The organism is Pseudomonas gingeri, assembly GCF_013385425.1.
GTDB classification, from domain to species: Bacteria; Pseudomonadota; Gammaproteobacteria; order Pseudomonadales; family Pseudomonadaceae; genus Aquipseudomonas; species Aquipseudomonas gingeri_D.
This window is the reverse complement of the sequence record NZ_JACAQA010000019.1, coordinates 1-111,937: the sequence shown is the minus strand read 5'-3', so window position 1 is coordinate 111,937 and position 111,937 is coordinate 1. Positions and strand designations below refer to the sequence as shown.

General features: G+C 61.6%; 106 protein-coding genes and 3 pseudogenes. 66 read left to right on the top strand and 43 right to left on the bottom strand.

The window, feature by feature from the left end; translation table 11 throughout:
* Window positions 1-82 precede the first annotated feature (82 nt).
* From HX830_RS22480 to HX830_RS22460, 5 genes are all read right to left on the bottom strand, one after another.
* Window positions 83-490 (bottom strand): YbaN family protein, encoded by a 408-nt coding sequence (locus HX830_RS22480; RefSeq protein WP_177102827.1) that lies wholly within the window; start codon window positions 488-490, stop codon window positions 83-85.
* Window positions 491-689: 199 nt separating this feature from the next.
* The gene (locus HX830_RS22475) at window positions 690-1,298 is read right to left on the bottom strand and encodes a biliverdin-producing heme oxygenase (RefSeq protein WP_177102725.1); all 609 of its coding nucleotides are present in this window, start codon (window positions 1,296-1,298) and stop codon (window positions 690-692) included.
* A 114-nt stretch (window positions 1,299-1,412) separates the two neighbouring features.
* The gene (locus HX830_RS22470) at window positions 1,413-3,998 is read right to left on the bottom strand and encodes a TonB-dependent receptor (RefSeq protein ID WP_177102723.1); all 2,586 of its coding nucleotides are present in this window, start codon (window positions 3,996-3,998) and stop codon (window positions 1,413-1,415) included.
* A gap of 118 nt (window positions 3,999-4,116) precedes the next feature.
* Window positions 4,117-5,076: a FecR family protein gene (locus HX830_RS22465; RefSeq protein ID WP_371317538.1), complete on the bottom strand. Its 960-nt coding sequence runs from the start codon at window positions 5,074-5,076 to the stop codon at window positions 4,117-4,119.
* A 110-nt stretch (window positions 5,077-5,186) separates the two neighbouring features.
* Complete coding sequence (locus HX830_RS22460) at window positions 5,187-5,705, bottom strand: RNA polymerase sigma factor (protein ID WP_177102721.1); 519 nt, start codon at window positions 5,703-5,705, stop codon at window positions 5,187-5,189.
* Window positions 5,706-6,076: 371 nt separating this feature from the next.
* On the opposite strand from HX830_RS22460, the gene HX830_RS22455 reads away from it, so the two are divergent.
* The 6 genes from HX830_RS22455 (at window position 6,077) to HX830_RS22430 (ending at window position 14,970) form a co-directional block, all read left to right on the top strand.
* Window positions 6,077-8,092 (top strand): type VI secretion system Vgr family protein, encoded by a 2,016-nt coding sequence (locus HX830_RS22455; RefSeq protein WP_177102719.1) that lies wholly within the window; start codon window positions 6,077-6,079, stop codon window positions 8,090-8,092.
* Window positions 8,089-8,967 carry a DUF4123 domain-containing protein gene (locus HX830_RS22450; protein ID WP_177102717.1) on the top strand — a complete coding sequence of 293 codons (879 nt, stop codon included), beginning with the start codon at window positions 8,089-8,091 and terminating at the stop codon, window positions 8,965-8,967. Before HX830_RS22455 ends, HX830_RS22450 begins: the two co-directional genes overlap by 4 nt.
* A 61-nt stretch (window positions 8,968-9,028) precedes the next feature.
* On the top strand, window positions 9,029-12,346 hold the full coding sequence (locus HX830_RS22445; RefSeq protein WP_177102715.1) for a T6SS effector BTH_I2691 family protein: 3,318 nt from the start codon (window positions 9,029-9,031) through the stop codon (window positions 12,344-12,346).
* An 8-nt stretch (window positions 12,347-12,354) separates the two neighbouring features.
* On the top strand, window positions 12,355-13,146 hold the full coding sequence (locus tag HX830_RS22440; protein WP_177102713.1) for a hypothetical protein: 792 nt from the start codon (window positions 12,355-12,357) through the stop codon (window positions 13,144-13,146).
* Window positions 13,143-13,994 carry a type IVB secretion system protein IcmH/DotU gene (gene icmH, locus HX830_RS22435; protein WP_177102711.1) on the top strand — a complete coding sequence of 284 codons (852 nt, stop codon included), beginning with the start codon at window positions 13,143-13,145 and terminating at the stop codon, window positions 13,992-13,994. The genes HX830_RS22440 and icmH overlap by 4 nt, the downstream gene beginning before the upstream one ends.
* 547 nt (window positions 13,995-14,541) lie before the next feature.
* Window positions 14,542-14,970 carry a hypothetical protein gene (locus HX830_RS22430; RefSeq protein ID WP_177102709.1) on the top strand — a complete coding sequence of 143 codons (429 nt, stop codon included), beginning with the start codon at window positions 14,542-14,544 and terminating at the stop codon, window positions 14,968-14,970.
* A gap of 111 nt (window positions 14,971-15,081) precedes the next feature.
* Here the strand turns inward: HX830_RS22430 and HX830_RS22425 are convergent, their stop codons facing one another.
* From HX830_RS22425 to gap, 4 genes are all read right to left on the bottom strand, one after another.
* A complete protein-coding gene (locus tag HX830_RS22425; RefSeq protein ID WP_177102707.1) occupies window positions 15,082-15,450 on the bottom strand; it encodes a HepT-like ribonuclease domain-containing protein in 369 nt (122 codons plus the stop codon).
* Window positions 15,447-15,737, bottom strand: a complete 291-nt coding sequence (locus HX830_RS22420; RefSeq protein ID WP_177102705.1) for a nucleotidyltransferase family protein — start codon at window positions 15,735-15,737, stop codon at window positions 15,447-15,449. Before HX830_RS22420 ends, HX830_RS22425 begins: the two co-directional genes overlap by 4 nt.
* Before the next feature lie 318 nt (window positions 15,738-16,055).
* Entirely contained in the window at window positions 16,056-16,520 is a 465-nt protein-coding gene (locus HX830_RS22415; RefSeq protein WP_100944170.1) for a methylglyoxal synthase, read from the bottom strand.
* A gap of 35 nt (window positions 16,521-16,555) precedes the next feature.
* On the bottom strand, window positions 16,556-17,557 hold the full coding sequence (gap, locus tag HX830_RS22410; RefSeq protein ID WP_103494206.1) for a type I glyceraldehyde-3-phosphate dehydrogenase: 1,002 nt from the start codon (window positions 17,555-17,557) through the stop codon (window positions 16,556-16,558).
* Window positions 17,558-17,769: 212 nt separating this feature from the next.
* Here gap and edd point away from each other — a divergent pair, with 212 nt between their 5' ends.
* From edd to HX830_RS22390, 4 genes are all read left to right on the top strand, one after another.
* The gene (gene edd, locus HX830_RS22405; RefSeq protein ID WP_103494205.1) at window positions 17,770-19,596 is read left to right on the top strand and encodes a phosphogluconate dehydratase; all 1,827 of its coding nucleotides are present in this window, start codon (window positions 17,770-17,772) and stop codon (window positions 19,594-19,596) included.
* Window positions 19,593-20,552, top strand: a complete 960-nt coding sequence (locus tag HX830_RS22400) for a glucokinase (RefSeq protein WP_103494204.1) — start codon at window positions 19,593-19,595, stop codon at window positions 20,550-20,552. Before edd ends, HX830_RS22400 begins: the two co-directional genes overlap by 4 nt.
* Before the next feature lie 216 nt (window positions 20,553-20,768).
* Entirely contained in the window at window positions 20,769-21,500 is a 732-nt protein-coding gene (locus HX830_RS22395) for a response regulator (protein WP_100944075.1), read from the top strand.
* Window positions 21,490-22,950, top strand: coding sequence for a HAMP domain-containing sensor histidine kinase (locus tag HX830_RS22390; protein ID WP_103498587.1), 1,461 nt, complete (start codon window positions 21,490-21,492; stop codon window positions 22,948-22,950). Before HX830_RS22395 ends, HX830_RS22390 begins: the two co-directional genes overlap by 11 nt.
* Here HX830_RS22390 and HX830_RS22385 read toward each other — a convergent pair.
* Window positions 22,919-23,563, bottom strand: coding sequence for an AP2/ERF family transcription factor (locus HX830_RS22385; protein WP_103498588.1), 645 nt, complete (start codon window positions 23,561-23,563; stop codon window positions 22,919-22,921). The two genes, HX830_RS22390 and HX830_RS22385, sit on opposite strands and share 32 nt — an antisense overlap.
* 304 nt (window positions 23,564-23,867) lie before the next feature.
* On the opposite strand from HX830_RS22385, the gene HX830_RS22380 reads away from it, so the two are divergent.
* From HX830_RS22380 to HX830_RS22350, 7 genes are all read left to right on the top strand, one after another.
* Window positions 23,868-25,151 (top strand): D-mannose isomerase, encoded by a 1,284-nt coding sequence (locus HX830_RS22380; protein WP_177102703.1) that lies wholly within the window; start codon window positions 23,868-23,870, stop codon window positions 25,149-25,151.
* A gap of 105 nt (window positions 25,152-25,256) precedes the next feature.
* A complete protein-coding gene (locus tag HX830_RS22375) occupies window positions 25,257-26,543 on the top strand; it encodes an ABC transporter substrate-binding protein (protein ID WP_177102701.1) in 1,287 nt (428 codons plus the stop codon).
* Between the two features lie 154 nt (window positions 26,544-26,697).
* Window positions 26,698-27,606 carry a carbohydrate ABC transporter permease gene (locus HX830_RS22370; RefSeq protein ID WP_103498591.1) on the top strand — a complete coding sequence of 303 codons (909 nt, stop codon included), beginning with the start codon at window positions 26,698-26,700 and terminating at the stop codon, window positions 27,604-27,606.
* Window positions 27,599-28,444, top strand: a complete 846-nt coding sequence (locus HX830_RS22365; protein ID WP_103498592.1) for a carbohydrate ABC transporter permease — start codon at window positions 27,599-27,601, stop codon at window positions 28,442-28,444. Before HX830_RS22370 ends, HX830_RS22365 begins: the two co-directional genes overlap by 8 nt.
* Window positions 28,445-28,446: 2 nt before the next feature.
* Complete coding sequence (locus tag HX830_RS22360; RefSeq protein WP_103498593.1) at window positions 28,447-29,607, top strand: ABC transporter ATP-binding protein; 1,161 nt, start codon at window positions 28,447-28,449, stop codon at window positions 29,605-29,607.
* A gap of 161 nt (window positions 29,608-29,768) precedes the next feature.
* Window positions 29,769-31,115, top strand: coding sequence for a carbohydrate porin (locus HX830_RS22355; protein WP_177102699.1), 1,347 nt, complete (start codon window positions 29,769-29,771; stop codon window positions 31,113-31,115).
* A gap of 226 nt (window positions 31,116-31,341) precedes the next feature.
* Window positions 31,342-32,196 carry a D-hexose-6-phosphate mutarotase gene (locus HX830_RS22350; protein ID WP_103497606.1) on the top strand — a complete coding sequence of 285 codons (855 nt, stop codon included), beginning with the start codon at window positions 31,342-31,344 and terminating at the stop codon, window positions 32,194-32,196.
* Window positions 32,197-32,316: 120 nt separating this feature from the next.
* Here the strand turns inward: HX830_RS22350 and HX830_RS22345 are convergent, their stop codons facing one another.
* Window positions 32,317-33,177 carry a MurR/RpiR family transcriptional regulator gene (locus tag HX830_RS22345; RefSeq protein WP_177096979.1) on the bottom strand — a complete coding sequence of 287 codons (861 nt, stop codon included), beginning with the start codon at window positions 33,175-33,177 and terminating at the stop codon, window positions 32,317-32,319.
* Between the two features lie 226 nt (window positions 33,178-33,403).
* On the opposite strand from HX830_RS22345, the gene zwf reads away from it, so the two are divergent.
* The 3 genes from zwf to HX830_RS22330 are packed head-to-tail and all read left to right on the top strand — an operon-like array spanning window position 33,404 to window position 36,256.
* Window positions 33,404-34,873 (top strand): glucose-6-phosphate dehydrogenase, encoded by a 1,470-nt coding sequence (zwf, locus tag HX830_RS22340; protein WP_103497605.1) that lies wholly within the window; start codon window positions 33,404-33,406, stop codon window positions 34,871-34,873.
* Complete coding sequence (gene pgl, locus HX830_RS22335) at window positions 34,860-35,573, top strand: 6-phosphogluconolactonase (RefSeq protein ID WP_152741297.1); 714 nt, start codon at window positions 34,860-34,862, stop codon at window positions 35,571-35,573. The genes zwf and pgl overlap by 14 nt, the downstream gene beginning before the upstream one ends.
* A 17-nt stretch (window positions 35,574-35,590) precedes the next feature.
* Window positions 35,591-36,256 carry a bifunctional 4-hydroxy-2-oxoglutarate aldolase/2-dehydro-3-deoxy-phosphogluconate aldolase gene (locus HX830_RS22330; protein ID WP_100944088.1) on the top strand — a complete coding sequence of 222 codons (666 nt, stop codon included), beginning with the start codon at window positions 35,591-35,593 and terminating at the stop codon, window positions 36,254-36,256.
* Between the two features lie 134 nt (window positions 36,257-36,390).
* On the opposite strand, the gene HX830_RS22325 is transcribed toward HX830_RS22330, so the two are convergent.
* Window positions 36,391-37,575, bottom strand: a complete 1,185-nt coding sequence (locus tag HX830_RS22325) for an aminotransferase class V-fold PLP-dependent enzyme (protein ID WP_152741296.1) — start codon at window positions 37,573-37,575, stop codon at window positions 36,391-36,393.
* Between the two features lie 26 nt (window positions 37,576-37,601).
* The gene (locus HX830_RS22320; RefSeq protein WP_027619874.1) at window positions 37,602-37,838 is read right to left on the bottom strand and encodes a DUF3820 family protein; all 237 of its coding nucleotides are present in this window, start codon (window positions 37,836-37,838) and stop codon (window positions 37,602-37,604) included.
* Window positions 37,839-38,046: 208 nt separating this feature from the next.
* Between HX830_RS22320 and HX830_RS22315 the strand changes: the two genes are divergently transcribed.
* Window positions 38,047-38,511 (top strand): PA2169 family four-helix-bundle protein, encoded by a 465-nt coding sequence (locus tag HX830_RS22315; RefSeq protein WP_152741295.1) that lies wholly within the window; start codon window positions 38,047-38,049, stop codon window positions 38,509-38,511.
* Between the two features lie 51 nt (window positions 38,512-38,562).
* Here HX830_RS22315 and HX830_RS22310 read toward each other — a convergent pair whose 3' ends face one another.
* On the bottom strand, window positions 38,563-39,033 hold the full coding sequence (locus tag HX830_RS22310) for a MaoC family dehydratase (RefSeq protein ID WP_017126221.1): 471 nt from the start codon (window positions 39,031-39,033) through the stop codon (window positions 38,563-38,565).
* A gap of 72 nt (window positions 39,034-39,105) precedes the next feature.
* Window positions 39,106-40,050, bottom strand: a complete 945-nt coding sequence (locus HX830_RS22305) for an alpha/beta hydrolase (protein ID WP_177102697.1) — start codon at window positions 40,048-40,050, stop codon at window positions 39,106-39,108.
* Between the two features lie 242 nt (window positions 40,051-40,292).
* On the opposite strand from HX830_RS22305, the gene fadD2 reads away from it, so the two are divergent.
* Window positions 40,293-41,981 carry a long-chain-fatty-acid--CoA ligase FadD2 gene (fadD2, locus tag HX830_RS22300; protein ID WP_177102695.1) on the top strand — a complete coding sequence of 563 codons (1,689 nt, stop codon included), beginning with the start codon at window positions 40,293-40,295 and terminating at the stop codon, window positions 41,979-41,981.
* A 405-nt stretch (window positions 41,982-42,386) separates the two neighbouring features.
* Complete coding sequence (gene fadD1, locus HX830_RS22295; RefSeq protein ID WP_152741292.1) at window positions 42,387-44,084, top strand: long-chain-fatty-acid--CoA ligase FadD1; 1,698 nt, start codon at window positions 42,387-42,389, stop codon at window positions 44,082-44,084.
* Between the two features lie 58 nt (window positions 44,085-44,142).
* Here the strand turns inward: fadD1 and HX830_RS22290 are convergent, their stop codons facing one another.
* Window positions 44,143-44,523 carry a hypothetical protein gene (locus HX830_RS22290; RefSeq protein ID WP_103497597.1) on the bottom strand — a complete coding sequence of 127 codons (381 nt, stop codon included), beginning with the start codon at window positions 44,521-44,523 and terminating at the stop codon, window positions 44,143-44,145.
* A 210-nt stretch (window positions 44,524-44,733) separates the two neighbouring features.
* Here HX830_RS22290 and HX830_RS22285 point away from each other — a divergent pair, with 210 nt between their 5' ends.
* From HX830_RS22285 to def, 3 genes are all read left to right on the top strand, one after another.
* Complete coding sequence (locus HX830_RS22285; protein ID WP_103497596.1) at window positions 44,734-44,925, top strand: CsbD family protein; 192 nt, start codon at window positions 44,734-44,736, stop codon at window positions 44,923-44,925.
* 186 nt (window positions 44,926-45,111) lie between these two features.
* Entirely contained in the window at window positions 45,112-46,056 is a 945-nt protein-coding gene (locus HX830_RS22280; RefSeq protein ID WP_177102693.1) for a YihY/virulence factor BrkB family protein, read from the top strand.
* 2 nt (window positions 46,057-46,058) lie between these two features.
* Complete coding sequence (gene def, locus HX830_RS22275; RefSeq protein WP_103497594.1) at window positions 46,059-46,598, top strand: peptide deformylase; 540 nt, start codon at window positions 46,059-46,061, stop codon at window positions 46,596-46,598.
* A gap of 22 nt (window positions 46,599-46,620) precedes the next feature.
* On the opposite strand, the gene HX830_RS22270 is transcribed toward def, so the two are convergent.
* Both HX830_RS22270 and HX830_RS22265 read right to left on the bottom strand, forming a co-directional pair.
* Window positions 46,621-47,457, bottom strand: a complete 837-nt coding sequence (locus HX830_RS22270; protein WP_177102691.1) for a class I SAM-dependent methyltransferase — start codon at window positions 47,455-47,457, stop codon at window positions 46,621-46,623.
* Window positions 47,458-47,516: 59 nt separating this feature from the next.
* Entirely contained in the window at window positions 47,517-47,954 is a 438-nt protein-coding gene (locus HX830_RS22265; RefSeq protein ID WP_177102689.1) for a GNAT family N-acetyltransferase, read from the bottom strand.
* A gap of 322 nt (window positions 47,955-48,276) precedes the next feature.
* Here HX830_RS22265 and HX830_RS22260 point away from each other — a divergent pair, with 322 nt between their 5' ends.
* The 9 genes from HX830_RS22260 (at window position 48,277) to HX830_RS22220 (ending at window position 59,029) form a co-directional block, all read left to right on the top strand.
* Window positions 48,277-49,218 (top strand): fatty acid desaturase, encoded by a 942-nt coding sequence (locus HX830_RS22260; RefSeq protein ID WP_177102687.1) that lies wholly within the window; start codon window positions 48,277-48,279, stop codon window positions 49,216-49,218.
* Between the two features lie 9 nt (window positions 49,219-49,227).
* A complete protein-coding gene (locus tag HX830_RS22255) occupies window positions 49,228-50,019 on the top strand; it encodes a phosphate/phosphite/phosphonate ABC transporter substrate-binding protein (protein WP_177102684.1) in 792 nt (263 codons plus the stop codon).
* A 119-nt stretch (window positions 50,020-50,138) separates the two neighbouring features.
* Complete coding sequence (locus HX830_RS22250; RefSeq protein WP_103497589.1) at window positions 50,139-50,648, top strand: sigma-70 family RNA polymerase sigma factor; 510 nt, start codon at window positions 50,139-50,141, stop codon at window positions 50,646-50,648.
* Between the two features lies 1 nt (window position 50,649).
* On the top strand, window positions 50,650-51,606 hold the full coding sequence (locus HX830_RS22245; protein ID WP_103497588.1) for a FecR family protein: 957 nt from the start codon (window positions 50,650-50,652) through the stop codon (window positions 51,604-51,606).
* Window positions 51,607-51,709: 103 nt separating this feature from the next.
* Window positions 51,710-54,385, top strand: a complete 2,676-nt coding sequence (locus HX830_RS22240) for a TonB-dependent receptor plug domain-containing protein (protein WP_177102682.1) — start codon at window positions 51,710-51,712, stop codon at window positions 54,383-54,385.
* Window positions 54,386-54,575: 190 nt separating this feature from the next.
* Window positions 54,576-55,589 carry an ABC transporter substrate-binding protein gene (locus tag HX830_RS22235; RefSeq protein WP_177102680.1) on the top strand — a complete coding sequence of 338 codons (1,014 nt, stop codon included), beginning with the start codon at window positions 54,576-54,578 and terminating at the stop codon, window positions 55,587-55,589.
* Window positions 55,589-56,521, top strand: a complete 933-nt coding sequence (locus HX830_RS22230) for an aliphatic sulfonate ABC transporter substrate-binding protein (RefSeq protein WP_103498862.1) — start codon at window positions 55,589-55,591, stop codon at window positions 56,519-56,521. The genes HX830_RS22235 and HX830_RS22230 overlap by 1 nt, the downstream gene beginning before the upstream one ends.
* A gap of 22 nt (window positions 56,522-56,543) precedes the next feature.
* Complete coding sequence (locus tag HX830_RS22225; protein ID WP_177102678.1) at window positions 56,544-57,548, top strand: ornithine cyclodeaminase family protein; 1,005 nt, start codon at window positions 56,544-56,546, stop codon at window positions 57,546-57,548.
* The gene (locus HX830_RS22220; RefSeq protein ID WP_177102676.1) at window positions 57,545-59,029 is read left to right on the top strand and encodes an HAL/PAL/TAL family ammonia-lyase; all 1,485 of its coding nucleotides are present in this window, start codon (window positions 57,545-57,547) and stop codon (window positions 59,027-59,029) included. Before HX830_RS22225 ends, HX830_RS22220 begins: the two co-directional genes overlap by 4 nt.
* A 4-nt stretch (window positions 59,030-59,033) precedes the next feature.
* On the opposite strand, the gene gstA is transcribed toward HX830_RS22220, so the two are convergent.
* Entirely contained in the window at window positions 59,034-59,639 is a 606-nt protein-coding gene (gstA, locus tag HX830_RS22215; RefSeq protein ID WP_177102823.1) for a glutathione transferase GstA, read from the bottom strand.
* A gap of 128 nt (window positions 59,640-59,767) precedes the next feature.
* On the opposite strand from gstA, the gene HX830_RS22210 reads away from it, so the two are divergent.
* Window positions 59,768-60,634 (top strand): LysR family transcriptional regulator, encoded by an 867-nt coding sequence (locus HX830_RS22210; RefSeq protein WP_177102674.1) that lies wholly within the window; start codon window positions 59,768-59,770, stop codon window positions 60,632-60,634.
* A 180-nt stretch (window positions 60,635-60,814) separates the two neighbouring features.
* Here HX830_RS22210 and HX830_RS22205 read toward each other — a convergent pair whose 3' ends face one another.
* The gene (locus HX830_RS22205) at window positions 60,815-61,372 is read right to left on the bottom strand and encodes a hypothetical protein (protein WP_103498858.1); all 558 of its coding nucleotides are present in this window, start codon (window positions 61,370-61,372) and stop codon (window positions 60,815-60,817) included.
* Between the two features lie 169 nt (window positions 61,373-61,541).
* Window positions 61,542-62,276: an NAD-dependent epimerase/dehydratase family protein gene (locus HX830_RS22200; protein WP_103498857.1), complete on the bottom strand. Its 735-nt coding sequence runs from the start codon at window positions 62,274-62,276 to the stop codon at window positions 61,542-61,544.
* 169 nt (window positions 62,277-62,445) lie between these two features.
* On the opposite strand from HX830_RS22200, the gene HX830_RS22195 reads away from it, so the two are divergent.
* The gene (locus HX830_RS22195) at window positions 62,446-63,090 is read left to right on the top strand and encodes a DUF998 domain-containing protein (protein WP_177102672.1); all 645 of its coding nucleotides are present in this window, start codon (window positions 62,446-62,448) and stop codon (window positions 63,088-63,090) included.
* A 51-nt stretch (window positions 63,091-63,141) separates the two neighbouring features.
* Here HX830_RS22195 and HX830_RS22190 read toward each other — a convergent pair whose 3' ends face one another.
* Window positions 63,142-64,173: a LacI family DNA-binding transcriptional regulator gene (locus HX830_RS22190; RefSeq protein WP_103498855.1), complete on the bottom strand. Its 1,032-nt coding sequence runs from the start codon at window positions 64,171-64,173 to the stop codon at window positions 63,142-63,144.
* A 226-nt stretch (window positions 64,174-64,399) separates the two neighbouring features.
* On the opposite strand from HX830_RS22190, the gene HX830_RS22185 reads away from it, so the two are divergent.
* Both HX830_RS22185 and HX830_RS22180 read left to right on the top strand, forming a co-directional pair.
* Window positions 64,400-64,933 carry a gluconokinase gene (locus HX830_RS22185; protein ID WP_103498854.1) on the top strand — a complete coding sequence of 178 codons (534 nt, stop codon included), beginning with the start codon at window positions 64,400-64,402 and terminating at the stop codon, window positions 64,931-64,933.
* An 84-nt stretch (window positions 64,934-65,017) separates the two neighbouring features.
* Entirely contained in the window at window positions 65,018-66,370 is a 1,353-nt protein-coding gene (locus tag HX830_RS22180) for a GntP family permease (protein ID WP_152741274.1), read from the top strand.
* A 69-nt stretch (window positions 66,371-66,439) separates the two neighbouring features.
* Here HX830_RS22180 and alaC read toward each other — a convergent pair whose 3' ends face one another.
* The gene (gene alaC, locus HX830_RS22175; RefSeq protein WP_103498852.1) at window positions 66,440-67,660 is read right to left on the bottom strand and encodes an alanine transaminase; all 1,221 of its coding nucleotides are present in this window, start codon (window positions 67,658-67,660) and stop codon (window positions 66,440-66,442) included.
* A 216-nt stretch (window positions 67,661-67,876) separates the two neighbouring features.
* Here alaC and HX830_RS22170 point away from each other — a divergent pair, with 216 nt between their 5' ends.
* From HX830_RS22170 to HX830_RS22135, 8 genes are all read left to right on the top strand, one after another.
* The gene (locus tag HX830_RS22170; RefSeq protein WP_103498851.1) at window positions 67,877-68,374 is read left to right on the top strand and encodes a GyrI-like domain-containing protein; all 498 of its coding nucleotides are present in this window, start codon (window positions 67,877-67,879) and stop codon (window positions 68,372-68,374) included.
* Between the two features lie 180 nt (window positions 68,375-68,554).
* Complete coding sequence (locus tag HX830_RS22165) at window positions 68,555-68,650, top strand: potassium-transporting ATPase subunit F (protein WP_152741273.1); 96 nt, start codon at window positions 68,555-68,557, stop codon at window positions 68,648-68,650.
* 167 nt (window positions 68,651-68,817) lie between these two features.
* Window positions 68,818-70,524 (top strand): potassium-transporting ATPase subunit KdpA, encoded by a 1,707-nt coding sequence (gene kdpA, locus HX830_RS22160; protein ID WP_103498849.1) that lies wholly within the window; start codon window positions 68,818-68,820, stop codon window positions 70,522-70,524.
* Window positions 70,525-70,534: 10 nt separating this feature from the next.
* Window positions 70,535-71,224 (top strand): potassium-transporting ATPase subunit KdpC, encoded by a 690-nt coding sequence (kdpC, locus tag HX830_RS22155; protein ID WP_177102670.1) that lies wholly within the window; start codon window positions 70,535-70,537, stop codon window positions 71,222-71,224.
* 20 nt (window positions 71,225-71,244) lie between these two features.
* A complete protein-coding gene (gene kdpB, locus HX830_RS22150) occupies window positions 71,245-73,311 on the top strand; it encodes a potassium-transporting ATPase subunit KdpB (protein WP_177102821.1) in 2,067 nt (688 codons plus the stop codon).
* Between the two features lie 34 nt (window positions 73,312-73,345).
* Complete coding sequence (locus HX830_RS22145; protein WP_177102668.1) at window positions 73,346-76,039, top strand: sensor histidine kinase; 2,694 nt, start codon at window positions 73,346-73,348, stop codon at window positions 76,037-76,039.
* Window positions 76,036-76,728 (top strand): response regulator, encoded by a 693-nt coding sequence (locus HX830_RS22140; RefSeq protein ID WP_103498845.1) that lies wholly within the window; start codon window positions 76,036-76,038, stop codon window positions 76,726-76,728. Before HX830_RS22145 ends, HX830_RS22140 begins: the two co-directional genes overlap by 4 nt.
* 459 nt (window positions 76,729-77,187) lie before the next feature.
* The gene (locus tag HX830_RS22135; protein WP_177102666.1) at window positions 77,188-77,916 is read left to right on the top strand and encodes an SAM-dependent methyltransferase; all 729 of its coding nucleotides are present in this window, start codon (window positions 77,188-77,190) and stop codon (window positions 77,914-77,916) included.
* Between the two features lie 27 nt (window positions 77,917-77,943).
* Here HX830_RS22135 and HX830_RS22130 read toward each other — a convergent pair whose 3' ends face one another.
* The 3 genes from HX830_RS22130 to HX830_RS22120 all read right to left on the bottom strand — a co-directional run bounded on the left by HX830_RS22130 (window position 77,944) and on the right by HX830_RS22120 (window position 80,322).
* Window positions 77,944-78,999: a hemolysin gene (locus tag HX830_RS22130; protein ID WP_256350594.1), complete on the bottom strand. Its 1,056-nt coding sequence runs from the start codon at window positions 78,997-78,999 to the stop codon at window positions 77,944-77,946.
* A gap of 349 nt (window positions 79,000-79,348) precedes the next feature.
* Window positions 79,349-79,822, bottom strand: a complete 474-nt coding sequence (locus tag HX830_RS22125; RefSeq protein ID WP_177102662.1) for a GNAT family N-acetyltransferase — start codon at window positions 79,820-79,822, stop codon at window positions 79,349-79,351.
* A 14-nt stretch (window positions 79,823-79,836) separates the two neighbouring features.
* Window positions 79,837-80,322, bottom strand: a complete 486-nt coding sequence (locus tag HX830_RS22120) for a GNAT family N-acetyltransferase (protein ID WP_103498841.1) — start codon at window positions 80,320-80,322, stop codon at window positions 79,837-79,839.
* 202 nt (window positions 80,323-80,524) lie between these two features.
* Here HX830_RS22120 and HX830_RS22115 point away from each other — a divergent pair, with 202 nt between their 5' ends.
* The 3 genes from HX830_RS22115 to HX830_RS22105 are packed head-to-tail and all read left to right on the top strand — an operon-like array spanning window position 80,525 to window position 82,666.
* Window positions 80,525-80,869, top strand: a complete 345-nt coding sequence (locus tag HX830_RS22115) for a YciI family protein (RefSeq protein WP_177102660.1) — start codon at window positions 80,525-80,527, stop codon at window positions 80,867-80,869.
* 40 nt (window positions 80,870-80,909) lie between these two features.
* On the top strand, window positions 80,910-81,401 hold the full coding sequence (locus HX830_RS22110) for an SRPBCC family protein (protein WP_177102658.1): 492 nt from the start codon (window positions 80,910-80,912) through the stop codon (window positions 81,399-81,401).
* Window positions 81,398-82,666 (top strand): RNA polymerase sigma factor, encoded by a 1,269-nt coding sequence (locus HX830_RS22105; RefSeq protein ID WP_177102656.1) that lies wholly within the window; start codon window positions 81,398-81,400, stop codon window positions 82,664-82,666. Before HX830_RS22110 ends, HX830_RS22105 begins: the two co-directional genes overlap by 4 nt.
* A gap of 68 nt (window positions 82,667-82,734) precedes the next feature.
* Here HX830_RS22105 and HX830_RS22100 read toward each other — a convergent pair whose 3' ends face one another.
* On the bottom strand, window positions 82,735-83,589 hold the full coding sequence (locus tag HX830_RS22100) for a LysR family transcriptional regulator (protein WP_152741265.1): 855 nt from the start codon (window positions 83,587-83,589) through the stop codon (window positions 82,735-82,737).
* A gap of 91 nt (window positions 83,590-83,680) precedes the next feature.
* Between HX830_RS22100 and HX830_RS22095 the strand changes: the two genes are divergently transcribed.
* Complete coding sequence (locus HX830_RS22095) at window positions 83,681-84,112, top strand: multidrug/biocide efflux PACE transporter (protein ID WP_177102654.1); 432 nt, start codon at window positions 83,681-83,683, stop codon at window positions 84,110-84,112.
* Between the two features lie 84 nt (window positions 84,113-84,196).
* Here the strand turns inward: HX830_RS22095 and HX830_RS22090 are convergent, their stop codons facing one another.
* Entirely contained in the window at window positions 84,197-85,105 is a 909-nt protein-coding gene (locus HX830_RS22090; protein ID WP_103498835.1) for a LysR family transcriptional regulator, read from the bottom strand.
* 111 nt (window positions 85,106-85,216) lie between these two features.
* On the opposite strand from HX830_RS22090, the gene HX830_RS22085 reads away from it, so the two are divergent.
* Complete coding sequence (locus HX830_RS22085; protein ID WP_177102652.1) at window positions 85,217-86,083, top strand: NmrA family NAD(P)-binding protein; 867 nt, start codon at window positions 85,217-85,219, stop codon at window positions 86,081-86,083.
* A 64-nt stretch (window positions 86,084-86,147) separates the two neighbouring features.
* On the opposite strand, the gene HX830_RS22080 is transcribed toward HX830_RS22085, so the two are convergent.
* Together HX830_RS22080 and HX830_RS22075 are read right to left on the bottom strand one after the other, a co-directional pair.
* On the bottom strand, window positions 86,148-87,761 hold the full coding sequence (locus HX830_RS22080) for an inorganic phosphate transporter (protein WP_103498833.1): 1,614 nt from the start codon (window positions 87,759-87,761) through the stop codon (window positions 86,148-86,150).
* 71 nt (window positions 87,762-87,832) lie between these two features.
* Entirely contained in the window at window positions 87,833-88,855 is a 1,023-nt protein-coding gene (locus HX830_RS22075) for a transporter (RefSeq protein ID WP_103498832.1), read from the bottom strand.
* 313 nt (window positions 88,856-89,168) lie between these two features.
* Between HX830_RS22075 and HX830_RS22070 the strand changes: the two genes are divergently transcribed.
* Window positions 89,169-90,791, top strand: a complete 1,623-nt coding sequence (locus HX830_RS22070) for a methyl-accepting chemotaxis protein (RefSeq protein ID WP_177102650.1) — start codon at window positions 89,169-89,171, stop codon at window positions 90,789-90,791.
* 122 nt (window positions 90,792-90,913) lie between these two features.
* Window positions 90,914-91,369, top strand: a complete 456-nt coding sequence (locus HX830_RS22065) for a hypothetical protein (protein ID WP_177102648.1) — start codon at window positions 90,914-90,916, stop codon at window positions 91,367-91,369.
* Between the two features lies 1 nt (window position 91,370).
* Here the strand turns inward: HX830_RS22065 and HX830_RS22060 are convergent, their stop codons facing one another.
* Window positions 91,371-92,174 (bottom strand): putative hydro-lyase, encoded by an 804-nt coding sequence (locus HX830_RS22060; protein WP_152741258.1) that lies wholly within the window; start codon window positions 92,172-92,174, stop codon window positions 91,371-91,373.
* Between the two features lie 333 nt (window positions 92,175-92,507).
* Here HX830_RS22060 and HX830_RS22055 point away from each other — a divergent pair, with 333 nt between their 5' ends.
* From HX830_RS22055 to HX830_RS22045, 3 genes are all read left to right on the top strand, one after another.
* The gene (locus HX830_RS22055; RefSeq protein WP_177102646.1) at window positions 92,508-93,791 is read left to right on the top strand and encodes an MFS transporter; all 1,284 of its coding nucleotides are present in this window, start codon (window positions 92,508-92,510) and stop codon (window positions 93,789-93,791) included.
* 121 nt (window positions 93,792-93,912) lie between these two features.
* A complete protein-coding gene (locus HX830_RS22050; protein WP_177102644.1) occupies window positions 93,913-95,157 on the top strand; it encodes an OprD family porin in 1,245 nt (414 codons plus the stop codon).
* Between the two features lie 308 nt (window positions 95,158-95,465).
* The gene (locus HX830_RS22045; RefSeq protein ID WP_177102642.1) at window positions 95,466-95,795 is read left to right on the top strand and encodes a DUF2025 family protein; all 330 of its coding nucleotides are present in this window, start codon (window positions 95,466-95,468) and stop codon (window positions 95,793-95,795) included.
* Window positions 95,796-95,800: 5 nt separating this feature from the next.
* Here the strand turns inward: HX830_RS22045 and HX830_RS22040 are convergent, their stop codons facing one another.
* Both HX830_RS22040 and HX830_RS22035 read right to left on the bottom strand, forming a co-directional pair.
* Window positions 95,801-96,124 carry an antibiotic biosynthesis monooxygenase family protein gene (locus tag HX830_RS22040; protein WP_152741256.1) on the bottom strand — a complete coding sequence of 108 codons (324 nt, stop codon included), beginning with the start codon at window positions 96,122-96,124 and terminating at the stop codon, window positions 95,801-95,803.
* Window positions 96,121-96,840, bottom strand: coding sequence for a CTP synthase C-terminal region-related (seleno)protein (locus HX830_RS22035; RefSeq protein WP_177102640.1), 720 nt, complete (start codon window positions 96,838-96,840; stop codon window positions 96,121-96,123). Before HX830_RS22035 ends, HX830_RS22040 begins: the two co-directional genes overlap by 4 nt.
* Before the next feature lie 80 nt (window positions 96,841-96,920).
* Here HX830_RS22035 and HX830_RS22030 point away from each other — a divergent pair, with 80 nt between their 5' ends.
* Window positions 96,921-97,826: a LysR family transcriptional regulator gene (locus tag HX830_RS22030; protein WP_256350593.1), complete on the top strand. Its 906-nt coding sequence runs from the start codon at window positions 96,921-96,923 to the stop codon at window positions 97,824-97,826.
* Window positions 97,827-97,952: 126 nt separating this feature from the next.
* On the opposite strand, the gene HX830_RS22025 is transcribed toward HX830_RS22030, so the two are convergent.
* The 5 genes and pseudogenes from HX830_RS22025 to HX830_RS22010 form a co-directional block, all read right to left on the bottom strand.
* On the bottom strand, window positions 97,953-98,492 hold the full coding sequence (locus HX830_RS22025) for a DUF1003 domain-containing protein (protein ID WP_152741254.1): 540 nt from the start codon (window positions 98,490-98,492) through the stop codon (window positions 97,953-97,955).
* 96 nt (window positions 98,493-98,588) lie between these two features.
* Window positions 98,589-99,017, bottom strand: a pseudogene (locus HX830_RS32600) (methyl-accepting chemotaxis protein); the annotation flags it as partial.
* 117 nt (window positions 99,018-99,134) lie between these two features.
* Window positions 99,135-99,809: pseudogene (locus HX830_RS32595) on the bottom strand (PAS domain-containing protein); the annotation flags it as partial.
* 393 nt (window positions 99,810-100,202) lie between these two features.
* The gene (locus HX830_RS22015) at window positions 100,203-101,285 is read right to left on the bottom strand and encodes a diguanylate cyclase (protein ID WP_177102638.1); all 1,083 of its coding nucleotides are present in this window, start codon (window positions 101,283-101,285) and stop codon (window positions 100,203-100,205) included.
* Window positions 101,286-101,454: 169 nt separating this feature from the next.
* Window positions 101,455-102,069, bottom strand: coding sequence for a TetR/AcrR family transcriptional regulator (locus HX830_RS22010; protein WP_103498819.1), 615 nt, complete (start codon window positions 102,067-102,069; stop codon window positions 101,455-101,457).
* A gap of 198 nt (window positions 102,070-102,267) precedes the next feature.
* Here HX830_RS22010 and HX830_RS22005 point away from each other — a divergent pair, with 198 nt between their 5' ends.
* The gene (locus tag HX830_RS22005; RefSeq protein WP_152741251.1) at window positions 102,268-103,317 is read left to right on the top strand and encodes an MBL fold metallo-hydrolase; all 1,050 of its coding nucleotides are present in this window, start codon (window positions 102,268-102,270) and stop codon (window positions 103,315-103,317) included.
* Between the two features lie 137 nt (window positions 103,318-103,454).
* Entirely contained in the window at window positions 103,455-105,044 is a 1,590-nt protein-coding gene (locus tag HX830_RS22000) for an amidase family protein (RefSeq protein ID WP_248769027.1), read from the top strand.
* A gap of 49 nt (window positions 105,045-105,093) precedes the next feature.
* On the opposite strand, the gene HX830_RS21995 is transcribed toward HX830_RS22000, so the two are convergent.
* Window positions 105,094-105,897 carry an SDR family NAD(P)-dependent oxidoreductase gene (locus tag HX830_RS21995; RefSeq protein WP_177102628.1) on the bottom strand — a complete coding sequence of 268 codons (804 nt, stop codon included), beginning with the start codon at window positions 105,895-105,897 and terminating at the stop codon, window positions 105,094-105,096.
* A 118-nt stretch (window positions 105,898-106,015) separates the two neighbouring features.
* Between HX830_RS21995 and HX830_RS21990 the strand changes: the two genes are divergently transcribed.
* Together HX830_RS21990 and HX830_RS21985 are read left to right on the top strand one after the other, a co-directional pair.
* Window positions 106,016-106,954 carry a GlxA family transcriptional regulator gene (locus HX830_RS21990; RefSeq protein WP_177102625.1) on the top strand — a complete coding sequence of 313 codons (939 nt, stop codon included), beginning with the start codon at window positions 106,016-106,018 and terminating at the stop codon, window positions 106,952-106,954.
* 108 nt (window positions 106,955-107,062) lie between these two features.
* The gene (locus HX830_RS21985) at window positions 107,063-107,623 is read left to right on the top strand and encodes an AAA family ATPase (RefSeq protein ID WP_152741248.1); all 561 of its coding nucleotides are present in this window, start codon (window positions 107,063-107,065) and stop codon (window positions 107,621-107,623) included.
* Window positions 107,624-107,627: 4 nt separating this feature from the next.
* Here the strand turns inward: HX830_RS21985 and HX830_RS21980 are convergent, their stop codons facing one another.
* Window positions 107,628-107,957, bottom strand: a complete 330-nt coding sequence (locus HX830_RS21980; protein ID WP_103498814.1) for a helix-turn-helix domain-containing protein — start codon at window positions 107,955-107,957, stop codon at window positions 107,628-107,630.
* Between the two features lie 279 nt (window positions 107,958-108,236).
* On the opposite strand from HX830_RS21980, the gene HX830_RS21975 reads away from it, so the two are divergent.
* The 3 genes from HX830_RS21975 to HX830_RS21965 all read left to right on the top strand — a co-directional run bounded on the left by HX830_RS21975 (window position 108,237) and on the right by HX830_RS21965 (window position 109,248).
* Window positions 108,237-108,479 carry a type II toxin-antitoxin system HicA family toxin gene (locus HX830_RS21975; RefSeq protein ID WP_177102623.1) on the top strand — a complete coding sequence of 81 codons (243 nt, stop codon included), beginning with the start codon at window positions 108,237-108,239 and terminating at the stop codon, window positions 108,477-108,479.
* Window positions 108,476-108,877 (top strand): type II toxin-antitoxin system HicB family antitoxin, encoded by a 402-nt coding sequence (locus HX830_RS21970; RefSeq protein WP_100944165.1) that lies wholly within the window; start codon window positions 108,476-108,478, stop codon window positions 108,875-108,877. The genes HX830_RS21975 and HX830_RS21970 overlap by 4 nt, the downstream gene beginning before the upstream one ends.
* Window positions 108,878-108,939: 62 nt before the next feature.
* Window positions 108,940-109,248: a chorismate mutase gene (locus tag HX830_RS21965; RefSeq protein WP_152741246.1), complete on the top strand. Its 309-nt coding sequence runs from the start codon at window positions 108,940-108,942 to the stop codon at window positions 109,246-109,248.
* Window positions 109,249-109,250: 2 nt separating this feature from the next.
* Here HX830_RS21965 and vapB read toward each other — a convergent pair whose 3' ends face one another.
* Together vapB and HX830_RS21955 are read right to left on the bottom strand one after the other, a co-directional pair.
* Window positions 109,251-109,487, bottom strand: coding sequence for a type II toxin-antitoxin system VapB family antitoxin (vapB, locus tag HX830_RS21960; protein WP_177102621.1), 237 nt, complete (start codon window positions 109,485-109,487; stop codon window positions 109,251-109,253).
* A 124-nt stretch (window positions 109,488-109,611) separates the two neighbouring features.
* Complete coding sequence (locus HX830_RS21955; RefSeq protein WP_256350591.1) at window positions 109,612-110,808, bottom strand: Fic family protein; 1,197 nt, start codon at window positions 110,806-110,808, stop codon at window positions 109,612-109,614.
* Between the two features lie 531 nt (window positions 110,809-111,339).
* Between HX830_RS21955 and HX830_RS21950 the strand changes: the two genes are divergently transcribed.
* The gene (locus tag HX830_RS21950; protein WP_152741244.1) at window positions 111,340-111,636 is read left to right on the top strand and encodes a fructose-bisphosphate aldolase; all 297 of its coding nucleotides are present in this window, start codon (window positions 111,340-111,342) and stop codon (window positions 111,634-111,636) included.
* Between the two features lie 89 nt (window positions 111,637-111,725).
* Here the strand turns inward: HX830_RS21950 and HX830_RS21945 are convergent.
* Window positions 111,726-111,937 (bottom strand): annotated as a pseudogene (locus HX830_RS21945) (ribonucleotide-diphosphate reductase subunit beta); the annotation flags it as partial.

Below are 111,937 nucleotides of genomic sequence, written 5' to 3'. Positions count from 1 at the left end.
CCGCGTCGCTGCCATCGCCAGCAAGCCGGCTTACAAGTCGGTGTTTGCCGAAAAATGCCCTCCCGCAGGAACTGACGGGGGCTCAGGACGCGTCAGGCAGCGCAAGCCGCTCCGGACGCGACCAGATCCACAGGTTGCCCAGGCTCATCCCGGCGATGGCCAGGTAGATCGGCCAGCCGTGTTCGAGCATTACCAGCATCAGCGTGGCGCAGAGCAGCATGCTCACGGTGGCACTGACCTTGGCCTTGCGGGTGATGATCTTGCCGTTGCGCCAGTTGCTCAGGATCGGGCCGAACAGCCGGTGGTTTTCCAGCCAGGCACTCAGGCGCGGCGAACTTTTGGTGGCGGCCCAGGCGGCCAGCAGGATGAACTCGGTGGTCGGCAGGCCGGGAATGACGATGGCGACCAGGCCGATACCCAGGCTGACATAGGCGAGCAGGCCGAAGAGCACGCGGACGAGTTTGGAGGAGGAGGGTTTTGGCTGGGTCATGGCGTCAATTGTGCGGCGATGGAGTGAATGGCTCAAGCCCCGGATCCTGTGGTTGCCTGTGCAAAGGGGTGTACGCAAGATTAGGGCGCTACGCGTAACGTGTAGGAGCGAGCTTGCTCGCGATGGTCTGAAGAGCGCTGCGGTGCTCCAGTTATCCTGCGTCATCGTTGACGTCCATCGCGAGCAAGCTCGCTCCTACTCAGGCCAGTTCCGGCGCCGTGGCGTAAGCCTGTTCCAGCAACAGGGTAAAGCGCACGAACGCATCAATCGCGCCTTTCTCCGCAGCGGCTTCTTCTTCGGCGCTCAGCTCCAGCCCGTCGAGGGTCCGGGTAAAGCTTTTCCAGCCCTCGGCGCGACCGCCGACCGGTTCGCCCAGGTGGCGGGCACCGAAGGTTTCGCTGAGGCCCAGGCCAACGGCGCGCTTGATCAGGAACGCGGCGCCGAGCTTGGAACCCTCGGAAACGAAGAGCCAGCCCAGGGCTTCGGCCTTGCTCGGGTTCTTCACGGCACCGGCCATCGGCGCAGGTACTTCGGTGTCCAGGTCCGCCAGATCGGCCTTGGCCGCTTCCGCGCGGCAACGTTCGGCCAGGTCCGGAACGATGGCGATCAGTTCGGGATCGTTGTACAGCGACACCAACTCCGACTGGAACAGGTACTGGGCCACCACGAAACGGGCGAAATTCGCCTGGGTTTCGAACGGCGCATGGGTTTTGACCAACTGGTCGAGCCTGGCATGGGGTTCATGGGTGATCTGGTTCAGGCGTTGCGAGCGCAGGCTCGGGCGTTGGGTGTTGTCCGGGGTGGTCATGAGCATGTCCTTGAGAATGAGAGGCACTGTCTGACGAGACGAATCAGAAGACGCGCGACAGTAAAAAAACTCACCCGGGCCCTGCAATATTCGGCCGGGTGAGGTGCGGTCCGGTCAGATATCCCAGACCAGGTTGACCGAGAAGTTGCGTCCCGGGGCGGTCAGGCGCTCGAGGTTGGCCGGGTTCAGCACACCGGCTTCGCCGACGCTGTCGTAGCCGCGTACGTCATCCCAGTTCCAGTACTTCTTGTCGGCCAGGTTGTAGAGACCGGCATTGACGGTGATGTCATGGCTGACCTTGTAGTAGCCGGTCAGGTCCAGCAGGCCGTAGCCCGGGGTCTTGAACTGCTCGCCCTTGCCGTCCGGGGAGAAGAAGTTGCTGCTGTCGACCAGGTTCTTGCGTTGCACCAGCGTCCAGCTCAACAGGCCGCCGTAGTTGTCCTGGTCGTAGCCCAGGCCCATGACGGCGGTGAGGGGGTTGACGCTGTTGAGCGGTTGCCCGGTGTCGTTGTTGCGGCCATAGGCATAGGCCACGGAACCCTTGCTATAGAGACCCTGCGGCGCACCGAAGGCATCCAGGTTGAGGCGCCCCTTGAACTCGGCACCCTTGATGGTGGCGTGCCGGATGTTGTTGGTCTGGAAGGTCAGCTCGCTGTAGCCGGGGGCGATGGCGTCTTCGTTGATGAAGTCGCGGTACTGGTTGTAGAACACCGCCACGTCAAACGAGCCGGCGTCGAACTTGCCGCGCAGGCCGGTCTCGTAGCTCTTGCTCTTTTCCGGTTGCAGGTTCGGGTTCGGTGCGACCTGATAGCCGGTGCTCAGGTTCTGGAAGCGACCGTACAAGGCCTTGGCCGACGGGGTGCGGAAACCTTCGGCGTACTGGCCGTACCAGGTGTACTGGTCGCTCAGGGCGTAGGTCAGGCCGAACTTGGGCGAGACGCGATGCCAGGTCTTGTTGGAGCCGTCGACGGCGCCGCCGCCCGCTGCGGCGATAGTGTTGAGGAACTCCTGGGTGATATGCGGCTTGAGCTGGGTGTAGTCATAGCGCAGGCCCGGCAGGAAGGTCCATTGGTTCCAACTGATCTGGTCCTGGGCGAACAGGCTGTAGCTGTCGATGGTCGGGTCGGGGAAGTCGTTGGACTTGACCAGGCGGTCGGACGGACTGTCGGCGCCCACGGCGGTACAGCCCCGGCCCACGGCCAGGCAGACCCCGGAACCGCTACGGGAACCGGTGACCTCCTGTTGCTTGAGGGTGGTGCCGTAGGTCAGCAGGTGATCGGTCGCACCGATAGTGAAGGCCTTGTCGGCCTGGGCATCGAAGACCCATTGCTTCTCTTCGTAGACCGTATCGCGGCTGCGCAGGACATTACGGGTGAACGGGAAGTAGTTTTCCAGGGTGCTCTGGTCGGTCTTCGCGATCTGGTAGTTCAGGCTCAACTTGACATGATCGGCCACGGCGCTGTCCAGGCCGAAGCTGTTCTCGATGCCGAAGCGTTCACGGCTGATGGTGTCGTTGCCGGTGCGCGAGCGGTACATGCCCAGCGGCTGGCCGACGTTGAACGGGCCGCCGACGGCGCTGCGTTCGTTGGTATCGACTGAGTCCTTGTAGCGCTCATAGGTCAGGCCCAGGCGCGAGGTGTCGTTGTAGTTCCAGCCGAGCTTGGCCAACACGTTGGTGGCCCGGGCCTTCTCCGGGTTCGCGGCGGTGCGGTTCAGGCCGTCGCCGCCGGTATCGCCATAGGACTCGGTCTCACGTCCGTTGCGCTGGCTCAGGTGCAGCAAGCCGTTGAAGTCGCCGCTGCGTCCGGCGACGGTGCCGGAGGTCAGCCAGCTGTTATCGGCCGAGCTGTAGCCGCTTTTCAGGCGGGCGCCGACGTCCTGGCCGGGCTTGATGATGTCCTCCGGGTCGAGGGTGTAGTAGCTCACGGCGCCGCCGATGGCGTTGCTGCCGTAGAGCACCGAGGCCGGGCCGCGGAGGATCTCCACGCGCTTGATGATTTCCGGGTCGACGTAATTGCGCTGGGTATTGGCGTAGGGGCCGTTGAAGAAACTGTCGGGGATCTCGACGCCGTCGACCTGGGTCAGGATCCGGTCGCCGTCGATGCCACGAATGTTGTAGTTGCTGATGCCACCGCCACGCTGGCCGGTACCGCCGACCGAGACACCGGGTTCGTCACGCACCAGTTGCTTGAGGGTGTTGACGTTCTGGCGGTCGAGTTGCTGGCGGTCCTTCACCGTCACGGTGTTGGGCACCGAGTTGACGTCCTGCTCCTGGCGGGTGGCGCTGATGGTCACCTGTTCCAGGTTCAGGGTGCTGCCGCTGGCGCGTTTTTCCAGGACGATGCTGTTGTCGCCGACTTTACGGTAGCTCAGGTTGGTGCTGACCAGCAGGCGCTCGAGGGCTTTTTCCGGCGGCAGCGCACCGCGTACGCCCGGCGAGGCCACGCCCTGGCCGAGTTCGGCGGGCAAGCCGACCTGCCAGCCGGTGATCGAGGTGAAGGCGTTGAGCGCCGAGACCAGGGGTTGTTGCGCGATCGAGAAACTGTAGTTGCCCAGGCTCCTGGCCGGTTGTTCGGCGCTACTGGCGGCCAGCACTGGCGTTGCTTGTACGCCGGCCAGCAGGACGGCGGCGGTCAGCAAGGACAAAGTGCATTGTTGCAGGCCGCCGGCGCGGGCCTTGGAGGTGAAACGAGTGGGCATCGATAGCGCTCCCGGGTGGACGAATCGTTATAGGTGTTGCGTGATTCAAAGTGAGAATCAATCGCATTAGCTATAACGAGACGAATCACCTGGGGCTATCGAGTAAAAATAATGGTTCTCAGTTGAGAATCACCAGCGCCGGGTACTCCGAAACCTTGGCGGAGGTGATCTGGGCCAGGGAGCGGACCACGTCCAGGGGCTTGTCCAGGCGGTAGTTGCCGGTGACGGCGACCTGGGCCAGGTGTTCGTTGTTGTTGACGATCCAGCCGGGGTAATAGCGCCGCAGTTCGGCCAGGACCTGGCCCATGGGGCAGTTTTCGAACACCAGGCGGCCCTGGACCCAGGCCAGGTCCTTCTGCGCATCGAGTTTTTCCGGGCGGCCGAAGCCATGGGGCCCGACCTTTACGCTGTTACCGGCGGAGAGACGCAGGCGCGCGCTGTCATCGAGAGTGCGCAGGTCGACATCGCCGCGCTGGACCTGCACCTGCGCCTCGCCATCGAGGTAGCGCACGGCGAAGCTGGTATCGCTGACACTGGCGTGCACTGGTCCGGCATCGATTTCCAGAGGGTGTTCGCGCTCGGCGGCGACCTCGAAGAACGCTTCGCCCTTGTACAGCCGAGCCCTGTGTTGGCGGCCGCTGAAGTTGCTGGAGAACGCTGAATTGGTGTTGAGCAAGACTTTCGAGCCGTTCTCGAGTTGCAGATGCTGGCGTTCGCCGGCCACGGTCAGGTGATCGGCCTGCAGGCGCAGGGGCAGATTGCTGTAGCTGCCGATGGCGATCAGCAGCACGGCGGCGGTGGCCAGGGGTTTCCAGTGTGGGCGCAGGCGCCGCAGTGGTGACGGGCGTCGCTGTTGTTGCAGGACCTGGGCGGCGGCAAACACCGGTGGCGCGTTCCAGGCGCCGCTGGCGCGGGCATAGGCCTGGGCATGGTGCGGGTCGGCGGCCAGCCAGGTGTCGAAGGCGGCCTGCTGCTCGGCGCTCGGGCACTCCATCAGGATCAGCCAGTCCAGTGCCTGATCCATGGCTGCGTCATGGGGCACCGTCCCGGAGGGGCGCGGGTCTTGACTGTCTGTCACGGGTGTTCCTCGGCAACGTTTGCCACGGTTTGGTTCAACGATCTTATGGTTTTGCGTGATAGAGCTGTAGGACGTTTGAGCGGATTATCCACGCTATCGGGCAGCAGAGCTTAAGGGCGATCCAGGCGTTCGGCCACACCGACACAGATCGCCATGATCAGCTTGAGCTCTTTTTGCACGGTGCTCAGGGACACATCGAGCTCGTCGGCGATCTCCTGGTAGCTGCAGCCGTGGAGGCGGCTGAGGATGAAAATCTGCTGCTGGCGGGCACTCAACTGGCCAAGGCTGACGCTCAGGCGCTTGAGCATCTGCTCGGCGTGGATGGCGTCTTCCGCCGTGCTCAGGGGGGCGGCGATATTCTGCATGACGTCCAGCGACACATCGTCCATCAGGGTGCGCGACTGGATACGCAGCGCGCGCAGATGGTCCAGGGCCAGGTTGCGGGCGGTCTGGAAGACGAAGGGCTCGAGGTGATCCACCGGGCGTTCGCTCAGGGCACGGGTAACCCGCAGGTAGGTTTCCTGCAGCAGGTCTTCGGCGGTGCTGGGGTTATTGACCATGCGCTGCAAGGTCCGCAGCAGCGTGACACGCTGGGCGAGGAAGACAGTATTGAAGTGGGACTGACTCACGGAAGCACCGGACCGATTGCAAGCGAATGATAATGCTTATCATCTACCCTGTAGGTCAAGTCTTAATGTGTTCCCTTTTCCTACTGTGCTTGGAGTATCCAGCGGGCATGAACCTACTTGTTGTAGATACAGTTTTCACCGCCATCATGTAAGAACCTTCCCGGAGTTATAGGATTTGCCCGAAAAACTCGGATGGTTTGTAGATCTCCCTTACGAGTGAAACCGGTGCCATCTACATCGCAGAAAACGTAAATACATCATGGATTTAGCTTCGTCAGGCGTAGGACTATTCTGTTTTGTGTAGCCACTATTCATCTCAATCAAAGCCGCAAGCAGAATCATCCGCCCCCTTTTGGTAAAAGGAACAGCGGATGTTCAGCGCGACGAATCAACAGCGCTTCAAACTGACCCTCGATGCGTGCGAGCACGACCTGCACGTACTCGGTTTCAAGGGCCGCGAAGGCCTCAACCAGCCCTACCGCATCGATATCGAACTGTTCAGCGCAAGCGCCGACCTCGACCTGGAAAGTCTGCTCCACAAACCCGCTTTTCTAGCCCTCGGGGCCGAGAACATTGGCCTGCATGGCCATATCCACAGCGCTGGCCAGGGTGAATCCGGTCCGCGCCTGACCCGCTATCAACTGACACTGGTCCCGCGCCTGGCGTACCTGGAGCACAGCACCCAGCAGCGGATCTTCCAGAACCAGAGCGTGCCGGACATCATCGCCCAGGTTCTCAAGGAACACGGCATCCTCGCCGACGCTTTTCACTTTCAACAGGGTCCGAAGCCTCATCCCGAACGCGAATACTGCACCCAGTACGACGAAACCGACCTGAATTTCATCCAGCGTTTGTGCGAGGAAGAAGGCCTGAGCTTTCACTTCCGCCATAGCCCCGACCAGCACCTGCTGGTGTTCGGCATTCATTCATCGATCTTTCCCCGATTGGAATCGACGCCTTACAAACGCTCTTCCGGTCTGGTCGCACAAGCCCCGGTCATCAAGACGTTCGGCGTGCGCGTGCAAACCCGGCCCACGCGCACGACCCTCAGGCACTACGACTTCGAACAACCCCATGTGCAATTGCAGGCCGATTGTCGTCCCGGTTCGAGCCCTGGAGCGGAGCTGGAGCATTACGCCTATCCGGGCGATTTTCGTGACGAGCGGCAGGGGAAAAAGCTGGCCGAGCGTGATCTGCAACGTCACCGTAGCGACTATCGCCTGGCCCAGGGCGAGAGTGATCAACCCGCCCTGCGCAGTGGGCATTGCCTGTTGCTCAGTGAACATCCGCGCCAGGACTGGAACAGCCACTGGTTGCTCACTGAAATCACTCACGAAGGCTACCAGCCCCAGGTGCTGGAGGAATATGCCGGTCATGAGGTCCCTTGGCAGGGTTACCGGAATACCTTCAGCGCCATTCCCGATGAGGTGGAGTATCAACCGCCACATCGGCACAAGAAGCCCTTTATTCGCGGCAGCCAATCGGCCTGGGTCACCGGTCCCGCCGGACAGGAGATTCATTGCGACGCCTACGGCCGGGTCAAGGTGCAATTCCCCTGGGACCGCGCGGACCGCAACGACGAACACAGCAGTTGCTGGCTGCGCGTTGCCTCCAGTTGGGCCGGTGCCCGTTATGGCAGCGTGGTCATTCCCCGGGTCGGGATGGAAGTGGTGGTGTCGTTTTTCGAGGGCGATCCCGACCGGCCCTATGTGTCGGCGTGCCTGCACCACAAGAACAATGAAGTGCCCTATCCGCTGCCCGAGAACCAGACCCAGAGCGTGTTCAAGACCCGCAGCACCCCGGGCGGACAAGGTTACAACGAGCTGCGCATCGAAGACCGCAGCGGCGCCGAGCAGATCGCCCTGCGCGCCCAGCGCGACTTCACCCTGCATACCCTGAACGACCAGCGGCTCCAGGTGGACCGCCAGCGTAGCGTGCGGGTCGGTGGCGATTCCCGCCATGAACTGCAAGGTGAAGAACAGCACATCACCCACGGCAACCGCTTGACCGAACTCCGGCAGGACGACCACCTGACCGTCAACGGCGAGCAACATATACAAACCGCCAGTCACCTGTTGCGCGCCACGGAAGATATCCACCTGAGTGCCGGGGAGAACGTGGTGATCGACGCCGGCAGCAGCCTGACCCTCAGGGCCGGCGGTCAGTGGCTGACCCTCAATCCTGCGGGCATTTTCAGCAGCACGGAGATCACGCTCGAAGGCCACCCACTGTCCGTGGCACAGGCGGCACCTTCCTTGCCCGGCACGGTTCCACACGATCAACCCGCTCCCGCCGATCCATTGGTGCTCCAGGCCTTGCGCACACTGCTCAAGTCCGATCCGGAGCGCTGCGAGATCTGCGAACAGGCCCCGAAGGATTCGCCATGAACGCCACCCTTGCAGCCAACTTCTTGCTGATCGACGGTGCCTTGCGGCCCCAAGCCTTGGCGGCGCTTTACCGCCAGGTCGGGGCGCAGGAAATACTGCCCTTGTACCGGGGAACTCGCTGGCAAGCCTTGCAAGAACTCGGACCTATCCTGGTCAAGCCGCAGAGCCGCGAAATGCTCGCGCAGTGGCCGGGCTCGCCTCAAGCCCGAACGGACTCTTCCCTGCTCTACAGCAACGCCTCGCTCGAGGACGTGGCCGCGCACTTGCGACACTTTATCGCGCCACCTACCCGACAAGGCAGTCAAGGGCTGCTGCGCTTTGCCAACCCGCGGATCACCGTGCATTGGCTGGACAGTTTCGCCCCGCAACAGTTGGCCAGAGTCCTGGGGCCCATCGAGCACTGGTGGGTGTCTTCACCGAACCACGGCTGGGAAGAACCTCCTGACCCGGCGTGGCGAACTTTTAGTCGCAACGGTCCCACCCCGGCCTGGACGGACTCATGCGCCCGGCTTGAGGAACCACAAGAGGTGGCCCTGGAAAAAGCCCGACTGTGGAAATTCGAAGAGCGCCTCTACCAGTGGCTGCGGACACGCAACGAACATACCTTCGCCAACAGCGACGCCCGGCAGATCGGCCACTGGCTCAAGCAAACCCTCGACAGTGGGCAGGCCTGGGGCCTGCACACTGAGCAAGCGCTGGTCACCTGGGCTGAAGCTTGCGCCGATTGGGGCGATGACTTCGCCCTCCAGGCAGAGGGGCCTTATCGACGCTGGCTCACGCTCAACCCCGAACACGCGCGTCTGGCCCCGGAGCTGCGTCTGGAAGCCTTCGACCAGCATCAACAGACCGCGCCGCGGAGTCCCTCCCATGACTGACAAAAACGGCACCCTGCGCCAGCGCCGCAACACCCTGTTCCCCAAGGTTCCGGCCACCGGCATGCATATGTGCCCGTTCAAGGGCCCGAACCTCGCCATCGTGCCCATGCGCTACGCCCTTGATCGCTCGCGCCACGATCCTCAGCCCGATCAGCTCACACCGCTGCACCCCGAGGGCCAGTGGCACGAACACCCACCGCTCAAGACCCGCGCCTACACCCTGCGCCAGTTGCGTGACGGCTACCTCTATGTCTTCGACGAAAGCGCGAAGACCCTGCACGAATATCGCTACAGCGCCCAGGACGCGACCTTGACCCACCTCCCTTCGAGCGGCGATGGGCCCAGCCCGACAGCTCAAACCTCCAGCCACCTGCTTTATCCGCGTAACCACCTGCTGCACCTGGCCTACACCCCGCAGCCCTGGTCCGGGCGCCTGCGCGAACAGTTGAGCGCCGATCCTGACAGTCGCGCCCGCTGGATGCGCCGCCTGGACCTCAAGACCTACTCCAACAGCATGACGGGGCTGGGTGTCATGCCCATCGCCGACCTGGCCGACGCCGTGGCCGATATCGACAGCTGGCCGATCCGGTGCGACCAGCGCTTCGCCGACTCCGCCTATCCACCCGAGTCCGGCGACGGCTCAAATGCCCATTGCGTGCCGCTGGCCTGCGACGTGGTCTGGCGCGGGTGCATCGACGACGTCGCCAGCGCCGTGTTCGTGGCCCTCGACGATCCTCTGGCCGTGCTCGAAGACCTGGGCATGCAACTGAGCGCCGAGCAGGCCGCGCTGCAGCATTGGCAAAACGAACACGAACATGCCCTGAATATCGCCGCCGTGGTCGAACAGCTGTGCGGCGTGGGCGTGGACCCCGCGCAATTGCCGGCGGCGGTGAAGGACGATGAAGCCAGGACCCGCGCGTATGTCCGCGACCTCGAAGCCTGGTACGAACAGCTGGACCTGGAAGAGGACGCCAACCGCGCGGCCCAGGACGGCCTGAGCCTCGATATTCTCGACTTGCCCTCCCGGGCCCTGGCGCGGCGGATCAAGCAGCGTTACGGGGATCTACCCGATCCGACCTTGCGCGCCAGTTGGCAGGCTCGCGACAAATGGCGTCGACAAGCTGACTCCGACGCCGCCCGGGCCTATGCCGATGCCCGTCGGCCCGAGTCGGAGGCCTTGCTGCGCCAGGTGCGCGATAGCCTCCACGACCTGCAGCGCTGGGCTGAACGGATTGGCACCGACCCGCGCAAACTCGGGATTGATACCGGCCACGATGACAGTCTGCTGTACCTGCAAGGGGTGATCAGCGGCTTGTTGGAAACACTCGCCCAGGACCTGAGCCAATCGCGTTGGCTGGCCCAGGAGGAGACCTCGGCCAAAACCCTGTTCGGCCTGGCGCGCTTTGGTTTCAATGCAGCCCTCAAGGCGGCCCTCGATGCCCAGGCCAACGCCCTGGTGCAAGGGGCCGGGGATGTCACCTCCCTGGTTGGCCGTAGCGCTGAACTCAACAGTTTTCTTGGCCATGAGCGTATTGCCGAAAAGCCCTGGGTCAAGACCCTGAGCGAACCGGCCCGGCAAACCCTCGACTGCCTTGTCCGGCTGGCACGGGGCACGGGCAAGGCTGTTTTCGAAAATACCTTGCTGGCCCTGCTGCCCGTGGACAGTCGCCTGGCCCACGGACAAAAGCCCGACTTGGCGGCGCTGCTGCGCAACCTGCTGATCGGCCACGTGCTGCTTGATCATCCTGATCGTTTGAAGGTCGATCAGGAACTGGGCACTCGCCTTCAGGATTGGAAGCAAAAGCTGCTCACCGCCCGAGCCGACTACCGCCAAACCCAGAATGCCTGGTTCTACCACCGTGAGAAATATGACCGCAAAGCCCTGAGTCGACTGCTGCTCGAAATGGAGCAGGAACTCAAGCAACTGGCTCTCGCCATGCCGGCCCTGATCGATTATCAGAACAACCGTTATGTGGAGATCGTGCGTAACGGTATTCGGGGGACGGTGGAAAGGGGCGGACTGACAGTGGCGGGTTGGCACGCCACTGTTCGCGCCTGGAGCGAGAAACAGGGGGTTAACGCGGGGGCCATTACCTGGGGCGTGGTGATGGCGAATCTGGTCAATACGCTGGTGACCTACCGCACCCTGAGCCAGGACGGCGAGTTGACCGCCAAGGACTGGGCGAAGATCGGCTCGGCCACGGCCTATACCGGCAACGCGATGATGGCGTTGTGGGTGGAGACGAAGTGGGCGGGGATGAAGGACCTGAACACCCTGGTCAAAGGCAAGCCGACGGCAATCACCCAAAAGGCCGCTGCATTTTGGGAGTCCTATACAGCGCACACCCGAGGCTGGGGGAAATTGATCAGAGGCTTTGGGTGGCGGCTGGTGGGGTTGGGTGGGTTTGCGTTGATTGCGACCAGTGCTGAGTTTTGGGATATCACAGACGATATTGATAAATCACAATTCCCATCAGAAAAAACGTTAGCACGTATCAAGAAGTTTTCCGTACTAGCCATGTTCGGTGTTGGAACGTTACAGTTTTCTGCAGGAATTTTCGCATTGATAGGCAGCCCATTCTTGCTGTCATTTATAATGAGCTCGTGGTTTGCCGGAGCGGCATTAATAGCGGGAGCTGTTTATCTAATATCCAGCACCATCATGAACTATCTAAAAACGGACGCCATTGGTCAATGGCTTCGTAAAGGTACGTGGTCACGCCATCCAGAAGATCGTTTGCCTGCTACCGCTGAGGGCCGTGCGGAAGAAGTTCGTACCTTCCTTGAAATTCAGCTTAGCCCCACGCTGTTCGTCAAACCAAGTTATACGCTTGGATGCCATAGATTACCCCATGGGGACTATATGAATGTTCCCGTTCAAGACGGTGCCTGGGTGCAACTGCAAGTACCTGCACCATTGCGTGATGCTGTACTTCGGGTCAATCTCACCGCCAGCCATCGCCCTTTCCTTTTGATGCCAACAGCCAAACTGGATGGTGAGCTGCAAACACCTTTTGTCGATCATGGGCGGGTCAAAAATATCTCCGCTATAGGAGATACACCGAAAAGTCGATGGGATAGAAACGAACATGCCGTCTTCGGTTTTCCCGTCATGCCTCCCGAAGGCGAAGATATTGTCTGGCACACCTGGGTTCCGCTTGACGAAAAAGCACAATGCCTGGAGCTGCAAGTTTGGTATCCGGAAGAAATACTTGCGTCAGGTGAAGGAGATCGGGGTTATCGCTATCAACTGGAGTTGAGTGAAGAAGGTATCAAAGATCAAAAAGACACCCGAGTAAGCAGCCTGGATACCAGTGCATTACTGGTACAAACACTAGGCGGGCGCGAAGACGCCACTGTATTACCTATCCCAAGCTGAGAAACCCTATGACAAGCACCATCAATAAAAGCGAACAAAATAAAATCCCAGAGAAGTCTGAGGCTTCACCGTATCCTCCACTTGAAGGCAGTGAGGTCATGACCTGGACAGTCAAGGCGATGCCACAAATAACACCTAGAATAAATCTTGCACTTGGCTCCATCACGCTAATACCACTAAGCATCATAATATACGGTTGCTGCTGGGCGGATTTGGCTGGCAAACAGAATTCCTATTTAGACGCTGGAGTAGTTTGGCTTTGCATGTGGCTGTTTTTCTGGAGAGTTGTATTTCACCAAAAAACCGTCTACCACTACCGAGCGACTGAACAAGGTATAGAAGAAAAGTACTATCTACACTATCCCAAGCACTTCAGAACTTTTTTTAAAGGGTTTGCCATCGTCTTTTTGGTCATTGTGCTATGCCTCATCGCCGTGGACCCCGTATTTATCTGGATGCTCGCCGGCCCAGGGGGCATGGCCATCATGGCCTCCAAATCACTGATAACCTGGGAGAACAAAATCACTTACGGCTACTTCACCTGGGATCGCCCCAACTGGATTTTCATCGACAGAAAGAGAAATATGATTGTTATAAAGCGACGCCATAACCCCTCGATCCCCACTGATGAAAACTACCTGTGCTTTGAGCTTTATCTGCAAAAAGGTCAACTGGATAAAGTCCTGTCCATTGTCAAAACCTACGCCCCAGCCAACATTGAATATGAGGAAGGCCACTGGAGCGACAAGGTAGAAATTGCCGATATGCGTTCGCACCTTCAAGAGCAAGGTTCGCCATGAACGCATCCACCTCAGAGCGCGATAACAACCCCGGCGCTCCGATCAGTGGCGACGACAACAGCCCGGGCCTTGGCAGGTTGAGCGACTACAAGCCTCCAGCCCTCTCCAAAAAGCTGGCCGCCTGCCGTCCCGACGCTCCCGGCTTGAAACCGCGGCCGCGGCAGGAAATATTCGAGACGGGTATCAACCCCGTGGTCGGAGCGGCCTCTGGCTTGCTGAGTTTTGCCATGGAGATCAAATACGACGATAAACAGCATGACCTCGATCTGCTGTTTCAAGACCTGGCCGATCAGTTCCAGACCTTTACCCGCAAAGCCCAATGCAAGGGCATCAAGGACGCTGATATCAGAACGGCGCATTACCTGCTTTGCTGCTTGATCGACGAATCGATCATGTCCTTGCCTTGGGCAAAGGCCTGGTCTGACAGATCCCTGTTAGGCCAGTTCCACGATCAGACCTGTGGAGGAGAAGAGTTCTTTCGGATCGTGGAGCAATCCAAAAAACTACCGATGCTCAACGTCGAACTTATCGAACTGATGTACCTCTGCCTCAGCCTGGACTTCAAAGGGCAATACGCCTTGCAAGCTCGAGGGGAGGAAAAGCGGAAAGCCATTCACAAGGAACTCCATGGTTTGATCCGACACGCACGCGGCCCCGTCCCACTGGAGCTTTCGCCACATTGGCCAGCTACCCGGCCTGACCCCAGTCCGCCTGTCCATCTCGTGTCCAGGTGGAAAGTACTGGTGTTCACCCTGATTGCCCTGGCGTTGATGTATACCGGCTTTGCCTGGGACCTGGCGGTGCAACGTGCAGAGGTGCTGGAGATTTTCAAAATTCCGAAACCATAGGGCCGTTGCCCTTTTTGGATGTGCCGCTGACAATGTTGCGCGAGGGCTCCTTACAGAGCAGGGGTATTGAGCATCACGGCGACATCGGCTCAATACTGTGGATGTGCAAGGCTCGCCGGCCTTGTGGTAGCGGCAACCGGCAAGAGTGGTTGGCTCCCGACCCCTTTCTTGTGGTGACACCGGAAGGTGCTAAGCGAAGCGCTGCGACTACCAGTCCTCAAACCTTTCTCGAAACAGAAGAAATAGCCCGCAAAAAGATCTCGTGTTTCCTACGTGTTTCAGGCGTGGGAGAATATTGTGTGCGCAAAAGGTGAACGCTAGAGTCTGGCTGTCGCTGCCAATTCAGCGATACGGGTTTTGCAGCCCGGAATAGCAAAGGCGCACAGCGCCGCGAAAGCGGTTTTTATGCTCGCTTCATGGCGAGCTGTGCGCAGGAGGCTTCGGCCTGCCGGTTCCTTTGCTCCGGTCTGCAAACCTGTGTACGGCTCGCCACCTTTCGTTTTGCAGCGTGGATGACGAGCTCCTTACCTAGCAAAGGAGTTTCACCATGACCAAGAAAATCACTCCCGATCCACCGAGCATTCGCAACGCTTCCAGCATGGCGGACAGAGATATGTACCTGCGTAAAGTCTCTGATGAACCTTCAAATGAGTCTGAGCCGGCACCGGCAAATACGCCCCGGTTGCTCGATACCCTCGAGTTCACCTGCTCCAAACCCGTCATCCCCGAAGCCCCGTACAAGCCGACGCTGTTTGCCATCCAACCGGGCGTCAATGCCCAGGATGCGCTGATCTATGTTTCGAATCTGCTCGAAACGGCGGAGCTCAATGGCGACGAAATCAGCCTGCATATCAACCCTGTCGAGCGGGCGTTGTTCTGGGGCATGCTGCATTCGGTGGAAGTGGCGCGTGCGGTGGTGGACGCGTTGCTGGAAGGTTCGCGAGCACCTGATTCTGTGTCACCGTCATTCGACTGAAACCGACAAGTGAAAACGAAAAAAGCCCGCCAAAGGCGGGCTTTCAATACTTTCGTCTGTTCCCTGCGAAATCAATGCTTACAGCATTTGAGCCTTGTCCGGGGGGGGGCATTATTCTATCTCATCGCTTTCGGCATCCTGGCGCACGGCGGCCAGTTGTCTCAGTAACTCCGGCAATGCAGATTGCACGGTGTCCCACACTACATCGAGGTTGATGTCGAAGTAGCCGTGGGCAATGCGGTTGCGCATACCGCGCATGCTGCGCCACGGTACTTGCATGTGAGCCTGGGTAAACTCTGAGTAGCCGTCCATCACTTTCGTTGCCGCTTCACCGATGATGATTAGGCTCATGATGACAGCCTGCTGGGTACGCTTGTCCTCCAGGAAGTCATCCTTGGCCAGCCCTTCCACGAAGCTGCACGCATCGACCGCAGCCTGCTGCATGTGGTCGAGGTAATCGGGCAGGCGATTCTCGCTCATACGGGCTGCGCTTCCGCGAGAACCTTGGCACGGAACTTTGGCGGTAGATCGGGAGGTGTCAACAGATCGACGTGGATACCCAGTAACGACTCCAGTTCATCCTGCAGGCCGCCCAGATCGAACATCGTCGTGCCGGGCAGCGCGTCGACCAGTAGATCGAGATCGCTACCGTCCCCGTCAGTACCGTGCAGCACTGAGCCAAAGACGCGCGGGTTCGCCGCGTGAAAGCGACTTGTCGCTTCGCGTACTGCGCCTCGATTCATGTCGAGTACAACAGACGGTCGCATGATCATTCTTCCTTATCGAAACTCGTGAAGAGGGTATGCAATCAAGAATGGAGTTTCAAGAACTGTATTCGGGGGCAAAAACGAAAAAAGCCCACCAGAGGCGGGCTTTCAACACTTTCGTATGTCCCCCCGGCGAAATCAATGCTTACAGCATTTGAGCCCTGTCCGGGTGGCTAAATGGAGCAAATCCGATGGATAAGCGAAGGCCCCGTCAACTGTAAAAAGCGCTGACATAGCAATGGCGATATCACATTCACCACCGCTATCGCTGGCAAGCCAGCTCCCACAGGAGATTGTGTTCAGCATGGCCGACCGACGTTAACGCCGTGCCGCCAGATACGCCTCATAGTCCGGCACCCGATACTCATGGGCCTGTTCCATCATCGGGCTGCTGAGCAGGTAATCGGCGGTGCACTCATTACAGGCCACGGGAATGTTCCACACCGCCGCGACCCGCAACAAAGCCTTGATATCCGGGTCATGGGGCTGCGGCTCGAACGGATCCCAGAAGAACACCAGCATATCCACCCGCTGCTCGGCGATGCGGGCACCCAGTTGCTGGTCGCCGCCCAACGGGCCGCTGATCATGCTTTCCACCGCCAACCCCAGGCGCTTGTTCAGCAACAACCCCGTGGTGCCAGTAGCCACCAACTCATGCTGGGCCAGACGATCTTTCTGGCGCTCGGCCCAGTCCAGCAAAAACACCTTGCAATGGTCGTGGGCCACCAGGGCGATGCGCTTGCGCGCCGCCATGGTGGCCTGGGTAAAGCTGATCCCTATCATCGGTTCCTGCTCCACACCTGTTCCTCGTTCCGCATTTATTCGGCGTTGCACAGCGCCAGGCAGTTATCCAGCATGCGGTTGGAGAAACCCCACTCGTTGTCGTACCAGGCCAGGACCTTGAGCAGCTTGCCGCTGGCCTTGGTGTGGTTGGCGTCGAAGATCGACGACAGCGGGTTGTGGTTGAAGTCGCTGGAAACCAGCGGCAGGGTGTTGTAACCCAGGATCTTCGAGTGCTGGCTGGCTTCCTTGAGCAGGGCGTTGACTTCTTCCGCCGTGGCCTCGCGCTTGAGCTGCACGGTCAGGTCCACCAGGGACACATTGATCACCGGCACGCGCACGGCCATGCCGGTCAGCTTGCCCGCCAGTTCCGGCAGCACCAGGCCTACCGCTTCGGCGGCGCCGGTCTTGCTCGGGATCATGTTCTGGGTCGCCGAACGCGCGCGGTACGGGTCGGTGTGGTAGACGTCGGTCAGGTTCTGGTCGTTGGTGTAGGCATGGATGGTGGTCATCAGGCCACTTTCGATACCCAGCTCGCGGTGCAGCACCTGGGCCACCGGGGCCAGGCAGTTGGTGGTGCACGATGCGTTGGAAATGATCTGGTGCGATTGGCGCAGGATGTCATGGTTGACCCCGTACACCACGGTGGCATCGGCGCCTTTGGCCGGTGCGGAAATAATCACTTTGCGGGCGCCGGCGGTCAGGTGCGCGGCGGCCTTGGCACGGTCGGTGAACAGACCGGTGCATTCAAACACCACGTCGATCTTCTCGGCGGCCCAGGGCAGTTCGGCCGGATTGCGGATCGCGCTGACCGAGATACGGTCACCGTTGACGGTCAGGCTTTCGTTGTCATGTTCTACGCTGGCATCGAAGGTGCCGTGAACCGTGTCGTACTTGAGCAGGTGAGCATTGATGGCGCTGTCACCCAGGTCGTTGATGGCGACGACCTGCAGGTCCTGGCGGTAACCTTGGGTATAGAGTGCACGCAGGACGTTGCGGCCGATGCGGCCAAAACCGTTGATTGCGATTCGTAGAGTCATTTAGGGAAGCGCCTGTCATAGTTTTGTTGTTGGAATTACAAGATTATTCGCATAAAAATAGAAAACAAGCCTTTTTAGTGGCAATATTTTGTTTTATCTACAACGAGTGACCTGAATCAACAGGTCCAGATGATTGAAAAGCCCCGTCGTACGAGGCTTTCGATCAGCTTGGAACCACAGGTCGCCACATCCGTTAGCCTGGAGTTCTACACATGCATCCCCGCGTTCTTGAGGTCACCGAACGGCTTGTCGCCCGTAGCCAAGCCACTCGCCAGGCGTATCTGGCACTGATTCGCGGTGCCGCCAGTGACGGCCCGATGCGCGGCAAGCTGCAATGCGCGAACTTTGCCCACGGCGTGGCCGGGTGTGGCACCGACGACAAGCAGAACCTGCGCCTGATGAACGCCGCCAACGTGGCGATCGTTTCTTCCTATAACGACATGCTCTCCGCCCACCAGCCCTACGAAACCTATCCGCAACAGATCAAGCAGGCCCTGCGCGAGATCGGTTCGGTCGGCCAGTTCGCCGGTGGCGTGCCAGCCATGTGCGATGGCGTGACCCAGGGCGAGCCGGGCATGGAGCTGGGCATTGCCAGCCGCGAAGTGATCGCGTTGTCCACCGCCGTGGCCCTGTCCCACAACATGTTCGACGCGGCGATGATGCTCGGCATCTGCGACAAGATCGTGCCCGGCCTGTTGATGGGCGCCCTGCGCTTCGGTCATCTGCCGACCATCTTCGTGCCCGGCGGGCCGATGGTCTCGGGGATTTCCAACAAGGAAAAAGCCGATGTGCGCCAGCGTTATGCCGAAGGCAAGGCCAGCCGCGAGGAGCTGCTGGAGTCGGAGATGAAGTCCTACCACAGCCCCGGCACCTGCACCTTCTACGGCACCGCCAACACCAACCAGTTGCTGATGGAAGTCATGGGCCTGCACCTGCCGGGCTCGTCCTTCGTCAACCCGAATACCCCGCTGCGTGATGCCCTGACCCGCGAAGCGGCGCACCAGATCACCCGCCTGACCAAACAGAGCGGCAGCTTCATGCCCCTGGGTGAGATTGTAGACGAGCGTTCGCTGGTCAACTCCATCGTCGCCCTGCACGCCACCGGCGGTTCCACCAACCACACCCTGCACATGCCGGCGATTGCCCAGGCGGCCGGTATCCAGCTGACCTGGCAGGACATGGCCGACCTCTCCGAAGTGGTGCCGACCCTGTCCCACGTCTATCCGAACGGCAAGGCCGATATCAACCACTTCCAGGCGGCGGGCGGCATGGCCTTCCTGATTCGCGAACTGCTGGAAGCCGGCCTGTTGCACGAAGACGTGAATACCGTCGCCGGCCACGGCCTGAGCCGCTACACCCAGGAGCCGTTCCTGCAGGACGGTGAACTGGTATGGCGCGACGGCCCGATCGAAAGCCTCGATGAAACCATCCTGCGCCCCGTGGCTCGTGCCTTCTCTCCTGAAGGTGGCCTGCGGGTGATGGAAGGCAACCTCGGACGTGGTGTGATGAAAGTCTCCGCCGTGGCCCTGGAACACCAGATCGTCGAAGCACCGGCGGTGGTGTTCGAGGACCAGCAGGACCTGGCCGACGCGTTCAAGGCCGGCTTGCTGGAGAAGGACTTTGTCGCGGTGATGCGCTTCCAGGGGCCGCGTTCCAATGGCATGCCGGAACTGCACAAGATGACGCCGTTCCTCGGCGTGTTGCAGGACCGTGGCTTCAAGGTCGCGCTGGTCACTGACGGGCGGATGTCCGGGGCCTCGGGCAAGATTCCGGCGGCCATCCATGTCTGCCCCGAAGCCCATGTGGGTGGGGCGCTGGCGCGGGTCCGCGATGGCGACGTGATCCGCGTGGACGGGGTCAAGGGCACCTTGCGGGTGCTGGTGGATGACACCGAATTCGCCGCGCGCGCGCCTGCGATCGGCTCGTTGGGTAATAATATCGGCTGTGGCCGCGAACTCTTCGGCTTCATGCGCATGGCCTTCAGCTCGGCGGAGCAGGGCGCCAGCGCGTTCACTTCGGCCCTGGAGCACCTTGAATGAAGTTGGCGTTGGTAGGCGACATTGGCGGGACCAATGCGCGGTTCGCGTTGTGGAAGGACAATGCCCTGGATGAAGTGAAGGTCCTGGCGACCGTCGATCACAGCAGCCCCGAGGAGGCCATCAAGGTCTACCTCGACGGCCTGGGCCTGGCGCTGGGATCGGTCGGCGCCGTGTGCCTGTCGGTGGCCGGCCCGGTGGGTGGCGACGAGTTTCGTTTCACCAATAACCACTGGCGGCTGAGCCGCCGGGCGTTCTGCGAAACCTTGCAGGTCGACGAGCTGTTGCTGGTCAACGACTTTTCGGCCATGGCCCTGGGCATGACCCGCCTGGAGCCGGGTGACTACCGCGTGGTCTGCGAAGGCACGCCGGAACCATTGCGTCCGGCGGTGGTGATCGGTCCTGGCACCGGGCTCGGTGTCGGCACCCTGCTGCACTTGGGCGAGCAGCACTTCATGGCCTTGCCGGGGGAGGGCGGGCATGTCGACCTGCCCCTGAGCAGCGTGCGTGAAACCCAGCTCTGGCAGCATATCCACAGTGAAATCGGCCATGTCAGCGCCGAGACTGCCTTGAGTGGTGGCGGTTTGCCGCGGGTGTACCGGGCGATCTGCGCGGTGGACGGGCATGTGCCGGTGCTGGAAACTCCGGAGTCGATTACCGCTGCCGGCCTGGCCGGCGATCCGATTGCCCGGGAAGTGCTGGAGCAGTTCAGCTGCTGGCTGGGTCGGGTGGCCGGCAACAACGTGCTGACCACGGGCGCGCGCGGTGGGGTGTATATCGTCGGTGGGGTGATCCCACGGTTTGCCGACTTTTTCATCAACAGCGGTTTTGCTCGGAGCTTTGCTGACAAAGGCTGCATGAGCGATTACTTCAAGGGGATCCCGGTGTGGCTGGTGACGGCCCCGTATTCCGGGCTGATTGGCGCGGGGGTAGCGTTGCAGCAGGCTTTCGCGCACTGATCCCGTTACGTGGCGCGTTCTTCGCGGGCAAGCCCTGCTCCTACCGTACGTCGTCGTGCCTAGATTTTGTACACGACATCAAACTGTAGGAGCAGGGCTTGTCGGATCGCCGCACCGCCGCGAAAGCGTCCGGCCAGGCAACACATGCTTCACGGCTTAATCGATTAAGGCATAATCCGCATTTCAGTCCTCCCCACAACAACAAGGACGATTTCCGTGAGCGTATTCAGTAAGTCCATTCTCCTGGTCGACGACGATCAGGAAATCCGTGAATTGCTGGACACCTACCTCAGCCGTGCCGGTTTCCAGGTGCGCACCGTCGGCGATGGCGCCGGCTTTCGCCAGGCCCTCAACGATGCCCACAGCGATCTGGTGATCCTTGACGTCATGCTGCCCGACGAAGATGGTTTCAGTCTCTGCCGCTGGGTCCGCCAACACCCGCGCCAGGCCCAGGTGCCGATCATCATGCTCACCGCCAGCTCCGACGAGACCGACCGGGTCATCGGCCTGGAACTGGGTGCCGACGACTATCTGGGCAAACCCTTCAGCCCACGGGAACTGCAGGCGCGGATCAAGGCCCTGTTGCGCCGCGCGCAGTTCGGCCAGGAGCGCAATGGCAGCGAGGTGCTGGCCTTCGATGACTGGCGCCTGGACACGGTCAGCCACCGGCTGTTCCACACCGACGGCGAAGAAGTGATTCTCTCCGGTGCCGACTTCGCCCTGCTCAAACTGTTTCTCGATCACCCCCAGGAAATCCTCGACCGCGACACCATCGGCAATGCCACCCGTGGGCGTGACCTGATGCCTCTGGACCGGATCGTCGACATGGCGGTCAGCCGCCTGCGCCAACGCCTGCGCGACACCGACAAGCCGCCGCGACTGATCCGCACCGTGCGCGGCAGCGGCTATCAGTTGGCGGCCAACGTCACCGCGGCCAATGCCCTCTGAGCTGCGCCGGCGCCTGCCGGTTCCGCGCTCGCTGCTGGGGCGCATGTTGCTGCTGACCCTGTTGGCGGTGCTGATCGCCCAGACGCTGTCCAGCGTGATCTGGCTTTCGCAGTTGCGCGCGACGCAGCTCGAAGGCCTGGTCACCAGCGCCCGCAGCCTGGCCCATTCGATGACCGCCAGTGTCAGTTACCTGCGCTCGCTGCCGCTGGCCTATCGCCCGCTGGTGCTTGATCAATTGCGCAGCATGGGTGGTACGCGGTTTGTCGTGACCCTCAATGACAAGCCCCTGGATATGCGCCTGCTGCCGGCCACGCCGCGCAAGACCGCGGTGCTCGACGCCGTGCACGAGGTGCTGCGCCAGGCGCTGGGCAACGAGGTGGATATCTCGGTGCAATTCGTCAGCCCCGACGACCTGCGGATTTTCAACGGTGGCCTGAAGCTCGACGAGCTGCCGCGTTCCTGGGCCCACTACGCGCTGACCCTGGAACCGGTCAATCCGCCGGTGCTGGTGACGCAGATCCAGATGTCCCCCGGCGAATGGCTGTATATCGCCTCCCTGCTGCCCGAGCCCTACACCAGCCTGGAAGAGGAAGGCCTGCCGTCCCAGCAGGTGTGGTTTATCGTCCTGACCAGTGGCTTTCTGCTGTTATTTATCGGCCTGCTGGTGCACTGGCAGAGCCGTCCCCTCAAACGCCTGGCGCGGGCCGCGCGGGACATGTCCCTCGGCGATGCGCAGGTACGGCCGGTGGCGGAAGGCGGTGGCAGCGAAGTGGTGGAGGTGGGCCGGGCGTTCAACGCCATGCGTGAGCGTATCAGCCGTTACCTGACCGAACGCAGCCAGTTGTTCAGCGCCATCTCCCATGATCTACGCACTCCTATCACCCGCCTGCGCCTGCGGGTCGAGCTGCTGGAGGACGAGAAGTTGCAGTACAAGTTCGGTCGCGACCTCGACGAGCTGGAAATGCTGGTCAAGGGCGCGTTGCAATGCGTGAAGGACACCGATATCCACGAGAACATCGAGCCGGTGGACCTCAACCACGCCCTCGATTGCCTGATCGAACCCTACCTGCCACCCAACGGCAACGGTCGGGTCTCGCTGGACGGTCGCGCCCACGGGGCCTTTCCCGGCAAACCGCTGGCGCTACGACGCTGCATGGGCAACCTGATCGACAACGCCCTCAAGTATGGTGACAAGGCCCACCTGCATATCGAAGACGACGACGAAGCCTTTGTGCTGCACGTCGATGACGAAGGGCCAGGGGTGCCCGAGCAGCGCCTGGAGCAGGTGTTCGAACCGCACTTTCGCTTGTCCGGCCAGCAACAGGGCTACGGCCTCGGGCTGGGCATTGCGCGCAATATCGCCCACAGCCATGGCGGCGAAGTGAGCTTGCAGAACCTGCGCGACGGCGGGTTGCGGGTTACTTTGTACTTGCCGCGAAATGCCGACTGATCGACAGGAACGCCTGTTCCGCACTGATATTCAGTGCCGGCTCGAGCGGGTCCGGCGGAAGGATATCGGCTGAGGCCCGCACCTCCCGCGGTCGCGCCATGGCCGCGCGGATGCGGTGCTCGCGCACGCGGCTGTTGCTCTGGCTGAAGTAGCGCTGCAAGGCTTCCATCGCCTGTTCATAGGGTTCGTTGCACAACGCCAGTTGCCGTTCACGCTCACGCAGCGCCAGGCGCTTGGCCTGCTCCTCGCCGTGGCGACGCACACTGAAACTGCGGCTCAGGCAGTAGCCATGAATCCGCGTGCTGGCCCGCCAGTAGCCGGTGTTGTTGGTCTCGACCCGGATCACCCCGGGATGTCCGCTGGTGTTATGAGGCATCAGGCGCTGACGCTCTGCATAGCTTTGCGAAGGCTGCATTTTCAGCACCAGGGCGTTGCGGTAGGACTCGGCCATGCACCGGGCCGGTTCCTCGCCACCACACTCGGCGAAGCTGAAAACACCGCCCAATTGGGCGCCGCCACGCATGACCTCGACCCTCCAGGCACACAGACCTTGTCCGTTGTAGACCGGGAAAATGCAGCATTGGCGGGGGTTGCGCAGGTGGGGGGCAACCATGGATCACACCTCCTTGGGGGCGCTTGACCGGCGCACCTGAAATGAAGAAGTGCAGCAGATTCGCCGAAGTAAAGGAGTGCTTCAATGTGGGAAAAGACGTTAGGGATCGCTCCTACATTGGAAAGGGAAACGACTTATTCAGCAATTTTCCTACCTCGCAGAGTCTGGGGCCGAAGGGACCTTCTCTGTTTTTTTGTCACTGTCTGGTGACATTTGCGCGGGGCTTCGTGACCTGGCAGCGAAGAATGGCTGGCTAGAATCGCCGGATAATCGTTTGGCTCCTAACAACAAGAAAGGTACTCCGATGGACACCCTTGAACTGCCGTTCAGCAGTTGGCTCAATGCCCCGGCTCATCGTGCCTGGTTGTTGGCCGAAGGCCGGCGGCTGCTGGCGTTTGCCAAGGCTTCGCGCCTGGCCGAAGGCTTCGGCAATCTCGACGAGCACGGGCAACTGGCGGACGATGCCATGGCCGAAACCATGAACACCGCGCGCATGACCCACAGTTTCGCCATGGCCCATCTCCAGGGGATTCCCGGTTGCCTGGGCTTGGTCGATCACGGTGTCGCCGCCCTCTGGGGGCCGTTGCGCGATGCCAGCCACGGTGGTTGGTATGCGGTCCCCGATCACCGCGACGGCAACAGCGGCAAGGCTGCCTACCTGCACGCCTTTGTGGCCCTGGCCGCGAGTTCCGCGGTGGTTGCTGGCAGTGCCGATGCCCCGCGCCTGCTGGCCGAAGCGATCCGGGTGCTCGAGACGCATTTCTGGAACGAGGAGGAGGGCACCCTGCGCGAATCCTTCACCCGCGATTGGCAACAGGAAGAAGCCTATCGCGGTGCCAACAGCAATATGCACGGCACCGAGGCCTTTCTCGCCCTGGCGGATGTCACCGGTGACAGTCGCTGGCTGGATCGCGCGCTACGCATCGTCGAGCGGGTGATCCACCAGCACGCCGTGGCCAACGATTTCATGGTGATCGAACACTTCGACCGCCAGTGGCAACCCCTGCGCGAGTACAACCACGACAACCCGGCGGACGGCTTTCGCCCCTACGGCACCACGCCCGGTCATGGCTTCGAATGGGCGCGGCTGGTCCTGCACCTGGAGGCCGCGCGCCGCCAGGCCGGCTTGTTCACCCCCGATTGGTTGTTGAACGACGCCCGCGGTTTGTTTGACAGCGCCTGCCGCCATGGCTGGCACGCTGATGGCGCGGCGGGCATCGTCTACACGCTGGACTGGGCCAACCGCCCGGTGGTCCGTCAGCGCCTGCACTGGACCCATGCCGAAGCCAGTGCCACGGCCGCCGCCTTGCTCCGGCGCACCGGCGAGGCGCAGTACGAAACCTGGTATCGACGCTTCTGGGATTTTATCGATGTGCACTTCATCGACCTGGAACTGGGCAGCTGGCATCACGAACTGGATGAGCACAATCGGCCCGATGCCAAGATCTGGGGCGGCAAACCCGACCTCTATCATGCCTTTCAAGCGGTGCTGCTTCCGGGGCTGCCACTCGCCCCGAGCCTCGCGAGCGCTCTGGCCCGGCAATCTTCGGCTGATAACGGCAACGAAAATCATGTAACCATGCAGTGACATTTGCACGTCCCTTCGTTACCTGCGAGAGGCCTTGCCTTGACTAGAATCCCATGCAGCGCAAGCACCAGACTTGCATGCATAACAACAAGAAAGGTACTACAGATGAATTCGATTTCCCGCCTCGCCGCCGTCGTTTCTCTCGCCTCGTTGTTTCCCCTAAGCGCTCTTGCCGCCGACTCGAAAGGGTCCGTGGAAGTTGTCCATTGGTGGACTTCCGGTGGTGAAAAAGCCGCGGTCGATGTCCTCAAGGCTCAAGTTGAAAAAGACGGTTTCACCTGGAAAGACGGCGCTGTAGCCGGCGGCGGCGGTGCCACCGCCATGACCGTGCTGAAAAGCCGCGCCGTGGCCGGCAACCCTCCGGGGGCCGCGCAGATCAAGGGGCCGGATATCCAGGAATGGGCCTCTACCGGGCTGCTCGACACTGACGTCCTGAAGTCCGTTGCCAAAGATGAGAAATGGGACAGCCTGCTCGACAAGAAAGTCTCCGATACCGTGAAGTACGAAGGTAACTACGTGGCCGTGCCGGTGAACATTCACCGCGTCAACTGGCTGTGGATCAACCCTGCCGTCTTCAAGAAAGCCGGTATCGAAAAAGCACCGACCACCCTCGAAGAATTCTACGCTGCTGGTGACAAGCTCAAGGCGGCGGGTTTCATCCCACTCGCCCACGGTGGCCAGCCTTGGCAGGACAGCACCGTGTTTGAAGCGGTGGTGTTGTCGGTCATGGGCGTCGATGGCTACAAGAAAGCCCTGGTCGACCTGGACAATGCTGAGCTGACCGGTCCTGGAATGGTCAAGGCGCTGACCGAACTGAAGAAAGTCGCGACCTACATGGACCAGGACGGCAAAGGCCAGGACTGGAACCTGGAAGCGGCCAAGGTCATCAACGGCAAGGCCGGCATGCAGATCATGGGTGACTGGGCCAAGAGCGAGTGGACAGCAGCCAAGAAAGTCGCTGGCAAGGACTACGAATGCGTAGCCTTCCCGGGCACCGAAAAAGCCTTCACCTACAACATCGACTCCCTGGCGATGTTCAAGCAGAAAGACAAGGGTACTGCGGCGGGTCAGCAGGACATCGCCAAGGTCGCTCTGGGTGAAAACTTCCAGAAAGTCTTCAGCATCAACAAAGGCTCGATCCCGGTTCGCAACGACATGCTCCACGAAATGGACAAGCTCGGTTTCGACGAGTGCGCCCAGAAGTCGGCCAAGGACTTCCTGGATGATGCCAAGACCGGCGGCCTGCAACCGAGCATGGCGCACAACATGGCGACCACGCTGGCCGTACAGGGTGCGTTCTTTGATGTCGTGACCAACTACATCAACGACCCGAAAGCCGATCCAGCCGATGCCGCCAAGAAACTCGGCGCGGCGGTCAAGTCCGCCAAGTAGTTTCAGCACCGCAGGCTCCCTTGCAGGAGCCGGCTTGCTGGCGATTTCGATCTGACAGTCAACATCGTCGTTGGATGAGCAATCGCCATCGCCAGCAAGCCGGCTCCTGCAGAGGACCTGCATGTAGTCCCTTTTCCCTGTAGTGGATTTTCCCATGAGTTCTGTTGCTGTGTTCAGCAAAGCCTCGCCGTTCGATGCATTGCAGCGCTGGCTACCCAAACTGGTGCTGGCGCCCAGCATGTTCATCGTCCTGGTGGGCTTCTATGGCTACATCCTGTGGACGTTCGTACTGTCGTTCACCAACTCGACTTTCCTGCCGTCCTACAAATGGGTCGGCCTGGCGCAATATGCGCGGTTGTTCGACAACGACCGCTGGTGGGTGGCGAGCAAGAACCTGGCGCTGTTCGGCGGTTTGTTCATCGGTGTCACTCTGGTGATCGGCGTGCTGCTGGCGGTGTTCCTCGACCAGCGCATCCGGCGCGAAGGTTTTATCCGCACCATTTACCTGTACCCGATGGCGCTCTCGATGATCGTCACCGGTACCGCCTGGAAATGGCTGCTCAACCCGGGCATGGGCCTGGACAAACTGTTGCGTGACTGGGGCTGGGAAGGATTCCGCCTGGACTGGCTGATCGACCCCGATCGCGTGGTTTATTGCCTGGTGATCGCAGCGGTCTGGCAAGCCTCGGGGTTCATCATGGCGATGTTCCTGGCCGGCCTGCGCGGTGTCGATCAATCGATCATCCGTGCCGCCCAGATCGATGGCGCGAGCCTGCCGAGGATCTACTGGAAAGTGGTGCTGCCCAGCCTGCGTCCGGTGTTCTTCAGTGCGGTGATGATCCTGGCGCACATCGCGATCAAGAGCTTCGACCTGGTGGCGGCGATGACCGCCGGTGGCCCGGGCTACTCGTCCGACCTGCCTGCCATGTTCATGTATTCCTTCACCTTCAGTCGCGGCCAGATGGGCATGGGCTCGGCCAGTGCGATTCTGATGCTCGGTGCGATTCTCGCGATCATCGTGCCTTACCTGTACTCCGAGCTGAGGACCAAGCGTAATGACTAGTCTCGCCCACAAACCGGCGATCAGCCTGAGCCGCATCGCCATCTACGCGGTGCTGATCCTCGCCGTGCTGCTCTATCTGGTACCGCTGGTGGTCATGCTGTTGACCAGCTTCAAATCACCGGAAGACATCAGCACCGGCAACCTGTTGAGCTGGCCGACGGTGATTACCGATATCGGCTGGGTCAAGGCCTGGGCCACGGTCAACGGCTACTTCTGGAACTCGATCAAGATCACCGTTCCGGCGGTGCTGATCTCCACCGCCATCGGTGCGTTGAACGGCTATGTGCTGTCGATGTGGCGCTTCCGCGGTTCGCAGTTGTTCTTCGGCCTGTTGCTGTTCGGCTGCTTCCTGCCGTTCCAGACCGTGCTGCTGCCGGCCTCGTTCACCCTCGGCAAGATGGGCCTGGCCAGTACCACCACGGGCCTGGTGTTCGTGCACATCGTTTACGGCCTGGCGTTCACCACGCTGTTCTTCCGTAACTACTACGTGAGCATTCCCGATGCGCTGGTGAAGGCGGCACGCCTGGATGGTGCGGGTTTCTTCACCATCTTCCGGATGATCATCCTGCCGATGTCGACCCCGATCATCATGGTCTGCCTGATCTGGCAGTTCACCCAGATCTGGAACGACTTCCTCTTCGGCGTGGTGTTCTCCAGCGGTGATTCGCAGCCCATCACGGTGGCGCTGAACAACCTGGTCAACACCAGTACCGGGGTCAAGGAATACAACGTTGATATGGCAGCGGCGATGATCGCCGGGCTGCCGACCCTGCTGGTCTATGTGGTCGCAGGCAAGTATTTCGTGCGCGGGCTGACGGCCGGCGCAGTCAAGGGGTAATCATGGCAACGCTCGAACTTCGCAATGTAAACAAGACCTACGGCGCCGGTTTGCCGGACACCCTGAAGAACATCGAACTGTCGATCTCGGACGGTGAGTTCCTGATCCTGGTCGGGCCTTCGGGCTGTGGCAAGTCGACGCTGATGAACTGCATCGCGGGCCTGGAGAACATCACCGGCGGCGCGATCATGATCGATGACCAGGACGTCAGCGGCATGAGCCCGAAGGACCGTGACATCGCCATGGTGTTCCAGTCCTATGCGCTGTACCCGACCATGAGCGTGCGCGAGAACATCGAGTTCGGTCTGAAAATCCGCAAGATGGCCCAGTCGGCCATCGACGAGGAGGTCGCCCGGGTCGCCAAGCTGCTGCAGATCGAACACTTGCTCAACCGCAAGCCCGGCCAGTTGTCCGGTGGTCAGCAACAGCGTGTAGCCATGGGCCGCGCCCTGGCGCGGCGGCCGAAGATCTACCTGTTCGACGAACCGCTGTCCAACCTCGACGCCAAGCTGCGGGTCGAGATGCGCACCGAAATGAAACTGATGCACCAGCGCCTGAAAACCACCACGGTCTACGTGACCCACGACCAGATCGAAGCCATGACCCTGGGCGACAAGGTGGCGGTGATGAAGGACGGCATCATCCAGCAGTTCGGCACGCCGAAGCAGATCTACAACGACCCGGCGAACCTGTTTGTCGCCAGCTTCATCGGTTCGCCGCCGATGAACTTCATTCCCCTGCGCCTGCAACGCAAGGACGGTCGCCTGCTGGCCTTGCTCGACAGCGGCCAGGCCCGTTGCGAGTTGCCGCTGGGGGTGACCGATGCCGGTCTTGAAGACCGCGAAATCATCCTTGGCATGCGTCCGGAGCAGATCAGCCTGATGCAGGGCGAGCCCAATGGCTTGCCGAGCATTCGTGCCGAAGTGCAGGTCACCGAACCGACCGGCCCGGACACCCTGGTGTTCGTCAACCTCAACGGGACCAAGGTCTGCTGCCGACTGGCACCGGACGTGGCGCCGCAGGTGGGTGAAACCCTGACCCTGCAATTCGATCCGGCCAAGGTGTTGTTGTTCGACGCCCAGACCGGTGAACGCCTGGGCGTGGTGGCCAAGCCGCAAGTCCAGGTGCATAGCGACAATGTGGCGCAATTCAAGGGCCGCTGACTGTGAAGAAGGGGCTTGCTCCCGAGGGTCGCGAAGCGGCCCTCAAACCTGAGGCCGGGATGTATCAGGAAAAGCGTCTGCCAAAGAGATTTGACGCATTACAGACGATGTAAACCACGTTCGATAAAAACCGTTAATAACAATAAGACGAGGATGTAGGGATGAAAAAGAAAAACACCAATGCCCGCCTGTTCTGCCAATTGTCGGCGGCGGCAACACTGGTCCTGGCTGCTAACGCCATGGCGGACGATGCGTTCAGCAGCAATTCCAAATGGATGACCGGTGACTGGGGCGGAGAGCGCACCAAGTTGATCGAAGAAGGTATCGACATCAAGATGGATTATGTCGGTGAGGTCGGTAGCAACCTGCATGGCGGCTACAACAACGACCATACCTCGCGTTACGCCGACCAGTTTGGTCTGGGCGTAGCGTTGGATCTGCAAAAGCTGTGGGGCTGGGATAACACCCAGGCCAAGATCCAGCTCACCAACCGTAACGGTGAGAACATCTCCAATGATCGCATCGGCGACCCACGCGCCGGCACCTTGAGCTCCTCCCAGGAAGTCGACGGTCGCGGCCATATGGTTCGTCTGACCCAGTTCTGGATCCAGCACCAGATGTTCGACAACAAGCTGGATGTGAAACTCGGTTACTTCGGTGAAGGCGAAGACTTCAACACCTTCCCGTGCGACTTCCAGAACCTGTCGTTCTGTGGCTCCCAGGTGGGTAACTATGTCAACACCTGGTACAACTGGCCCGTCGCCCAGGCTGCTATTCGCGTGAAGTACAACATCACGCCTGAGCTGTATGCGCAAATCGGTGCGTACAACCAGAACCCGTCGCAGTTGGAACACGGTAACGGCTTCAAGCTCAGCGGCAGCGGCACCAAGGGCACCGTCCTGCCGGTCGAACTGGTCTGGTCGCCGAAGGTCAACGACCTGCCGGGCGAATACCGTGTCGGTTACTACAAAAGCGCGGCTCCGGCTAATGACGTGCTCCGGGACAACAATGGTGGGGACGCCGCAACGAGCGGCCTGCCTTATCGTATCCACAACAGCAAGCACGGTTACTGGTTCGTGGCGCAGCAGCAACTCACCAGCCACAACGGCGACGCTTCACGCGGTCTGAATATCGCGGCGAACGCGACCTTCCACGACAAGGCCACCAACCTCGTCGACAACTACCAGTCGGTGATGTTCGTGTACAAAGGGCCGTTCGATGCGCGTCCGAAGGATGACGTCGGGATCGGTTTTGCCCGTATCCATGTCAACCAGGACGTGAGGGAAAACGCCGAGTTGGAAAACGCCGCCAATAACGTCAGCGACTATAACAACCCGCTGTACTCGCCACTGCGCGACACCGAGTTCAACACCGAAATCAACTACGGCTTCCACGTCACCAACTGGTTGACCGTACGTCCCAACCTGCAATACGTCACCCACCCGGGTGGTGTGAATCAAGTCGACAACGCTGTGGTTGCCGGCCTGAAAATTCAGTCGGTCTTCTAAGGCTTCGACTGATAAGCTCTCTCTCTATGTGCGCATCTTGCGGATGGTCCACCAGACCGTCCGCTTTTTTTTGCCGCACACTGTAGGAGCGAGCTTGCTCGCGATGAATGCAAGGGTACCGCGTGTCTCCAGTTGCCCCGCGTTATCGTTGACGTTCATCGCGAGCAAGCTCGCTCCTACAGGTGGATAGATGCAAATGGTTTGGTGATTTCAGGATTCGCGGCACATGCATGAGCAACCGCTACAACGCTTTTTCAAATCCCGGCGCGAGCAACCGGTGTTCCAGTGGGAGCGCTTTCAACAGCGTGAAGTGCTGGTGATCGACCATCCCTTGTGCCAGGCGGTGTTCAGTCGCCAGGGCGCGCAACTGTTGCACTTCCAGCCCCAGGGGCAGAAGCCCTGGTTGTGGTGCGCGGCCAAATGGCCACAGGTCGGGGCGATTCGCGGCGGGGTGCCGGTGTGCTGGCCCTGGTATGGGCGGCATCCGAGCGAAAACGCCTGGCCGTCCCACGGTTGGGCAAGGCTGATCGACTGGAAACTGCTGGAAAGCAGCAGCGACGAGGAGGGCGTCAGCCTGCACTGGCGTTTGCAGCTCTGCGACTGGCAGGTCGACCTGCATGCGCGCCTGGGAGAAAGCATGGACCTGCGCTTGAGCACCGAGCATCAGGACAGTGAACCGTGCCAGTTGAGCCATGCGCTGCACGCCTATTGGCGTATTGGTGATGTTGGTGAGATAGCGCTGTCCGGGCTCGACGGCGCCGAGGGGTATGACCAGTTGAATCGTCAGGCCTGCCGGCAGGAAGGCGAGTTGCGGGTCGATGGCGGTTGCCAGCGGGTGTTCCAGCATGACGGTGAACTGCACCTCAAGGATCATGCCTGGCAGCGGGAGTTGTGCATCGACACCGGCGACAGCGCCGACACCGTGGTCTGGCATCCGGGGCACCGGCCGTTGCTGGGGGTGAGTTGGAATGAAGTGATGGGGTTTGTCTGTGTCGAGGCCGCCAGTGGCGGCACCGACAGCCTGTGCCTGGCGCCCGGGGAGCGGGCGCATCTGAGCCTGCAGGCGCGTGCTTCGGTTTAGGCGGCGTGGCGGATGACGTCTTCGCGGGCAAGCTCCGCTCCCACAGTTTGACCGCGAATCACCTGTGGGAGCGGAGCTTGCCCGCGAAGGCGATATCAGCGTTTCACCTTGCTCAGGGCCTCAGTTGAACTCGTCACCCACCGGATAACGGCTGGCGTTGAGGCTTTCCTTGATCTTGCGCAGGTGCGGCTGGAAATCCACGCCACGGCGCAGGGTCATGCCGGTGGCCAGCACATCCAGCACCGTCAACTGGATGATCCGCGAGGTCATCGGCATGTAGATGTCGGTGTCTTCCGGCAGCGGAATATTCAGGCTCAGGGTACTGGCCTTGGCCAGCGGCGAACCCGCCGCCGTCAAGCCCAGCACCGACGCGCCGTTCTCCCGGGCAATACGCGCCACTTCCACCAGTTCCCGGGTACGCCCGGTATAGGAAATGATCACGAACAGCTCACCGGTGTGGGCCACTGAAGCGATCATCCGCTGCATCAGCACATCGGCATGGGCGGTGACCGCCAGGTTGAAGCGGAAGAACTTGTGCTGGGCATCCAGGGCCACCGGTGCCGAAGCGCCCAGGCCGAAGAAGTGGATCTGCCGGGCCTGGATCAACAGGTCGACGGCGCGGCTGATCAGGTTCGGGTCCAGGGCCTGGCAGGCGCTGTCCAGGGACGCGATGGCGCTGCCGAAGATCTTTTGCGTGTAGGCCTCGGGATTATCGTCGGCCTCCACCGCACGGCTCACATAGGCCGCGCCGCTGGCCAGGCTCTGGGCCAGTTGCAGCTTGAGTTCGGGGTAACCGCTGACACCGAACGAACGGCAGAAACGGTTGACCGTCGGCTCGCTGACCGAAGCCGCCTGGGCGAGGGCGGCGATGCTGAAACGGGTCGCCTGCTGCGGGTTGAGCAGGATGACTTCGGCGACTTTGCGCTCGGCCTTGTTCAGGTCTTCGAGGCGGCTCTGGATCTGCTCCAGTAAATTTCGCACGCGGTCCATTTGGTGATTCCTTGATTCGAGGCAACTTGGGTTCTGCAAGGCCCGGAACAATGCCCTTGGGCAGCTCCCGGCGGTGGCCTATCCTACTGATGGCGTGTGATGACCACCACTCGGAATCATCATATTGATAAAATGTTGTGGTTATTACTACATTTTTCCTTGAGTGATGCCTCGAAAAAAGGTATTTATCGTTTAACTTGATAAAAGAACAAACATCATGCCTTCGATAACGGTTGAACCGTGCACCTTTGCCTTGTTTGGCGCCCTGGGCGACCTGGCGCTTCGCAAGCTGTTTCCTGCCTTGTATCACCTCGATGGCGCAGGCTTGCTCCATGAAGACACGCGCATCCTGGCCTTGGCCCGCGAGCCCGGCAGCAATGCCGAGCACCTGGCGACCATCCAGGAAGAACTGCGGGTCTTTGTCGAGGACCGGGAAATCGACGAAGTGGTGCTTGAGCGCTTCCTCGCCCGCCTCAGCTACCTGCACGTGGACTTCCTCAAGCCCGACGACTATGTCGCCCTGGCCGAGCAAGCCGGCACCAGCCAGTGCCTGATCGCCTATTTCGCCACGCCGGCCTCGGTCTATGGTGCGATCTGCGAGAACCTGGCCAAGGTCGGCCTGGCTGAAAACACCCGGGTGGTGCTGGAAAAACCCATAGGTTCGGACCTCGAGTCGTCGCGCAAGGTCAACGACGCCGTGGCGCGCTTCTTCCCGGAAAACCGCACTTATCGCATCGACCACTACCTGGGCAAGGAGACGGTGCAGAACCTGATCGCCCTGCGTTTCGCCAACAGTCTGTTCGAAACCCAGTGGAACCAGAACTACATCTCCCACGTGGAAATCACCGTGGCCGAGAAGGTCGGTATCGAAGGCCGCTGGGGTTACTTCGACAAGGCCGGCCAGCTGCGGGACATGATCCAGAACCACCTGCTGCAACTGCTCTGCCTGATTGCCATGGACCCGCCGGCCGACCTCTCGGCCGACAGCATCCGTGACGAGAAGGTCAAGGTGCTCAAGGCCCTGGCGCCGATCAGCCCGGAAGGCCTGACCACCCAGGTGGTGCGCGGCCAGTACATTGCCGGGCACAGCGAAGGGCATTCGGTGCCGGGTTACCTGGAGGAAGAAAACTCCAACACCCAGAGCGACACCGAGACCTTCGTCGCCCTGCGCGCCGATATCCGCAACTGGCGCTGGGCCGGCGTGCCGTTCTACCTGCGCACCGGCAAGCGCATGCCGCAGAAGCTGTCGCAGATCGTCATCCACTTCAAGGAGCCGTCGCACTACATCTTCGCCCCCGAGCAGCGCTTGCAGATCAGCAACAAACTGATCATCCGCCTGCAACCGGACGAAGGTATTTCCCTGCGGGTGATGACCAAGGAGCAGGGCCTGGACAAGGGCATGCAACTGCGCAGCGGGCCGTTGCAACTGAATTTCTCCGACACCTATCGCAGTGCGCGGATTCCGGACGCCTACGAGCGTCTGTTGCTGGAAGTGATGCACGGCAACCAGAACCTGTTTGTCCGTAAAGATGAAATCGAAGCCGCGTGGAAGTGGTGTGACCAGTTGATCGCCGGTTGGAAGAAGTCCGGCGATGCACCCAAGCCGTACGCGGCGGGGTCCTGGGGGCCGATGAGCTCCATTGCACTGATCACGCGGGATGGGAGGTCGTGGTATGGCGATATCTGAATTGAAACTGCCCCAAGGCGTGCAGGCGCACGAATTCAGCAGCCCGGCGCTGTTGGCCGAGGGCCAGGCGCAAGCCGTGGCCGAGCAACTGCGGGCGGCGATTGCCGCACGCGGCGCGGCGACCCTGGTGGTGTCCGGCGGGCGCAGCCCGGTGGCGTTTTTCCAGAGCCTGGTGAAACAGGACCTGGACTGGTCCCGTGTGGTGCTCAGCCTCGCCGACGAACGCTGGGTACCGGTGGAGCACGCCGACAGCAACGCCGGCCTGCTCAAGCGCTATCTGCTCCAGGGCCCTGCGGCCAAGGCGCGGTTTATCGGCTTGTACAGCGCCGCGGCAAATCTGGAGGCGGCGGCCGAACAGGCCGATCAATTGCTTGCAGAGCTGCCGGCTATCGACGTGCTGGTCCTGGGCATGGGCGATGACGGTCACACCGCCTCGCTGTTCCCTGGCAGCCCGAACCTGGCGGCGGCCCTGCAAGTGGATGGCAGCCGACGGGTCTGGCCGATGCTGGCGCCGACCGTGCCGCACCAGCGCCTGACCATGAGCCGGGCCTTGCTGGCTTCGGCGACCTTCACCGTGCTGGCGATTTCCGGCCAGTCGAAACTGGCCACCCTGAATGCCGCATTGGCCGGCGATGACCTCGCGGCCATGCCGATTCGCGCTTTCTTGCAACCTACCCTGAATATTTACTGGTGCCCATGAGTCAAGGATCCGCTGCTATGACAAAAAATGTCCCGACCGTCTCCATGGCAGACAAGGTCGCCCTGATCGATGAGCTCTGCACCCGTGCACGGATTCTTCCGGTGATCACCATTGCCCGTGAGCAGGATGTCCTGCCGTTGGCCGATGCCCTGGCCGCCGGTGGCCTGACCGCGCTGGAAGTGACCCTGCGCTCGCAGTTCGGTCTCAAGGCCATCCAGATCCTGCGTGAAGAGCGTCCGGAACTGGTGACCGGTGCCGGCACCGTGCTCGATCGGCAGATGCTGGCGGCGGCGGAGGCGGCGGGTTCGCAATTTATCGTCACCCCGGGCATTACCCGTGACCTGCTGGAAGCCAGCGTCGACAGCCCGATTCCGTTGTTGCCCGGCATCAGCAATGCCTCGGGGATCATGGAGGGCTACGGCCTGGGTTATCGTCGCTTCAAGCTGTTCCCGGCGGAAGTCAGCGGCGGCGTGGCGGCGATCAAGGCCCTGGGCGGTCCGTTCGGCGAAGTGAAGTTCTGCCCGACCGGCGGCGTCGGCCCGGCCAATATCAAGAGCTACATGGCGTTGAAAAACGTGATGTGCGTGGGCGGTAGCTGGATGCTCGATCCCGAGTGGATCAAGAACGGCGACTGGGCGCGGATCCAGGAGTGCACCGCCGAGGCGCTGGCCCTGCTGGACTGATTCATCGTTACTGAGTTTCGTTGTGTGTTCTACGGCTTTACGGTGCGCTTGGTCGGCGCACCGTTTTTTTTTGCCCGATGAAAAGTTTTCCGGTCCGAAGGTTGGGTGTTTGTGCCGGCCCCTTCGCGGGCCATTCAACCGCTTAGTTCGCCCAAGGCCCGCGCCAACAGCTTCAGGTCCTCGGCCGAGTTGGCCAGGCCCGGCGTGACCCGGATGCAATTGCCATGTGCCGTGCCTTCACGGACCACGGTAAACAGGTTGTACTCCGCCAGGAGTCGCTCGACCATCCGCTGCTGGTCCGGCTCATGCCGAAAGCGCAGCGAGGTGATACCGCAATACAGCCGCGGATCATCCGGTGTCAGCACCTCGATACCGGGCATCCCGCGTGCCGCGCCCACCCAGATATCCCGCAGGTAATTGAGTCGTGCGCCCTTGGCCGCCGAGCCACCCAGTGCCCGATGTTCCTCGAAGACCAGGGGCAAGGTCATCCAGGCTGGGATATTCGGCGTGCCATAGGGGGCGCGGGAGCGGATATCGGTGGGCGCATAGCGCTCCTCGCCCATGTCCGGGTCGATATCCGCCAGGCGCTTGGGATCGATATAAAGAAAGCCCAGGCTCAGCGGCGCCCCCATCCATTTCTGCAAGTTGAAACCGGCAAACAGGATACCCAGCGCTTCGAGGTTGAAATCGATCTGGCCCAGGGCATGGGCGCCGTCGAGGATCACATCCACTCCATGTTTGCGGGCGGCGGCAGCGATGGCCTGGACCGGCATCACCAGTCCACTGCGATGGGTGACGTAGGTCAGGGCCATCAGCTTCAGTCGGGGATAACGCTCGAACGTTTCCTGATAGGTGTTCACCAGACTGGCGAAGCTCACCGGGAAGGGATGGCTGATCTCGATCAGCTCGACGCCGCGGTTGCGCGCCAGCCAGCGCATGGCACCCAGTACGCTGGGGTATTCCTGGTCGCTGACCAGTAACTGATCACCGGGCCGCAGGGCGTTGTAGTTGCGGATCAGCGCGTGCAGGCCATCGCTGGCGCAGCGGGTCAGGGCCACGGCCTCGTGATGGCTGCCCAGCAGGTCGGCCAACTGCGCGCGAATCTCCAGGCTTTCGATGGTTTCGAAGCGCTGGCGCACATACACCGAGTTGCTGCGGTTGATGAACTCGATATGGCCTTTGTAGGCCTCCACGACACTACGGGTCATGCGGCCGAAGTAGCCGTTTTCCAGGTTGATCGGACCGGGCTCTACATCGTAGCGCTCGGCCACGTTTTGCCAGAAGTGTTCATCGCGGGCGTGTTCTTCATTCCTTGGCATGGCGCGGCTTCTCTCGACAACGGGGCTCAATGGCGGGGTTTGGGTTTGCCGTGCTTGGCGCGTAGCGGGTCGAGCAGGTCGGACAAGCCGTTGTGGTCGATCTCCTGCATCAAGGCGAGCAGGCCGCCGAGTTCACCGTGGGGGAAACCCTCGCGGGCGAACCAGTTCAGGTAGGGGCCGGGCAGGTCGGCGATGATCCGTCCCTTGTATTTGCCGAACGGCATTTCGCGGGTAACCAGCAGTTCGAGTTTCTCGGGATTCATGGGGCAACCTTGTCTTGCGCTGTTCAAGCGCCTTGAAAAATACAGGCATTCTGCATGCAGGCCAATTGACAGTTCATGCAAATAACCGCCATACAGATCTTTGGCTTATTTTCAAGTATATGAAATATAAGTAAAAAATAATCGATCAAGGCTTGGCATGGTGACTGCAACCGTTCCTGTAACTTTCACCACCAGAAGGAATTGAGCCATGACCAACATCAATAAAGAAGCCGTATCGATTCTTAACCATCTGATTGAAGTCAGCAAAGATGGTCAGAAAGGTTTTCAGACGTGTGCGGAGGATATCAAGCATCCCGAGCTGAAGGCGTTGTTCGTGCAACGGTCCAACGAGTGTGCGAACTCGGCGATGCAGCTGCAAGCCGAGGTGCGCAAACTGGGCGGCGATCCGGAGACTTCCACCAGTGTTGCCGGTGACCTGCACCGTCGTTGGGTGGACGTGAAGGCGCTGTTCACCGGCAAGGGTGAAGAAGCGGTGCTCAACGAAGCCGAGCGCGGTGAAGACCACGCCAAGAAAGCCTACAGCGAAGCGCTGGTGAAACTGGCCAAGCACAATCTGGTGGGCCTTACCGACCTGGTGAACCGTCAGTATCAGGGTGTGCTGCGCAATCACGATCAGGTGAAGGCGCTGCGTAATATCGCTCGCGCCAGCTAAGTTTCACGCTGCCATAAAAAAACGCCGGTTGATCCGGCGTTTTTTTATGCATCAGCCAATGGTGATCGGCGGCGGGCTGGTCAGGGTCACGGTCTGTTGCTTGCGTGGCGCGAGGATCTCGGCTTCACCGTCGACCACCAGCTCATCGCGCTGGTTGAACACCCGGGTGGCGATGCGCACGCGGAATTTCGGCAGCTTCTCGAGGATCTCCAGGCGCACGGTCAGGGTGTCGCCGATCTTCACCGGCTTCTGGAAGCTCATCTGCTGGCCCAGGTAGATGGTGCCCGGCCCGGGCAGCTCGCAGGCCACGGCGGCGCTGATCAGCGCACCGCTGAACATGCCGTGGGCAATACGCTCCTTGAACATGCTCGCCGCGGCGAACTCGGCGTCCAGGTGCACCGGGTTGTGATCGCCGGACATGGCGGCGAACAACTGGATATCGCGCTCTTCAACGGTCTTGCTGTAGCTGGCGGTCTGGCCGACTTCAAGGGCTTCGTAAGGCGTGTTGGTAACCTGGGTCATCGCAAGGTGGTCCTGTAAGGGTGTTATCTGAAATCAACGGATTGATTTCAAAGTTGATGATTGAGCCGGCGATCATTCCGAGCGCGACGGTCGACGATGGGCCAGGGCCTGCTCCAGCCACTGGATCAGGTCGCGGGTGACTTCCTCGCGGTTGGTCTCGTTGAACACTTCATGCCGTGCCTGTGGGTAGACGTTCAATTGCAGGTTCTGGCTACCGGCGGCGCGCAAAGCGTCGGCCAGATCCTTGAGACGCTTGCCCTCGCTGACCGGATCACATTCGCCGCCGATCACCAGCAGCGGCAGGCCCGGGTCGATCTGCGCGAGGTTTTTCGCCTTGCTGATCTGCTGCAGGCCGCCGAGCAGATCAATCCATAATTGGTTGGTGCAACGGAAGCCGCATAGCGGGTCGTTGACGTATTTGTCCACTTCATCCGGGTCACGGCTCAGCCAGTCGAAAGCCGTGCGATTGGGCTTGAAGGCCTTGTTGAACGAGCCGAACGACAGCCAGTCGATCAGCGCGCTGCGCCCGGTGGGGCCCTGGCGCCAGCGTTCGAAGCGGGCAATCGCGCTGGCTGCGCGGTACAGCGCCACCGGCTGGAAGTTCGAGCCGCTGAGGATCGCGCCCTGCAGGCTGGCGCTGTGGTGCAGCAGGTAGGCCTGGGCGATGTAGCTGCCCATGCTGTGACCGAGCAGGATGATCGGCACCCCCGGGTGCTGTTCGCCGATGCGCTGGTTGAGGCTGGCCAGGTCACTGACCACCGCGCACCAACCGTCCTGGTCGGCGTAGTGGCCGAGGATACCGTGTTCGGCGGTCTTGCCGTGGCCGCGTTGATCGAAGGCGTACACGCCATGGCCGACGTCGCACAGGGCATCGGCCAGGCGTTCATAGCGGCCGCTGTGCTCGGCCATGCCGTGGGACAGCAGGATTACGGCCTTCGGTGGGCCGTCCGGCAACCAGCGATTGACGTACAGGCGGCTGTGGTCACTGACGGTCAACCAGAAGGTGTCATGGATCATGGCGGTTCCTTTGCGCGGGGACGAGGCGGACATCGGCCGGGGCGTGTTGTCGCTCCATTGTATAGCGCATCCTCGCACAGGAAGCAGACCCTCCTGCGCATTGGCAGCAAGATTCATGATGTTAATGACTGTGTCCGGCATATTTGCCTGATGCCTGTTAACTGCTAACGTCCGCTAAGCACCGCTTTTTTCGCCTTGGGCGCAGGCGGCCCCGCAGAGGCTCAGGTAAGAGGACAAAAACAATGCAACCTGATTTCTGGAATGACAAACGCCCCACCGGCGTACCCCTGGACATCGACCTGGGCGCCTACAAGTCGGTGATCGAGGTGTTCGAGCGCTCCTGCAAGAAGTTCGCCGACCGTCCGGCCTTCAGCAACATGGGCGTGACCCTGACCTACGCCGAGCTCGAGCGCTACAGCGCGGCCTTCGCCGGTTACCTGCAAAGCCACACCGAGCTGAAACCGGGCGATCGCATCGCGGTGCAGTTGCCCAACGTCCTGCATTACCCGATTGCCGTGTTCGGCGCGTTGCGCGCCGGGCTGGTGGTGGTCAACACCAATCCGCTGTACACCGTTCGCGAGATGCGCCATCAGTTCAAGGACTCCGGCGCCCGCGCGCTGGTGTACCTGAACCTGTTCGGCCAGCGGGTCCAGGAAGTGCTGCCCGATACCCAGATCGAGTACCTGATCGAAGCGAAGATGGGCGACCTGATGCCCGCCGCCAAGGGTTGGCTGACCAACCTGGTGGTGGACAAGGTGAAGAAGCTGGTCCCGGCCTATGACCTGCCCCAGGCGGCCTCGTTCAAGAGCGCCTTGCGCCTGGGCCGGGGCCACGCCATCCGACCCTTGAGCGTCGGCCTGGAAGATATCGCGGTGCTGCAATACACCGGCGGCACCACGGGCCTGGCCAAGGGCGCGATGCTGACCCACGGCAACCTGGTGGCGAACATGCAGCAGGCCCGGGGTTGCCTGTCCCAGCCTGGCCCCGATGGCCAGCCGCTGCTCAAGGAAGGCCAGGAGGTGATGATCGCGCCGCTGCCGCTGTACCACATCTATGCCTTCACGGCGAACTGCATGTGCATGATGGTTACCGGCAACCACAACGTGCTGATCAGCAATCCACGGGACATCGGCGCCTTTATCAAGGAGTTGAAGAACTGGCGCTTTTCCGCGTTGCTGGGGCTCAACACCCTGTTCGTGGCGTTGATGGAGCATCCGGAGTTCAAGACCCTGGATTTCTCCAGCCTGAAACTCACCAACTCCGGCGGCACCGCGCTGGTCAAGGCAACCGCCGAGCGCTGGCACAAACTCACCGGTTGCCGCATCACCGAAGGCTACGGGCTGACCGAGACGTCGCCGATCGCCTGCACCAACCCCTATGGCGACAAGGGCAAGCTGGGCACGGTGGGTTTGCCGGTGCCCGGTACGGCCTTGAAGGTCATTGACGACAACGGGGTCGAGCAGCCGTTGGGCGAGCGTGGCGAGTTGTGTATCAAGGGACCGCAGGTCATGAAGGGCTACTGGCAGCAGGTCGAGGCCACGGAACAGGTGCTGGATGCCGAGGGCTGGTTCAAGACCGGCGATATCGCGGTGATCGACCCGGACGGCTTCGTGCGTATCGTCGACCGCAAGAAGGACATGATCATCGTCTCGGGTTTCAACGTGTACCCCAATGAAATCGAAGACGTGGTGATGGCCCACCCGAAAGTCGCCAATTGCGCGGTGATCGGGGTGCCGGACGAGCGTTCCGGCGAGGCGGTGAAGTTGTTCGTGGTGGCGCGGGATTCGGGGGTCAGCCTCGAAGAACTGAAGGCCTACTGCAAGGAAAACTTTACCGGCTACAAGGTACCCAAGCACATCGTGCTGCGTGATTCGCTGCCGATGACGGCGGTGGGCAAGATCCTGCGGCGGGAGTTGCGGGATATCGCCTAGGCCGCGATAGATGTGGCGTTATTGAGGGCCTCTTCGCGGGCAAGCCCTGCTCCTACAGTTCGTCGTCGTTCACCGATTTTGTGTACGACACAATACTGTAGGAGCAGGGCTTGGTCCGGGCGGCGTTCCGACGAAGCTTTTTGGCCCTGAAATCCCCGATCCAGAGCGAGATTCCAACAAATAGAATTTTTACTCTAAAAATGACCATTGGTATTTCTTGAGTCATTTTTATGACCGTAAGGGCCTCGTTTGGCTCTAGGCGACCCTCGGCAAAGCTGCTACTCTCGGCGCGCTTTGTGACTTCTCGGCGTAGGTTAAAGCCGGATTCACCCAATAAAAAACACAGACAAATAATAATCGCATCAAATGCGGTGCTGAATTCGCGTTGCTGAGGAGTAGGCTTCCATGATCGAAGACTTTTGGAAGGATAAGTACCCGGCTGGGATTGCTGCCGATATCAATCCCGACGAGTACCCGAATGTTCAGACGGTATTGAAACAGTCTTGCCAACGATTCGCCAGCAAGCCGGCCTTCAGCAACCTCGGCAAGACACTCACCTATGGTGAGTTGTACGAACTGTCGGGTGCTTTTGCCGCTTACTTGCAACAACACACCGACCTGCAACCGGGCGATCGTATCGCCGTGCAGTTGCCCAACGTGCTGCAATATCCGGTCGCGGTCTTCGGTGCCATTCGCGCCGGGCTGATCGTGGTCAACACCAACCCGCTGTACACCGCGCGGGAAATGGAACACCAGTTCAACGACTCCGGCGCCAAGGCCCTGGTGTGCCTGGCGAACATGGCGCACCTGGCCGAAACCGTGGTGCCCAAGACCGGCGTCAAGCACGTTATCGTCACCGAAGTCGCCGACCTGTTGCCGCCGCTCAAGCGCCTGCTGATCAACAGTGTCATCAAGTACGTGAAGAAGATGGTTCCGGCTTATCACCTGCCCAAGGCCGTCAAGTTCAACGATGTGCTGAGCAAGGGCCGTGGCCAGCCGGTCAATGAAGCCAACCCGGCCAGCAGCGATGTCGCCGTGTTGCAATACACCGGTGGCACCACCGGCGTGGCCAAGGGCGCGATGCTGACCCACCGCAACCTGGTGGCGAACATGCTGCAGTGCAAGGCGCTGATGGGCTCGGACCTTAACGAAGGCTGTGAGATCGTCATCACCCCGCTGCCGCTGTACCACATCTATGCCTTTACCTTTCATTGCATGGCGATGATGCTGATCGGCAATCACAACATCCTGATCAGCAACCCGCGCGACCTGTCGGCGATGGTCAAGGAACTGTCGAAGTGGAAGTTCAGCGGCTTTGTCGGCCTGAACACCCTGTTCGTCGCACTGTGCAACAACGAGGGATTCCGCAAGCTGGATTTCTCCGCGCTCAAGGTCACCCTGTCCGGCGGCATGGCCCTGCAACTGGCCGCGGCCGAGCGCTGGAAAGCCGTGACCGGCTGCGCCATCTGCGAGGGTTACGGCATGACCGAAACCAGTCCGGTGGCAACGGTGAACCCGAGCCAGAGCATCCAGATCGGCACCATCGGCATTCCGGTGCCTTCGACCCTGTGCAAGGTGGTCAACGATGCCGGGGAAGAACAGGCCCTGGGCGAAATCGGCGAGCTGTGCATCAAGGGCCCGCAAGTGATGAAGGGCTACTGGCAGCGCCAGGACGCCACCGATGAGATCCTCGACAGCGAAGGCTGGTTGAAGACCGGCGATATCGCGATCATCCAGCCGGACGGCTACATGCGGATTGTCGATCGCAAGAAGGACATGATCCTGGTGTCGGGCTTCAACGTCTATCCGAACGAATTGGAAGACGTGCTGGCGACCTTGCCGGGTGTGTTGCAATGCGCGGCCATCGGCGTGCCGGATGAGAAATCCGGGGAAGTCATCAAGATCTTCATCGTCGCCAAGCCGGGGGTGACCCTGACCAAGGACCAGGTGATGGAGCATATGCGTGCCAATGTCACCGGCTACAAGGTGCCCAAGTTCGTCGAGTTCCGCGATGCGCTGCCGACCACCAACGTCGGCAAGATCCTGCGTCGCGAGCTGCGCGATAGCGAACTCAAGAAGCTGGGTCTGAAGAAAATCGCCTGACCCGCTGAAACGACAAAGCCCCGCCATGCGGGGCTTTGTCATTTATGGCATTCGCTATTCAAGACTGCTGGAATGGCGAGAAATCCACACCGGTACCAGCCGGGCGCACGTCCTTGAGGAACGAGTCCTTGTCGGCGCTCAGCTCCAGGCTCAAGGTTGGGCGGCGCTTGCCGGCGTTGCGCACCACCAGGCCTTCCATCTTCTCGCGCAGGAACGCGGTCGTCACCTTCAGGTGCAGCAACTGGTCGTTGCTCGGGGTGTGCAACAACAGGTGTACCCATTCGTACTGGCCGATCGCCAGGCGAGCCACCGGGATATCGAACCACCAGATGTTCTTGTTGCGGTTCAGTTCGGTGAAGTGACAGTTGTTGACGCCCAGCACCGCGCCGCCCAGTTCCTGGTTGCGGCGGGCGATGGCCTGCTTTTTATCGAGTTTCATGACTTTCCTACCGTTATCGATCTTCAGCGCCAGAGCCTGAATCTGGCGCGCATTCTCAGGGGTTGGCGGGCAAACATAAAGCCAAACCTGAATTCTTCGATGAAAAGCCGTGGGCAAACACCGACTGAAAATAAATGAAACTCCGCGCGCAGGCCCCGGGTCAACCTTATGTCGAGACATGACACCCGCATTTCTTATTGGAGAAATATCATGAGCAGCACCAGCGATAAAATCAAAGGCACGGCGAACGAAGCGGTGGGTAACGTCAAGCAAGCCGTCGGCAAGGCCACCGGCAACAACCAGATGCGCGCCGAAGGCAAGGCCCAGGAACTCAAGGGCGATGTCCAGAAAGCTGTAGGAAAAGCCAAGGACGCCATCAAGAAAGGCGTCGACCGGGCCTGACCCTTCGCGGGCACGGACCATGCGGCCATCCCAGGATGGCCGTTTTCGCGTGGCGGCTACACTGGTTAAGATCGAGAAATGTTTTGAGGGTCGCCAACCGCGTTGCTTTGGGTTAGAAAGAGCTGTAGTGGAACCCCTTTGAGTCGCCTTGACTCGCTACCTTTATTTGCGGCGAAAGGAGACGCTATGATTTTCCCTGAGTTGCGCGACCTGCCCCTGCATCGCGTGATGATGCGCACGGTCACAGAATTCGTCGCCGACGAAATGTCGACCTATGCCTCGGCACTGGCCTACCAGATGCTGTTTTCGCTGTTTCCCTTCCTGTTGTTCCTGATCGCCCTGATCGGTTTCCTGCACCTGCCGGACTTTTTCACCTGGCTGCGCCTGCAGTCGGAGCTGGTGTTGCCGCCCCAGGCCCTGGACCAGGTCAACCCGGTGATCGACCAGTTGCAGCAATCCAAGGGCGGCCTGCTCTCGGTGGGTATCGTCATTGCCCTGTGGACCGCCTCGGCCGGCGTGCGCCTGATGATGAGCGCGATGAACGCCGCCTACGACGTGCTCGAGGGACGGCCGATCTGGAAGCGTTTTCCGCTGTCGATCTTCTACACCGTCGGCATCGCCGTGATGCTGCTGGCCGCCGCCGCGCTGATGGTGCTCGGGCCGCAGGTGATGAGCTGGCTGGCGGCGCAGATCGGCATGCAGGAGTACGTGGTCACGCTCTGGACCTGGCTGCGCTGGCCGGTGGTGGTGCTGCTGCTGATGTTCGCCGTGGCCCTGATGTACTACGTGATGCCGGACGTGAAGCAGAAATTCCGCTTTATCACCCCGGGCTCGGTGCTCGCGGTGGTGGTCTGGATCGTCGCGTCCCTGGGCTTCGGCTATTACGTGAAAACCTTCGCCGACTACAACGCAATGTATGGCAGTATCGGGGCGATCATCGTCCTGCTGCTGTACTTCTATATTTCCGCGGCGGTCCTGTTGCTGGGGGCTGAAATGAATGCGGTGATCGAACACATGTCGTCCGAAGGCAAGAATCCTGGCGAAAAGGACTTCCACGAGCATGACGACACCCTGCCTATCTCCGGATTGGGGCGGGACCACTCCCTCAAGCCGACTATTGACGAAACCTGATCATGATCCGTGAAATCCTGAAAATGGGCGATGAGCGCCTGCTGCGTATCGCTCCGCCGGTGCCGCCGGAATTGTTCAACAGCAAGGAGCTGTGGGAGCTGATCGACGATATGTTCCAGACCATGGAGCACGTCGGTGGCGTCGGCCTGGCCGCGCCGCAGATCGGCGTCGACCTGCAACTGGTGATCTTCGGTTTCGAGCATAGCGAACGTTATCCGGACGCCGAGGCGGTGCCGCAGACCATCCTGATCAACCCGCTGATCACGCCCCTGGGGCCGCAGCTGGAAGAAGGCTTTGAAGGTTGCCTTTCGGTACCGGGCCTGCGCGGCGCGGTGGACCGCTACTCGCGTATCCGCTACGAAGGCTTCACGCCCAATGGCGAACCGCTGGTGCGGATCGCCGAGGGCTTCCACGCCCGTGTGGTGCAACACGAATGCGACCACCTGATCGGCCGCCTATACCCGTCGCGGATCAGCGACTTCAGCAAATTCGGTTTCACCGAAGTGCTGTTCCCCGACCTGGACCCGACGGCGGACGATTGACCGCCGAAGTTTCCAGTTTCCCTTACTGGGCCGCCACCTTGCCGGGTTTGACGAAGCGCAGGGTCAGGCGGTCCGATTCGCCGATGGCCACATACTTGGCCCGGTCCTGGTCACCCAGCCTCAGCGACGGCGGCAAGGTCCAGACGCCGCCGGGGTAGTCCTTGGTGTCCTTGGGGTTGGCGTTGATTTCGCTCTGGCCTTCCAGTGCGAAGCCGGCATCGGTGGCCAGTTTCACCACGTAGGCGGTGGGCAGGTAGCCGCTTTGCTTGATACTGGCCAGGTCCGCGCCGTCCTTGGCCCGGTGATCCACCACACCAAGCACGCCGCCCGGCTTCAGTACCTTGAAGAAGGCGCTGAACATCGCCGGGGCGTCATCGGCCATGACCCAGTTGTGCACATTGCGGAAGGTCAGCACGCGGTCCGCCGAGCCAGGCTTGCCGAACACCGGTGCCTGGGGATCGAACTCGACCACGCCGGCCTTGGCGTAGTGGCTCGGGTCCTTGGCGAATTTCTGCTTCAGGTTGTCGGCCGAGCGTTTGGCGAACTCACTGGTCGCGGGCGCCTGCACGGCCGCAATGTAATGGCCGTGGTCCTTGAGCAGCGGCGCGAGCACTTCGCTGTACCAGCCACCGCCGGGGGTGATTTCGATCACCGTCTGGTTGGCCTGCAAACCGAAGAACTGCAAGGTTTGTTGGGGATGGCGGTAGCCGTCGCGAGCGCTGTTTTCCGGCGCTCGCCACGGGCCTGCGAGAACCTTGGCGTATTGTGCGTCGGTGATGGCGCTATTGGCGGTGGCGGCCTGGCTGGCGAGAGGGGCGAGAAGGGCGGTCAAGGATAAAGCCACGAGCGTGCGTTTCATGATCATCCTGGTAAAAACGAGTGTGGGTTGGAGGCTAGCACGGGCAAATGCACCGCCGATCACACATTTTGCGCAGTCGACCTCACCAACGGTTCTATACCCAGGGCAATCATCGGCTTGCTGCGTGAGTAGCGCGCCAGACGCTCCGCCAGCGGCTGGGGCAGGGTCGGGTCGCCGCGGAAACCCAGGCGTTCATAGAACCCGCGCAGTTCGGGATGGCAGAACAGCCAGACCGGGCCGCAGCAGTTGCCGAGCGCCTGTTGCACCAATTGCGCGGCGATGCCCTGGCCGCGTCGTGATGGGGCGACAAACAGCCCGGTAAGCCAATGTCCCTGGGCAATCGGGGTCAGCGACAACCCGCCGATGATCTCCCCTTGCCGCGCCACCCACGGCTGTCCGTCGCTGGCCGAACGCATCGACGAGTTGTGCGCGCGGTAGAACTTGTTCAGCAGTGGCCGTAGCGCTTCCGGCAGTGGGGCGTAGTCGGGATTGGGCATGGCATTTATTATCGCTGGAGGGGGGGCTGGCGCGGGATTATAAAAGAGCCGAAGTGCTCGGATGGGTGTATACCTGAGTCTACATCCATCTGGAGTACGCATCATGAGCAAGGGCATGGATTCAAAAAAAGCCACCAAGAAGAAACCCGCCAAGAGCGCCGACGAAAAGCGTGCGGCGAAGAAGGTCAAGAAGGTCGATGTGCTCGGCCATTGAGGGATCTAAGGATATAACCAATCGATCTGCAAGATTTTCCGCCGGTAATCCACATCAGGGGATAAAGCCGGGGTTTATCCATCGGCTGAACCTGTGTGAAGCCGACCGATGCCCAATTATCTTGATGTTGCCCAACGCGAAGAAATCCTGCACCTGAAACAGACCTTCACCGGCCGTACCGAATGGCCGACCTGGCTATTGCTGATCGGTGTCTATTCAAGCTGGTTCGCCGTGCTGCTGGCCAGTCCCTGGCTCGGCCTGTGGCCGAGCACGCTCTTGCTGATTCCCATCGTCACGCTGTGGATGTCGGTGCAGCACGAATTGCTGCACGGTCATCCGACCCGTTTCGTCTGGCTGAACAAGCTGATGGGTTATGCGCCGTTCGCCGTCTGGTATCCCTACACCCTCTATCGTGACAGCCACCTGTTGCATCACCGCGACGAGGACCTGACCTTGCCCGGTGTCGACCCGGAAAGCCGCTATTTCCGTCAGCAGGATTGGCAGCGCCGCTCGGCTCTGCAACGCAGCGTGCACTATTTGAACAAGACGGTCCCGGGACGCCTGCTGCTGGGAGCGCCACTGGCCTTGTTCGGCCTGGTCAAGGAGGAAGGCCAGCGCCTGCGCCGTGGCGAGCGCCAGGCCTGGCTGATGTGGCTGACCCACGGCACGCTGACCTTGTTGATGCTGGCGTTTATCGCCCATTACAGCCTGATCCCGGTCTGGCATTACTTGCTGCTGATCAGCGTCCCGGCGCTGTCGGTGGGGGCGCTGCGGTCTTTCTATGAACACCGCCCGAGTACCTTGCCGGAGCAACGCACGGTGCTCAACGAAGCGGGCTGGCCCTGGCGTTGGTTGTTCCTCAATCTGAACCTGCATCTGGTGCACCACGACCTGCCGAAACTGCCCTGGTATTTCCTGCCGCGGGTCTACTACGCGCGACGCGACGCCTGGTTGGCGCGCAGTGGTGGCTACCTGGTAAAAGGCTATGGCGAGCTGGCGCGACGGCATGCGCTGCAAGTCGTCGATAGCCCACGGCATCCGTTTGCCTGAGGACGATTCATGACTCACCGTTATGCAGAACTGTTGATGTATGTGGCGCCGCAGGAAGTGCGGGAGGCCAACGAGCGCTGGATCGAGCGGATTGTGGAAAAGCTCGGTGTGCGCCGGGGCTCTGCCCAGGATCTGGACTTGATGCAGCTCTGGCTATCCCCACAACTGCTGTTCACCCAGACCTGCGGGTATCCGCTGATGAGCCTGTTGCGCGGTCAGGTCAAGGTGATCGGGCGTCCGCGTTATGAGCTGGAATACGCCTCGGGCGGTGACCATTGCAGTCTGTTGCTGAGTCGTGAAAGCGAGGGCCGTCGTACCCTGGAAGACTTCTACGACAGCCGCGGCGTGATCAACGACGAAGGCTCCAATAGCGGGATGAACCTGCTGCGACATGCCCTGGCACCCCTGCATCAGGACGGTCGGTTCTTCGCCAGTGTCGGGCAGAGTGGCGCTCACCGCGAAAGCCTGCGCTGGTTGCGCGAGGGCCTGGCCGACCTGGCGGCGGTGGACAGTGTGACCTTCGCCTACCTGGCACGTTTTGCAGCCCATGAGGTGGCCGGATTGAGAGTGGTGGCGCGTAGCGCCTTGAGTCCGTGCCTGCCTTACATCACCCATGCCGGGTCGAGCGTCGAGGAGATCGAACGCATTCGGGCAGCGATGAACCTGGCGCTGCAGGCACTTCCCGATGTCGCGGCGACGTTGGGTTTGAGTGAAGTGTTGCCGGCGAGCGAGGCGGACTATCAGGTCTTGCTGGATTACCGGGACGAGGCCCGGGCGCTGGGATTTGCGTCAATTTATTAAATAGCCAAATAGAATATTAAAATAGTTTTTAAGTATTATTAAAGAATAAGCCGTGTTGGTAGGATCCCTGCCACCGGACCACCGGACATACAGCGCATCTCTCTTCAATTGGAGCCACTATGTCCGGCGCCGACACACCTCACCGCGATTACGTGGGCGGATTGTTCCGTAGTCATTACCCATGGCTGTGCGCCCGTTTGCGCCGCCACCTGGATTCCAGCGCCAGCGCCGAAGACATCGCCGCCGACACTTTCGTCCAGTTGCTGATGGCCCCCGACGCCGTGCCGATTCGTCAGCCACGGGCGCTGCTGACCACTATTGCCCAGCGCCTGATGTACCAGCTCTGGCGCCGCCGCGACCTGGAGCGCGCCTACCTCGATGCCTTGCAACAGGCCCCCGACGTCGAAGTGCCGTCGCCTGAAGACCTGGCCCAGATGCTCGAAGCCCTGGAAAACATCGACTGCCTGCTCGACGGTCTGCCGGACAAGGTCAAGGCCACCTTCCTGCTGTCCCAGGTCAATGGCCTGACCTATCCCGAGATCGCCGCCGAGCTGGGCATTTCCCAACGCTCGGTCAGCGACTACATGACCCGGGCCATCAGCCGCTGCCTGCGCGCGAGGAGCGATTGAGATGAGCCGCGAGCCGCAAGACCCGCTGATCGAAGAGGTCACCCGCTGGATCGTCCTGCTGCATTCCGGTCATGCCAGCGACGCCGACCAGCGCGCCTACCGCCACTGGCGCAGCCAGGACCCGCGTCGCGAGCAGCTTTGCAGCCAACTGGAAACCCGCCTCGGGGTGTTCCGCATTCCCATCGCCCAGGGCGTCGATGCGCAATTGCTGCAACGCACCCTGAGCGCGCCGCCCAACCGCCGCAAGGTTTTGCAGGGTGCGCTGGCCGGAGTCGGTGTGATCCTCGGTGTCGCTCTCCTGGCCCGTGACGGCGGCCTGCCGCTGGCCGAACTGAGCGCCGACTTGCGCACCGGCACCGCCGAGCGCCGCAGCCTGGAGCTGCCGGATGGCAGCCGCTTGCAGCTCAACGCGCAAAGCGCCGCCGATATCGATTTCAGTCCCCGGCAGCGGCAACTCCGGCTGTTGGACGGTGAACTGCTGGCGCAGGTCGCCAATGACGCGGCCCGGCCTTTTGTCGTGCAGACCACCCAGGCGCGGGTGCACGCCTATGGCAATCGCTTGCAGGTGCGCGAAAGGGCCGGCAGCGGCCATGTCGTCGCGCTCAGCGGTGCCCTGGAAATCCACGGACCCGCCGGCGAATACCTGCAATTGCCGAGCGGTCACGAGGTGTCCTACGACCGCTATCGATTCGGCCCGATCCTGCCCAGTCGTATGGGGGCCACGGCCTGGGTCGAGGGACTGCTGGAAGTGCGCGACGCGGCACTGTCCGAGGTGATCGAGGCTTTGCGCCCTTATCGCCCGGGTGTGCTGAGACTGGACCCGGCCATCGCGCAACTGCGGGTCAGCGGTCTGTTCCGGCTGGACAACCCGCAGCAGGTACTCGACACCCTGGCCCGCACCTTGCCGATTCGTATCGCCCGGCACACCGACCTGTGGGTGACCTTGAGCCCGGCCTAGGCGCTTGGTTCTAAGACCATAACCAAAGGGTCTGCAAGTTTTTCGTCGGCCATTGCACATCACTCCCGTAAGCGCTGCCGAGGGAGCAGCGCTGTTCGATTCCATGGGGGGAATCACTTTGCGTCCGTACAACACCAACACAGCAGCACGCCGTTCACTGCGCAGTTTTGCCATCGCACCCTTGGCCGGGCTGTTTCTCACCTGTGCCTACGGCGCCGAAGAAGCCCGGCAGGAATATCACATCGCACCCGGTCCGCTGGACGAGGTGCTGCTCAATATCAGCCGGCAAAGCGGCCAGGTGATTTCCTTCACGCCGCAACTGAGCAACTACTCGTCGGCCCAGGTGGACGGTTCCCTGTCGGCCCAGCAGGCGGTGAACGAAGCCCTGCGCGGGACCGGCCTGCAATTGCAGGTCAGCCCCGAAGGCGCGTTCATCATCAAGGAGGGCGCCGCTTCGAGCCAGGCTGCCAGCACCGCCAAGGCCGCTGCGCGCAGCAGCGATGCCGCCGCGCCGACCCTCGACCGGGTGGTCGCCATCGGCACACGGCGCAGCGATGCCACGGCCCTGACCAGCACCGCGCCGGTGGACGTGATCAACGCCGAGGAGCTCAAGCAGACCGGTGCCACCAGCCTCAACCAGGCCTTGTTCCAACTGCTGCCGTCCTTCAACTTTCCGCAGAACCAGAGTGCGACCCGTGGCCAGGATCCCAAGGGCGCGTCCTTGCGCGGGTTGGCCCCGGACCAGACCCTGGTACTGATCAACGGCAAGCGCCGGCATGCCTCGGCGGTGGTGAACATCTCCGGCGGCGTGCCCTTCGTGGGCGCGCAGCCGGTGGACCTGGACATGATCCCGATCAGCGCCATCGACCATGTCGAAGTGCTGCGCGACGGCGCCTCGGCGCAATACGGCTCCGACGCCATCGCCGGGGTGATCAACATTGTGCTCAAGGAGCGCGACAGCGGCGGCCAGATCAATACCCAACTGGGAAAATTCGCCCAGGGCGACGGTTTCTCCAAGGCCGCAGACGGCTGGTATGGCGTGGGCCTGCCGGGGGATGGTTTCCTGACCCTGAGTTTCAACAGCCTGAACAACAAACCCGATGATATCGGCGACAGCTACCAGGCCAACGGCCAGACCCAGGACCCACGCTGGGGCGGTGCCGGACGCGACAAGTACAACCTGGCGGCCAACGCCGAGATCGGCTTGAGCGATCAATGGCGTCTCTACAGCTTTGCCACCTTCGGCCAGGACACCTCGGTCAACAACACGCCGCCGTTGCTGGCGGGCAACCCGAACAACGTGGCGGCGATCTACCCCAATGGCACCATTCCCAAGTACCGCTATCGCTATGAAGACGGCGCGCTGACCGTCGGTTCGCGCTACGAGGATGCGAGCCTGGGGCGCTTCGACCTGAGCGCCACCTACGGTCGCGATACCCATGACGAAACCGCGTTCGACACGGTCAACCCGAGCTTCGGCGCGGCCAGCCCGACCCGCTTCAATGTCGCCACGCTGATCAACGAACAGACCAACCTGACCCTGGACTACGCCAAGGACCTGGATGTGGATTGGTCAAAACATCCGCTGACGGTTTCCGCCGGTGTTGCCTATCGCAACGAGCGTTATCGCCTGGAGGCGGGTGATGCCGATTCCTACTCCTTCGGTGGCATCAACGGTGTCCAGGTCGGCGCGGTGCAGGCTTCTGGCCTGACGCCGGAGGACGCCGGAACCTACAGCCGCAATGTCGGCGGGGTGTATTTCGGCCTGGAAAACCAGCTCACCGACAAATTCCAGTTCGGCCTGGCCGGGCGTACCGAGCACTATTCGGACTTCGGTTCGGCCACCACCGGCAAGGTCTCGGCGCGCTATGACTTCACCCCACGGGTCGGCCTGCGGGCCACGGTGAACAACGCCTATCGCGCCCCGACCCTGGGCCAGATCGGCACCTCCTGGACCACCACCACCAACGTCGACTCCAACGGCAACCCGGTGCTGACCCGCATGCTGCCCGCCGACAACCCGGCGGCGCGGGCGTTGGGCGCACAGCCGCTGAAACCGGAAAAATCCACCAACTTCTCCCTCGGCCTGGTGCTGCGTCCTACCGACCAGGCCTCGCTGACCATCGACGCCTACCAGATCAGCATTCGCGATCGCCTGCTCTACAGCGGCGGTATCTCGGGGCCCCAGGCCGAGCAGATCCTCCAGGCCGCCGGCTACGGCCAGTACACCTGGGCGCAGTTCATGACCAACGCCGCCGACACCCGCACCCGGGGTATCGACATCGTCGGCAAGTACAACCTCGACCTGCAGCAGTTCGGCAGCCTGGACTTGTCGGCGGGCTACACCAAGGCCAAGACCGTGATCGAGCGGATCAACTCCAACCCCTACGGCTTTGATGTGCTGACCCGTGAAGCCCGGGGCTTCCTCGAACACGGCTACCCGGAAGACAAGCTGGTGTTCGGCGCGGTGCATCGCTACGGCGCCTGGACCGTGGCGCTGAACGAGACCCGTTATGGCCAGTACCGCAAGTATGCGACCAGCGATGCCGCGGCGCAGTACGACCAGACCTTCTCGGCGCAATGGACCACCGACCTGGACGTGAACTACGCCTTCACCAAACAGCTGCGGCTGTCGGTGGGCGCCAACAACCTGTTCGACAGCAAGCCGGACACCTTCAACCCGCAACTGCGCCAGACGGCGGGGCAGCAATACAGCTTCCTGTCGCCGGCGGCACCGGAGGGGGCCTTCTACTACACACGGCTGAGCTACGACTTCTGATTTTCAGGGCGACACATCCCTCCCTGGAGGAACGCAATCCCTGTAGGAGCAGGGCTTGCCCGCGAAGAGGCCCTCAAGATCGCTAAAAGCTTCGCGGGCAAGCCCAGCTCCTACAGGTTCGTATTCCAACGGGGGAGTCCCCGTGAAACACAACGATTGACCATGAAAACCAAACCACCACGAGGTGAACATGAAATCCATCAAGACCCTGTTCGGCGGCTCGCTACTGGCCCTGAGCCTGTTGGCCCAGCCGGCACCCGCCGCCGAAAAGAACGCCCCTATCCACTTCGGTGACATCACCTGGGAGAGCGGCAGCCTGATCACCGAAGTCCTGCGACTGATCGTCGAGAAAGGCTACGGCTACTCCACCGATACCCTGCCCGGCAGCACCGTGAGCCTGGAAGCCGCCCTGGCGAAAAACGATATCCAGGTCATCGGCGAAGAGTGGGCCGGACGCAGCCCGGCCTGGGTCAAGGCCGAAAGCGAAGGCAAGGTGTTCGGCGTCGGCGACACCGTCAAGGGCGCCACCGAAGGCTGGTGGGTGCCGGAATACGTGATCAAGGGCGATCCGGCACGGGGCATCAAGCCACTCGCACCGGAGCTCAAATCGGTGGCCGACCTGCCACGCTACAAGGACGTGTTCCGCGACCCGGAGGACCCGTCTCGCGGACGCTTCCTCAACAGCCCGACCGGCTGGACCTCGGAGATCGTCAACAGCCAGAAAATCAAGGCCTATGGCCTGAGCGACAGCTTCGTCAACTTCCGCACCGGCTCCGGCGCGGCGCTGGACGCGGAGGTGGCCTCCTCGGTCAAACGCGGCAAGCCGGTGCTCTTCTACTACTGGTCGCCGACCCCGCTGCTGGGCCGCTTCAACCTGGTCAAGCTGGAAGAGCCGCCGTTCGACGCCGAAGCCTGGAAGACCCTGGCCGACGGCAACAACCCGCACCCCCGTGGTACCCGCTCGATGCCGGCGCACCTGGCGATTGGTGTGTCCGCACCGTTCAAGGCGCAGTACCCGGATCTGGTGGAGTTCTTTGCCAAAGTCGACCTGCCCATCGACCTGCTGAACCGTACCCTGGCCGAGATGGGTGAAAAACGCCTGCCGCCACGCCAGGTCGCCGAAGCCTTCCTGCGTGAGCAGCCACAGGTCTGGAACGCCTGGGTGCCCGCGGCAGTGGCCCAACGTGTGAGTGGCAGCCTGTGATGTTCAAACGGTTATGCCTGTTACTGGGCTTGGGCCTGGCCAGTGCCGGCCCGCTGCTGGCCGCCGATCCCGCCACGGTGCGGATCGGCTACCAGAAGAGTTCGGTGAGCATGGTCCTGGCCCGCGAGCACCATCTGCTGGAGCAGGCGTTGCCCGGCACCCAGGTGCAATGGATCGAGTTTCCCGGCGGTCCGCAACTGATCGAGGCGCTCAACGGCGGCAGTGTCGATATCGGCAACAGCGGTGATATTCCGCCGATTTTCGCCCAGGTCGCCGGCATCGACCTGCTGTATATCGGTGTCGAGCCCAGCGACGGCAAGACCGAGGCGATCATCGTGCCCAAGGACAGTCCGGTGCGGCAACTGGCCGATCTCAAGGGCAAGCGGGTCGCCTTGCTCAAGGGCTCCAGCGCCCACAATCTGTTCCTCAAGAGCCTGGTCAAGGCCGGCCTGAGTCTCAGTGACGTGAACCTGGTCTACCTGTCGCCGGCTGATGCCCGCGCCGCGTTCGAGCAGGGCAAGCTCGATGCCTGGGTGATCTGGGACCCTTACTACTCGGCCGCGCTGATCGATGGTCGGGCGCGTTTGCTCAGCGACGGCCAGGGGCTCAATTCCGGTGGCAGTTTCTATATCGCCAGTGGCACCTTTGCTCGTCAGTATCCGCAGGCTATCGGCCCGTTGCTCAAGGCCTTCGGCGGGGCCCAGCAACTGTCGTTCGACGAGCCGCAGGCGTCCATCGACAGCATGACCCGGGTCCTCGGCCTGCAACGCGGGGTGATCGAGGGCTACTTCGCCCACCGCACCCATGCACCGCTCAAAGCGGTCGACCCGGCGACGATGCTCGACCAGCAACGCACCGCCGACCGTTTCTACGCCAATGGCCTGATTCCCAAGGCGGTCCAGGTCGACCGGATCGTTTTCAAGGCCCCTTGAACCCGCAGAGGAAACCCACTCCATGCAACCTGTCTACATCGATTTTCTCAACGGACTGGACATCGCCGCCCTGGACCTGGGCAACGACGAAATCCTCGCCGCCATCGAAGCCAGCCTGGCCATCCAGGGGCGGGGAGAGGCGGTGATCGAGCCGCGTACCCACCTGATTCCGGGTGGCGGCATCAACGGCCACTTCAATGTGCTGCGCGGCGTGCTGGGCGGCGACATCGGTTATGCCGGGGTCAAGGTGGTCGGCGATTTCGTCGACAACTACCGCAAGGGGCTGCCGTCGGAACTGGCGATCCTCAACCTGCTCGACCCGGCCACCGGGGTGCCCAAGGCGATTCTCGATGCTTCGGCGATCACCGATATGCGCACCGGCGCGGTCACCGCCATCGGCGCCAAGTACCTGGCCAATCCCGGCAGCAAGGTGCTCGGGCATATCGGTGCGCGGGGCACGGCCTACTGGAATGTGCGCCTGCTCGATCATCTGTTCGACTTCGACGAGATCCGCGTGCATTCGCGGCGCGAGGAAAGCCGCGAGGCCTTTGCCGAAAAACTGCGCCGCGACTTGGGCAAGCCGGTCACCGTGACCCATGACTGGGAAAGCACCGTGCGCGGTGCCGATATCGTGGTCGAGGCCTCGCGCCTGGACCAGCCGCAACCGCTGTTGCGTACCGAGTGGATCAAGCCCGGAGCCTTTGTCGTGCCCTACGGCACCATGAGCGCGGTGGAGCTGTCGCTGACCGATATCATGAGCAAGCTGGTGGTGGACGATTGGGGCCAGTGCAAGGGTGGCATGTTCGGTTCACTGCGGGCTCATGTGGAGGCGGGCAAGCTCAGTGAGCAGACCCTGCACGCCGAGCTGGGGCAGATCGTCGCGGGCTTGAAGAGCGCCCGGCAGAGCCCCGAGGAAACCATTCTGTTCTGGCACCGGGGCCTGAGTCTGAGTGATATCGCCCTGGGGCATGCGTTGTTGCAGAAGGCGACGCGTCTGGGGATCGGCCAGCGATTGAGGTTCGCATGACGGCGGTCGAGCTGGACGGACAAGGTCTGGCGCTGGAGGACTGGCTGCGGGTGGTACGCGATGGCGCGCCGCTGGTTTTCAGTACCGCCGCGCGCCAGCGGATCGCCGACGGGCATGCCTTGTTGCTGTCTCGCGCCGAAGCCGGGGAGGCGATCTATGGCGTGACCACCGGCCTCGGCGCGGCGGTGGATGTGCGTTTGCCGCTGGATGATGGGCAGCTGCAGCAGCTTATTCCCCTGGGGCGCGCGGTGGGTGTCGGACGCCTGGCGAGTGCCGAGGAGGTGCGGGCGATTCTGTGCTCGCGCCTGGCGGGATTGGCCCAGGGCCGCTCGGGGATTTCCCCGGCCACGGCGGATGCGTTGCTGAGCTTGCTTGAGGCCGGGATCTATCCCGAGGTGCCGTTGACCGGCTCCATTGGCGAAAGTGATCTGGCGCCGCTGGCCCATCTGAGCCTGGCCTTGCTTGGGCAGGGGGGGGTGAGCTGGCGCGGCGAGCGTTTGTCGGCGGCCGAGGCGCTTTCGCGCAATGGGCTTGAGCCGGCCCGGTTGATCGGCAAGGACGGTCTGGCGCTGGTCTCGGCGAATGCTGTCAGCATCGGATTGGGCGCCCTATTGGTGGCTGAGGCTGAGCGGGCGCTGGAGACTTTGCTGGCGGCCTTGGCGCTGTCCTGCGAGGGCTATCGCGCCAACCTCAGTCCGTTCCAGCCCTGGGCGTCGCGTTTGCGTCCGGCGGCGGGGCAGAGCGAAGCCTCGGCGGCCTTGCTGGCGTTGCTGGCCGCCGGCGAGCTGAATGAAGAAGGGGCGGCGAGGCGCTTGCAGGACCCCTTGAGTTTTCGCTGTGCAACCGTGGTCCAGGGCTCGGCGCTTCAGGCGTGGCAGCAGTTGCGCGATACCGTGGCGCTGGAGTTGGCGAGTGGCGCGGACAACCCGGCCTTGATCGTCGAGGCGCAGAGTGTGTTGGCCAATGCCAATTTCGACAGTACCCACCTGGCCTTGGCCGGGGAGGGACTGGGCCTGGCCTTCAGTCGGCTGGCGGCCTGTTCGGCGGAGCGCATGGCCAAGCTGCTGTCGCCGGGCTCCAGCGAACTGCCGCGCTTTTTGATCGAGCAACCGGGGCATGTGGGCCTGGCGGCCTTGCAGCGCACGGCGTCGGCGTTGGTGGCGAAGATCGGCCATCTGGCCAATCCGTTGCCGGCGGTGAGCATTGCGGTGGCGGATCGGGTGGAGGATTACGCCGGACAGGCACTGGCGGTGATCGAGAAAACCCGTGAGCTGACACGGCACCTGACCACGCTGGCGGCCATCGAGCTGATTGTCGCGGCGCAGGCGGTGGACCTGCGCGGCGCATTGCGTCTGGGGGAGGGCAGTGGGGCGATCTACCGGGCAGTGCGCAGTCAGGTGGCGCGGCTCGACCATGATCGCCCAACTGCCTGGGATGTCGAGGCGTTGCTGGGATTGATCGAGACGCGGGGGATCACCTGATGACTCAGGCCGCCAGTTCTACCGCCAGCGCAGCGATCACCGCCGGGCGCTGATCGATCCTGGCCATGAATCGTTGCAGTGCCGGCCACGGTCCCAGGTCCAGGCCAAGGAAGGCCGTCCAGCGCAGCACGGTGAACAGGTAGGCATCGGCCACGCTGAAGTGCTCGCCCAGCAGGTAGTCGCGCTGCTCCAGCGTCGTGCTCAGCAAGGCGAAACGCTTGTACAGCTTCTCCCGGAAAATCGCCTTCACTTCATCCGGTATCGCACTGTTGAACAATGGCCCCATCCCGCCATGCACTTCGCCGGAAATGAAGTTCAGTGCTTCCTGCAAACGTGAGCGCTCCCAGCTGCCATTGAGCGGTGCCAGTTCGGCCTCGGGCTTGAGATCCGCGAGAAACTGCACGATGGCCACGCCTTCGGTGAGCACCTGGCCATTGTCCAATTGAAGGGCGGCCACATAACCCTTGGGATTGATCTTGAGGAAGTCCTCTCCGTGCTCGGTGACTTTGCTCTGGTTGTCGACCCGTACCAGTTCGAAGGGCAGGCCCAGCTCGCGCAGGACAATATGCGGTGACAGCGAGCAGGTGTTTGGGACGTAGTACAGCTTCATGACAATGAGACTCCCTGAATAGGAACTGTGTTCAGCCTTGACGGCCTTGGCGAGCGGCAGTGTCATATGGCGCCCTGACCTGGGTAAAATTAATTCTTGAGAAACCAGCCATAAGGTCAGCTACTGTCATGATGAATCTGCTGCATTGGCGTTTACTGGTAGCGGTACTCGATACCGGCACCCTGACCCGGGCCGCCGAACAGGTTGGCATGACCCAATCGGCGGCCAGCCAGGCGCTGGCGGCGATGGAGCAGATCCTCGGCGTCCAGCTGTTCACCCGCCATGCCCGCGAGTCATTGCCCACCGCCATCGGCCAACAGGTCCTGGCCCAGGCGCGGGTGATGCTTGCGGCTCTGGAAAACATTCGCCAGTTGGTCGACAGCGAGAAAGGACTGGTCGGTGGCAGTATTCGCCTGGCGAGTTTTCCGATGATCCTGGGCTCCTTGCTGCCACCGCTGTTGCGTCAGTTCCGCCAGCGCCATCCCGGTATCGAAGTGGTGGCGCTGGAGGTCAGCGACCATGAAGTGCAGGCCATGCTCGCCAATGACACCGTGGATGTCGGCGTGGTGCTCAACCCCGACATCGAAAGTGGCGCTCTGGAGCTGGGGCACGACACCTGGGTCGCGGTGGTTCCCATGGCCCATCGACTGGCCGCCAGGGGCGCCGATGGCTGCGTGAGCCTGGCCGAGTTGGTCGCAGAACCCTTTGTACTGGCGACCGGCGGTTGCGCGGTCAACGCCCGGAGCATTGCCGGCGAAATCGGCCTGTCGCTGCAGGATATTCGCGTCGAGGTCCGTGAGTGGAGCAGCGCCTACACCCTGGTGCGGGAAAACCTCGGCGTGACGCTGGTTCCCGAACTGGCCCTGCCTGCCGAGCGCAAGGGCCTGCGGGTGTTGCGCCTGGAGGTGCCGATCGAACGACGCTTCGGCTTGCTGCCGTCGGCCGTGGGGGCTCGCTCGGCGGCGGTACAGGCCTTGTTCGAAATGTTGCGCTGATCTACGGGGATCGGTATCGAATAAGCTGGCAACAGTTGGTTGCTGGCCACTGGTTTTTGCAGGAGCCGGCTTGCCGGCTGGACGTCAGCGATAACGCGGCAAGCCTGACACCCTGCGGTGCTTGGGCTGTCATCGCCGGCAAGCCGGCTCCCACTGAATCTGGGAACCGTGCCGGTCGGTTTACTGGCTGGCGGTGGCCAGGAAGGCTCCGGCCGCCTGCTGGTCGGCAGGGTTGGCCTTGTTGTCCGCGGTCTTCGCGTTGAACTCCATCTTCATGCGCTCGGCAATCTTGTCTTCGATGCCTTTCTGTTTTTCCGGCGACATGCTTTTCAGGTCGTCCTCGGTCAGTCCCTCTTCCTTGAGTATCTGATCACGGATGCGTTGGGCCACCGGCTTGCTCATGTAGTCCTTGAAGGCCTTCATCGCGTCGCTGTCGTTGCTCGCGGCGGCAGGCGGGGCCGTGCGGGTCGTCGGTGCGGTGGCGGTCAGGGTCGCCGGAAGCGCGACGGTCGGCACTGCCGCCTGCAACTGCACACGGGTCTTGGCGAAGGCCGCATTGACGTTGTCGGCGATCTGGTCCGCGGCGTTCTGGGTGCCGGGGACGGTGCTGGCTGCACTGGCCGCCTGGGCATTCTGGATAAAACCACTGGACAGCGCGTTGGCGGCAGCGGTGGTCGGGTCCTGGTCCGTGCGATGGCTGGGCTGAACCACTGGGTTATAACGGGCATTGATCAACATGGGATAAACCCCTGAATGAGGGAACATGATCCGTGCGAGCAATTTGTATGCCTGTTGGTACAAACCCTGGTTTATCAAAGCCTGACGGATACATGCCGGGCAAAAAGGCGGCGGCAGGCGGAGGCACCTTGCCGCCTGGGTTGCCGCTCCCGGCAGTGCGCTTGCGGCTTCAGCGGATCGGCAGGTCGAACTCGCGGAACGCGTCGTCCACCGGTTGATAACCCAGTACCCGGACGGTCTCGCTCAGGTCCAGGCGCTTGAAGCGGTTGTTGGAAATACCGTGGGCCACCAGGTGTTGCACGCCTTTGACCTCGATGGCCTTCTGCAACAACTGCACGGCGTCGCGTGGGCTGAGCCAGGCACTCAGGTCGCGGGCGTTGCGCAGGTCATGATCGTCGGGAAACTCGAAGGCGCCGATGCGCAGGACAATGGTCGATAAGCCGTGCCGTGCCGAATAGAACGCACACAGCGCTTCGCCATAACATTTGCTCACCCCGTACAGATTGGCCGGCATCACCGGCATGCCCGGGGTGATCTGCCGGTCCACCGGATAACCCTCGATGGTCTGGGCGCTGCTGGCGAACACCACGCGTTTGCACTGGGCGTTTGCGGCGGCCTCCAGCAGGTAGGTGGTGGCCAGGATATTGTTCGGCAGCAGTTCCTCGAAGGAGGAGTCGGCAAAAGGAATACCCGCCAGGTGCACCACCACGTCGATACCATCGACCAGGGCCGCGAGTTCTTCCTTCTCAGCCATGTCCAGGCGGACAAAGCGGTGCTCGCCGATGGCAAAGTCCGGATGGTGGCGGTCGGCGAGAACAAAGTCGTATTGGTGTTGCGTCGCCTGGAAAAACGTCTTGCCGATACGACCGCAGGCCCCGGTCAGCAATACCTTGAGTAGGTTCATATACAACTTCCGTGTAGGTTTTCTGACCTTAATATGAAGGTTATGTGACGATTAAAGGTAGACCATGGCCACCAGTCTGTCTGGTCAATAAATCTCTGGCTCAGGGTTCGCGTGGCGTTTTAGGATAGTGGCCTGTCGCTTTCATCCAACCCCCTGAGGTCCCCGCTAGATGCACAAGGCATTGCGTAAATTCGGCTGTGTGGCCGGATTGTTGACGCCCTTCTGGTTACTCGTCGCGCTGGCCCTGGCCGGAGCGCTGTATCCGGGTTACAGCCATCTCAACCAGGCCATGAGTGAACTGGGTGCGCTGGGCGCACCGACCCACGAGTTGTCGCCGTTGATCAACAACCTGCCGTTGGGGCTGTTGTTCTTTGCCTTTGGCGTGACGGTCTTTGCCTGTTTCGAAGGGCGCGGCCTGGCGCAGATCAGTGGGGTGCTGATTGCGCTGCACGGCATCGCCAGCCTGTTTACCGGTTACTTTTCCTGCGACGCCGGCTGTGGGTTGCAGCACCCGTCCTTCAGCCAGACCGTGCATAACAGCGCGTGGCTGATGATGTTTCTGACCCTGGTGATCGCCAACGCCCTGTGGGTGTATCTCGCCGCGCGCCTGCTGGGCTCGAAAGCCTTCGCCTGGTTTTCCCTGGCGTGCACCCTGGTGGCCGTGGCGGCCTTGCCGTTGATGGGGCTGGCGGTGGCGGCTGGCGAGGGTTTTGGTCTGTACCAGCGCTTGAACTACGGCGCTTCGGTGGTCTGGATCGGGGTGTTTGCCGCGTTGCTGCTGGTCAGGGAAAAGCGTCGCACCGATCAGGTCTGATGCCGCTCAATCCTCGCTGGGCAGGGGATTGATTTCTGTACCGGTGCCCTTTCAACTGCTCTCGCGCACCATCAGTTCAAAGCCCATATCCTGCACCGGCTGGGCCACCGGGTTGCCGGCCATCAAGCTCAGCATCTGTTCCGCCGCCCGCCGGCCGATGGCCTCCCGGGGTGTGCGGATGCTGCTCAGGCGCGGGACCATGAAGGCCGAGCCGGGCAGGTCGTTGAAGCCCACCACCGCGACCTGCTCCGGAACCTTGATACCACAGCGTATGGCCTCCAGCAGGGCGCCCTGGGCCAGGTCGTCGTTGCCGAAGAAGATCCCGTCGACCTGCGGATGGCTCTGCATCAGTTGCAGGAACAGTTCGCCGCCCAGGCCCACCGACGAGGGGCGCGGGGTCAGCAGTTCCAGGTCCGGGTGGTACAGCCCGGCCGCCTGCAGCGCCTGGCGAAAGCCTTCGCCGCGCAGGAGCGTGCGCTGGTCCAGTTGCGCGCCGATATAGGCCAGGTGCTTGCGACCACGGGAGATCAGGTGCTCGGCCACGGTGGCGCCGGCGTTCTGTTGCGAGAAGCCGACGCAGTTCACCCCGGCGCCGGGGTCCAGGTCCATCATGTAGACGCAGGGCACGTTGCTCGCTTCGATCATCCGCCGCGCGCTTTCCGAACGGTCGAAACCGGTCAGCAACAAGCCCCGTGGCTGGTAGGACATGTAGTTGCGCAGCAGGTTTTCTTCTTCGTCGCGGGAATAGTGATAGTTGCCGATCAGGACCTCGAAGCCCCGCGGGCGCAGCACCGAGTGAATGGCTTCGAGGGTGTCGATAAACAGCAGGTTGGACAACGACGGCACCAGTACCACCACCGAATGGCTCTGGGCCGAGGCCAGGGCGCGGGCGGCCGGGTTGACCACGTAGTTCAGTTCTTCCGCCGCCTGTCGGACCTTTTCCACCAGGTCCGTGGCCACACTGCTGATGCCACGCAGGGCCCGCGACGCGGTGATCGGACTGACGCCGGCCAGGCGCGCGACTTCGCTAAGGGTAGGGCGTCCCGTGGTACGGGTATTCTTGTCGGTTTTGGTGGAGGTCATCGGACGGCTTGCCAAACAAAATTCAAGGCACTAAGGTAGCGCTGTCTCGACGAGCCTGCAATTGTTCGAGCGCGGTTGGCCTGATCGCGTCGGATGCTGTCGTGGATGTTTAGCGCATCACCCCATAAAAATGACAAGAAAGCGTCGGTAGTCTGTGTTTTGTGCTTTGCTTTCCGAGTATGGAAGCTTCGACAAAGACAGCGCTGTCTGCGTGCCGAGGTGTTACATGAGTCAACCTATCACTGCCCTGGTCATCATGGGCGTCTCCGGTTGCGGCAAGTCCAGTGTGGGCGAGGCCCTGTGCCGGCTCAACGGCGCGACCCAGATCGAAGGCGACAGCTTTCACCCCGCCGCCAATATCGCCAAGATGAGTGCCGGCATCCCCCTGACCGATGATGACCGTGCCGGCTGGCTCGACAGCCTGTGCGACGAGTTGCGCGCGGTCCTGGCCACGGGCGGGCATCCGGTGCTGACCTGTTCGGCGCTCAAGCACAGCTACCGCGAACGCCTGCGCAGCGCGGCACCGGGCCTGGGCTTCGTATTTCTCGAACTGAGCCGTGAAGTCGCCGCCGAGCGGGTGGCCCATCGTCCCGGGCACTTCATGCCCTCGACCCTGATCGACAGCCAGTTCGCCACCCTTGAATCGCCGGTCGGCGAGCCCCTGACCCTGGCCCTCGATGCCTCGACCCAGAGCATCGAGCGTCTGGCCCAGTCGGCCCATCGCTGGTGGCAGGCACACGGGCTGGAACGTTCGGCCTGATTTTCGTCTCGAAAAGATAGCGCTATCCCATTGGGCTATCGTCAAATCACGCAACGCATAAAAACAACAAGCAGGAGACACCTTATGTTCGGACTGTCCCACGAGACCTATCTGTTGCTGGATGCAGTGGTCACGATTATCGGGCTGATCGTGTTGATCACCCGCTTCAGGATTCACCCCTTTATCGGCTTGATCATCGCCTCGGCGTTTCTCGGCCTGACCTCGGGCATGCCCGCGGACAAGATCATCAAGGCCTTCCAGGACGGCTTCGGCGGCGTGCTGGGTTTTGTCGGAATCATCCTTGCGCTGGGGACCATGCTTGGCAAGATGATGTCCGATTCCGGCGGTGCCGATCAGATCGCCCAGACCCTGATCCGCGCCTTCGGCAAGGAGCGGGTGCAGTGGGCGATGATGTGCTCGGCGTTCCTGGTGGGCATTCCGCTGTTCTTCGAGATCGGCTTCGTGCTGTTGATTCCGTTGGTGTTCATCGTTGCGCGACGGACCGGCGTGCCGCTGATCAAGATCGGTATTCCGCTGCTGGCCGGGCTTTCGGCGGTGCACGGGCTGGTGCCGCCGCATCCGGGGCCGCTGCTGGCCATCGGGGTGTTCAACGCGGACATCGGCAAGACCATTTTCTACGGCCTGATCGTCGCCCTGCCGACCGCCATCATTGCCGGTCCGATCTACGGGACCTTCATCGCCAAATACATCCCGGGCAACCCTTCCCAGGAACTGGTCGACCAGTTGGCCCGTGAGCCGCAAGTGAAAGCGCTGCCGAGTTTCAGCGTGACCCTGGTCACCGTCTTGCTGCCGGTGTTCCTGATGTTGCTCAAGACCTTTGCTGACATTGCCCTGCCGGACGGGCATTTCTTCCGTATCTGGATGGACATGATCGGTCACCCGATCAGCGCCTTGCTGCTGGCCCTGCTGTTGGCGCTCTACACCTTCGGCAAGCGCCAGGGCATGGATTCCAAACGCGTGCTCAAGCTGCTCGATGCCAGCCTGGCGCCGACCGCGGCGATCATCCTGATCATTGGTGCCGGCGGTGGCTTCAAGCAGATGCTGGTGACCAGTGGCGTGGGTGACGTGATCGGGCATATCGCCGTGAATGCGCAGATTTCACCGATCCTGCTGGCCTGGCTGGTGGCGGCGGTGATCCGCATCGCCACGGGTTCGGCGACGGTGGCGACCATTACCGGGGCGGGCATCGTGATGCCGGTGGTGGACCTGATCCCAGGGGTGAACCGTGAACTGCTGGTGCTGGCGACGGGGGCGGGTTCGTTGATCCTGTCCCACGTCAACGATGCCGGGTTCTGGCTGGTCAAGCAGTACTTCAATATGACCGTGGCCGAGACGTTCAAGACCTGGACGGCCATGGAGACCATCCTGTCGGTGGTGGGGCTGGTGTTTATCCTGCTGTTGTCGCTGGTGGTCTAAACGAATCGGGGCCGACACCTGTGAAGGTGTCGGCCCCGAATCATGTGGCAAGCGCACTCGCTACACAGGTTATTCCGCGGTAGCTTTCTTCAGCAGGCCATCGGTGCGGAACATCCCGCGAATCCCGCGTACCGCCTGGCGGATGCGGTCGAGGTTTTCAATCAGGGCGAACCGCACATGGTCGTCGCCGTACTCGCCAAAGCCGACCCCCGGCGAGACGCAGACCTTGGCTTCGGCCAGCAGCTTCTTGGCGAACTCCAGCGAGCCCATCTGGGCATATTCCTCGGGAATCTTCGCCCAGACGTACATCGAGGCCTTGGGGTTCTCGACCATCCAGCCCAGTTCATGCAGGCCTTTGACCAGCACGTTGCGTCGTTGGCGATACTGCTCGGCGATATCCTTGACGCATTGCTGATCGCCCTCCAGCGCGGCGATGGCCGCCACCTGCAACGGCGTGAAGGTGCCGTAGTCGTGGTAACTCTTGATCCGCGCCAGGGCGCTGACCAACTCCGGATTGCCGACCATGAAACCGATGCGCCAGCCGGCCATGTTGTAGCTCTTGGACAGGGTGAAAAACTCCACCGCGATGTCCTTGGCACCGGGCACCTGCATGATCGACGGGGCTTTCCAGCCGTCGTAGACGATGTCGGCATAGGCCAGGTCGTGGATCACCAGCACGTCGTACTGCTTGGCCAGGGCGATCACCCGTTCGAAGAAGTCCAGTTCCACGCACTGCGCGGTGGGGTTCGAGGGGAAACCGAGAATCATCATCTTCGGCTTGGGAATGGAGCCACGGATGGCCCGCTCCAGCTCGGCGAAGAAGTCTACGCCCGGCACCAGCGGCACCGAACGGACCTGGGCGCCGGCGATCACCGCGCCGTAGATATGGATCGGGTAGCTGGGGTTGGGCACCAGCACCGTGTCGCCCTGGTCGAGGGTGGCGAGCATCAGGTGGGCCAGGCCCTCTTTCGAACCGATGGTGACGATGGCTTCGGTTTCCGGGTCGATATCGACCTGGTAGCGATCCTTGTACCAGTGGGAAATCGCCCGGCGCAGCCGTGGGATGCCCTTGGACGTGGAGTAGCCGTGGGTGTCTTCGCGCTGGGCGACGGTGACCAGTTTTTCGACGATATGTGGCGGAGTGGCGCCGTCGGGGTTACCCATGCTCAAGTCGATGATGTCTTCGCCACGACGACGGGCGGCCATCTTCAGCTCGGCAGTGATATTGAATACGTAGGGGGGGAGTCGATCAATGCGCGCAAAGCGGCGCGGCGAACCTGGGTCTGCCATGTAAACCTCTGACACGTAAGCGCCCGGAACCGTCCGAGCGACGTCGGCCACTGCGGTGGCCTGCGGAGCAGACAATAAGGGCGATGCTGGTCATCTGTCCAGATGGGCGACGGAAAATATTTTCCGCCGGGGGGACAAGCGTCGGGTCGCCCAACGACAGGATTATTTGCTTCTATACTGCTTTTCGGAGTTGTTTCCCCTATGGAGTTTGCCCTCATGGACGCAGCACATAACCTTGGCTACACGCAGGCCTTGCCAGCGCCACGCTTCGAGCACGGTCACTTTCAGTTGATTGCCGGCCTGGGCGCACGTTTTACCGCCGAGACGTCGGGATCTATCCCTGACCTGTGGGATGCCTTCGTGCCGCACATCGGAAAAGTCCCCAGCCAGGTGGGTGAGGTGACGTACGGTATCTGCTGCCATCCGGATGGCGAGGGCGGCTTCGAGTACATCGCCGGAGTGCAGATCAGCAAGCTCGACGACCTGCCTGAGCTGTATCGCTGGGTGGAATTGCAGGACCAGCAATACGCGGTGTTTGAACACCAGGGCTCCCTCGACACCCTCAAGCACACCTTCGAGGCCATCTGGAACCACTGGTTGCCGCAATCCGGCTACCTGGCGGCCGAAGCGCCGGAGTTCGAGCGCTACAGCGCCGATTTCAATCCGGAAAAAGGCACCGGCACGGTGGAAATCTGGTTGCCGATCAAGGCCTGATTCTGTGCCGCTGACGTTCCCCTTCGGCAGAAGGGGAGCGTTCTTCTATACGCCATCTTAACGTCCCCCCCGGCAATCAGTGCCCGACCTTAATACCCGCGCCCGTACCCTTTGATCTGGCTTGCGGCGCCCTTGCGTGCGCTTGAGCGAGCCGACCGATTTGGCAAGGGGACACCTGTGTTGACACTCAAACTCATCTACCTGCTCAGCGGCCTGGGCGCGGCCGGCCTGTTCGTCTATCTGGGTTACGCGCTGATCCGCGCCGAAGACTTCTGATTCCTGCGCACGCCTCGTCGCAGGCGCTTCGTGCGGTCCGCAAGGACCCTATAGAACAAGGAAACCAACCATGTACGACCTGATTTTCCTGGGCGCGACCCTGGTGTTTTTCGGCGCGACAGCCTTGTTCATTGTCGCCTTGAACAAGATTTGAACGGAGCTTGCACATGTTGACCGTACTGCTGGAATTTGCGCTGGTCCTGGGTCTGATGACCGGGCTTGCCGTCTTGATGGGGCGCTGGTTGAGCCGGGTCTTTTCTCACCCTGGCCATGCGCTGCCGGAGCGTCTGACCTATCGCCTGCTGGGCGTCGATCCACGGGAAACCATGGGTTGGGCCCGCTACGGCTCGGCGCTGCTGTTGTCCAACGGCGCGATGATGCTGCTGGGCTACCTGCTGTTGCGCCTGCAGGGTTCGTTGCCGATCAATCCGCTGGGCCTGGCCGCCCAGACCCCGGACCTGGCGTTCAACACCGCCGCCTCGTTTATCACCAACACCAACTGGCAGGCCTATTCGGGCGAAACCAGCCTGTCCAACTTCAGCCAGATGGCGGTGATCACCTTCCTGATGTTTGTCGGTGCCACCTCCGGTGTGGTCGCCGCCGCCGGATTTATCCGCGGCTTGAGCCGCAGCAGCGCGACGGATATCGGCAACTACTGGGTGGACTTCACCCGCATCCTCTACCGGGTGATGTTGCCGTTGTGCTTCGCCATGGCGCTGGTCTATGTCTGGCAGGGTATGCCGCAGACCTTCTCCTCCCAGGCCCTGGCGACCACCCTTGAAGGTGCGCAACAACAACTGATCGTCGGTGCGGTCGCGAGCTTCGAGTCGATCAAGCATATCGGTACCAACGGTGGCGGCTTTTTCAGCATGAACGCTGCGCACCCGTTCGAGAACCCGACGCCACTGACCAACATCCTGCATATCTTCAGCATGTTGCTGATCCCCTCGGCGCTGACCTATGCCTTCGGCAGCCTGTTGGCCCGTCGGCGCCAGGGCTGGGTGTTCTTCGGCACCTTCCTGATGATGTTCGTCGGCTTTCTCGCGGTGGTCTATTTTGCCGAGCAGGCTGGCAACCCGCTGTTGACCCGGCTGGGCGTCGACCAACTGCTGTCGGCGACCCAGAGCGGCGGCAATATGGAAGGCAAGGAACTGCGTTTCGGCATCGCCGATACCAGTCTGTTCATCGCCACCACCACCGGCGCCACCACCGGCTCGGTCAATGCCATGCATGACTCGCTGATGCCCATGGGCGGCTTCGTGCCCATGGCGCAGATGATGCTCAACTGCGTGTTCGGCGGCGACGGCGTGGGCTTTATCAACCTGATCCAGTACGCCCTGCTGACGGTGTTCCTGGTGGGCATGATGATCGGTCGCACCCCCGAGTTCCTCGGCAAGCGCATCGAAGCCCGGGAGATGAAACTGGTGATGCTCTCGGTGCTCGCGCATCCGATCTGCATTCTCGGCTTCACCGCCCTGGCCGCGCTCTGGCCGGGCACCCTGGACAGCCTGAACAACGTCGGGCCCCACGGTTTCAGCGAGGTGCTCTACGCCTACACCTCCGGCACCGCCAACAACGGTTCGGCCTTCGCCGGGCTGAACGCCAACACCCCGTTCTTCAACACCACCATCGGCCTGGCGATGTTGCTGGGGCGTTTCTTCACCCTGCTGCCGATGCTCGCCGTGGCCGGCTCCCTGGCCTTTAAAAAGACCACGCCGGCCGGTGCCGGGACTATTCCCACCGCCACGCCGCTGTTCATGTTCCTGGTGGTGTTCGTGGTGCTGGTGGTCGGCGGTTTGACCTTCCTGCCGGCGCTCGCGCTGGGGCCAGTGGTCGAGCAGTTGCAACTGCTCTCCAGCCAGACCTACAAGTGAGGATATTTGCATGACTACGCGTATTTCCACGCCGCCGCTGGCGGTGACTCAAGGGCTGTTCCGCGGCCTGGGGCGCCCGGTGCTGGTGTCCTCGGTGATGTTCATGTTGCTGACTGGCCTGGCCTATCCGGCGCTCACCACCCTGGCGGCCAACCTGCTGTTTCCGTTCCAGGCCCAGGGCAGCCTGCTGGAACGCGAAGGCCAGGTGGTCGGCTCGGTGCTGATCGGCCAGGCGTTCAACCGCCCGGAGTATTTCCAGGCCCGCCCCAGCGTGACCCAGAGCGTCGATCCGAACGACGCCAGCAAGACCGTGACCACGCCCTACAACGCCGGCCTCAGCGGGGCCAGCAACCTGGGCCCGACCAGCCAGCGTCAGCTCGACGCGGTCAAGGAGCGGGCCGTGGCCTATCGCGCCTCGAACGGCCTGGACCCGCAAGCGCCGGTGCCGGTCGACGCGGTGACGGCTTCGGCGTCCGGCTTGGACCCGCATATTTCAGTGGCCAACGCGCTGATCCAGGCGCGGCGCGTCGCACCGCTGCGGCAGCTGTCCGAAGACGCCCTGCTGACCTTGGTCCGGGCGTCGACCGAGACGCGTACCTTCGGCCTGCTCGGCGAGCCGCGAGTCAATGTGCTGCAACTCAACCTGGCGCTGGATGCCTTGGCGACACCCCGCCAGTCCCCAGTCGTCGTCACTGAGTAAGAGAATCGATCATGAGTGACATGAAAGCCCGTTTGCCTTTGTTCGACCGCGAGCTGTTGCTGGCCGCCGGCGTGGATGCCTTCCGGAAACTGCTGCCCCAGGCCCAGTGGAAAAATCCGGTGATGTTCGTGGTGTACCTCGGCAGCCTGCTCACCACCTTGTTGTGGGTGCAGTCCTGGGGCGGTCAGGGCGAGGCACCGAGTGGTTTTATCCTGAGCATCTGCCTGTGGCTGTGGTTCACCGTGCTGTTCGCCAATTTCGCCGAAGCCCTGGCCGAGGGGCGGAGCCGCGCACAGGCGGCGAGTCTGCGCGGGATGAAGCGCCAGACCCTGGCCAAGGTCCTGCAAAAGCCGCGTCATGGTGCGCAATGGTTGCCGATGGCGGCCAGCGAGTTGCGCAAGGACGCGGTAGTGCTGATCGAGGCCGGCGACCTGGTGCCCCTCGATGGCATCGTTATCGAGGGCGTGGCGTCGGTGGATGAAAGCGCGATCACTGGCGAATCGGCTCCGGTGATCCGTGAGGCCGGTGGTGATTTCTCTTCGGTGACCGGCGGCACCCGGGTTCTCTCGGACTGGCTGGTGGTGCGTATCAGCGTCAATCCCGGCGAATCCTTTCTCGACCGGATGATCTCCATGGTCGAATCGGCCAAGCGCCAGAAGACCCCCAACGAAGTGGCCCTGACCATTCTGCTGGTGGGGCTGACGGCCTTGTTCCTGCTGGTGATCGTCACCCTCAGTCCGTACTCGATCTTCGCCGTGGTCATGAGCGGCAGCGGCAGTGTGGTCAGCGCGACGGTGCTGGTGGCCTTGCTGGTTTGCCTGATTCCCACCACCATCGGCGGCCTGCTCTCGGCCATCGGCGTGGCGGGCATGAGCCGGATGATGGCGGCCAATGTGATCGCCACCTCCGGGCGCGCGGTGGAAGCGGCCGGCGATGTCGACGTGTTGCTGCTGGACAAGACCGGCACCATCACGCTCGGCAATCGCCAGGCCAGTGCCTTCCTGTCGGCACCGGGGATGAAAGAGCGTGAACTGGCCGAGGCGGCGCAACTGGCATCCCTGGCCGACGAAACACCGGAAGGGCGCAGCATCGTGCTGTTGGCGCGACAGAAGTTCGAGCTCAATGAGCCGGATCTGGAAAGCCTGAACGCCAGCTTCGTCGCATTCACCGCCCAGACCCGCATGAGCGGCGTCGACCTGGCCGATGGCCGGATGATCCGCAAAGGTGCGGCCGATGCGATTCGCCGGCATATCGAGGCACTGGGCGGTGGTTTCCCGGCGGCCCTGCAAGCGCGGGTGGACGAAGTCTCACGGCGCGGCAGCACACCGCTGGTGGTGGCTGATGGCGCGCGGGCTCTCGGGGTGATCGAGCTCAAGGACGTGGTCAAGGCCGGCATCAAGGAGCGGTTCGGCGAGTTGCGACGCATGGGTATCAAGACCGTGATGATCACCGGCGACAATCCGCTGACCGCCGCGGCGATTGCGGTGGAAGCCGGGGTCGATGACTACCTGGCCGAGGCCCGGCCGGAAGACAAGCTGCAACTGATCCGTGACTACCAGGCCCAGGGCAAGCTGGTGGCGATGACCGGCGATGGCACCAACGACGCCCCGGCGCTGGCCCAGGCCGATGTGGCGGTGGCGATGAACAGCGGGACCCAGGCGGCCAAGGAGGCCGGCAACATGGTGGACCTGGACAGCAATCCGACCAAGCTGATCGAGGTGGTCGAGGTCGGCAAGCAGATGCTGATGACCCGTGGTGCCCTGACCACTTTCAGCGTGGCCAACGATGTGGCGAAGTATTTTGCTATTGTGCCGGCGGCGTTCGTGGCGACTTATCCGCAGCTCGGCGCCTTGAACGTGATGCACCTGGGCAGCCCGAACTCGGCGATCCTCAGCGCGGTGATCTTCAATGCCCTGATCATCGTGTTCCTGATCCCGCTGGCGCTCAAGGGCGTGGCCTACCGGGCCATCGGCGCGGCGGCGCTGCTCAATCGCAACCTGCTGATCTATGGACTGGGCGGGGTGCTGGTGCCGTTTGCCGGGATCAAGCTGATCGATATGCTGCTGGTTGGCTTGGGCGTGGTCTAGGTGACCGGCATGGGTGCGTCTGACAAGGAATGACATGAGTTTGAATGACACCTCCCGCGACATCCGCGACGGTAGACCCGATCCGGATGCGCTGCTGGAGCAACTGCAAGCCGACGAGAAGGCCGCCCAGCGCGGCCGTTTGCGTATTTATTTCGGCTCGAACGCTGGGGTCGGGAAAACCTGCGCCATGCTCCAGGCCGCGCACCGCGAGCGGGCTCTCGGATGCGATCTGGTCGCCGGCCTGATTGAAACCCACGGGCGCGGTGATACCGCCGCCTTGCTCGCCGGCCTGGAACAACTGCCGCGCCATCGCCTGGCCCATGGCGACAGCACGTTGCCGGAGTTCGATCTCGATGCGGCACTGGTCCGCCGTCCGGCGGTGTTGCTGGTGGACGAGTTGGCCCACAGCAATGTCCCCGGCTCACGCCACCCCAAGCGCTGGCAGGATATCGAAGAGCTGCTGCGGGCCGGGATCGAGGTCTGGACCAGCCTGAACGTCCAGCACCTGGAAAGTCTCAATGACCTGGTCAGCGGCATCATCGGCACCCGTGTGCGGGAAACCGTCCCCGACCATGTGTTCGACAGTGCCCATGAAGTGGTGCTGATCGACCTGGCCCCCGACGAACTGTTGCAGCGTCTCAAGGACGGCAAGGTCTATCAGGGCCCGCAGGCCGACCGGGCGTCGCGGCACTTCTTTCGCAAAGGCAACCTGCTGGCCCTGCGTGAACTGGCCCTGCGCCGTACCGCCGACCGGGTCGATGCGCAAATGCGTGTCTATCGTCGCGAGCGTTCCATCGACACCTTGTGGGCCGCCCGTGAGCGCTTGTTGGTGGGGATTGCCGGTGAGCCCTCGGATGAACGTCTGGTGCGCGAAGCCGCGCGCCTGGCGCAGAAGCTCGAAGCCGACTGGATCGTGGTGCATGTCGAGTCGGTGTCGACGGGCGGCATGGCCCTGCGGCGACGCGCGGCGGCGGTGAAGACCCTGGCCCTGGCTGCTGAGTTCGGTGCCGATACCGCGATCCTGGCGGGTATCGATGTCGCCGAAACCCTGGTGGCCTGCGCCCGCGAACGCAATGCCAACCGCCTGTTGCTCGGTCATCGGCCACGCCGGGTCTGGCAGTTCTGGCACCAGACGGTCAGCGACCGGATCAGCCGCCATCATCCGCAGATCGACCAGATCGTGATCGCCCATGGCGAGCTGCCGCGCACGGCGCCGTCCCGACCGGAAGCGGAACCGAGACTGGCACCGGGCAGGGGCCTGGCCTACCTGTGGGCGACCCTGGCCTGTTTCGCCGCCACGGCGGTAGCGGCGTTGTTGCTGCAAGTCTTCGACCCGGCCAACGTGGTCATGCTGTTCCTGCTGACGGTGGTGTTGGTGGCGCTGCGCCTGGGCCGCGGGCCGGGTGTCTGGGCGGCGATGCTGGCGGTGCTGTGTTTCGATTTTTTCTTTGTCCAGCCGGTGCTGTCGTTCACCGTCAACGACACCCAGTATTTCTTCACCTTCGCCTTGATGCTGGGCATTGCCCTGATCACCGGCCAACTGACCGCGCGCCTGCGCCATGAGGCGCGTACAGCGGCGGCCCGTGAGCGCCGGGCGACCTCGCTGGCGCTGTTGGCTCGCGACCTGTCCGCGGCCCTGACCGTCGAACAGCTCGGCGCGGTGGCGCTGCGCACCTTCAGCGGGGTGTTCGAGGCCCGGGTCGGCCTGGCCTTGCCGGATGCCGGCGACCGGGTCGGCACCCTGGCCGGCAGTGTCTTCCCGGTGGATGAAAGCATCGCCCAGTGGACCTATGAACACGGACGCCCGGCCGGACAGGGCAGTGATACCCTGGCGGCCGCCCCCGGTTGCTACTTTGCCCTCAAGGCGCCGATGCGCGTGCGCGGTGTGCTGGTCCTCGACCTGAGTGATGCCGAGCGCCTGAAGGACCCCGATGAGCAACGCCTGTTGGAAGCCTGCATGAGCCAGTTGGCGATTGCGCTGGAACGGGTGCATTTCGTTGAAGTGGCGCAAAGCACCCTGGTGCAGATGGAAGGCGAGCGCATGCGCAACACCTTGCTGGCGGCCATTTCCCATGACCTGCGCACGCCCTTGACCAGCATTATCGGCGCCGCCGACGCCGCAGCGCCCCATGTGCGTGACGCGTTGGTCGGCGGGTTATTGGGCGGGATTCACGATCAGGCCTGTGCCATGCAAAGGCTGATCGAAAACCTGCTGGATATGGCGCGCCTGCAGGAACATGGGGTGCGCCTTAACCGTCAGTGGCACTCCCTGGAAGAGGTGGTCGGCAGCGCCTTGCGCCAACTGCGCGAACCCCTCGCCCGGCATCCGGTGCGGGCGCTGTTGCCGGCGGACCTGCCCCTGGTGGAGATCGATGCGCTGCTGATCGAGCGAGTGTTGGTCAACCTGTTGGACAACGCGGCGAAATACACCCCGGCGGGTACGCCGATCGAGATCACGGCGAGCCAGGTCGACCAGCAGATCGTCCTGGAGATCGCCGACAGCGGACCGGGCTGCCCGTCGGGTATCGCCCCCGAGCAACTCTTCGAAGCCTTCAGCCGTGGCCAGCAGGAATCGGCGGTGTCCGGAATCGGCCTGGGACTGGCCCTGGTCCGGCGGATCGTCGAAGCCCACGGCGGCCGGGTCGTCGCCCGGCCGCGGGTGCCGAACGGCCTTTGTTTTGTTATCAGCTTACCGGCGGGTCAACCGCCGTCCATGGAAACCTTATGACCAGCACCCGTATCCTGATTGTCGAGGATGAAGCCAATATCCGTCGTTTCATCGGCATTGCCTTGCAGGACGAAGGCTTCCAGGTCTTCGAGGCCGACAGCAGCAAGCGTGCCCTGATCGATGCGGCGAGCCGCCAGCCGGACCTGGTGATCGTCGACCTGGGCTTGCCCGACGGTGACGGCAAGGACCTGATCAGTGAACTGCGTGGCTGGATGAGCGTGCCCATCCTGGTGCTGTCGGCCCGTGACCGCGAAGACGAAAAGGTCGCCGCACTGGACGCCGGCGCGGATGACTATCTGGTCAAACCGTTCGGTGTGCCCGAGTTGCTGGCGCGTATTCGTGCACAGCTGCGGCGGCAGGTGCAAAGCGGCACGGCGGCGGTGAGCAGCAAGGTGCGCTTCGGCGAGGTCGAGGTCGATCTGGCGACCCATGAGGTGCGACGTGGCAGCGAGGGCGTGCACCTGACACCCATCGAGTTCCGCCTGTTGATCGCGTTGATCCGGGGTCAGGGCCGGGTGCTGACGCACCGGCAATTGCTGCTGGATGTCTGGGGGCTGGACTATGCCGATCGGGCTCATTATCTGCGGGTACACATGGCGCATCTGCGGCAAAAACTCGAAGCCGACCCGGCGCAGCCGCAACACCTGATCACCGAATTGCAGGTGGGCTATCGTCTGGTCGGCCTGTAACGGCTTATTTGTTCTCCCTTTGCGTCTTGGACGCACGCCAGAAGTCGAGGTAGAGGGTGATCACACCGAACGCGCTGATGCCCAACAGCATAAGCAGGCCGATCTGGATATGGGTCATGGCAGGTCTCCGGAAAACACCGCGGCAGGCGGCGACCTGCAGAGAAATAGTCGAAATGGCGGGCAAATGACATCGACTATATGAAAGCTTTACGAGGCGTTCGCGCAACAATATAGGGCGGATACGAACTGGGTTGAAATCGCTATCCCGATGCCGCTGAGCATTGTCTCGACCCCGTCGTCGGCTTTTGATCAAAGGGGCGTTCGGGGGCGCGATAGCCACTGAGCCGCTGGTGTTTTTCGTATTCCTGAAAGGAATGCATTGCATTAAAAACATGAATTTTCTTTATTTTCGCAGGGCGACTACCTTGGGCTGAAGTTCCCCGCCAAGAGAGAAAGCCCATGTCGTCCGAACCTCTGGATTCCGCTCGGAAATTCGATGTATCCCGTGCCGGTGAGTACGCCGAGCAAAGCCGTATCGCCCTGGCCGGTTATGACGCCTGTCACGAGTTGGTCGCCTGCATGCTGGCGGCCAGCCTGGGCAGCGGGGGCGAGGCGAGGATTCTGGTGGTGGGCGCCGGCGGTACCGCCCAGGAAATCCTGACGGCGGCGGCGCTTGAGCCGCTTTGGCGGTTCACCGCGGTAGACCCCTCGGCACCGATGCTTGAGTTGGCGCAGGCCAGTCTCCAGGCCCAGGGGCTGCTGGCGCGCACGCGGGTATTCCTGGGCACGGTCGAGGAACTGACCGACGAGCCGCCCTATGATGCCGCGACCCTGATCGGTGTGTTGCATCACCTGCCCGGCGATCAGGCCAAGCACGACATTCTCAAGGCGATTGCCGCCCGGCTCAAACCGGGAGCTCCGTTGATTGTGGCGGGTAACCATCAGGCCTATGCCAGCCAGCCGCTGTTGTTGGCGGCCTGGGGCGAGCGCTGGCGCCAGCAGGGCGCGAGTGCTGACGCTGTTCGCGCCAAGCTTGGCAAGATTCTCCAGGGGGCCGATCCGCCACACTCGGAGGCGGCGGTTCAGCACTTGCTTGAGACGGCCGGGTTCGGCACCGCGACGCGGTTTTTTTCCAGCCTGTTCTGGGGCGCCTGGGTGGCATCGAGGAACGCCGTATCACCGACATGACCTTGCCTTTCCCCAGGCGCTACGTGCTCAGTTGCCGTAACAGCGAATCACCGCCGAATGGGTGGCGTAGCGTCCGGAGAGCAGGATCTTGCCATCTGGCTGCAACTCCAGGTTGGAGAGGTAGCTGGTGGAATCGCCGATGTAGATCAGGCGGCTGATCCCGTTGTCGCCAAAATCAGGGTCCAGTTCGCCGTTGTTCAAGTGGCGCATCAACCAGCAGCGGCTGCCGCTGTTGATATGACCGGCGCTGACGATTTTCCCGTCCTCCTGCACCGCCAGGGCGAAGGCGATATCCAGTTCCGGCAGCTCCCAGGGCACTCCGGCATTGAAGGTGACGTCCAGCTTGCCGTCGGCTGTGACACGGGTGAGCAGGGCGATATTGTGGGACAGATCCGCGGAGCCGGTGACGACGATTTTCTGATCGGGTTGCACGGCGAGATCAAAAAACGCGGCGTGGCCGTCGCGGGCCGGCTCCAGCTCCAGATAGCCGGCGCAACCGAAGGTCTTGTCCGGCAGGCCGGTGGCCCCGTAGCGCATCAGCATGGCCTTGCGGCCACGTCGGCCGGCCACGATCAGCTTGCCATCGGCCTGGACCTGAACCGCCTCGAACGCGATGTTCGGTTCCGGTGCCGTGACCACGCCGCAGGTGCCGAAGCGCGGGTCGAAACTGCCGCTGCGGTCGAGACGCACGATAACGTCGCGTGCCGACTCGCCCACGGCGCTGTTCCTCAGGGCCAGGACGATAAAACCGTCCTGGGGTTGCACGGTGAGCCGGCGGCCATAGCCGATCCAGGGGGCCGTGTAAGGCAGGGCAACCTGACCGTTGTCGCCGAAATCGGGGTCCGGCATGCCGTCTTCAGTGATACGGGCGCAGAAGACCTGTTCACCGGAGCGGAAGTGGCCGAGCAGGAGGAACTTGTCGTCTTCGTCGAGGACCGCCTTGATCAGTCTTCGGCTGGAACTTCCGAGTGACTGGGCGAAGTCATGATAATAAAGGCCGTCTTCGCTGAAGTCGGCCTGGGTGATACTTTCTGGCTGGTCTTCATGTACGCCGATAAACCGATGGCGGCCGTCGGGCCGCAATAAAGAAGGGCCGACAAAGCCAGGGCCTCTTTCTGAAAAAATAACCAGGCCGTCGCGGTGTTCACCAAATTCCAGATCAAATCTTCCGGCGCTGCCGGGCTGTTGGATGGCCGCGGAGGGCGAGGTTTTGGGGGCGCTGTTCGAGATTCGATTTTTTGCATCCATGGGTATTGAGTCCTTTCAGTTTATTAAATGGCTACTTGAGTTAAATAACGGCTTATCAAGTAGCGATGCGCTGGCTGATGCAGCAGCGACGTCATCGATTTAATAACTGGAAGGCGAATTTGCCCAGCGATCAAGTTTTACTGTAAATGACCAACTGATCTCATACTTATGGCCACCGGCAACTTTAAAGTGTCAGGGTCAATCGTCGTTCGCCGCGATAGGCTTCACCGGTATCCACCCAACCCTGTTTCAGGTAAAGACTCATCGCCGCCTGGTTATCGGTTCCTACCGACAGCAGTAACTGACGGACCTGGGGCCAGGCCTGGCGTGCCGCTGCGGGCAGGGCTTGCAGGCAGGCCGCGCCGAACCCCTGGCCTTGAAGCCTTTTGTCGACCTGCAGGGCATGCAGGGTGGCGCTGCTTTCGTCGGCCCAATGGGGGACGAAAGGATGGCGCTTGAGCAACAGGAAGGCCACCGGGGTGTCATGGTCGAGCAGGGCAAAACCGAGCACGCCGTCATGGGGCTCGCGTGGCAGGAAGTGCAGGGCCGCCTGGATATCACCGCAAAATTGCAGCTGTCCGGGGTGGACTTCGAGGTCCGCGAGCTGTTCGCGTTGCAGGGCGCTCAGGTCGTCGTAGCGGGTCAGTCGGGCATTCATGACAATCTCCCGCCTCAGAGTGGCAAGGTCAGCCGACGTTCTTCACCGACCCGCCCGTGAAAGGTCTCGCCGCTGTCGACAAATCCCTGTTTGAGGTAGAGCCCGCGGGCGGCGTCATTGTCTGCGTCGACCATCAGCATCAGTTGGCGGGTAGCCGGCCAGGCGCCGCGAGCGGCGTCCGGCAGGGCTTGCATGCAGGCGCGCCCGAGGCCCTGGCCCTGGTAGTTTTTATCCACTTGCAGGCCATGCAGGGTGCAGACATTGCCGCTGGCCCAGGCCGGTGATGCCGGGGGCCGCTTGAGCAGCAGGAAACCCACCGGCAGCGCATCGGCCAGCAGTACAAAACCCTTCACGTCATTGCCCGTGTGGGCCAGCAGCACCGCCAGGCCCCGGGTGATATCGCTGGAAAATTCCCGTTGCGCCGCATCGACCTGGATCAAGGCCAACTGCTCGCGTTGGGCGGGGGTCAGCGTGACGTAGTCGACAAGGGAAATTCTCACAGCGGCATATCCTGTTTCCGGCAGTAGGGGAGGCCGAATTCTATCGGCTTTAGCGGGCTGGATATTATTTTTCCTACGAGTTTTTACGCCTGTCGATTTCCTTTGCTTCCAAGCGACTATTCGTACACTTGCTGATCGTCAGCCGCTTTCGCCAAAGCGCGGAACAGCAGCCATAGTTGTTCGACCGCCCTGGAGACATCCCATGAAATACCTGTGCCTGATCTACAGTAATGAGGAACTGCTGCATTCCCATCCCGACAGCCCCAAGGACCCCGAGTGCCTGGCCTGCGGCGAGTCGATCCGGGCCAGTGGTCGCCTGCTCGCCGCCGAGCCGCTGGAGCCGGTGAGCACCGCCACCACGGTGCGCATGCGCGGCGGCAAGCTGTCGATCGTCGACGGGCCGTTTGCCGAAACCAAGGAACAGCTGGCCGGCTTCTATCTGGTGGAGGCCCGCGACCTGAACGAGGCCTTGCAGATTGCCGGGCATATCCCGGCCGCGCGAGTGGGCAGCGTGGAAGTGCGGCCGGTGCGGGAACTGAATCTCTGAGCTTTCGAACGGCAACCATAAGAATAAAAGGAGCCTGAACATGAACCGTCAACCGCTGCCCCTTTCGGGAGCTGAACATGAGTTGTCCATCAGTCGCCTGATCGAGGCGCCACGCAACCAGGTCTTTCGTGCCTGGACCGAACCCCGTCTGCTGAGTCAATGGTGGGGCCCCCATGGCATGACCATGCCGGTCTGCGAAATGCAGCTGTGGGTTGGCGGTTCGTTTCGCACGCTGATGCGTACGGCGGAGGGTGTCGAGTACCCTTATCAGGGTGTGTTCCTGGAGATCGCCGCACCGGAGCGGATCGTCTTCACCGACGCCTTTACCCCCGACTGGACGCCCTCGGGCAAACCCTTCATGACGGCGCGAATCACCCTCGAAGAGGCCGATGGTCATACCTTGTATACCGCCCGGGCGATGCACTGGTCGGCGGAGGAAAAAGCGGCCCACGAACAGATGGGGTTTTATCGGGGCTGGGGTGAAAGCCTGGATCGATTGGCCCTGTTGGTCCGCCAGGGGCTGCTGGATTGACCCTCGAAGCCGAGAGCGTCAAGCAGCAGGTCGAGGCGGTGTATCGCCAGGAATCACGGCGGATCCTGGCGACCCTGATTCGCTTGCTGGGGGATTTCGATCTGGCGGAGGAGGCCTTGCACGAAGCCTTCTTTATCGCCATCGAACGCTGGCAGCGCGATGGCGTGCCGGCCAATCCCCGGGCCTGGCTGGTTTCCACCGGGCGTTTCAAGGCCATCGATGTATTGCGCCGCCGGGCGCGTTTTGCCGCATCCCAGGGGCAGTTGATCGCCCAGGCCGAAGCGCTGGAGCAGAGTGAATGGAATGACGAGGATGTCGAGGACGATCGCCTGCGGCTGATCTTTACCTGCTGTCACCCGGCGTTGTCGGCGGATGCCCAGGTGCCGCTGACATTGCGCGAGGTCTGCGACCTGACCACCGAAGAAATCGCCCGGGCCTTTCTCTCGAGCCCCTCGACCATCGCCCAGCGCATTGTGCGAGCGAAGACCAAGATTCGCGATGCGAAGATTCCTTATCAGGTGCCTTCCCTGGCGGAGTTGCCCGCGCGGTTGGACAGTGTGTTGCGGGTTATTTACCTGGTGTTCAACGAGGGATATTCCGCTTCCCTCGGTGCCAGCCTGACCCGCGACGAACTGACGGCGGAGGCCATTCGCCTTGGGCGCCTGTTGCTGGAGTTGCTGCCCGATCCCGAGGTCATGGGGTTGCTGGCGTTGATGTTGTTGCATGAGTCGCGGCGTCAGGCGCGGGTCTCCGAGAGCGGGGAACTGGTGCTGCTCGATGCCCAGGATCGTTCGTGCTGGAACGCGACGCTGATTGCCGAAGGCTGTGGGTTGGTGGAACGCGCGCTGGGTACCGGACGTTTCGGGCCCTATGGTTTGCAGGCCGCGATCGCGGCCGTGCATGCCGAGTCGGCGACGGCCGAGGACACTGACTGGCGGCAGATCGTCGGGCTCTATGACCTGTTGCTGCGGGCCGTGCCTTCGGCGGTGATAGAGCTCAATCGGGCGGTAGCGGTGGCCATGCGCGACGGGCCATTGGCGGGACTGGAACTGGTGGAGGGCATCCTCGGGCGCGGCGACTTGCTGGACTATCACCTGGCGCATTCGGCGCGGGCGGATTTCTGTCGGCGGTTGGGGCGGGTTGAGCAGGCACGGGAGGCCTACCAGCGCGCGTTGGAATTGACGCAGCAGGCGCCGGAGCGGCGTTTTATCGAGCGTCGGTTGGAGGCGTTGAAAGGCGCCGAGCGTGGGCCTGGAAATTTGTAGGCGTCGGTCGAGAGTAGCGGTGAATGTGGCATCGTAATCGCTGGCAAGCCAGCTCCCACAAGAGGCCATTACTCCAGCATTCTAGCCAGTAACCAACTGCCCGCCGGCCCTGGCGGATGCAGGCGTGACCAGAGCGCATCCACCGCCACCGGCCTTGGCCAGCCGCGCAGCGGCAGTTCCACTAGCGAAGCATTGTCGAAGCGCTCCACCAGCCAGCGTGGCAGCGGTGCCCAGCCGAACCCGCGCTGGGCCATTTCCAGCAGCATCAGGTAACTCGACGCCGACCAGAAGCGGCCCTGGGCACGACTTTCGTAAGGATTGACGATGCTCGCCAGGCGCAGTTCACGGTGCTGCTGCAGGCTGGCTTGATCGACCTTGACCTGTTGTGCCAAGGGATGCCCGCGATGGACGAACACGGCAAATTCGGTGCGTTCATCCACGGTGGCACTGCCCAGGTCCGGCGGGTAGCTGTCCTGCCGTTCGGCAAACGCCACCTGGGCCCGGCCTTGGCGGACCAACTCCACCAGGTCGTCGCACTCGGCGATCAGGCACTCCAGCTCGAGGTCCGGGTAGCGGGCTTCGAAGTCGCTCAGGGTGGCCTCGAAACGGTTGGACTGGTAGGTGTCGGAAATCACCACCGTCAGTTTCGCTTCCAGACCGCCGGCCAATTGGCGCGCGCTCATCTCCAGGCGGTTGTTGGCCGCAAGGATATCCTCGGCCTTTTGCAGCATGACATGGCCGGCCGCGGTCAGGCCGGGCTTGCGGGTACTGCGGTCGAACAGTTCCAGGCCGAGGTCGATTTCCAGGCTCGCGACTGCGGCACTGATGGTCGACTGGCTCTTGCCCAGCTTGCGCGCCGCCGCGGAGAAGGAGCCCAAGGTCGCGGCCTGGACAAAGGCCTGGAGCATTTCGTTGGAGGCCATGAACTATCGCTTTTGTCGATGGTAATCGACTTTTAGTATCTGTCCGGGTGGCGATAATGACAACCCTCGGATATCAATGGAGGCGTCCATCATGACCCCCGGCAAGTCTTTTACCGAACGTGTTTTGCAAGCCATCGGCTTCGAGGTCTTCGCGGTGCTGCTGTGTACGCCGCTGTTTGCCTGGGTGATGAACAAACCGCTGTTGGAGATGGGCGTGGTGACGGTCGCCAACTGTTTTATCGCCCTGGGTTGGAACGTCCTGTTCAATGGGATGTTCGACCGGATGCGCGAGCGCTTTGCCCTGGAGCAGAACGTCTGGACGCGCCTGCTCCATGCCTTGCTGTTCGAAGGCGGCCTGGTGGCGGTGAGCGTGCCGCTGGTGGCCTGGTGGCTGGACCTCAGCCTGTTGACGGCGCTGCTGCTGGATATCGGCGTGCTGCTGTTCTTCCTGCCCTATACCTACCTGTATCACTGGGCCTATGACGGCATACGCGAACGTCTGCTGCCACGCACAACCTTGTAGGAGCAGCCGGTCGACGCTCGATTGCTCGCGAACCGCCGAAGGCGGCCATGCACATTGCCTCGAGCTCTTTACCCCCCAACCGCATCAAGCAGCACTCAACCCAATAATAAAATCCAGAAACGCCCTGACCTTGGCCGGCGGCAGATGCCGGGACGGATAAAGGGCATACAGCGGAAAGCGCTCGTCCGGCCAATCGGGAAACAGCTCCACCAGCCTACCCGCGTCCAAGGCCGGACGTACCCCCAGGTCAAGCACCTGGGCGATGGCATGGCCGCTTTCACACAGGCTGTGCAGGGTGCCGACATCGTTGAGTACCAGTCGCGCGTTATTGCGCACATCCACCCGCCGGCCGGCACGGTGAAACTCCCAGGGGAAGGGCCGCCCGGTTTCCGGGTCGCGGAAGGACACGCAGACATGCCGTTCATCCTCCATGTCCAGCGGTGTCAGCGGTCGCCCGTGGCGTTTCAGGTAGGCCGGCGCCGCGCAGGTCAGTACCCGTACGTCCAGCAGCTTGCGTGCCACCAGGGAAGAATTGGCCGGGTGGCCGAAGCGTACGGCCAGGTCGAAACCATCGGCCACCACGTCGCCCAGTTGGTCGCGGGTATAGAGCTCCAGGTGCAACAGCGGATGGCGGCTCATGAACTCGCCCAGGGCGGGGCCGAGGATCAGGCGGGAAAAGTACGGATCGATATTGACCCGCAACCGCCCGCGTACCTGGCTGGCGCTACCGCTGGCGGCATGGGCCGCTTCTTCGAGACCGGCCAGCAACGGGGTGACTTCCTCGTACAAGCGACGGCCTTCGTCGGTCAGCTTCACCGAACGGGTGGTGCGGTCGAACAGCCGGATGCCCAGGCGTTTCTCCAGCCGGGCGATGGCCCGGCTGACGCCGGAGGCGGTCATGTCGAGGGCTTCGGCGGCCTTGACGAAGCTGCCGCCGTCCACCACCGCGTTGAGTACGCCAAGGCCGCTGGCCAGGTTGGAGTCGAAACTCATTGCTGATTACCAGTCAGTTATTCAATGACATCCATGCTATCGGAGAATCTCGATACGCGGCGGAGAATTCCTCCATCGCGACAGAGGTCGCCGCTTCCTGGAGGAACTTGCATGTACGCAGTCATGGGTATTACCGGACAAGTGGGCGGTGCCGTCGCCCGTACGCTGCTCAGCGCCGGGCAATCGGTACGCGCCGTGGTGCGCAGCGCCGAGAAAGGTGCGCCGTGGGCCGGACAAGGCTGCCAGGTGGCCCTGGCCGATGTGGATGACGGGCAGGCACTGGCGCAGGCGTTCAGCGGTGTCGAGGGGGTGTTTATCATGATGCCGTCGAACTTCGATCCGACGCCGGGCTTTCCTGAAGCCCGCCAAGTGGTGGAAACCCTGCGCGCGGCGCTGGAACAGGCGCGGCCGGCGAAGGTGGTGTGTTTGTCGACCATCGGTGCCCAGGCGACCCAGCCGAATCTGCTGAACCAGTTGCAGTTGTTGGAACAGGGCTTGAGCACGCTGGATCTGCCGGTCACCTTCCTGCGTCCGGGCTGGTTTATGGAGAATGCCCTGTGGGATGTGGCGGCGGCGGTGGAAACGGGAGTGATCCCCAGCTTTCTGCAACCGCTGGACAAGCCGGTGCCGATGATCGCCACGGCGGATGTCGGACGCCTGGCCGCGCAGTTGGTGCAGGAATCCTGGAGTGGCAAGCGGGTGGTTGAACTGGAAGGACCGGAGCGAGTGACGCCCGAGCAGATTGCCGGCGGTTTTGCCGAGTGGCTGGGCAAGCCGGTGCGCATGGAAGTGGTGGCACGTGATACCTGGGAGGATTTGTTCACCTCCCAGGGGATGAATAACCCGCTGCCGCGCATGCAGATGATCGACGGTTTCAACGAAGGCTGGATCGAGTTCGCCGGAACGCCGCGCAAGGGCGAGGTGCCGTTGCGCAGCGTGCTGAAGGATTTGTTGATCCGCAGTGGCGTGTCCGGTTGACGGGCCCCATCGCCGGCAAGCCGGCTCCCACGGGTTTTGTGTTGTGCCATTGAGGCGGTGTGGCTTAGAAAATCTGCGTGAACAACCAGTACAGGCTGCCCGACAACAGGATCGCCGCCGGCAGGGTCAGGACCCAGGCCATCATCAGGTTGCGGATGGTGCGCATCTGCAAGCCGCCGCCATTGGCGACCATGGTCCCGGCCACGCCCGAGGACAAGACGTGGGTGGTCGATACCGGCAAACCGTAGATGTCCGCCGCACCGATGGTCAGCATCGCGACCATTTCCGCCGAGGCGCCCTGGGCGTAGGTCATGTGGGTCTTGCCGATCTTCTCGCCGACGGTGACCACGATGCGCTTCCAGCCAACCATGGTGCCCAGGCCCAGGGCGATGGCCACGACAATCTTCACCCACAGCGGAATGAAGCGGGTGGCGCCGTCGATCTGCTGTTTGAACAACTGCACCTTGCCCTGGGTATCAGCGTCGAAATTGCCGACCTTGTCCTTGTCCATCAGGCGGATGGTTTCGCTGCTCAGGTACATGTCGTTGCGCACGTTGCCCATGGCTTCGGCCGGGACCTTGGCCAGCGAGCCGTAACCCTTGACCTCGGTACCGATATTGCCGGCCAGGGCCGCCAGTGACGGGACCACCTCCGGCGTCATTTTTTTGCTTCGCACGTAGTCCGAGAGTATTTGGCGCGGGTCGGCGGGGGCCGGTTGCGGCGCGTTGCGCACCAGTGCTTGTTGGGTGACTTCGGCGACGGCGGCGAACTGCAGCGCCTGGTCGGCCGGCATGGTGCGGTTCAGCGCGTAGGCCATCGGCAGGGTGCCGACCAGGATCAGCATGATCAGGCCCATGCCTTTTTGCCCGTCGTTGGAGCCGTGGGCGAAAGACACACCGGTGCAGGTCAGGATCAGCAGGCCACGAATCCACCACGGTGGCGGCGAATTGCCTTTGGGCGCCTTGTACAGTTCACGGTTCTTCACCAACAGGCGCAGGACCAGCAGCAACAGCGCGGCGAAGAAGAACCCCACCAGTGGCGACACCAGCAGGGCATAACCGATCTTGGTTGCCTGGCTCCAGTCGACACCGCTGGTGCCGTCGCGTCCGTGCATCAGGGCATTGGCCACGCCGACACCGATGATCGAGCCGATCAGGGTGTGGGACGAAGAGGCCGGCAGGCCCAGCCACCAGGTGCCGAGGTTCCACAGGATGGCGGCGATCAGCAGGGCGAAGATCATCGCGAAACCGGCCGAGGAGCCGACTTGCAGGATCAGTTCCACCGGCAGCAGGGCGATGATGCCGAACGCCACCGCGCCGCTGGAGAGCAGCACGCCGAGGAAGTTGAAGCAGCCAGACCAGACCACCGCGAAATGCGCCGGCAGGGAGTTGGTGTAGATCACGGTGGCCACGGCGTTGGCGGTGTCGTGGAAACCGTTGACGAACTCGAAGCCGAGGGCGATCAGCAGCGCCACGCCGAGTAGCAGGAACGGTGTCCAGGTGGTGACCACGGTGCCGAAGTCATGCATGTCATGCATCAGGCTGTAGGCGGTGAACAGCAACCCCATGGCCAGTACCGCGAAAAAGATCACCGCGGTGAAGACGCGGGGTTTGCTTTCGAGCAGGGGGTTGCCTTCGCCCTGGGCGGACGAGGCAGCAGTCGATGAAGGGATGGCCATACCGGGAATCCTTTTTGAGAACGGATGCCAGTCATATTCGTTGCTGAATGTTACAGGCTGACTGCGCCAGATCAGTAATCCTGACGTTTGCGAAACGCCCAGCGCCCGGCCAGCAAGGTGAAGGTCACGACCAACGCCACCAGGATCCAGAAACCTTCCGGGTCGCCCGCCAGTGGGATGCCGCCGACGTTCATGCCGAAGAAGCCGGCAATGATATTGATCGGCAGTGCCAGGACGGTCACCACGGTCAGGGTGAAGAGGGTGCGGTTGCTCTGTTCGTTGAGGCTGGCGGCGATCTCTTCCTGCAACAGCTTGATCCGTTCGCCGAGGGCTTCCAGATCGCTGAGGATCAGCGAGAACTCCTCGGTGGATTTGCGCAGTTCCTTGACGTCTTCCTTCTGCAACCATTGCGGCGGACGGTTGAGCAGCCGCAGCAACGAGCCCGGCTCCAGGGCCAGCAGGCGTTGCAGGCGTACCAGTATCCGGCGCATGGCACCGAGTTCGGCGCGGTTGTTGCTCAGGCGCAAGGCCAGCAACTGGTCTTCGATCTGGTCGACGCTGGTGCTGGTCTTGCGCACGATCTGGGTCAGCACTTCACCCTGGTCGCGCAGCAGGTGCACCAGCAGTTCCAGTGGCGAGCGGAAGCGTTCGCCGGCCTTGACCGAGGAGCGCAGCTTGTCCACCGAGTGCAGGGGTTGCAGGCGCGCGCTGATCAACAGTTTGCTGCGGGCGCAGACCCACAGCGTGGAGATGTCCGAGGAGACCATGCTGCTGAGGTTGAACACCACGTCGTTGACCACCGCCAGCAAGGCGTTGTCGACGTGTTCGATACGGGTCGAGCGCGAGCCTTCGTGCAGGGCCTCGAAAAACTCGTCGGGCAACGACAGGTGGGTCTTCATCCAGCGCTCGCAGGCGGCGTGTGCCAGGTTCAGGTGCAGCCAGAGAAAGGTGTCGGGATCTTCCGGTTGTTGCAGGCAGTGCAGCACGGTGGCCGAGTCGATTTCCTCGCCCCGTTCGCCGGTGCGGAAGCGAAAGCCGTAAAGCAGGCCGAACAGATCCGGGTCACGGTGACTTTGGTCAAGGCTGTGGTTCATGGGGGCTCGCTGGAGGGAAACGCCTGAAACATTTTTTTACAGGTTCGCGGGTTTCATCTTCGCAAGGCTTTTTGATGTTTTTGTGACAGGTGATGTGTAAACAGATGCTTCGAGATTTTTTAACAGACCGGCAGGTATGATGCGCGCCGTTGACCGGTGGTCGGTTTGATTCAAGCGCCGTACTGGCGCGCCGATGGTAGTGATGTTACCCACAGCACTATGTGGCCATGAGCCCGGTTGTCGCTGACAAGGATGTTTCGACTCCTTGCGTTTCCTACAGGGGACGCTTAATCCTTGTTCAGAGATTCCCCCGATGTTGAAAAAATCCCTGAGAGCTCAAATTCTCTCGCTCCTGAGCGGCAGCCTGATCGCCATGTTGCTGATCGCGCTGACCTGTTTTCATCTCCTGTCCAATGGCGTCCAGGATTATCGGAACCTGATCGAAGGGCCCTTGCACACCTCGCATTTGATCGACGAGGCCAATGTGCAATTCAAAGCCCAGGTGCAGGAGTGGAAGGATGTCCTGCTGCGCGGCAAGCAGCCGGAGGACCTCAACCGTTACTGGTCGCAGTTTGAAGCGCGTCAGCGCGATGTGCAGGACATCCTCGGTCGTCTGATCAACCAGCCTGGCATGGATGCACGGCTCAAGTCGCAGATCGAGCAACTGCGTGATGCACACCAGGTGCTGGGTAGCGCCTATCTGAAAGGTCGTGAGGCCTATCTGGCCGCCGGGTCCGATGCGAGCGCCGGTGACCAGGCGGTCAAGGGCGTCGACCGCGCCGCCAGCGAGCAGATGAAGAACCTGGTCGCGCAGTTGCGCCAGCAGGGTGATGAGCAGTCGCAGGCTATCAGTGCCCAGGCCGAGCGGACGATCTGGGTCGGCATTGTTGTGCTGGTGATTTCCGGGTTGTTGATTGGTCTGTTGAGCCTGTGGCTGATCAACCGCAATCTGGTGGAACCGATCCGTCGCCTGATCGACTACGTGGCGCAATTGAGCCATGGCAAGTTCGACAACAGGGTGAACGCCGATCGCCAGGACGAACTGGGACACCTGGCGGTAGCGGCGAACACCTTGCGCGACTTCCTGGCCGAAACCTTCAGCCATCTCAAGCGCAGCACCTCGGACCTGGACAGCGCCAGCGGCGAACTGAAGTCGATTGCCGGCCTGATGGCCAACGGCACCCACGAACAATTCGAACGGACCGACCAGGTGGCCACGGCGATGACCGAAATGTCCGCCACCGCCCAGGAGGTCGCCCGCCATGCCGGAGATGCCGCTACAGCGGCGGATGATGCCGATCGCGCGGCCCAGCAGGGCGAGTTGGTGATGCAATCGACCATCGAGACCATTACCCGTATGCGTGGCGAAATCACCTCCACCGCCACGGTCATCCGCCGCCTGGAAGCCGACAGTGGACGGGTCGGCAAGGTGCTGGAAGTGATTCGCGGGATTGCCGAACAGACCAACTTGCTGGCGCTCAACGCCGCCATCGAGGCCGCCCGTGCCGGTGAGGCCGGACGTGGCTTTGCCGTGGTCGCCGATGAGGTGCGCAGCCTGGCCCAGCGCACCGCGGCGTCGATCATCGAGATCAACCAGATCATCCATTCGGTCCAGACCGGTGCGGTGGACGCGGCCCAGGCTATCGAAGGCGGGCAGGCCCGCAGTGAGGAGAGCGTCGAGCAGGTGACCGAGGCCGGGGCCATGCTCGAACGCATCACTACCGCGGTGGAAGCGATCCGCGACATGAACCGTCAGATCGCTACCGCCGCCGAAGAGCAGACCTCGGTGGCCGAAGATATTTCGCGCAACCTGACCGAGATCACCGCTATCGCCAGTACCAACCTGGACAACGTCAAGCGCACCGAGGCCGCCAGTCAGAACCTGCACGGCTTGTCGGGGCAGTTGAATGACGTGACGGCCCGCCTCGGGGCCTGATTCGCGGCCACAGGGACGTGGCCTTGTATCCAGACGCTGACACGTGTGATACAGAATCAATCTCAAACAGGGCGCAAGTCGGTCGATGACCAGATTGTCCATCACTGAATCGGGAGATCCCCATGGTCAGCATTACTTCGGTCACCATTGCTCCAACCCTTACCACCAACAGCGCCAACAAGACCACCGGCACCACCGCTACTGATGACACCACCAGCACCAGCGCCACCGGGGCTGCGAGCACCACCCAGGCCGGCGGCAGCCAACCGGCTGGCGCTGGCGGCGCCTCTGGTAGCAGCAGCGACAGCTCCAGCTCCAGTGCTTCCTCCCAGGAGGTCCAGGAGCTGCAAAAGCAACTGGCCGATCTGCAAAAGCAGTTGCAGCAAGCGGAACTGCAAATGCAGAAAGCTCAGGACAGCAAAGATAGCCCGGACGCCAAGGCCACCTTGCTCGCGGCCGCGGAGTCCCAGGTGTCTTCCATTGCCGGTTCCATTTCCACCGTCAGTTCTGCCCTGACCACTGCCTTGCAGGCAGAGGGCAGCAGCACCTCGGGCACTTCGGTGAATACCACGGCCTGAGTCAAAGGCTGTGGTTGTGCAGGTCGCTCACCAGCATGCAGCCCGGCGCATGGGTAATGCATAACGGTGGGCGTGACGCCTGCACCACCGATTGTGGGGTCACGCCGCAGGCCCAGAACACTGGAAGTTCATCATCGGCCAGCGGCACGGCGTCACCGTAGTCCGGTGCGCCAAGGTCGTGGATGCCGATCAGCCGCGGGTCGCCGATGTGCACCGGTGCGCCATGCACATTGGGCATGCGTCCGGTGATCTGCACCGCCCGAATGGCGTCGGCGGCCTTCAACGGTCGCATGCTCACCACCAGCTTGCCCCGCAGACGTTCGGTGGGGCGGGTATCGATATTGGTCTGGAACATCGCCACGTTGCGGCCCAATTTGACGTGACGCAGATCGATGCCGGCCTCCAGCAAGGGTTGTTCGAAGGAGAAGGAACAACCGATGGCGAAGGCCACCATATCGTCGCGCCAGAGGTGCTTGATGTTCTGCGGCTCTTCGCTCAGTTCGCCCTGGCGATAGACCCGGTAGCGCGGTACGTCATGGCGGATATCGACGCTCTCGCCCAGGTGACGGAAGATCGGGTCGCCGGGTTCGGTGATGTCCAGTATCGGGCAGGCCTGGCGATTGAGGGTGCAGAAACGCAGGAACTCGTCGGCCCAATCCCCTGGCAAAATCACGATATTGGCTTGTACCCGGCCCAGGCCCAGGCCGCTGGTGTGGCCTTGATACTGGTCGGTGGCGATGTGTCGGCGCAAGGCGCGCGGCGCCAGATGGCGCAACTGATCGAAGGACAGCGCGGGCAGGTTCATCGAACGTCTCTCTTGTGTTGGGTCGAGGCCTTTTTAGGGCGCAGCGACCGCCTCGTCCAACGAGAAAATCTGTTATTGCAAACAAGAAAAACTGATGCGCGGTTGCACACGGCACGCCGCTATCCCGGTAGGGGCCATTAAGGGGCCATCAACTTTTCTTATGCATTGACCGGCTTTTTTCCCGTTTGACGCTGTACCGCTCCGGCGCGAAGAATCCACTCCACGATGTAGCGCATCTGCATCGGTTCTCCACGACAACGCCTTCACAAAAAAACAATGAGGCGTGTCCGTCATCTTCCCTTGCTGCCGCAGGAACCCTCCATGGAACACACCATGACTGACCCCGTGCCTTCAGGGACGCGCCGTGCCGGCCCGTTCGCCTGGTACGCCCCGCTGAGCAAAAATGAAAAGCGCACCTTCTGGAGTTGCAAGATCGGCTATGGCCTGGATGGCATGGACACCCAGATGCTGAGTTTCGTGATTCCCACCCTGATTGCCACCTGGGGCATTTCCAAGGGCGAGGCCGGGTTGATCGGCACCTCGACCTTGCTGGCCTCGGCGGCCGGCGGCTGGATCGCCGGGATTCTCTCCGACCGCATCGGTCGGGTGCGCACCCTGCAACTGACGGTGCTCTGGTTTGCCTTTTTTACCTTCATGTGCGGGCTGGCCCAGAACTACGACCAACTGCTGGTGGCGCGCACGCTGATGGGCTTCGGTTTTGGTGGCGAGTGGACCGCCGGCGCGGTGCTGATCGGCGAGGTGATCCGCTCCCAGGATCGTGGCAAGGCGGTGGGCATGGTGCAGGCCGGCTGGGCGCTGGGCTGGGGCCTGACGGCCCTGCTCTATGCGGGCTTGTTCAGCTTTCTACCACCGGAGCAGGCCTGGCGGGCGCTGTTCATGGTCGGTCTGGTGCCGGCGCTGTTCGTGCTGGTGATCCGCCGGTTGGTCAAGGAGTCCGACACCTTCGAGCAGGCTCGGGACGAGCGTCTGAGCCAGGCTGAAAAGCCTTCGCCCTGGGCCTTCTTCGAGATCTTCGCGCCACGGATGCTCAGCACCACCTTGCGCGCTTCGTTGCTGACCACCGGTGCGCTGGGCGGTTACTACGCCATCACCACCTGGTTGCCGACCTACCTGAAAACCGAGCGCGGCCTGAGTGTGCTGGGCACGGGCGGCTATCTGGCGATGGTGATCGTCGGTTCCTATGTCGGCTACGTCATCAGTGCATTGCTGACCGACGCCATCGGCCGCAAGAAGAACTTCATCCTCTTTGCCGTCGGCTCCATGAGCATCGTCCTGGCCTACACCCAGTTGCCCATCGATAACACCTGGATGCTCTGGCTGGGCTTTCCCCTGGGCTTCTTCGCCTCGGGCATCTTCGCTGGCATGGGGGCGTTCCTCACCGAGCTGTTTCCCACCCGCATGCGTGGGTCGGGCCAGGGCTTCTGCTACAACGCCGGGCGCTCCATCGCCGCGTTGTTCCCACTGTTTATCGGTGCGCTGAGTGAAACCCTGCCGATTGGCGTCGGCATCGGTGTGTTTGCCGCCGGCGCTTACGCGGTGGTGATCCTGGCGGCCCTGAGCCTGCCGGAAACCCGCGGTCGCCAGCTCGAGAGCTGATGTCCGACGCACCTGGGTCCGGCGGGCCCAGGGACTACTGATCCTGACATTTCAACCACATCGGTCGCGATCCCAACGCCCCCGAGAGGGTCGGCTCGCGTCCGCAATAAAGGAGCACACCATGAAGTCGTTCGATCAATTATCACGTTTTTCCGTGCCAGTGAGCGCGTTAGTGGGCTTGGGCCTGCTCTGGGCGCCGGGCGCCCGGGCGGATTTCCTCGCCGACAGCAAGGGGACCCTGGAAGCACGCAACTTCTACTTCAACCGAGATTTCCGCCAGCCGGGCTCCCGGGAAAAAGCCGATGAATGGGCCCAGGGTTTCCTGTTGCGCATGGAATCGGGCTACACCGAAGGCACCGTCGGTTTCGGCCTCGATGCCCTGGGCATGGTCGGTTACAAACTGGACTCGGGACCGGGCACGGCGGGGACCGGCCTGTTGCCGGCGGACACCCGCCACGGCGGTTCCCAGGACAGCTACGGCAAGCTGGCGGCGGCGGCCAAGGTGCGTATTTCCAAAAGCACGCTGAAGGTCGGTAGCTTCCAGATGAAGGACCCGGTGATCATCTCCAACGATACCCGCTTGTTGCCCGGGACCTTTCAGGGCGGTTTGCTGAATGTGCAGGAAATCGACCACTTGAGGCTGACCGGGGGCTCCTTCAACCAGATCCGCTACGTCGACTCCACCGATGATCAGAAGATGACGGCCAACCGTATCGGCGGTTCGAGCGACAAGTTCCAGTTCGCCGGGGCCGACTACCAGTGGCTGCCCAACCTGCTGACCCAGTATCGCTATGGCAAGCTGGAGAATATCTACCAGCAGAACTTCCTGGGACTGGTGCATAACTGGGACCTGGGCCAGGGCCAGAGCTTGAAGACCGACCTGCGTTACGCCCGCAGTGCCGAGGACGGCAACTTCCGTCCGCTGGATAACCGCGCATTGGGCGGGATGTTCACATACTCCTTCAAGGGCAACTCCCTGGGCTTCGGCTATCAGCGCATGAGCGGCAAGGACCCGTTCCCGTATATCGGGCACAGCGATCCCTACCTGGTGAACTTCGTGCAGATCGGCGACTTCGCCAATATCGACGAGCGTTCCTTGCAGGTGCGTTATGACTACGACTTTGCGCAGTTGGGCTTGCCGGGCCTGACCTTCATGACCCGCTACGTGTCCGGTGACAATGTGCAAAGGACGATTCCGGGTGAAGGCAAGGAATGGGAACGCAACACCGATATCGGTTATGTGTTCCAGGACGGGACGCTCAAAGGGGTGGGAGTGAAGTGGCGCAATGCGACGGTGCGTTCGAACTTCGGCAATGACCTGGACGAGAACCGTCTGATCATCAGCTACACCTTGGCGCTCTGGTAAGCGCTGGTAACCAGGACCTTGCGGGAGTCGGCTTGTCCGGCTCGCGCAAGGTCTGCGTGGGAGCAGGTGTCTTTCTTGTCGTGAAGCACCGCGCCGGTCTTGGCGTCCCACTTCAGCCCATCAACAACGGATTGCTACAGGGGCTATCGCGAAACCGACACAAACCTGCTCCAGATCCGGTTTTCGGCGTTTTCCTCGGGTATTGTGCAACAGTATTTGTCGCCGATTTCCCCGCCAGAGGGACAGGCCTGTGCCCTGCGTGTAAACCGTCCATCCATGAGCCTTGTGGCTCTGAAGCAGGGTTTACCATGTCGATCACATCCGAGCTTATCTGCCAGGCCGCTGACCAACTCAAGGGTTTTGTCGGCTTCAATCACAAGACCGCCCAGTACATCGTCCGCTTCAGTGAGGACGCCTTCGGCATGGACGTGGCGGATGACGCCATCTTTCCGGCCTGCGAGTTTGTCTGGGTGCCGGCCGCGGAAGAGACCATGAGCCTGAGCCGCGAACGGATTCAACTGCTGCTGGACCAGAACATTGACGATCGGATCAACATCAGCGAACCGCTGCGGGTGTACCAGCGGCGCGTGGATATTCCCGAGATTGTCGCGCTGCGCCGGGCACTCATCGCCTCCTGAGGTGATCAACGCTGGAAAGAGTAGGCCCGTTCGACCTTGCACACCCGGGTATGACAGGCCTGGTACCAGGTTGAACGGCCGCGTTCACGGATTTCGCTGTGTTCGGCATGTTGTTTCCAGGCCAGGATTGCCGCTTCGTCGCTCCAGTAGGACACGGTGATGCCCAGGCCATCCTCGCCCCGGGCCGACTCGACGCCGAGAAAGCCCGGCTGTTGTCGGGCCAGTTCGACCATGCGCTCTGCCGCCTCGCCATAACCATGATCACCCTCGGTGCGCAGGGAGGTGAAGATAACGGCGTAGTAGGGCGGTTGCGGTGTCTGGGCGATCATTGTTGCTGGCTCGCGCAGGCCGCCAGGAATGCACTGGTCAACGCCGGGATACGGCCTTCCAGCGCCGCGCGTTCGGGCTGGAACAGGGTCGCGACGAAGAACGGATGCCCCTTGAGTTCGATCGCGCGCAGATCGCCCTGGACGTCATGGCCGCTGGCGCGCAGGTCGCCATCGAGCAAGGCGCTTTCGAACTCGGGATTGATGCCGTAGCGGCAGTGATAACCTTCGTGGGTTTCCAGGGCCCCGTAAGCCTTGGCGATCAGCGAGCCCTCGACAAACTGGATACGGTCGTGGGCTTCGACCAGGGAGCAGCTCAACGGTGAAATCACCGCGCGCGCTGAGTCGGGCGCTGTTTCGCCATGCTCGGCATCCGCCCAGCCCAGTACATGACGCGCATATTCCAGGACGGCATGCTGGAAACCGCCACAGGTGCCAAGGAACGGTCGCTGTTGTTCGCGGGCGTAAGTGATCGCCAGTAATGCGCCTTCCAGGCTGCGGTAGGGGCTGGCCGGTACGCACCAGAAACCAGCAAAAAGGCTCAGGTCGGTCTGTGGTGTGAGGCTATCCGTGGCCAGCCAGTGAGCCTTTACCTCAAGCCCGGCAGCCTCGGCCGCCCGTTGTAGAGCCACGGGAATGGCGCGGTGAGCGGTGACCTGTGGGTCGTGATCGCCGATCAGGGCAATGTTCAGGACGGTGTGTGGCGAGCGCTGTTCCATGGAGTTTTCCCTCAGGCTTGTTGATTCCTGGGGCGAACTATAAGGTGGCGGTGACGCATTCAATATAGGCAGTTATCCAATTGATCAATGCACCGTTGCACTATCGGATGGAGCACGCCGACCTTTCGCTGATTCTGGCGCTGGTTCGTGGGCGCTCCCTGGCACGGGCGGCGGGATTGCTCAAGGTCGATGTCTCGACGGTGTTCCGTTCGGTGCGTCGGTTGGAGGCCTTACTGGGCCGTGAGCTGTTCGAAAAGAGCCGCGCCGGTTATCTGCCCACCAGCCTGGCGCAATCCCTGGCCGAACAGGCGGAGCGTGCCGAGCAGGCGTTGGAAGCCGCGTGTGTCAGCATTGAGCAGGGCGGCGAGGTGATCAGTGGTACGGTGCGCCTGACCTGTACCGATTCGGTCCTGCATGCGCTGTTGTTACCGGCGCTGGCGCGGTTTATGCCGGCTTATCCGGCCTTGACCCTGGAGCTCAGCACCTCCAACGATTTCGCCAACCTGAACCGGCGCGATGCCGATATCGCCTTGCGGTTGACTGACTCGCCACCGGAGCATCTGGTGGGGCGTTGCCTGGGGGCGGTGTCTTATCGGGTGTGTGCCAGTCCGGGGTATTTGCCGGCGCTTGTTCCTGAGGATCTGGGGCGAGGGGTCTGGATCGCCCCGGATGATTTTCTGCCCGATCATCCGAGCGTGAGCTGGCGTCGCCAGCATTTCCCCGGGGTGGTACCGAGTTACCGCTGCAACAGCATGTTGTCGGTGGCGGAGTTGGCGCGGGCCGGATTGGGCATTGCGGTGTTGCCGGATTTCCTGCTGGGTGAGCAGCAGGGCTTGCGGCCCCTGGCCGAAGTGCCGCCGAGCTACGATACGGCGTTGTGGCTGCTGACCCGTCCCGATTGCCGGGCGTTGCGCTCGGTGGTGACCTTGTTCGATGAGCTGGCCCAATCTATTCGCCTTGGGCCTGGTGCCGAAATACTTTCCTGAAAACACACAGGCCTTTGTAGGCGCCTGGCTTGCCCGCGAGGCGTCCTTGAGGACGCTGAAAGCTTCGCTGGCAAGCCAGGCTCCTACAGGTACGCGGTGTTTTTAAAACAGCGTTTCACCGACGACTCAGGTCTTGCGCACGAAATGCTCGTGCATCTCCAGCGTCAGACCCTCGATACGTTCGGTCAGTTGCTTGGTCATTTCGGTCAGTTGGGTGTTCTGTTCGAGCAGCGCCAGCAGTTGCTCGGTGGTTTTTGCCGCCTCGGCCTGCCGTTCGGTATTGGCGACAGCCAGGGCTTCGCGGTGCTGGGCATCGGCGTCGGAATGGGCTTTGTCCCGCGCGGCCTGGCGAGTCTGGGCCAGCAGGATCAAGGGCGCGGCATAGGCCGCTTGCAGGCTGAACGCCAGGTTGAGCAGGATGAACGGGTAGACGTCGAACTGGGTCACGCCCGCGACGTTGAGGATAATCCAGGCCGCGACGATCACCGTCTGGGCACCGAGAAACATCGGTGTCCCAAAAAACCGTGCAAAGGCTTCGGCCTTCAGCGCAAAGGTGTCGTTGCCGAAGGTGGTGGACAGATGGGCGTGGGGGCGATGGAAGCGTAGATGGTCGACGATTTTCTTTGGGGTTTCAGGACTTTTCGCTTCGGAACTTTCTGACGTCATGGTGGACTCTGCAAGGCGTGGGAATCAAGGCTCACTATAGCCCTATCCGACGTTGCCCGGCGCCATCCCTGGCGCTCTCGTCTGGCCCGCTGTGTATCAGCTCTGCCCAGCGAACATGCTGACCGCGCGCACCGCCTGATTGGCCCCTTCGCGAATCTGCAGGATCACCGTGCCGGCCTGGTCCGCCAGGTCGACCCCTTTGGCCGCTCGGTCGCGGGTGCCGTTCATGCTGTCGATGGCCTTCAGGGTTTCGTTCTGGATCATGCCGATCATCTCGGAAATCTCTGCGGTCGAACCGCTGGTGCGCGCCGCCAGCAAGCGCACCTCGTCGGCGACCACCGCGAAGCCGCGTCCCTGTTCGCCGGCCCGGGCCGCTTCAATGGCCGCGTTCAACGCCAGCAGGTTGGTCTGGTCGGCAATCCCGCGAATGGTGTTGACGATGGCGGTGATCTGTTCGGAGCGCTCGCCCAGTTTGGCGATCAGCGTGGAGGAGCCTTCGATGTTCGAGGCAATTTCACGCATCTCGGTGGCGGCCTGCTGGATAACGCCAGTACCGTGCTCGGCGACTTTTCGCGTCTCGATCGAGAGGTGATAGGCCTCGGTCGCACTTTTGGCATCCTGTTCGTGTTTCTCGACACCGCTGGTAACGTCCGAAGCCAACTTGACCACTTTGCACAAGCGACCGCCGGCGTCGTATACCGGGTTGTAGCTGGCCTCGAGCCACAGGGTCTGGCCACGCTTGCCGACGCGTTCGAACTGGCCGTTGAAGAACTCGCCCTGGTTCAGGCGGCGCCAGAAATCCTGGTACTCGCTGCTGTTGGTGGTGGCCGGGTTGCAGAATATCTTGTGGTGCTTGCCCTGGATCTCCGCCAGGGTGTAGCCCATCAGCTTGAGGAAGTTCTGGTTGGCAGAGATGACACTGCCATCGAGGTTGAATTCGATCATCGCCATGGCCCGGTCGATAGCCTGCAACTTGCCGTTGGCCTCGCTCTCCTGTTGCATCCTGGCGGTGATGTCCAGGGCGTATGCGATGACCTTGAAGAGACTGCCGCTGTCATTCTTGATCGGGTTGTAGCTGGCTTCCAACCAGATGGACCGGCCATCGGCCGTGACCTGCTCGAAGGTCCCGGCTTCGAACTGGCCGGACTTCAGTCGTGACCAAAGCTGGCTGTACTCGCTGCTGCGGGCGTAGGCCGGCGTGCAGAGCGTCCGGTGCGCCTGGCCCACCACCTGCTCCTGGCGATAGCCGGTGACCTTGAGAAAGTTCTCGTTGGCGCGCAGGACCGTGCCATTGAGGTCGAACTCGATCACGATCATGGAGCGGTCGATGGCCGCGAGTTGGTTGGCTTGCTCGGTGACGGATTGTTGCAGGGTACTGATGGCTTTCTTATGGGAGGCAAATAGCATGGCGTCTGCTCGGAGAGGGATACAACGTGAGAGTTAGTCCCTGATCATGCGGCTTGCGGCTTGTCCGAGAGGGGCAAGGGAAGTAGCAGCCCAGTACCAGTGCTCCATGACTGGTGGTTCATTTGATACAGCCCACCGCACTGCCACACCCATAAACGTCCGTGGGTTGTGCGAATGTCTATATCCAAGTGATCGTTCAAAAAAAAGATGACTGAATAATGGCCTAATGATATTTCTTTTCTTATACAAAGCAATGTGTGTTTGTACAATTTTATGGGGCGTCTTTCAGACTGGCGGCGTGGCTCAAGCCGAGTTGACCAGGTTGCACGCGCATCCCTCGGCGCTGTCCTCTTCGGCGCTGTTGACCTTGTTGCGCCCGGTGTTCTTGGCGACATAGAGCGCCTTGTCGGCTTCGTTCAGCCAGGCGCCGGCATCGCTGAAATCCCGGCGGCAGGAGGCCAGGCCGATACTCAGGCTGACCCGTAATTCCGGGACCTCGGCATTGCGATAGTTGCCGAACACCTCACGCAGGCGCTCCATGACGTCATTGGCGCGCTCCAGTGACATCTCCGGCAGGATCACGCAGAACTCGTCGCCGCCATAACGCCCGGCCAGGTCATCTTCGCGCAGGTTATCGCGCAGGTCCTTGCTCAATTGGCGCAGCACGCTGTCGCCGACCAGGTGGCCGTAGGTGTCGTTGATGGCCTTGAAATGGTCAATGTCGATCAACGCAATCACTGCCTGGCACTGGCTGTGGCGGCATTTGTGGAACTTGAGGTGCAGGAGGTCTTTCCAGGAGCCGTGATTGAGCAGCCCGGTCAGGCTGTCGGTGCGGCTCAGGGCACTGAGGGTACGTTTGTGTTCGGCCAGGTTGATCGCCAGTTGATAGCAACCTATGCCGATCACCAGGGGATAGAGGATCAGCACCGGCAGCACGCTGTAGATCTGTATCGGCGTGGTCAGCGGGTTGAAGGCCGGGGCGAAGATCAGCCAGGACACCAGGATGCCGATGGCCTGGGCGACCAGCCCCTGGGCCATCAGCCGGGGGCCGCCGGCGGCGACGTTGTGCATGGCCATCAAGGCCAGCATGTTGACCGTGGTCAGTGGCGTGAACTGGATGGTCGCGGCCCAGAATCCGCCCATCAGCGAATCGATGAGGATATTGCGGCGTTCAGCCCGATAGGGAAAGGGCGAGCGTTTGGCGATCTGATAAGCCAGGTGCGGCCAGGCCACTGCGTTGATGCTCAGCAGTACCCAGATCCACGTTGGCATGGCCAACGGGTAAAGTGCGGCGATTATGCTGAAGCAACCGATACCAACGCCTACCGTACGGGGCAGGTAAATGCGCTTGGCAAACGATAGCCCTTTGCCTCGTTGGATTTGCATAGGTTTTTTTGCGCCACTTTATTCATCTGAACACCTGGGCGGTGTTCTGCACGGAACGGCCGTTCATCGGATAAGAAGGATGAATATTGTCGAGCATTCCGTAAAGAATAATCAGTGTCCTTCCAAGCCATTTAGAAGGTCTTGAGGCGGTTTTAGCGGTCTGTGCCGGCTATTTGACGATTTCGTAGCCGGCGAGAAACAGATCCAGCGACGATTCTATGACGCGGCTTTGGGTAGAGGGGTCCAGGGGCGGCTGGCCGAGGCTGATCTGTGGCCAGAAGGCGAAGGTTTTGAGCAGGCCGTGCAACTGCGCCGCGGCGAAGGCCGGGTCCACGGCTTTGAAGGTGCCGTCGGCCTGGGCATCACGAATCCACTGGTTGAAGGCTTCTTCCCGTTCGGCCAGGCGCGCGACCATGCCCTGGGCGCGCTCGGGTGAATGGATGGTGGCGGCGATGGCCACACGGGCCAGGTCGAGAAAGCTGCTTTCACTGAGCAGGCGCAGTTTCAAGGCCATCAATTCGCGCAACTGCTCACGCAAGCTGCGATCCGGGTGGTAGGACATATCCACTTGTGCCGCACTGCTGGCCCACAGGTGGTGCATGATTTCCGCGAACAACTCTTCCTTGCTGGGAAAGTGGTTGTACACCGTGCGCTTGGACACCTCCGCCTTGGCGGCGATCTTGTCCATGCTGGTGGCCTCGAAACCGTCGGCGCGAAAGGCCTCGATGGCCGCCTGGATGATGGCTTCACGTTTGCGGTCGGTCAGGCGTAGGGGAGCGGTCATGGGCGGCTTCGGCAGGAAAAGAAAAATTACACTCGGTAGTTTACTTATCGGCAGCGTTGTTGCAAGCTTGAAACTACACTGTGTAGTGTAGTTGCTCTACTCCAGTATTTCATCGGTTCAAGGCTTGCGTGCAGCGGCCCTTGATCATTCAGCAGAAGAACGTGGGAACCCTTGGCGGTTTCCGGGAGTCACCCCGTAATGACCACTCGTTCGCTTACCCGCGCCAAACCCTCGTCCTTGCAGGAGCAGGGGCAGTACCGCAACCATGCTCCCACCCCCCAGGGCGGGTTCGGCAAGATGCTCGGTATTTTCTGGAAGATGCTCTTTCACAAACCCCGCACTACCCGTCCGTCCGGCAGCGTTCCGGTCCTGGGGCTGACCCGTGAGCAGTTGTTGGCGGCGGAAGACTTCAGTGTCTTTCGTCTTGGCCATTCGACCTTGTTGCTCAAGCTGCAGGGCCTGTTCTGGTTGACCGATCCGGTGTTCGCCGAACGTGCGTCGCCAGTGCAATGGGCCGGTCCCAAGCGCTTTCATCAACCGCCCATCAGCCTTGAAGAGTTGCCGCCTATCGAGGGCGTGATTCTTTCCCACAATCATTACGATCATCTGGACTATAAGACCGTCCTGCAACTCGCTGCCAAGACCCGCTATTTCCTCGCGCCCATGGGCGTGGGCGATCTGTTGATCAAGTGGGGTATCCCCGCTGACAAGGTCCGGCAACTGGACTGGTGGGAAGAAACCCAGGTCGGCGACATTCGTTTCGCCGCCACCCCGGCACAGCACTTTTCCGGTCGCACGATGTTCGACAACAACCAGACGCTGTGGGCGTCCTGGGTGATGATGGTGGGCGAGCAGCGGATCTTCTTCAGTGGTGACAGCGGTTATTTCGAAGGCTTCAAGCACATCGGTGAACATTACGGCCCCTTCGACCTGACCCTGATGGAAACCGGTGCCTACAACGTCGATTGGCCCCATGTGCACATGCAACCGGAACAGAGCCTGCAGGCGCACCTGGACCTCAAGGGCCGTTGGTTGCTGCCGATCCACAACGGCACGTTCGACTTGTCCTTCCATGTCTGGCACGAACCCTTCGACCGGATCCTGGCCCTGGCCTGGGAACGCAATGTGTCCATCACCACGCCGCGGATGGGCGAAGCCTTCAACCTGCTGCAACCCCATCGCGGGTACGCCTGGTGGCTGGAAGTGGAGCACCCGGAAGAGGCGCAGACGCCGATCACCGCGCGCTAGGGTGTCTCACGGGTTACATTGAATTTTCACTCAGCCTGCAACCGATTGTGTCCGGCGCTTCTGACGGAAGCGCCCATTAGGATGACCGCCGCCAGTGAAATGGATCACTGGCGTTTGGTTTCCTCAGGACACGATTCATGTATCGAATGCTCAAAAAGCGCGCCGTGATGCTCACCCGTTTGGCGTTGCTGCACGCCCTTTGTCTGACACCGCTTGTCAGTCAGGCGAATACTCCCGACCAAGCTGTATTTCCGGCGCCAGCCTCGGTTAAAAACCAGGCGTTGGCGCAGATGGTCTATGCCAGTGCCGCCGAGGTGGCACTGGCGCTGGCCGAAGGGCGCTTCACTTCGCAGGAACTGGTGAGCTATCTGATCTCCCGTGCAGCCGATCTGGACTCGTTCGGTCCGGCCATCGAGGCGGTGATCGAGTTCAATCCCGAGGCCTTGTCGATTGCCGAGGCGTTGGACGAAGAGCGCCAGGCGGGTAATCTGCGTGGCCCCCTGCATGGCATCCCGGTGTTGCTCAAGGACAATATCCATACCGCCGACCAGATGCAGAGCGCGGCCGGGTCATTGGCCATGGTCGGCACCGCCGCGGCTGATGACGCGTTCATCGTGCAAAAACTCCGCGAGCAGGGTGCGATCATCCTGGGCAAGACCAATATGAGCGAGTGGGCGAATTTTCGCGGTGACCAACTGCCTGATGGGTGGAGCGGGCGAGGCGGACTGACCAGGAACCCCCATGGGCTCAAGGGCGATGTCTGTGGTTCCAGTTCGGGTTCCGCTGCGGCGATAGCGGCGGGTTATGCACCGCTGTCGTTGGGGACCGATACCTTCGGGTCGGTGATTTGCCCGGCGTCGAAGAATGGTGTCGTCGGCCTGAGACCTTCCGTGGGGTTGTTGAGCCGCACGGGAATCATTCCTGCTTCCCGCGAACTCGACAGTGCCGGGCCGATTACACGTACGGTGCGTGATGCCGCCTTGCTCCTCAATGCCATGGCGGCCCTCGATCCGCAGGACCCGGCTACGGCGCAAGTCCCCGCAACGAAGGACTACACGCAAAAGCTGAAAGCCGATGCGCTACAAGGCAAGGTCATCGGCTATCCCAGTCGCTTCAAGCCTGGTAGTGAAGACTTGAACGAGCATCCGCAGTTTGCCCAGGCCTTGGACACCCTGCGTGGCGCCGGCGCGCAACTGGTTCCGGTCGACTTGAAGGGGACCGATTGGAGCGAAAACGATTGGACGCGAGTGAGCCGCCTGTTCGACATGACGATCAAGCGGGTGCTGCCCGGCTATCTGGCCAGCCGCTCGGGTCTGAAGGCCTCTACCCTTCAGGAACTGGTGGATTACAACGAAAAGAATCCCGGTGCGGAAAACTACAACCAGGACCTGCTCAAGCGAGCCAATGCGCTGGTATTTGACGAAGCCGAATACCTGAAGCTGTCGGACGGACTGGGCGATGAGGCGCGCGGCAACGTCGATAAGCTGCTGGCGGATAACGGACTGGATGCGGCACTGGGGGATCCTCATCCGTTTGCGGTGCTTGAACTGGGCAGCGCAACCTTTGCCGGGTATCCGGGGATTACCGTGCCTTCGGGCATGGATGCCGATGGCATGCCCACCTCGGTATATTTCTACGGTGCGCGCTGGAGCGAGGATGAGCTGCTGGCGATCGCCTACGGCTACGAGCAGGCTTCGAATGCGCGACAGGACCCGGACTTTGAATAAGCCCGGGTAGCGGTGAGCCTGCCACCGAGTCTGGTGGCAGGTTGCAAGGTCAGCCTTTTACTGTATAGCGAGCCGCCGGTACCTGATGCGACAGGTTGGGCTTCAGGGCTTGGCGTGCCTGTTCGAAGGCTTGCCAATCGGCAATATCCGGCAGCGACGGGATAGTAACCAGCTCGCCAAGAGCCAGCCCGGCGAGCGCGGCATCCACCAGATCTTCGCTGTTCATCACGATCTCACCGGGCAGATGCTGTATCGGCAACCCGGCGATATCCCAGAACTCGGTGCTGATCGCCCCGGGTAATACGGCCTGGACCTTGACGCCTTTTTCGCTCAGTTCGTGATGCAGGGACTGAGTGAAGGCCAGTACAAAAGCCTTGGTTCCGCCATACACACCGTTGAGCAGCTCGGGGGCGATGGCGACGATGGAGGCGATATTGATGATCGTCCCTTCAGCACGGGCCACGAAATTGGTCGCCGCCGCTTTGGCCAGACGGGTCAGGGCGACGACGTTCAAGTGAATCATCGCATCCATTTTCGCCTGTTCGGACTCCAGCAGCGAGGCGGATGCCCCGACACCGGCGTTGTTTACCAGCAGGTTGATCCGCTGGTCCTGTTCGAGGATTTGCGCGATTCGCGCCAGATCGCCTGAGTCATTCAAATCGGCCTGAACCACTTCGACGGTCCGTCGGGTCGCGTTGCCCAACCGTGCGGCCAGTTGCTCCAGGCGTTCGCGATTGCGGGCCACCAGAATCAGGTCGTACCCCTCGTGCGCCAGACGGTCGGCGTAGACCGCACCGATACCGGAGGAAGCGCCAGTGATCAGGGCAAAACCCTTCGAAGATGATTGAGTCATTGCAAGGCTCCAGAGTGGCCGACGAGATGTCGGCGTTGCTGGTGTTAAGATTATGGTGGTAATTTATTGGCAGCAATGTCATATCTCCCACCTTTTGAGACATTATCGAGTCCTGCCCATGATCCGTGTCGGCATTATCCTGTTTCCTGGTTTCCAGGCGCTGACGTTGGCGACCGGTACGGTTTTCGAGCACGCCAATCTGGAAGTCGAGCGCGAGGTCTATCAGGTGGACCTGCTCTCCGAGCACGGTGGTACGGTCAAAAGCTCCATCGGCTTCAGCGTCGAGACCCAGCCCTTCGGTGTGCAGGATTACGACACGCTGGTGGTGGTGGGTGATAACGACCTGGTGCCAGGGACGACAGGCCTGATTGACTACCTGCGCGGTGCACCGGCGTTTGCCCGGCGTATCACCTCGGCTTGCACCGGCTCGTTTCACCTGGCGGCGGCCGGTCTGCTCGAGGGGCGACGAGCGACCACCCACTGGTACCACGCGCGGATTTTCAAGCAACTGCATCCCGCTGTTCGACTGGAGGAGGACAGGATCTTCACCGTGGATGGTCCGATCTGGACTTCGGCCGGCATGACCGCCTGTATTGACCTGGCATTGGCCCTGGTAGAGCAGGACCTGGGGGTGGAAGTGACTCGCAATCTTGCGCGCACGTTGGTGGTCTATCACCGCCGGACGGGTGGCCAGTCGCAGTTTTCCGCACTGCTGGACCTTGATCCGAAGTCTGATCGTATTCAGAGCGCCCTGGCGTTTGCCCAGGAGAACTTGCGGGAAGATTTATCCGTTGAGCAACTGGCGCAAGTGGCTCACCTCAGTCCGCGTCAGTTCAGCCGGCTGTTTCGTGCCGAGACCGGGCAGTCGCCGGCCAAGGCGATTGAACACCTGCGCCTGGAGGCGGCACGGTTGATGATGGAATCGGGCTGGCACTCCATCGATGTCGTCGCCCGCGACACCGGCTTCGCCGATCCGGAGCGCATGCGTCGGGCTTTTCTGCGGGCCTATGGTCAGCCGCCGCAGATGATCCGGCGCTCGCTGCAATTGCAGATGTAGCCGTTGTAAGGAATCACTCGCTTGGCGAGCGGGGTTTTTCGTTCAGCCCCCAGGCGAGTACGGGTCTACCATTAGTTCGAGACTGGAAGCAGAGCGTCAGGAACAACCATGGCCCATCGAATTCATCTTTTCGGCGCGTCGGGCTCCGGCACTACGACCTTGGGTATGGCGCTGGCCGAGCGCTTGGGAATTGCCCATTTTGACTCGGACAACTTTTACTGGCAGCCCGCCGACAAGCCTTTCAGTTGCAAGCGCCCCCGTGACCAGCGGGTGCAGTTGCTGCGTGAGCAACTGGCCCGGCAGGACAACTGGGTGCTCTCCGGTTCGCTCTGTGGCTGGGGCGACCCCTTGATTCCGGCGTTCACCCTGGCGATTTTCATGCGCCTCGACCCGGAGGTCCGCTTGCAGCGCTTACGCGTTCGCGAGTTCCAGCGCTATGGTGCGCAGATCCACGAAGGGGGAGAGCGGTTTGTCGCGACCCGTACCTTCCTGGAGTGGGCGGCCGGCTATGACACCGGCGACCATGGCACCCGCAGTCTCAAACGACATGAAACCTGGATCAGGAACCTGCCATGCCCGGTGTTGCGGCTGGACACCACCGAGCATCCGGTGGAGGCGTTGGTCGAGCAGGTGATGCGCGCGCTGGAGCGGCCGGCTGCATCGGTGTAGCTGATTACTCGATCAGTTCGTAATCCTTGCGCTCGATCGGGTCCGGTGTGGTTCCGCGGATATTCATCCCGCGACCGGGGGCAAACCCGGGGAAGAACACCAGGCCTTCGGCTTCGAAGCGAAAGGCCAGGGCCAGCCGGGTAACATCCCTGAGTGGTTCGCCGGCTTCGAAGCGCTGGATGGCGGCGACCGAGACGCCGGACTCCCGGCTCAGTTGCTCATGGCTCCAGCCCAGCATGACCCGCGCCTGCAGGCAGTGTCGGGGCGTGAATTGATGCAAAACGATGCGTTCAACGGTGGTCCTCATCACATGACTGGCGGCTTGGCTGGACATGGCACTCTCCGGGCTTGATCGGCTGATTTGAAAAATACTGTGTTTTTGTACAGTTGTTTTTCGACCTGATCAAACGTTTTTTCAGCATTCCGATTATCGGTATCGAGCTGTTGTGTTCGTAGGGATTGGATCAGCCCATGCGTCGGCATTGACCGTACGACATGCTTTGTCACGGCCTTTCTTTGCTTGGTAAAAACAATGTTGTGTAGGGTGTGTATTTTTGGCTTGATGTGATTCAAGCGCGTGTGTACCTTACACAACAGAGCTCAAGGAGTGAGCATGCGAAGCAGAGAGGTCATTGAACTGATCGAAGCCGATGGTTGGTATGAGGTGGCGGTGAAAGGAAGTCACCACCAATTTCGGCACCCGAGCAAGACAGGCCGCGTCACTGTTCCCCATCCCAAAACGGAAATTCCGAAGGGAACACTCCACAACATATTGAAGTCGGCTGGCCTCAAGGGCACAGCGTATAGCGATGGCAACCGTAATGACGTGTTTCCATATGGGCGAGGTATCCAATGAAATTTCCAGTGGTACTACATAAAGAGGCGGAATCAGACTACGGCGTGACCGTGCCGGATGTGCCAGGTTGTTTTTCTGCCGGAAGCACTTTTTCCGAAGCGCTGGAGAATGTGCATGAGGCCTTGGCCTTGCATTTCGAGGGTTTGCTGGCTGACGGTGAGCCGTTACCCCATGCGCGGGAGGCCGATGTCTATCTGGATAACCCGGACTATGCCGGCGGTCTCTGGGCCATCGTCGACTTTGATGTGACGCCTTACCTGGGCAAGTCGGTTAGATTCAACGCCTCGTTGCCCGAGCATCTGCTTGAGCGGATCGACGAACGTGTGCAGAAGGATCATCGCTACGCCTCGCGCTCGGGGTTTCTGGCGACGGCGGCGTTGCGCGAGTTGTATGCCTGATGGGTTGCAAAGGGAGAGATGTATCAGCCAGAGTGGCCGGTCTCAACAGGAGATAGAACGATATGGCCGTCCGTTGTACATCACTCGAAGAAGTCCGCGAAAACATCGACCGTCTGGATCGGCAGATCGTAACGCTGCTGGCGGAGCGGGGTACCTATGTCACTGAGGCTGCGCGCTTCAAAAAAGACAGCGATGCCGTCAGGGCTCCACAGCGCGTGGAGCAGGTCATCGCCAAGGTGCGGGCATTATCCGAGGAGTACGCCGCCAATCCCGATGTGGTCGAACAGGTCTACCGGGCCATGATTGCGGCGTTTATCGAGCAGGAGTTGCAAGAGCATGGAGGCGCTCGCCACTTATCATCTCCTTCCTAGCATCAACCTAAAAAGGAATCCCGCACCTGATCTGCGGGTTGCTCACGCTCGGTCATGAAGTCGGCAGTCACCCCCTCACCCTCAAACCAGCTATCCCATGATTCGCCAGCAGGGGTGATAATCCTTGTTCTGCCGATTGCAATGACATCGACGCGCTTCACGTCATCAGGCAGCGCTACGGCTTTGGGTAATCTCACCGCTTGGCTACGGTTACTCTGGAAAATCGAGCCTTGTTCCACGGTACACCTCGGGATATGTCGGATGTATATCCCCTAATATTCGCTTATACGTTAAGGGCAACGTACGCTTGGCCGAGAATTTTGGCAGAACCTCACAAGCCATGATTGATGGGGTATCGGCCGCTCACGCACCGATCATTCGCTGATGCAAATCAGGGAATAGAAGCTGCGCAAACCAGATGGGTAAACCGGGATACAGGTTACGGGCTTTGGGGCTCAGGCTTTCCACAATTCCCAGGTTTACGAGTATCTTGAGCTGTTCGATAGCGGTCCTCTCATTGAGGCCGGTGAACACCTTGAAGTCAGCACGACTGATCGTTCCCTGCGTCAAAAGGATATGCAGTGCACGAGCCGACTCCAGCTTCAGTCCTGCCTTGAGAATACGCGGCTCCCATTTGAATATGGTTTCCAGGCGCGCTCTCATTTGGGCAACGTTCAACGCCTGTTCCGTATAGCGCATCTGATCCAGGCAGGTCTCCAGCATGAAACCGACGAACTCGAATAACCCGGCTTGAGTGAGTTGTCCTCGGTCATCGAGGTCTCCACGTCGAGGTTTGTCGGCGTTGGCGAGAAAGGCGTAATAAGCGTTCTGCTGTCGCGCCAGCCCTCTTGAAAGAGACCACAGCGGCGATGCCAGGCCGAGCTTATGCAATTGCAGATGAGTAATCAGTCTTATGCTGCGTCCGTTTCCGTCCACGAAGGGGTGAACCCAGGCTAGCCGATGATGGTAGGCCATGGTCGCAAGCAGGCGGCTACGGGAGTCGGGAAGGCGTCCGTAGACTTGTTGCATCCGTACCAGCATGGGGGCGACCGCTGTACTGGCGGGCGCAGCATGATCCCCGACTAAAACATCCTTCTGTGCTTCGTCGCGCAGTTGGCCTGGAATCAGCAGGCCGCCGTCTACCAGGCGTAATTGTTCGGGTGTCGCTCCGTGAAAAAGACGCCGATGCACACGCGCAATGAATTTTGGGTCGAAAAAAGTAGCCCAGGGCGACTCCGCATAGAGTGTCATGGCTCTCTCAAAAGCCTGCTGGGCACCGATATGAGTCATTGCGAGTTCTGACAACTCTTTGCGGCTGCGTTTTGGGGCGGAAGGTGCCAATGTGAGCGGTTCAGTAAACTGGCCTTCAATCAGATTGCTGTAAAAGCTGCTGGTCACCCGCAGGAGCCCACCGACACGAGAGGCCATTTCAGGTGGGACCATTCCTGTCAGCTTTCCAGCCTGGAAGGGAATGTCCTCGGCCAGCTTCAGAAGCTCGGCAGGGAAGCTCGGCATGAGCGGCTCAAGCCAGTGGTTTCCTGTCATCAATGTGGACGACATTGTGGCTCCTTTTGCAGATTTTTTTGCAGATTTTTTTAAGACTGAATGGCTTGTATTTAAAGGGCTGTAAGAACTTATAGCATCATTTTTTTGAGGAGGGTTGCAGATTTTTTTGCAGATATCTTTGGCAGGAGTCTCGAGGTGGTAAAAGTAGGTTTCAGATCGTTTTTGAGGTAGCTAATTTCGCTCATTCTATCGCTGGTATCTCGTCCTACTCCCAAGTCAGAAAACTCATCGGACGCCTGCCCACTATGGCGAATTGTTCCTGATAAAGAGGTGGGCTTAGAGTCTGAATGGCTTGCTGGGTAATCTGGCGAGAAGGGTTTCGCAGCCCTTTTACGCAACACGAAAAGCATCATGAAAGCGTTGGCGGCTGTATATTTGCTGCTGCTCGTTTCATGGTGGCTGTGTGTGGGAGGCTTTCGAGCCTGCCGAGTTTCGTGTTCATCGGTCTGCGAACCCGCACACAGCTGCCGCCCATTTCGTTTCGCAGCGAAGGGTGGTCATTCTCTAGTAACACGGAGTTTAACGATGAATACTGAGCATACCCCCAGGCGCTTTATCCCGATGGACAGCGTGTCCACTGAGTTCCCGGTCCTCTATATCGACCGCAATGCCCCGCTGGTTGATCTGCATGCCTGCGTCAGCGAGCGCATGCGGGCGGTCAACAAGCTAATGATCCTGTTCACCTGTAGCCGGCTCAGCGACAGCGATCCGCGAGACCTGGGCAATATCGCCTCGATCTCACGGTTGTTGCTACAGGATGCCAGTGACGTGTTCGATGTAATCGAAACGCGAGGGCTGGAAGCGAAGCACCTGGCTTCATGACGCAGTGATCAGACGCAAACGAAAAAGCCCTGAACCAAGGTCAGGGCTTTTCGGCTTTCCGGTCTATTCACTCAAAGTGAATGCCCGCATCAATCCCAGCTCAACGCCCCGCCAGTCTGATACTCGATCACGCGGGTCTCGAAGAAGTTCTTCTCTTTCTTCAAGTCCATGATCTCGCTCATCCAGGGGAACGGGTTGGTGGTCCCCGGGTACTCTTCCTTCAAGCCGATCTGGCTCAGACGACGGTTGGCGATGAACTTGAGGTAGTCCTCCATCATTGCCGCGTTCATGCCCAACACGC

What these genes read in the sequence shown, in the direction of transcription:
- HX830_RS22480 (WP_177102827.1), bottom strand. Translation starts at nt 490, where the DNA reads ATGACCCAGCCAAAACCCTCCTCCTCCAAACTCGTCCGCGTGCTCTTC.
- HX830_RS22475 (WP_177102725.1), bottom strand. Translation starts at nt 1,298, where the DNA reads ATGACCACCCCGGACAACACCCAACGCCCGAGCCTGCGCTCGCAACGC.
- HX830_RS22470 (WP_177102723.1), bottom strand. Translation starts at nt 3,998, where the DNA reads ATGCCCACTCGTTTCACCTCCAAGGCCCGCGCCGGCGGCCTGCAACAA.
- HX830_RS22455 (WP_177102719.1), top strand. Translation starts at nt 6,077, where the DNA reads ATGTTCAGCGCGACGAATCAACAGCGCTTCAAACTGACCCTCGATGCG.
- HX830_RS22450 (WP_177102717.1), top strand. Translation starts at nt 8,089, where the DNA reads ATGAACGCCACCCTTGCAGCCAACTTCTTGCTGATCGACGGTGCCTTG.
- HX830_RS22445 (WP_177102715.1), top strand. Translation starts at nt 9,029, where the DNA reads ATGCATATGTGCCCGTTCAAGGGCCCGAACCTCGCCATCGTGCCCATG.
- HX830_RS22440 (WP_177102713.1), top strand. Translation starts at nt 12,355, where the DNA reads ATGACAAGCACCATCAATAAAAGCGAACAAAATAAAATCCCAGAGAAG.
- icmH (WP_177102711.1), top strand. Translation starts at nt 13,143, where the DNA reads ATGAACGCATCCACCTCAGAGCGCGATAACAACCCCGGCGCTCCGATC.
- HX830_RS22430 (WP_177102709.1), top strand. Translation starts at nt 14,542, where the DNA reads ATGACCAAGAAAATCACTCCCGATCCACCGAGCATTCGCAACGCTTCC.
- HX830_RS22425 (WP_177102707.1), bottom strand. Translation starts at nt 15,450, where the DNA reads ATGAGCGAGAATCGCCTGCCCGATTACCTCGACCACATGCAGCAGGCT.
- HX830_RS22420 (WP_177102705.1), bottom strand. Translation starts at nt 15,737, where the DNA reads ATGCGACCGTCTGTTGTACTCGACATGAATCGAGGCGCAGTACGCGAA.
- HX830_RS22415 (WP_100944170.1), bottom strand. Translation starts at nt 16,520, where the DNA reads ATGATAGGGATCAGCTTTACCCAGGCCACCATGGCGGCGCGCAAGCGC.
- gap (WP_103494206.1), bottom strand. Translation starts at nt 17,557, where the DNA reads ATGACTCTACGAATCGCAATCAACGGTTTTGGCCGCATCGGCCGCAAC.
- edd (WP_103494205.1), top strand. Translation starts at nt 17,770, where the DNA reads ATGCATCCCCGCGTTCTTGAGGTCACCGAACGGCTTGTCGCCCGTAGC.
- HX830_RS22400 (WP_103494204.1), top strand. Translation starts at nt 19,593, where the DNA reads ATGAAGTTGGCGTTGGTAGGCGACATTGGCGGGACCAATGCGCGGTTC.
- HX830_RS22390 (WP_103498587.1), top strand. Translation starts at nt 21,490, where the DNA reads ATGCCCTCTGAGCTGCGCCGGCGCCTGCCGGTTCCGCGCTCGCTGCTG.
- HX830_RS22385 (WP_103498588.1), bottom strand. Translation starts at nt 23,563, where the DNA reads ATGGTTGCCCCCCACCTGCGCAACCCCCGCCAATGCTGCATTTTCCCG.
- HX830_RS22380 (WP_177102703.1), top strand. Translation starts at nt 23,868, where the DNA reads ATGGACACCCTTGAACTGCCGTTCAGCAGTTGGCTCAATGCCCCGGCT.
- HX830_RS22375 (WP_177102701.1), top strand. Translation starts at nt 25,257, where the DNA reads ATGAATTCGATTTCCCGCCTCGCCGCCGTCGTTTCTCTCGCCTCGTTG.
- HX830_RS22370 (WP_103498591.1), top strand. Translation starts at nt 26,698, where the DNA reads ATGAGTTCTGTTGCTGTGTTCAGCAAAGCCTCGCCGTTCGATGCATTG.
- HX830_RS22365 (WP_103498592.1), top strand. Translation starts at nt 27,599, where the DNA reads ATGACTAGTCTCGCCCACAAACCGGCGATCAGCCTGAGCCGCATCGCC.
- HX830_RS22360 (WP_103498593.1), top strand. Translation starts at nt 28,447, where the DNA reads ATGGCAACGCTCGAACTTCGCAATGTAAACAAGACCTACGGCGCCGGT.
- HX830_RS22355 (WP_177102699.1), top strand. Translation starts at nt 29,769, where the DNA reads ATGAAAAAGAAAAACACCAATGCCCGCCTGTTCTGCCAATTGTCGGCG.
- HX830_RS22350 (WP_103497606.1), top strand. Translation starts at nt 31,342, where the DNA reads ATGCATGAGCAACCGCTACAACGCTTTTTCAAATCCCGGCGCGAGCAA.
- zwf (WP_103497605.1), top strand. Translation starts at nt 33,404, where the DNA reads ATGCCTTCGATAACGGTTGAACCGTGCACCTTTGCCTTGTTTGGCGCC.
- pgl (WP_152741297.1), top strand. Translation starts at nt 34,860, where the DNA reads ATGGCGATATCTGAATTGAAACTGCCCCAAGGCGTGCAGGCGCACGAA.
- HX830_RS22330 (WP_100944088.1), top strand. Translation starts at nt 35,591, where the DNA reads ATGACAAAAAATGTCCCGACCGTCTCCATGGCAGACAAGGTCGCCCTG.
- HX830_RS22325 (WP_152741296.1), bottom strand. Translation starts at nt 37,575, where the DNA reads ATGCCAAGGAATGAAGAACACGCCCGCGATGAACACTTCTGGCAAAAC.
- HX830_RS22320 (WP_027619874.1), bottom strand. Translation starts at nt 37,838, where the DNA reads ATGAATCCCGAGAAACTCGAACTGCTGGTTACCCGCGAAATGCCGTTC.
- HX830_RS22315 (WP_152741295.1), top strand. Translation starts at nt 38,047, where the DNA reads ATGACCAACATCAATAAAGAAGCCGTATCGATTCTTAACCATCTGATT.
- HX830_RS22310 (WP_017126221.1), bottom strand. Translation starts at nt 39,033, where the DNA reads ATGACCCAGGTTACCAACACGCCTTACGAAGCCCTTGAAGTCGGCCAG.
- HX830_RS22305 (WP_177102697.1), bottom strand. Translation starts at nt 40,050, where the DNA reads ATGATCCATGACACCTTCTGGTTGACCGTCAGTGACCACAGCCGCCTG.
- fadD2 (WP_177102695.1), top strand. Translation starts at nt 40,293, where the DNA reads ATGCAACCTGATTTCTGGAATGACAAACGCCCCACCGGCGTACCCCTG.
- fadD1 (WP_152741292.1), top strand. Translation starts at nt 42,387, where the DNA reads ATGATCGAAGACTTTTGGAAGGATAAGTACCCGGCTGGGATTGCTGCC.
- HX830_RS22290 (WP_103497597.1), bottom strand. Translation starts at nt 44,523, where the DNA reads ATGAAACTCGATAAAAAGCAGGCCATCGCCCGCCGCAACCAGGAACTG.
- HX830_RS22285 (WP_103497596.1), top strand. Translation starts at nt 44,734, where the DNA reads ATGAGCAGCACCAGCGATAAAATCAAAGGCACGGCGAACGAAGCGGTG.
- HX830_RS22280 (WP_177102693.1), top strand. Translation starts at nt 45,112, where the DNA reads ATGATTTTCCCTGAGTTGCGCGACCTGCCCCTGCATCGCGTGATGATG.
- def (WP_103497594.1), top strand. Translation starts at nt 46,059, where the DNA reads ATGATCCGTGAAATCCTGAAAATGGGCGATGAGCGCCTGCTGCGTATC.
- HX830_RS22270 (WP_177102691.1), bottom strand. Translation starts at nt 47,457, where the DNA reads ATGAAACGCACGCTCGTGGCTTTATCCTTGACCGCCCTTCTCGCCCCT.
- HX830_RS22265 (WP_177102689.1), bottom strand. Translation starts at nt 47,954, where the DNA reads ATGCCCAATCCCGACTACGCCCCACTGCCGGAAGCGCTACGGCCACTG.
- HX830_RS22260 (WP_177102687.1), top strand. Translation starts at nt 48,277, where the DNA reads ATGCCCAATTATCTTGATGTTGCCCAACGCGAAGAAATCCTGCACCTG.
- HX830_RS22255 (WP_177102684.1), top strand. Translation starts at nt 49,228, where the DNA reads ATGACTCACCGTTATGCAGAACTGTTGATGTATGTGGCGCCGCAGGAA.
- HX830_RS22250 (WP_103497589.1), top strand. Translation starts at nt 50,139, where the DNA reads ATGTCCGGCGCCGACACACCTCACCGCGATTACGTGGGCGGATTGTTC.
- HX830_RS22245 (WP_103497588.1), top strand. Translation starts at nt 50,650, where the DNA reads ATGAGCCGCGAGCCGCAAGACCCGCTGATCGAAGAGGTCACCCGCTGG.
- HX830_RS22240 (WP_177102682.1), top strand. Translation starts at nt 51,710, where the DNA reads ATGGGGGGAATCACTTTGCGTCCGTACAACACCAACACAGCAGCACGC.
- HX830_RS22235 (WP_177102680.1), top strand. Translation starts at nt 54,576, where the DNA reads ATGAAATCCATCAAGACCCTGTTCGGCGGCTCGCTACTGGCCCTGAGC.
- HX830_RS22230 (WP_103498862.1), top strand. Translation starts at nt 55,589, where the DNA reads ATGTTCAAACGGTTATGCCTGTTACTGGGCTTGGGCCTGGCCAGTGCC.
- HX830_RS22225 (WP_177102678.1), top strand. Translation starts at nt 56,544, where the DNA reads ATGCAACCTGTCTACATCGATTTTCTCAACGGACTGGACATCGCCGCC.
- HX830_RS22220 (WP_177102676.1), top strand. Translation starts at nt 57,545, where the DNA reads ATGACGGCGGTCGAGCTGGACGGACAAGGTCTGGCGCTGGAGGACTGG.
- gstA (WP_177102823.1), bottom strand. Translation starts at nt 59,639, where the DNA reads ATGAAGCTGTACTACGTCCCAAACACCTGCTCGCTGTCACCGCATATT.
- HX830_RS22210 (WP_177102674.1), top strand. Translation starts at nt 59,768, where the DNA reads ATGATGAATCTGCTGCATTGGCGTTTACTGGTAGCGGTACTCGATACC.
- HX830_RS22205 (WP_103498858.1), bottom strand. Translation starts at nt 61,372, where the DNA reads ATGTTGATCAATGCCCGTTATAACCCAGTGGTTCAGCCCAGCCATCGC.
- HX830_RS22200 (WP_103498857.1), bottom strand. Translation starts at nt 62,276, where the DNA reads ATGAACCTACTCAAGGTATTGCTGACCGGGGCCTGCGGTCGTATCGGC.
- HX830_RS22195 (WP_177102672.1), top strand. Translation starts at nt 62,446, where the DNA reads ATGCACAAGGCATTGCGTAAATTCGGCTGTGTGGCCGGATTGTTGACG.
- HX830_RS22190 (WP_103498855.1), bottom strand. Translation starts at nt 64,173, where the DNA reads ATGACCTCCACCAAAACCGACAAGAATACCCGTACCACGGGACGCCCT.
- HX830_RS22185 (WP_103498854.1), top strand. Translation starts at nt 64,400, where the DNA reads ATGAGTCAACCTATCACTGCCCTGGTCATCATGGGCGTCTCCGGTTGC.
- HX830_RS22180 (WP_152741274.1), top strand. Translation starts at nt 65,018, where the DNA reads ATGTTCGGACTGTCCCACGAGACCTATCTGTTGCTGGATGCAGTGGTC.
- alaC (WP_103498852.1), bottom strand. Translation starts at nt 67,660, where the DNA reads ATGGCAGACCCAGGTTCGCCGCGCCGCTTTGCGCGCATTGATCGACTC.
- HX830_RS22170 (WP_103498851.1), top strand. Translation starts at nt 67,877, where the DNA reads ATGGACGCAGCACATAACCTTGGCTACACGCAGGCCTTGCCAGCGCCA.
- kdpA (WP_103498849.1), top strand. Translation starts at nt 68,818, where the DNA reads ATGTTGACCGTACTGCTGGAATTTGCGCTGGTCCTGGGTCTGATGACC.
- kdpC (WP_177102670.1), top strand. Translation starts at nt 70,535, where the DNA reads ATGACTACGCGTATTTCCACGCCGCCGCTGGCGGTGACTCAAGGGCTG.
- kdpB (WP_177102821.1), top strand. Translation starts at nt 71,245, where the DNA reads ATGAAAGCCCGTTTGCCTTTGTTCGACCGCGAGCTGTTGCTGGCCGCC.
- HX830_RS22145 (WP_177102668.1), top strand. Translation starts at nt 73,346, where the DNA reads ATGAGTTTGAATGACACCTCCCGCGACATCCGCGACGGTAGACCCGAT.
- HX830_RS22140 (WP_103498845.1), top strand. Translation starts at nt 76,036, where the DNA reads ATGACCAGCACCCGTATCCTGATTGTCGAGGATGAAGCCAATATCCGT.
- HX830_RS22135 (WP_177102666.1), top strand. Translation starts at nt 77,188, where the DNA reads ATGTCGTCCGAACCTCTGGATTCCGCTCGGAAATTCGATGTATCCCGT.
- HX830_RS22125 (WP_177102662.1), bottom strand. Translation starts at nt 79,822, where the DNA reads ATGAATGCCCGACTGACCCGCTACGACGACCTGAGCGCCCTGCAACGC.
- HX830_RS22115 (WP_177102660.1), top strand. Translation starts at nt 80,525, where the DNA reads ATGAAATACCTGTGCCTGATCTACAGTAATGAGGAACTGCTGCATTCC.
- HX830_RS22110 (WP_177102658.1), top strand. Translation starts at nt 80,910, where the DNA reads ATGAACCGTCAACCGCTGCCCCTTTCGGGAGCTGAACATGAGTTGTCC.
- HX830_RS22100 (WP_152741265.1), bottom strand. Translation starts at nt 83,589, where the DNA reads ATGGCCTCCAACGAAATGCTCCAGGCCTTTGTCCAGGCCGCGACCTTG.
- HX830_RS22095 (WP_177102654.1), top strand. Translation starts at nt 83,681, where the DNA reads ATGACCCCCGGCAAGTCTTTTACCGAACGTGTTTTGCAAGCCATCGGC.
- HX830_RS22090 (WP_103498835.1), bottom strand. Translation starts at nt 85,105, where the DNA reads ATGAGTTTCGACTCCAACCTGGCCAGCGGCCTTGGCGTACTCAACGCG.
- HX830_RS22085 (WP_177102652.1), top strand. Translation starts at nt 85,217, where the DNA reads ATGTACGCAGTCATGGGTATTACCGGACAAGTGGGCGGTGCCGTCGCC.
- HX830_RS22080 (WP_103498833.1), bottom strand. Translation starts at nt 87,761, where the DNA reads ATGGCCATCCCTTCATCGACTGCTGCCTCGTCCGCCCAGGGCGAAGGC.
- HX830_RS22075 (WP_103498832.1), bottom strand. Translation starts at nt 88,855, where the DNA reads ATGAACCACAGCCTTGACCAAAGTCACCGTGACCCGGATCTGTTCGGC.
- HX830_RS22070 (WP_177102650.1), top strand. Translation starts at nt 89,169, where the DNA reads ATGTTGAAAAAATCCCTGAGAGCTCAAATTCTCTCGCTCCTGAGCGGC.
- HX830_RS22065 (WP_177102648.1), top strand. Translation starts at nt 90,914, where the DNA reads ATGGTCAGCATTACTTCGGTCACCATTGCTCCAACCCTTACCACCAAC.
- HX830_RS22060 (WP_152741258.1), bottom strand. Translation starts at nt 92,174, where the DNA reads ATGAACCTGCCCGCGCTGTCCTTCGATCAGTTGCGCCATCTGGCGCCG.
- HX830_RS22055 (WP_177102646.1), top strand. Translation starts at nt 92,508, where the DNA reads ATGACTGACCCCGTGCCTTCAGGGACGCGCCGTGCCGGCCCGTTCGCC.
- HX830_RS22050 (WP_177102644.1), top strand. Translation starts at nt 93,913, where the DNA reads ATGAAGTCGTTCGATCAATTATCACGTTTTTCCGTGCCAGTGAGCGCG.
- HX830_RS22045 (WP_177102642.1), top strand. Translation starts at nt 95,466, where the DNA reads ATGTCGATCACATCCGAGCTTATCTGCCAGGCCGCTGACCAACTCAAG.
- HX830_RS22040 (WP_152741256.1), bottom strand. Translation starts at nt 96,124, where the DNA reads ATGATCGCCCAGACACCGCAACCGCCCTACTACGCCGTTATCTTCACC.
- HX830_RS22035 (WP_177102640.1), bottom strand. Translation starts at nt 96,840, where the DNA reads ATGGAACAGCGCTCGCCACACACCGTCCTGAACATTGCCCTGATCGGC.
- HX830_RS22025 (WP_152741254.1), bottom strand. Translation starts at nt 98,492, where the DNA reads ATGACGTCAGAAAGTTCCGAAGCGAAAAGTCCTGAAACCCCAAAGAAA.
- HX830_RS22015 (WP_177102638.1), bottom strand. Translation starts at nt 101,285, where the DNA reads ATGCAAATCCAACGAGGCAAAGGGCTATCGTTTGCCAAGCGCATTTAC.
- HX830_RS22010 (WP_103498819.1), bottom strand. Translation starts at nt 102,069, where the DNA reads ATGACCGCTCCCCTACGCCTGACCGACCGCAAACGTGAAGCCATCATC.
- HX830_RS22005 (WP_152741251.1), top strand. Translation starts at nt 102,268, where the DNA reads ATGACCACTCGTTCGCTTACCCGCGCCAAACCCTCGTCCTTGCAGGAG.
- HX830_RS22000 (WP_248769027.1), top strand. Translation starts at nt 103,455, where the DNA reads ATGTATCGAATGCTCAAAAAGCGCGCCGTGATGCTCACCCGTTTGGCG.
- HX830_RS21995 (WP_177102628.1), bottom strand. Translation starts at nt 105,897, where the DNA reads ATGACTCAATCATCTTCGAAGGGTTTTGCCCTGATCACTGGCGCTTCC.
- HX830_RS21990 (WP_177102625.1), top strand. Translation starts at nt 106,016, where the DNA reads ATGATCCGTGTCGGCATTATCCTGTTTCCTGGTTTCCAGGCGCTGACG.
- HX830_RS21985 (WP_152741248.1), top strand. Translation starts at nt 107,063, where the DNA reads ATGGCCCATCGAATTCATCTTTTCGGCGCGTCGGGCTCCGGCACTACG.
- HX830_RS21980 (WP_103498814.1), bottom strand. Translation starts at nt 107,957, where the DNA reads ATGTCCAGCCAAGCCGCCAGTCATGTGATGAGGACCACCGTTGAACGC.
- HX830_RS21975 (WP_177102623.1), top strand. Translation starts at nt 108,237, where the DNA reads ATGCGAAGCAGAGAGGTCATTGAACTGATCGAAGCCGATGGTTGGTAT.
- HX830_RS21970 (WP_100944165.1), top strand. Translation starts at nt 108,476, where the DNA reads ATGAAATTTCCAGTGGTACTACATAAAGAGGCGGAATCAGACTACGGC.
- HX830_RS21965 (WP_152741246.1), top strand. Translation starts at nt 108,940, where the DNA reads ATGGCCGTCCGTTGTACATCACTCGAAGAAGTCCGCGAAAACATCGAC.
- HX830_RS21955 (WP_256350591.1), bottom strand. Translation starts at nt 110,808, where the DNA reads ATGTCGTCCACATTGATGACAGGAAACCACTGGCTTGAGCCGCTCATG.
- HX830_RS21950 (WP_152741244.1), top strand. Translation starts at nt 111,340, where the DNA reads ATGAATACTGAGCATACCCCCAGGCGCTTTATCCCGATGGACAGCGTG.